Below are 113492 nucleotides of genomic sequence, written 5' to 3'. Positions count from 1 at the left end.
GCGACGATCCAGGTAAGCAGCGACAGCGCTTCTTTGACGAAGCCGCGACTCAAACTGATCAAAGCGGAGATGGCGATGATTGCAACGATCGCCCAGTCAACCCAGGTAAATGGCACAGTGCAGCCTACAGACGGATAAGGCGGCGCATTTTAACAGAGCGCATGCCCGTCGGTAAGCTGCGATTCACTGTGCTTTGCAAATCAAGGCGACAGCCTTAACCACGCTCTGGCTGGAAGCGTACGACAAACCCCTTGAGGTTCTGCTGGCGGCCCAGCAGGTCGCGCAGACGGTCTGCCTCGGCACGCTCGATCAAAGGACCGACGAACACCCGGTTCTTGCCATCAGCCGAACGGATATAGGCGTTGTAACCCTGGCTGCGCAGGGTTTTCTGCAGGTTTTCCGCGCTTTCCCGACTGGAAAGGCTCGCCAACTGCACCGACCAACTGACCGACAGGCCGTTCGCATCGACACGACTCTGAGTCGTATCGGGCTTGGTTGGCACAGCAGCAATCGGCTGGGCGGGCGCCGGTTTTGGCGTCGGCGCGGGCGCCGGAGCAACAGGTTTGATCGCTGCGACAGGCGGTGCTACCGGTGCCACTGGCGTGCTTGGCGTGATCGGCATCGAAGGCGCGGCTTGCTGGGCCACCTCGTCATCGGTGGGCACCGGCTCCTGCGGCAGCGCTTGCGGCTCAGGCACCACCACTGGCTCTACCTGAATCTGGGTGACAGCCGGGGCCTGAGGCACCGCTGGCGCCTCGACGCTGACATGACGCTGCTCATCTTCGCGGGAAAACAGCATCGGCAGGAAAATCACCGCCAACGCCACCAGGACCAAAGCCCCCACCATTCGCTGCTTGTAGACATTATCCAGCATAGCCATGTGCAGCTTCCTCCGTGGAGCGCCGGGCGAGCCACTCGAGCGCCTCGGCAACACAATAAAAAGATCCGAACAACAGAATCTCGTCTTCAGCCGTAGCCCGCGCGCACTGCCCTTCCAGCGCAGCGGCGACACTGCCATAGGACGCCACCGAAGCCCCAAGGTTCTCCAGTGCCGCCCGCAAGTCCGCGACAGGCCGCGCCCGAGCAGAATCCAGTGGCGCCACCGCCCAATGTTCGACACAGGCATTCAGGCAGGCAACCACACCCTCCAGGTCCTTGTCCGCCAACAGGCCGAATACAGCCAGGCGCTTGCCCGTCACTGGCCGCCGCATCAGGCGCTCGGCCAGATACTCCGCGGCATGCGGGTTATGCCCTACATCCAGCAACAGATTCAGGCGCTTACCCTGCCACTCGAACTGGCGGCGATCCAGACGCCCGACCACTCGCGTCTGCCGCAGGGCCTCGGCTATTTGCCCGGCCTGCCAAGGCAACCCCAGAAGCAGATAGGCCTGCAAGGCCAGCGCGGCGTTTTCCATGGGCAGATCGAGCAACGGCAGGTCACGCAATTCGACGGCATTGCCCCGTGCGTCGAGCCCTCGCCACTGCCAGCCACTCTCGGTCACCCCCAGGTCGAAATCGCGTCCCCGCAAGAAGAACGGGCAGCTCAACTCACGAGCTTTATCCAGCAGCGGCTGAGGCGGATTCAGGTCGCCACAAAGTGCCGGCGCGCCCTGACGGAAGATGCCAGCTTTCTCGAAGGCAACGGATTCACGGGTATCACCCAGGTAATCGGTATGGTCGACGCCGATACTGGTAACCAGCGCCAGGTCGGCGTCCGCCAGATTGACCGCATCCAGGCGCCCGCCCAGGCCGACTTCCAGCACCACCGCGTCGAGACCGGCGCGCTGGAACAGCCAGAAAGCCGCCAGTGTCCCCATCTCGAAGTAAGTCAGTGAGATTTCGCCGCGCCCGGCTTCGACCGCGACAAAAGCCTCGCACAACTCGGCATCGCTGGCTTCGACGCCATCGATCTGAACGCGTTCGTTGTAACGCAGCAAGTGAGGAGAGTTGTAGACACCGACCCTCAGCCCCTGGACGCGCAGCAAGGAAGCGACGAACGCGCAGGTAGAACCTTTGCCGTTGGTCCCGGTAACCGTAATGACCCGAGGCGCCAGCCTGCTCAATCCCATGCGGGATGCTACTTCTTGCGAGCGCTCCAGCCCCATGTCGATGGCTGACGGGTGCAACTGCTCGAGGTAGGCAAGCCAGTCGCCAAGGGTACGTTCGGTCATATGTTTGCAGGCACCGGCGGAACCACGATCGGCTCGATAGGCGCGGCCACGAACTCAGGCGTCGGCAAGCCCATCAACTGAGCCAGCAGATTGCCCAGGCGCGGACGCAGCTCCTGGCGCGAGATGATCATGTCGATGGCGCCATGCTCCAGCAGGAACTCGCTGCGCTGGAAACCTTCCGGCAGTTTTTCGCGTACGGTCTGCTCGATCACGCGCGGGCCCGCGAAACCAACCAGAGCCTTGGGCTCGGCAACAATCACATCACCCAGCATCGCCAGGCTGGCGGAAACACCACCGTAGACCGGGTCGGTCAACACGGAGATAAATGGCAGCCCTTCCTCGCGCAGACGCGCCAGCACCGCGGAGGTCTTGGCCATTTGCATCAGCGAGATCAGGGCTTCCTGCATCCGCGCGCCACCGGAGGCCGAGAAGCAGACCATGGGGCAACGCTTTTCCAGCGCATAGTTGGCAGCCCGCACAAAACGCTCGCCGACAATCGCCCCCATGGAACCGCCCATGAAGGAGAACTCGAACGCCGACACCACCACCGGCATGCCCAGCAGGGTGCCGCTCATGGAGACCAACGCGTCTTTCTCGCCGGTCTGCTTCTGGGCCGCGGTCAGGCGGTCCTTGTACTTCTTGCCATCCCGGAATTTCAGGCGGTCTACCGGCTCCAGATCGGCACCCAGCTCGGCACGACCTTCGGCATCCAGAAAGATGTCAATACGAGCGCGAGCGCCGATACGCATGTGATGGTTGCACTTGGGGCAAACGTCCAGGGTCTTTTCCAGCTCCGGACGATACAGCACCGCCTCGCAGGACGGGCACTTGTGCCACAGGCCTTCAGGCACCGAGCTTTTCTTCACCTCGGAACGCATGATCGAAGGGATCAGTTTGTCTACTAACCAGTTGCTCATGCTTTCTTTCTCCAGTACCGGCGGCCCGAACGCTCTGGTTCGCAGCCCCGCGTATGCCCTTGAGCTCAATTCATGTGTGCGGCGATGATCTGTTCGTTACCGCGGTCAGCGCGAGCTTGACCTGCCTGTAGCGAACGGCTCCTCAGCCATCCCGACAACCCCCGGGTAGAGCGGTTGCCACTTCGCTTTCGGCCCGCCCAGCGACGGCGCCGGCCTGTTTTGTACAGTGGTGTTATGGACGGCGGCAGACTGCCAGCCGTCACATCGACTAACAGCTGCCGCGAACGGCCTGCATGAACGCGCGAATCTTTGCGTGATCCTTGATGCCCTTGCCTTGCTCCACCCCACCGCTGACGTCGACCGCGTACGGGCAAACCTGCGCGATCGCCTGGCCGACATTCTCGGCGGACAGGCCGCCGGCCAGGATGATCGGCTTGCTCAAGCCTTGTGGTACCAGTGACCAGTCGAAGGCTTCGCCGGTTCCCCCCGGGACGCCCTCGACATAGGTATCGAGCAGGATGCCGCTGGCCCGCGTATAGGCCGCGCAACTGCCGGCAATGTCATCGCCGGCCTTGACCCGCAGCGCCTTGATATAGGGACGGTGATACCCCTCGCAATCCGCTGGCGTTTCGTCGCCATGAAACTGCAACAGGTCCAGCGGCACCGCGTCGAGGATCTCGCCCAGCTCGCAGCGACTGGCATTGACGAACAGGCCCACGGTGGTCACGAACGGCGGCAGCGCGGCAATGATGGCCCGGGCCTGCTGGACATTTACCGCCCGCGGGCTCTTGGCATAGAACACCAGTCCGATGGCATCGGCCCCGGCCTCGACCGCCGCCAGCGCATCTTCAATGCGGGTAATCCCACAAATTTTGCTGCGAACGGCTGACATGTCGTTTGAACCTCAGGGCAAAATCGGGAAAGTCCCGGATGGTAGCAAATGCTTTTCCGGGCGTCAGCCGTCAAGTTCGGAGAAGCCGGTGAGGAAATGTGGCCCGATGTATCGCTCCGGCAATTCGAACTCGTCGCGGTACTCGACCTGCACCAGATAAAGCCCGAAAGGATGCGCGGTCACCCCGCCCGTGCGGCGGACCCGGCTCTCGAGCACGTCCCTGGCCCACTCGACCGGCCGCTCACCCGCGCCGATAGTCATCAGCACCCCGGCGATATTGCGCACCATGTGATGCAGGAATGCGCTGGCGCGGATGTCCAGGACGATCATCTTGCCATGCTGGGTAACCCGCAGATGGTGGATTTCCTTGATCGGTGACTTGGCCTGGCACTGCCCGGCGCGAAACGCGCTGAAATCATGGGTACCCACCAGGTGCTGGGCCGCCTCGGCCATGCGCTCGACATCCAGCGGGCGATGGTTCCAGGTGATCTCCTCGTTCAAGTGCGCCGGACGGATCTGATCGTTGTAGATCACGTAGCGATAGCGACGGGCGATCGCCTTGAACCGCGCATGAAAATGCGCCGGCATGACCTTGGCCCAGCTCACGCTGATGTCGTGGGGCAGGTTGATATTGGCCCCCATCACCCAAGCCTTCATCGAACGCTCGGCCTGGGTATCGAAGTGCACGACCTGCCCGCAGGCATGCACGCCCGCATCGGTACGCCCGGCGCAGGACAACAGAACCGGCGAATCCGCCACCCGGGACAGCGCCTTTTCAAGCGCTTCCTGGACACTTGGAACACCGGAAGCCTGTCGTTGCCAGCCGCGGTAACGCGAGCCCTTGTATTCGACGCCCAACGCGATTCTGAAAAAGCCTGCGGCCGCCATTTCGGCGGCCGCGTTATCTATATTTGCCAAGAACTTACAGCCTGCTGATATGCGCAAAGGCGACCATTATAAAGCGCCCACAGGCAGACGCCATGCACCGCCGACTTTTAGTTGAGGCTTGTTCGCGACACAGTGACGAACAGCAAGGGGATTGCACATAAACACGGGCAAACGCTATATATCGAAATATATAGCGAAAAAACAAAACCCACTCGACCGGAACCTGATCAATGACCGCCATCGACAAAGAAGCCGTAGGCCTTGCCTACAGCCTGCAAGGCATGCTCCATGCCAAACGCAAGACTTGGGAGGCCATCGACCAAATAGCCACCCGCATCACACCTGGCATGCTCGAATCCCAGGCACGCGCGCTGGGGCTGGAGATTCTCGCCGAGTCAGGCATGGACCGAATCTGGCACCCAGCACTGATCCGCTTTGGCGAAAACACCCTGAAGACCTTCAAGCAGCGCTCCGAAGGCGACCCGGCGCTGGGCGACGACGACATCTTCTTTATCGACCTGGGAGTGGTCTGGGATCGCCACGAAGGCGATTGCGGCGCAACGTTCGTCACCGGCAAGGACCCCGAAATGCAAGCCTGCGCCGCGGCGGCCAAGACCCTCTTCGAGCGCGTTCGCGATTACTGGAGCGAACACAAGGTGGCCGGCCCTGCCCTCTACCGCTACGCCGAGGAACAGGCGACCGCCATGGGCTGGGTGTTGAATCTGCAGATCAAGGGCCACCGGGTCAGCGATTTTCCCCACGCCATCTATCGAGCGGGCGACCTGGGCAACTTCGAGGCCTGCCCCAACGTTGGCCTATGGATTCTGGAGATCCAGATCGCCCACCCTACCCGGCCGTTCGGGGCGTTTTACGAAGACCTGCTGGACTGACAACCCCCACCCATTTGGTCCGAAAACAAAAACGGCAGCCTCGATGGGCTGCCGTTTTTTGTTACCCGCGAGAATCAGGCCAGGCGTGCAAGCATTTCCTTGGCTTCACTTTTCTGGCCGTCGTTACCTTCACTGATGACTTCGCCGAGAATATCCCGCGCGCCATCGTTATCGCCCATATCGATATAGGCCTGGGCCAGATCGAGCTTGGTCGCCACTTCGTCGGCGCCGGAAAGGAAATCGAAATCCTCCTCGCCAGCACTGCCTGCCGCGTCTTCGGCGGTAAAGGTAGGCTCGGCCAGCGCCGGCTGCTCAAGGCTTTGCGACAAGCGATCGAGCTCGGCGTTGACATCGTCCAACTCGGAAGCGAACGCATCCTTGGCATCCGGCTCGGCATCCATCTCGTCGGCCAGGGACAGGTCAAAATCCGCAGGCAGCTCAAGATCGTCAAGCGCGGCTTCGGTAACCGTAGGCACTTCGACTCCCGGCAGATCCTTCACGCCGTCATCCAGATCGAGGAGGAAATCTTCATCGGCTTGCGCCGCGGCAGGCAGATCCTCCCCCAGGTCCAGATCGAAATCCGACAGGTCGTCCAGGCTTTCCTTGGCTTCGGTTTGCTGCTGCAGAACCGACTCGAAACTCAGGTCGTCATCCAGCGGGAACTCGTCGAGCTCAGGCTCGACCTGGGCCAGGGGTGCTGGAGTGGCCGCAGAGGCGGCCTCCAGATCGTCCAGGCTCAGATCGAAGTCGGTATCCAGGTCATCGACAGCCGGTGCCGACGCTGGCTCCTGCGGCTCATCGAGCAGCAACTCTTTGACGTATTGGGCGTCCAGCTCCGCCGCTACCGCCGCCGCGCCAAGACCCGCGGCCGCCACGGCGGCCATCGCCGGGAAACGGCTCTTCAACTGTTCGACTTCAGCATGGTTCTTGCCATTGGCCACCAGCTGACGCTCCTCGACCACAAAGGCACTGCGGTCGCCCTGATGGCCATAGACCTCCATCAATTTCAGGCGTAGCTCACTGCGCTGCGGTTCGAGCTTGACGGCTTCCTCCAGGATCGCCGCGGCCTGGTTCAGACGACCGCCATCGATATGGGACTGGGCCTGATCCAGGACATCCACCGGATGCTCGACAGCGGTGACGGCCGGAGCGGCAACCACGACAGGTGCCACGACTGGAGCCGGAGCCGGAGCCGGAGCCGGAGCCGGAGCCGGAGCCGGAGCAAGCTTGACGCTCGGCGCTGGAACTTCAAGGCCTTCGAAACTGCTTTCCGGCAGATCCAGATCCTTGGACAGGTCGGCCTCTTCGGATAAGGCTCGAGCCATGCGCAGATGCTTTTCCGCTTCCTGCTGAGCCTTGCGGCGGCGGGCTAGCAGCAACAGCAGCAGCAACACCAGCACGGCCCCGCCACCCGCCATTCCCAGGAGGATCGGATTGGTCAGCAGCTCGTTGAATTTGCCTTCGTCGGACGCCGGCGCTTGCGCCTGCTCCGCTGCGGAGGCCGCTTCAGCCGGGGTTGCCGACGGAGCAGGCACGGCCGCTGGCTCGCTTACAGGCGCCGCCGGAGTCGCAGGCTGCTCAGCCAGCTGCGCCGGCATGGCCGATGATGGTTGCGCGGGAGCCCCCGCGCCTTCGGCCTGCAATTTGGCCAACTGATCGTTTTTCAACTCGATCAAGCGCTGCAATTTGTCCAGCTGGCTTTGCAGGTCCGCCATGCGGCTCTTCAGCTCGGCGTTATCGCGCCGGGTCGAATCGAGGCTTTCCTGGGTCACCGCCAGCTTGTTGCTCAGCGCCTGGCTGTCGCCAGCCGCCCCTTTGCCTCGCGCCTTGCCCGACTCGGCAGACACCAGGCTGAGGTTATCCTTGACCGCGCCTTGCGCTGGCGCCTTGTCCGCCCCGGCGCGGCGGGTGCCGTCCAGTTGCGATTGAGCCCCGCGAGATGCCAGACGGCGCCCCTGACGCCATGCCGCATTCTGCGCCGCAACTTCGGCAATCGCTTGCGGCTGCGCCAGGCTGGTGCTCTGCACCGCATCGGGCAGACGCAGGACCTGCCCGGTCTTCAGACGGTTGATGTTGCCATCGATGAAGGCATCCGGATTCAACGCCTGGATGGCCAGCATGGTCTGCTGGACCGAGCCGCCATTGCGGGCCTTGGCCGCAATTTCCCAGAGCGTGTCGCGACGCGAGGTGGTGTATTGGGCAGGTTTGCCGGCACCGGTAACCGGGGACGAAACCGCTGGAGCTTGCGCGGCCGCTTCAGCGGTTTGCGGGGAAAACTTGGATGGATCGAGCAGCACGCTGTAGTCGCGCAGCAGACGGCCATTGGGCCACATCACCTGCACCAGGAACTTGACCATCGGCTCGGAGAGCGGCTGGCTCGAGGTGACCCGCAGGACGCTCTTGCCGTTGGCATTGAGCACCGGGGTGAAAATCAGGTCATTGAGAAAGGCTTGGCGATCGACGCCCGCCTTGGCGAAATCCTCGGGAGAGGCCAGGCTCGGCACCACTTCGGCGACGGTGAGATCCTTGACGTCCAGCAACTCGATTTCTGCAACCAGCGGCTGGTTCAGAGTCGACTTCAGGGTCAGCTCCCCGAGCCCGAGCGCCTGTGCCATCCCGGAGGACAGCGCCGACGCGGCCGCCATTGCTAACACCAGTTTGCGAACTTGAACCATAGCCTCATCCTTTGTTTGAACATTCCTCGGCCAGCGAGAAGGTGTTGTAGCCGCCGCCCGAAGGCATTGCGCGCAGCCAGGAGGCCGCTCGCGCGTTTATGTCTGCATGCCTTGGAAGCCCCTGACCGCAGCTCACCTCCAGCACCAGCCAAGCATAGCGCCCGGCTAGAATCATTCTGCAAATTGTGGGCAAGTATCTTTTACAGAAGGTCTTTTATCAACAACTCAGCCAGCTGCACCGCGTTGAGCGCAGCGCCTTTGCGTACGTTATCTGACGTCACCCAGAGATTAAGTTCCGCCGGGTCGTCGATACCTCTGCGAACCCGTCCGACATATACCGCATCCTGCCCGACTGCATCCCCGACTGCGGTCGGATAATCACCCGCCTCTACCAGCTCCACACCCGGAGCCCCATCCAGCGCGGCTTGCACCGCCTCCAGATCGATAGCCTGGTCTGACTGTAGAGTCACGCTATAGCTATCGCCAAAAAACACCGGTGCTTGAATACAACTGACAGAAATCTTTAATAAAGGCTGCGCCAGCACCTCGCGCAACTCCCGGACCAGACGCTTTTCCAACAAGGTGTGGCCTTGCGCGTCGGGCGTGCCGACCTGCGCCAGCAGGTTGAATGCCATCTGTCGGTCAAAGAAGCGCGGCTCCAGCGGACGCGCATTGAGCAGCTCGGCAGTTTGCCGCGCCAGCTCGGTCACGGCTTCGCGACCCTGGGTGGACACCGCCAGACTGGCGACCAGACTGACCCGCTGAATGCCGAACAATGCCTGCAAAGGCGCCAATACCACCGCCAACGAAGTAGCCGCGGCGCTGGGGCTGCTCAACTGAACCGGTTTCTTCAGGCTCGCCAGCACGCCGGCATTGGCTTCCGGCACCAGGTTCGGCGCCTGGGTCGCGGGCAAGGCGCCCGACAGGTCGATTACCGCGCAGCTGGCCGCCGTGGCCCGCGGGGCAAAGCTCAGGGTCACTGCCGGGCCGGCAGCGAAAAACGCCAGTTGCACCTTGCTGAAATCGAACGCCTCGACCTCACGCACACGCACATTTTTCCCGCGAAACAATACCGAGTGCCCCGCCGACTCGCTGCTGGCCAGTAAATGCAGGTTGCCGACCGGAAAATCGCGCTCTTCGAGAATCTGCACGAGGGTTTCCCCGACCGTACCGGTGGCACCGATCACGGCGATATCAAGGGACTGGTTCATGGTGCTACCTCTGGAAAAACGGGGGGAGCGGCACTTTACCCGGGGCTTGGGGGCGAGGCAATTCAATGGGGAATGCGGAATCTGTCAGGCCCTATCGTGAGCAAACTCGCCCCCTCGCGATAACGGTTTTGAGGCCGCCACAAAAAAGCCCGCGTCTCTTGCAAGGCGCGGGCTCCTTCAACGCATCGGGGAATCAACGCTCGAGCAGGATCCGCAGCATGCGGCGCAGCGGTTCGGCCGCGCCCCACAGCAACTGGTCGCCGACGGTGAACGCGCCAAGGAACTGCGAGCCCATGTTCAGCTTGCGCAGGCGGCCCACCGGAATGTTCAGGGTACCGGTGACCTTGGTCGGGCTCAGCTCCTGCATGCTGATGTCGCGCTGGTTCGGGACCAGCTTGACCCAAGGATTGTGCTGGCTGATCAACCCTTCGATATCGGCGATCGGCACGTCCTTGTTCAGCTTGATGGTCAGCGCCTGGCTGTGGCAGCGCATGGCGCCGATACGCACGCAGATACCGTCGACCGGGATCGGGCTCTTGAAACGGCCGAGGATCTTGTTGGTCTCGGCCTGGGCCTTCCACTCTTCGCGGCTCTGGCCGTTCGGCAGCTCCTTGTCGATCCACGGGATCAGGCTGCCGGCCAACGGCACGCCGAAGTTCTCGGTCGGGTAGGCATCGCTACGCATGGCTTCGGCGACCTTGCGGTCGATGTCGAGAATGGCGCTGGCCGGGTTGGCCAGGTCATCCGCCACGGCGGCGTGGGTCGCGCCCATCTGCTTGATCAACTCGCGCATGTTCTGCGCGCCGGCGCCGGAGGCCGCCTGGTAGGTCATGGCGCTCATCCATTCCACCAGGCCGGCTTCGAACAGGCCGCCCAGGCCCATCAGCATCAGGCTGACGGTGCAGTTGCCGCCGATGTAGTTCTTGGTGCCGGAGTCCAGCTGCTGGTCGATGACCTTGCGGTTCACCGGATCGAGGATGATCACCGCATCGTCCTGCATACGCAGGCTAGAAGCGGCATCGATCCAGTAACCCTGCCAGCCGGCTTCGCGCAGCTTGGGGAAGACTTCGCTGGTGTAGTCGCCGCCCTGGCAGGTCAGGATCACGTCGAGGGTCTTCAGCTCTTCAATGCTGTAAGCGTCCTTGAGCGGAGCAATGTCCTTGCCCACGGACGGGCCTTGGCCACCGACATTGGAAGTGGTGAAAAACACCGGCTCGATAAGATCGAAGTCCTGCTCTTCCAGCATCCGCTGCATGAGCACGGAACCGACCATGCCGCGCCAACCGATCAGACCTACACGTTTCATCGCAACTACACCTATACAAAAGTGGGCCACCGTCTGAGCGGTGGGCCCGAAAGATTACAGATTCCGCAGCGCGGCGACTACTGCATCGCCCATTTCCTGCGTACCCACCTTGGCGCAACCGGCCGACCAGATGTCGCCTGTACGCAAGCCCTGATCCAGCACCAGGCTCACGGCCTGTTCGATGGCGTCCGCCGCGGCGTTCAAGTTGAAGCTGTAACGCAGCATCATCGACACCGAGAGGATGGTTGCCAACGGGTTGGCGACGCCCTGCCCGGCAATATCCGGCGCCGAACCGTGGCATGGCTCGTACATACCTTTGTTGTTGGCATCCAGCGACGCCGACGGCAGCATGCCGATGGAACCGGTGAGCATCGAGGCTTCGTCGGAAAGGATGTCGCCGAACATGTTGTCGGTGACGATCACGTCGAACTGCTTCGGCGCGCGTACCAGCTGCATGGCGGCGTTATCGACGTACATGTGGCTCAGCTCGACATCCGGGTAGTCCTTGGCCACTTGCTCGACGACTTCGCGCCACAGCTGGCTGGACGCCAGGACGTTGGCCTTGTCCACCGAGCAGAGTTTCTTGCCGCGCACCCGGGCCATGTCGAAGCCGACGCGGGCGATGCGACGGATTTCGCTCTCGCTGTAAGGCAACGTGTCGTAGGACTGACGCTCGCCACCTTCCAGCTCGCGGGTGCCGCGCGGCGCGCCGAAGTAGATGCCACCGGTCAGCTCACGAACGATGAGGATATCCAGGCCGGAGACGATTTCCGGCTTGAGGCTGGAAGCATCGGCCAATTGCGGATAGAGGATCGCCGGACGCAGGTTGCCGAACAGTCCCAACTGCGCACGAATCTTCAGCAGACCGCGCTCAGGGCGGATATCGCGCTCGATCTTGTCCCATTTCGGGCCGCCCACGGCGCCCAGCAGCACCGCGTCGGCAGCCCGCGCGCGATCCAGGGTCTCGTCGGCCAGCGGCACGCCGTGCTTGTCGATGGCCGCGCCACCGATCACGTCATGGCTCAGCTCGAAGCCCAGGCTGTACTTGTCGTTGGCCAACTCCAGCACCTTGACCGCCTCGGCCATGATTTCCGGGCCAATGCCGTCACCTGGGAGAATCAGAATCTGCTTGCTCATGCTTTCCTCATTTGCGCTGTCGGTGTGCGGGTGGGCACTCCCGGGAAAATGCTGCTGCGTCCGCTGCTCTGTAAGAGAACGAAACGCGGGCCTGAATCTCAAGCCCGTGATGGTTCTTTAATGGCTTTACCGCCTGTCGCCGACAACAACGCCGATCAAGCGTCGCGAAACAACCAAGGCTGGCTGGCCCGATGCTTGGCCTCGAAAGCGGCGATCGCGTCGCCGTCCTGCAAGGTCAGGCCGATATCGTCCAGGCCGTTGAGCAGGCAATGCTTACGGAAGGCATCGATCTCGAAACGCAACACCTTGCCATCGGGACGGGTCACGGTCTGCGCCTGCAGATCGATCTGCAACTGGTAGCCCGGATCGGCCTCGACCTGCTGGAACAGCTCATCGACGTCGGCGTCGGCGAGGATGATCGGCAGCAAGCCGTTCTTGAAGCTGTTGTTGAAGAAGATGTCAGCGTAGCTCGGTGCGATGATGCTGCGAAAGCCATATTCTTCCAACGCCCACGGCGCGTGCTCGCGGCTGGAGCCGCAGCCGAAGTTTTCCCGGGCCAGCAAGACGCTGGCGCCCTGGTAACGCTCGGCGTTGAGCACAAAATCCTTGTTCAGCGGGCGCTTGGAGTTGTCCTGGTACGGCTGGCCGACATCCAGGTAACGCCACTCGTCGAACAGGTTCGGCCCGAAGCCGGTACGCTTGATCGACTTGAGGAATTGCTTGGGAATGATCTGATCGGTGTCGACGTTGGCCCGATCCAGAGGCGCGACAAGACCGGTGTGCTGGGTGAAAGCTTTCATGCTGCGCTCCTTAGATCAATTCACGGACGTCGACGAAACGACCGCTGACTGCGGCGGCCGCGGCCATGGCCGGGCTGACCAGGTGAGTACGACCACCGGCCCCCTGGCGCCCCTCGAAGTTGCGGTTCGAGGTCGATGCGCAATGCTCGCCGGACTCCAGGCGGTCCGGGTTCATCGCCAGGCACATCGAGCAACCCGGCTCGCGCCATTCGAAACCCGCCTCCAGGAAAATCTTGTCCAGGCCTTCCGATTCCGCCTGGGCCTTCACCAGGCCCGAACCCGGGACCACGATGGCCTGCTTGATGGTCGAGGCCACCTTGCGGCCCTTGGCGATCACCGCCGCGGCGCGCAGGTCTTCGATCCGCGAGTTGGTGCAGGAGCCGATGAAGACCCGGTCCAGCTGGATGTCGGTGATTGCCTGGTTGGCGGTCAAGCCCATGTATTTCAAGGCACGGACGATAGAGTCGCGCTTGACCAGGTCCATTTCCCGAGCCGGGTCCGGCACGTTCTGATCGACGGCCAGGACCATCTCCGGGGACGTCCCCCAGCTGACTTGCGGCTTGATTTGCGCGGCGTCCAGCTCGACCACGGTATCGAATCGGGCATCGGCGTCGGACACCAGGTCTTTCCAGGCTTCGACGGCAAGGTCCCATTCCGCGCCCTTGGGAGCGAACGGCCGGCCCTTGACGTATTCCACGGTCTTGTCGTCCGCCGCCACCAGGCCCACGCGGGCGCCGGCTTCGATGGACATGTTGCAGATGGTCATGCGGCCTTCGACGGACAGGTCGCGAATCGCGCTGCCGGCGAATTCGATGGCATGGCCGTTACCGCCGGCAGTGCCGATCTTGCCGATCACGGCCAGGACGATGTCCTTGGCGGTCACGCCAAATGGCAACGTGCCCTCGACTCGCACCAGCATGTTTTTCATTTTCTTGGCGACCAGGCACTGGGTCGCGAGCACGTGCTCGACCTCAGAGGTACCGATACCGTGGGCCAGGGCGCCGAAGGCCCCGTGGGTCGAGGTGTGGGAGTCGCCGCAGACCACGGTCATGCCCGGCAGGGTCGCGCCCTGCTCCGGGCCGATGACGTGGACGATTCCTTGGCGCACGTCGTTCATCTTGAATTCGACGATGCCGTATTCGTCGCAGTTGTCGTCGAGGGTCTGCACCTGTAAACGCGAGACCTGGTCGGCGATGGCGCTGATGCCGCCCTTGCGCTCCGGGGTGGTCGGTACGTTGTGGTCTGGGGTCGCGATGTTGGCATCGATGCGCCAAGGCTTGCGCCCGGCCAGGCGCAGGCCTTCGAAGGCTTGCGGCGAGGTCACTTCATGAATGATGTGACGATCGATATAAATCAGCGCCGAGCCATCGTCGCGCTGCTTGACCAAATGCGAATCCCAGAGCTTGTCGTAGAGCGTTTTGCCGGCCATCAGACGGTTCCTCATCATTTTCTATGCCGTGGGTCATGGCAAACAGCATCAATAACCCCTTGGCTTGTGAGGCTGATGCTATGGCGTTACATTAAATAACTCAAATTCATATTTTTTATACTTTGGATAACCAACTGGAATACGACCATGGACCTGGCCAACCTCAACGCCTTTATCGCGATCGCCGAGACCGGCAGTTTCTCCGGTGCCGGCGAGCGCCTGCACCTGACCCAGCCAGCCATCAGCAAGCGTATTGCCGGCCTTGAGCAGCAACTCAATGTCCGGTTGTTCGATCGGCTGGGCCGCGAGGTGGGCCTGACCGAGGCCGGACGCGCCCTGCTGCCCCGGGCCTATCAGATCCTCAATGTGCTGGACGATACCCGCCGGGCACTGACCAACCTGACCGGCGAGGTCACCGGCCGCCTGACCCTGGCCACCAGTCACCATATCGGCCTGCACCGCTTGCCGCCTTTGCTGCGGGCCTTTACTCGCCGTTACCCGGAAGTGGCACTGGACATCCAGTTCCTCGATTCGGAAGTGGCCTACGAAGAGATCCTCCATGGCCGCGCCGAGCTGGCGGTGATCACCCTGGCCCCCGAGCCTCACGCGCTGGTCAAGGCCACCCCGGTATGGGACGACCCGCTGGACTTCGTCGCCGCCCCCGAGCACCCACTGGTGAGCAACGGCACGGTCAGTCTGGCCGACATCGCCCTGCATCCGGCGGTTTTCCCCGGTGGCAATACCTTTACCCACCATATTGTCCAGCGGCTGTTCGAGGCCCAGGGCCTGACCCCGAATATCGCCATGAGCACCAACTATCTGGAAACCATCAAGATGATGGTATCCATCGGCCTGGCCTGGAGCGTCCTGCCGCGCACCATGCTCGACGATCAGGTGGCGCGCATTCCTTTACCGGGCATACAGCTCACTCGCCAGCTAGGCTATATCCTGCACACCGAACGGACGCTGTCGAATGCCGCGCGGGCTTTCATGGCCCTACTGGACGCACAAGTCGATCTGCCAAGGGCCCAGGCATAAGGGCCCGGGCAGGACGCGTGCCCACCTTTAGCACCCTGAACCCCTCGCCAACGCTCTTTTCAGCCCAAGGCCCGCTGCTCATGCAAAAACCCGCTGACCGCATACCCCCGATGCCCCGCATTCACGCGCTCGACCCCAAGCAGTCGGAGCAAAGCTGGGAGAGCGCGCCGCAGCTGCTTGCCGCGCTCAATGGCGCACGGCTGGGCGCCTGGTACTGGGATATCGAGAGCGGACAAATCAGCTGGTCGCGGGGCACCCAGGCGCTGTTCGGCTTCGACCCGCGCCAGCCGCTGCCCAAGGACCTGGAATACCTCGACCTGCTGCCCGAGGAAGACCGGGCCAAGACCATTCGTGCGTTCCATTCGGTGCTGGCCGGCGCGCCGCTGGAGCACGCGATGCATCACCGCATCCGCTGGCCTGACGGCAGCCTGCATTGGCTGGAAATCAACGGCAGTGTGCTACCGGACAAACACGGCAAGCCCCGAATGATCGGGGTGATTCGCGAAATCACCCACCAGCGCCAGCGCGAACAGGCCCTCAGCAGCTCGGAAAAACGCTTTGCCACGCTGTTTCACCTGTGCCCGAACATGGTCCTGCTGACTCGCCTGGAAGACGGCCTGATCAGCGAAGCCAACCAGTATTTCGAAAGCCTGTTCGGCTGGCCGGTGCAGCACGTCATCGGCCGCACTACCCTCGAACTGGGCCTGTGGGTCGACCCGGAACAACGCGCGCAACTGATCAAGGCCGTGCAGAAGCGCGGCCAGGCCGCCAGCCTCGAAGTGCAATTGCGCGCCAGCAACGGGCAGATCCACGACGGCATTCTCAGCGCCCAGAAAGTCGAACTCGAAGGCCAGGCCTATCTGCTCAGCACCTTCCTCGACACCAGCGAACGCAAGCTCGCCGAACAGGCCCTCAAGGACAGCCAGGAACGCCTCGACCTGGCCCTGGACTCGGCCCAGCTCGGCACCTGGGACTGGCACATCCCCAGCGGCATGCTCTACGGCTCGGCCCGCGCCGCTCAATTGCACGGACTGGAACCCATCCCCTTCCACGAGTCGTTCGATGCGTTTTTCGAGGGCGTGCCCGACGAAGAACGCGACAGCATGCGCAACGCTTACCGCAGCCTGCGCGAAGGGCCGGCGGGCAATTACCAACTGACCTACCGCGTGCAATTGGCCGACGGTTCGTCGCGCTTCCTGGAAAGCCGCGCCCGCCTCTATCGGGACGAACGCGGCAACCCGCTGCGCATGGCCGGGACCTTGCTGGACATCACCGAGCAGGTCGAGCGCGAGCAGCGCCTGGCCACTTCGGAGGAAAAGTTCGCCAGCCTGTTCCAGGTCAGTCCGGACCCGATCTGCGTCACACTCCTGGAAACCGGCCAGTTCATCGAGATCAATTCCAGTTTCACCCAGACTTTCGGCTGGACCGTCGACGAAGTACTCAACCGCAGCGCCGACCAGATCGGCCTCTGGGACGACTCCGCGCAGCGCCTGCAACGGGTCGAACAGGTGATCCGCGAACAGGCGCTGAACAACGTGGCGGTGGTGGTCCGGCACAAGGACGGGCAGCCCCTGACCTGCATCATTTCCAGCCGGCAGATCACCGTCGACAAGCAGCCCTGTATTGTTACCACCTTGCGCGACATCACCCAGCAGCAGCGCTCCGAGGCTGCGCTCAAGGCCAGCGAAGAGAAGTTCGCCAAGGCGTTCCACTCCAGCCCCGACGCCATCACCATCACCGAACGCGATACCGGGCGTTACCTGGAAGTCAACGACGGCTTCTGTCGCTTGACCGGCTACCGCGCCGAAGAGGTGATCGGCCGGACCGTGTACCAGATCGGCATCTGGGCCGAGGAAAAACAGCGTTCGATCCTGCTCGCCGAGCTGCAGCTCAAGGGTCGGGTCAATCACCTGGAAATGCTCGGTCGCAACAAGCGCGGAGATATCCTGACGGTCGAGGTGTCGGTCGAACCCATCACCCTCAATGAAACCGCCTGCCTGCTGCTCACCGCCCGGGACGTCAGCCTATTGAAGAACGCCCAGGCGCAAATCCGCCACCTGGCCTACCACGACCCGCTGACCAACCTGCCCAACCGCGCGCTGCTGATGGACCGCCTGAGCCAGCAGATCGCCCTGCTCAAGCGCCACAATCTGCGCGGCGCCCTGCTGTTTCTTGACCTCGACCATTTCAAGCACATCAACGACTCCCTCGGCCACCCGGTGGGCGACACGGTGCTGAAGATCGTTACCGCGCGGCTCGAAGCCAGCGTGCGCATGGAAGACACCGTCGCACGCCTGGGCGGCGACGAGTTCGTGGTCCTGCTCAGCGGCCTGGAAGGCAGCCGCAGTGAAGTCAGCGACCAAGTACGGGAGCTGGCCGACACCCTGCGCGAGCTGCTGTCCGAACCGATGTTCCTCGATGGCCAGCGCCTACAGGTGACCCCGAGCATCGGCGTCGCCCTGATCCCCGATCACGGCTCGACCCCCACCGACCTGCTCAAGCGCGCCGATATCGCGCTGTACCGGGCCAAGGACTCCGGGCGCAACACCACCCAGATGTTCCACAACACCATGCAGAAAGCCGCCAGCGAACGCCTGCGCATGGAAACCGACCTGCGCCTGGCGCTGTCCCGCGGCGAGTTCAGCGTGCACTTCCAGCCCCAGGTCGACGCCCGCGGCGCGCGGATCGTCGGCGCCGAAGCCCTGGTGCGCTGGCACCATCCGGAACTGGGCGCGCAGTCGCCCACCGAGTTCATCAAGGTCCTGGAAGACAGCGGCCTGATCCTCGAAGTCGGCACCTGGATTCTCGACGAGGCCTGCCAGGCGTTCAGCCAGCTGATCGCCGAAGGCCTGGTGGACCCGCACAATTTCAGCCTGTGCGTGAACATCAGCCCGCGGCAATTTCGCCAGAACGACTTCGTCGAACGCATAGAACGCAGCCTGAGCCATTACCGGCTGCCGTCTTCGCTGCTGAAGCTGGAGATCACCGAAGGTATTGTGATCCAGAACCTGGAAGACACCATCAGCAAGATGCGCCGCCTGAAAAAACTCGGCGTCAGCTTCGCCATGGACGACTTCGGCACCGGCTATTCGTCGCTGACCTACCTCAAGCGCTTGCCGGTGGACGCGCTGAAAATCGATCAATCCTTCGTCCGCGACGCGACCCACGACCCCAACGACGCGGAGATCGTCCGCGCCATCGTCGCCATGGCCCGCAGCCTGGACCTGAAAGTCATTGCCGAAGGGGTGGAAACCGCGGAGCAGCTCGAGTTTCTCCAGGGCCTGGGCTGCTACCTGTACCAGGGCTACCTGCACAGCCGGCCGCTGCCGCTGGCCGAATTCAAACGGTTGCTCAAATGACGGGCACAAAAAAGGGCGCCCTCAGGCGCCCTTTTTTCTTGCGGCTTAGTGCTGCAAAGCCGGCTGCTGCGCCCCGTTGATCGGGATGCGCTTGGCCTTGGCTTCTTCCGGGATCACCCGCAACAGGTCGATGCTCAACAGACCGTTGCTCAGGCCGGCGGCCTTGATCTCGATATGGTCAGCCAACCGGAAGGACAGCTTGAACGCACGCTGGGCAATGCCCTGGTGCAGGAAGGTGACGCCTTCGTTGGCGTCACGCTTGCCGCCACTGACGGTCAGCACGCCCTTCTCGACTTGCAGCTCCAGGTCTTCTTCCTGGAAACCGGCGGCGGCCACGACGATGCGGTATTGGTCGTCACCGTGCTTTTCGACGTTGTAGGGCGGATAGGTGCTGCCCGGCTCATTGCGCAGGGCGGTTTCGAACAGGTCGTTGAAACGGTCGAAACCCACCGAGGAACGGAACAGTGGCGCGAGGGAAAATGCAGTACTCATGGTTCAAATCTCCTGAAAACAATCAGCAAGTTTTTTGTCTCCGCGACCCGAATTCGGCATCGCGTAACCCTTAGATAGGGACCGCCGATTGCATTTCAAGAGACTTTTTGCAGATTTTTTCAGGCCGCCTCGGCCACCGGCAGGCCCAACAGACGCGAAACCTGATCCGGCTCGGTTTCACGGCGCAAGACAGTGAACAGCGCCACCGCCTCGGGATAATTGCGGGTCAGCATCGCCAGCCACTGCTTCAAGCGGCCCGGCGATTGGCGCGCCGTCATCTGCGCCTTGGCTTGCAGCCAGAAGTCCTGGATCAGCGGCATCAGTTCGGCCCAGGTCATTTCAAGTACTTCTTCGCCGGCCCGCGCGGCCGCGATCTGCCGGGCCAGATCCGGGCGCGACACCAACCCGCGACCAAGCATGATGTCTTCCACCCCGCTGATTTCCCGGCAACGACGCCAGTCTTCCACGCTCCAGATATCGCCGTTGGCGAACACCGGCACCTTGACCACATCCTGCACCCGCGGGATCCACTCCCAGTGCGCCGGCGGCTTGTAGCCGTCGACCTTGGTCCGCGCATGCACCACGATATGTTCCGCGCCGCCTTCGGCCAATGCAGTGGCGCACACCAGGGAGCCATCCGGGCTGTCGAAGCCGAGACGCATCTTGGCGGTCACCGGAATATGCGCCGGCACGGCACGTCGCACGTGCTCGACGATCTGGTTGAGCAGCTCCGGCTCCTTGAGCAACACCGCTCCGCCCCGCGACTTGTTGACGGTCTTGGCCGGACAGCCGAAGTTCAGGTCAATGACTGGCGAACCGAGCTCACAGGCCAGCGCAGCGTTTTCCGCCAGGCACACGGGATCGGAACCCAGCAGTTGCACGCGCAGCGGCACGCCGGACGCAGTTCGAGCGCCGTTCAACAGCTCAGGGCCGAACTTGTGGAAATAGGCCGGCGTGAGCAACTGGTCGTTGACGCGGATGAACTCGGTCACGCACCAGTCAATACCGCCGACACGGGTCAGCACGTCCCGCAGGATGTCGTCGACCAACCCCTCCATGGGCGCCAAAGCAATTTGCATGAATCACACTCAATGTAGAACGCGGAAAAAACGTGCGGCAGTTTACTGGGTTTCGCTGGGGAACAGGGATTTCAACGGGCGGACGGTTGTCGGTCGGGAGGACGCGATAAAGCGTCCGGACAGCTCAGTTCGCGCCTTGCAACGCCGGCCCGTAGCCCTCGAGAAACTCCGCCGGCATGCGCTTGGGCTTGCCGCTGGACAGCTCGATGCAGACGAAAGTGGTCTGGGCTCGCAGCAAGGTCGTGCCATCGCTCGGACGCACCAGTTGAAAACGCCGTGTCATTTTCAGGCGCTGATCCCAATCGACGATCCATGTGGCCAACTGCAACTCGTCTCCTTCATAGGCCGCGGCAAGGTAGTCGATCTCATGTCGCACCACGGCCATGGCCCGATCCAGGCGGCGGTATTCGCTCAAGTCCAGGCCCAGGCGCTGGGAATGACGCCAGGCGCAACGCTCGAGCCAAGTAACGTATACCGCGTTGTTGGCATGCCCCAGACCGTCGATGTCTTCGGCACCCACCTGCAGATCGATGATAAATGGCGTTGCCAGATCCCAGCCCATGCCCCACTCCCGGTCAGATTATTCGACCGGGGCAGTGTAACGGATTGCTCAGGCGGATTGGCGCGCCTGCAGACTGCGGCCGGCCAGCAGCGTCAGCACGCCGTCGATCAGCCGCGGGTCGGCCAGCACACGTTGATGACCGCCCTCTTTCAGCCGCAGCAAACGGCTGTCGAACCAGGCTTCGTGGATCAAGTCCGCCTCCTTGACCGACACCAGGCGATCGTCTTCGGCATGCACGATCAGCCCAGGCATATCCAACTGGTAGCGTGCGACGTCCATGGCCGCGGCGCGCATCCCGACGTCCTGCTCCACCTGACGGATAAAGGCCGAACGCGCCCTGGGCGGCAAACGCACATAACGGGCAAAACCGCGCAGTACGCCAAGGATCCGTGCCGGCGCGGCAATGCTCACCAGGGTTTCGGTGCGCAGCCCCATCTGCACCGCCAGCATGGCACTGGCGCCGCCCATGGAATGGCCGACGACAGCGCGCAGCGGCGGCAACTCCGCGGCGGCCTCGAGCAGGGCGCGGGCAAACAGCACCACATTGGCTTCGCGACCCGGGGAGCGCCCATGGGCGGGGCCGTCCAACGCCACGACGCTGTAACCGGCGCCGACCAGTGCATTGATCAGACTGGCGAACTGAGTGGGGCGCCCCTCCCAACCGTGCATCAGCAGTACCGCGGGCCCCTGCCCCCAGCGCAACGCCGAGAGACCAAAACGCAGGGTGATGCGCTCGGAGCGTGCCAGCAGCGGCAACTCCCAGTCCCGCGGCAGCCGCTCGCGGGGCGTCATGAAGAACAAGCGCATCTTGCTGGCGACCAGCTTCGGCGCCAACCAGCCCAAGGTGCCATTAACGCCACGAACCCAACTTAACGTGCTCATCGCTCTCTCCTCAGGCCAACGCCTCAGGTCATAGCACCGCCGATTTGGCAGCGCGCAGTAAACGGTCCGATAACTCACCGGCTCCCAACGCCCGGGCGAGGGACAAGCCCCCCACCATCAGGGCCAGGTCGGCCAGCGCCTTGTCGGTTTCTTCAGGCGTGGCGGCCAACTGGGCCAGCATCAGTTCGATATGTTCATTCAGGACTTTGCGAAACTCCTCGGGCAGGCGCCCCATTTCACCAACCGAGGCCGGGATCGGGCAGGCCTGCTCGGTGGAATCGCGGTGTTTGCGCGACAGGTAGAACGCCGCCACCAATGCCCGCCGCTCTTCGCCAGTCAGCGACGCGTCCATATCGGCGATCAGGCCACGGCGCTGGGACAGCAATTGGCTGAACGCTTCCAGCATCAAGGCATCCTTGCTTTCGAAGTGCGCGTAGAAACCACCGACCGTCAGGCCCGCAGCTCCCATCACTTCGCCCACGCTCGGCTCGGCCGGGCCACGTTGTACCAGCGCGGAGCTGGCGGCCTGGAGAATGCGTTCGCGGGTTTGAGCTTTTTTATCGTTCATCGTTGCCTCCGAATATTACGATCAAAATATTATTCTCATAATAAATTTTCGCAAGTCGTTAGTGTGACCGTCGGTCAGAAGAACAGTGTTGAAAGAGAAAGAGAGAATTGGCCAAACGCCAGACAAACAAAAGGGCCATTCAATAATTGAATGACCCTTATAAATCCCGCAGAGCGGGTAATCGTGGCGTCCCCTAGGGGACTCGAACCCCTGTTACCGCCGTGAAAGGGCGGTGTCCTAGGCCACTAGACGAAGGGGACACAAACCCTTCTATACAACTGATCAGCGCTGAGACCTGATCGATTCAAGGCCGGTGTGGCCAGGCCTTGAACTGTAAAATTGGTGGAGCTAGACGGGATCGAACCGTCGACCTCTTGCATGCCATGCAAGCGCTCTCCCAGCTGAGCTATAGCCCCAGATTTTTCGCCTCGCGGCGGAGCGACATCTTGCAACATCGCTTCTGTAAAACTGGCGTCCCCTAGGGGACTCGAACCCCTGTTACCGCCGTGAAAGGGCGGTGTCCTAGGCCACTAGACGAAGGGGACGCAAACCCTTCTGTACAACTGATCAGTGCTGAGATCTGATCGATTCAAGGCCGGTGTGGCCAAGCCTTGAACTGTAAATTGGTGGAGCTAGACGGGATCGAACCGTCGACCTCTTGCATGCCATGCAAGCGCTCTCCCAGCTGAGCTATAGCCCCTCATCGTTGATGTCATCGCTGAGGACGGGGCGAATCTTAAGGGCGTATCAGAAAGCTGTCAAACTTTTTTTCAGAAATATCTAAAAAAATTTGTCGGGATAACAATCACTTACCGCCCTCCCCCGTAAATCCGGGGGTTTTTCCCGACCGTAGGAGCCGGCTTGCCGGCTCCTACGCATCAAGCCTGTTGGCTCAGGCAATCGCAGCCAGCAGCTTTTCCCACTCTTTGTTTTCTTTCTTCGACACGCCACCCAGCAGATCGATGGCCTGGCGCAGGCGGAAACGGGTCAGGTCCGGCCCCAGAATCTCCATGGCATCGAGCACCGAAACCGAGCTGGCCTGGCCGGTGATCGCGGCAAACATCAGCGGCATGGCATCGCGCAGTTTCAGTTGCAGCGATTCGACCACGGCCTGGATGGTCGCGGTGATGCTGTCCTTTTCCCACTGACGCAGGCTTTCCAGCTTCCACAGGATCAGTTGCATCAGCTGTCGGACCTGATCGCCCGAGAGCTTCTTCGACTCGAACAGCTTGGCATCCGGGGTCACGCCACCGGCAAAGAAGAACCCGGCCAGCGGCGCGATCTGGCTGAAGGTCTCAACCCGGCCCTGCACGTGCGGCGCGATCTTCATCATGTAGTCGGGGTTCAGCGCCCAGGCCTGCACGCGGCTGGCGAACTCTTCCACCGGCAGGTCGCGCAACCACTGGCCATTGAGCCAGGACAACTTCTCGATATCGAAGATCGGCCCGCCCAGAGAAACGCGCGACAGGTCGAAGTTGTCGACCATTTCCTGCAGCGAGAACTTCTCGCGCTCGTCCGGCATCGACCAGCCCATGCGGCCCAGGTAGTTGAGCATGGCTTCCGGCATGAAACCCATGCGCTCGTAGAAGGTCACCGAGGTCGGGTTCTTGCGCTTGGACAGCTTGCTCTTGTCCGGGTTGCGCAGCAGCGGCATGTAGCACAGCTGCGGCTGTTCCCAGCCGAAGTACTCGTAGAGCAGGATCAGTTTGGGCGCCGAGGGCAGCCATTCCTCGCCACGCAGGACGTGGGTGATGCCCATCAGGTGGTCGTCGACCACGTTGGCCAGGAAGTAGGTCGGCAGGCCATCGGTCTTCATCAGGACCTGCATGTCCATGCGATCCCACGGGATCTCAACGTCGCCGCGCAGCATGTCCGGCACCACGCAGACGCCTTCGCTCGGCACCTTCATGCGGATCACGTGCGGTTCGCCAGCGGCCAGGCGGCGCGCCACTTCTTCCTTGGACAGTAACAACGCACGGCCGTCGTAGCGCGGTGTCTCGCCACGGGCCATCTGCTCGGCGCGCATCTGGTCCAGCTCTTCGGCGGTGCAGAAGCACGGGAAGGCATGCCCCATATCGACCAGTTGCTGGGTGTACTGCTGGTAAATGTCGCTACGCTCACTCTGCCGGTAAGGGCCGTGCGGGCCACCTACGTCCGGGCCTTCGCTCCAGTTGATGCCCAGCCAGCGCAAGGCATCGAAAATCTGCTGCTCGGACTCGCGGGTCGAACGCAGTTGGTCGGTGTCTTCGATGCGCAGGATGAACTCACCGCCATGCTGCTTGGCGAAGCAGTAGTTGAACAGGGCGATATAAGCGGTACCTACGTGGGGATCCCCGGTAGGCGATGGCGCGATGCGCGTGCGGACGGTGGTCATGGCATGTCTCGGAAAGAATATGAAAAGCGAAGATCAAACAAGAGGCGAATGGTAACAGGCGATACCGGCCCCGCTCCAGTGAGCAGGGCATTTAAGCCAAGGTTGAGACTACCGGAGCCGTCCCGGCCGCCGAGTTGCCGATTATCCATCGATGGCATTTACCGCTGGTCGACCATATGCCAGATTCACCCACTGACAAATTTTCTTACATTTCCTGACCGTAGCCTGCCCACCCCATGCCAGCTCAACTCAAGCGTCGTCTGTTCATCTTCCTGCTCCTGGTCCTGCTGATCGCCCTCGGCTTTCTCGCGCAGTGGTTTTTCCACGGGCGTTTTTACGAAAGCACCGATAACGCCTACGTCCAGGGTGAAATCACGCGGATCTCCAGCCAGCTTGGGGCACGCATCGACGAGGTGCTGGTACAGGACAACCAGCACGTCGAAAAAGGCCAATTACTGATCCGCCTCGAGGGCGACGATTTCCACCTCGCCGTGGATCGCGCCAATGCCGCCCTGGCCACCCGCGAAGCCGAACGCCTGCAAGCGCAGAGCAAACTCACGCAACAGGCCAGCCTGATCGCGGCTGGCGAAGCCCAGGTGGCTTCCAGCCAGGCCAGCCTCGGGCGCTCGCAGATCGATCTGTCCCGCGCGCAAACCCTGCGCAAGCCGGGCTATGTCTCCGAAGAACGGGTCACCACCTTGTCCGCCGACAACCATATCGCCCGCTCGCAAGTGGCCAAGGCCCAGGCCGACCTGCAGGGCCAGCGCCAGCAGGTCAACGCCCTGAGCGCCGAGATCAAGCGTCTCGACGCGCAGATCGCCAATGCCCGCACCGACCTGGCCCAGGCCGAACTGAACCTGACCCGTAGCGAAATCCACGCCCCCATCAGCGGGCTGATCGGCCAACGTGCCGCGCGCAATGGCCAGTACGTGCAGGCCGGGGCCTACCTGCTGTCGATCGTGCCGGATCAGGACATCTGGGTTCAGGCCAACTTCAAGGAAACCCAGATCGGCCATATGCAACCGGGGCAGAAAGCCGAACTGCGGTTCGACGCCTATGACGACACGCCGATCGAAGCCCGTGTCGACAGTCTGTTCGCCGCCTCGGGCGCGCAGTTCAGCCTGCTGCCGCCGGACAACGCCACCGGCAACTTCACCAAGGTGGTACAGCGGATTCCGGTGAAACTGACCTTTGCCGCCGACAATCCGCTACGCGGCAAGATCCGTCCGGGCATGTCGGTGACCGTCAAAGTGAACATCAAAGACCCTGCCGATGGCCGGTGATCAACTGCTGCGTCCGGTGGGCGAGCCCACCCGGCGCGACTGGATCGCGGTGATGAGCGTGATGCTGGGCGCCTTCATGGCGGTGCTCGACATCCAGATCACCAACTCCTCGCTCAAGGATATCCAGGGCGCGCTATCGGCGACCCTCGAGGAAGGCTCGTGGATTTCCACCTCCTATCTGGTGGCGGAGATCATCATGATTCCCCTTACCGCCTGGTTGGTGCAGCTGTTGTCGGCCCGGCGCCTGGCGGTCTGGGTCTCGGCGGGCTTCCTGATTGCCTCCCTGCTCTGCTCCATGGCCTGGAGCCTGGAAAGCATGATCGTGTTCCGTGCCCTGCAAGGCTTTACCGGCGGCGCGCTGATCCCCCTGGCGTTCACCCTGACCCTGATCAAACTGCCCGAGCACCATCGCGCCAAGGGCATGGCCATGTTCGCCATGACCGCGACCTTCGCCCCCTCCATCGGCCCGACCCTGGGCGGCTGGCTCACCGAGAACTGGGGCTGGGAATACATCTTCTACATCAACATTCCGCCCGGCCTGATCATGATCGCCGGCCTGCTCTATGGCCTGGAGAAGAAGGAGGCGCATTGGGAGCTGCTGAAAAGCACCGATTACACCGGGATTCTCACCCTGGGTATCGGCCTGGGCTGCCTGCAGGTGTTTCTTGAAGAAGGCCACCGCAAGGACTGGCTGGAATCGAACCTGATCGTCAGCCTGGGCAGCATCGCCCTGCTGAGCCTGATCACCTTTGTCATCGTCCAGGTGTCCAAGCCCAATCCGCTGATCAACCTGGGTATCCTGCGCAACCGCAACTTCGGCCTGTCGAGCATTTCCAGCCTGGGGATGGGCGTCGGGCTGTATGGCTCCATCTATCTGCTGCCGCTGTACCTGGCGCAGATCCAGAACTACAACGCCTTGCAGATCGGCGAAGTGATCATGTGGATGGGCGTACCGCAGCTGTTCCTGATTCCGCTGGTGCCGAAACTGATGCAGTTCGTCTCACCCAAATGGCTGTGCACCCTGGGCTTTGGGCTGTTCGGGCTGGCGAGCTTTTCGTCGGGGGTGCTCAACCCGGATTTCGCCGGGCCGCAGTTCAATCAGATCCAGATCATCCGCGCCCTCGGGCAACCGCTGATCATGGTCACCATCTCGCTGATCGCCACCGCCTACATCCTGCCCCAGGACGCCGGCTCGGCCTCCAGCCTGTTCAACATCCTGCGCAACCTCGGCGGCGCGATCGGCATCGCCCTGCTGGCGACGCTGCTGGACGCACGGACCAAGACCTACTTCGACTACCTGCGCGAATCCATCGTGCCGAGCAATCCGCAAGTGGCCGAACGCCTGGCGAACCTGGCCGAGAAGTTCGGCAGCGACACCGCCGCCCTCGGCAAACTCAGCGAAATCACCCACCAGCAGGCGCTGATCATGGCCTACAACGATGCCTTTCATTTTGTCGGAATCGCGCTGGGCATCAGCATGCTGGCGATTCTGCTGACCAAGGCGCTGCCGGCCGGGATCAAGGCCGGCGAAACCCACTGACGGTCAAACGGTCAGCAAACGCTCGCGCAGCTTGGCGATTTCGTCGCGCATCTGCGCCGCGGCTTCGAACTCCAGGTCGCGGGCCAGTTGGTACATCTTCTCTTCGAGCTGGCGAATGCGCTTGGTGATCTCGCTGGGCGAGCGCAACTCGTTTTCGTAGCGGGCATTTTCCTCGGCGGCCTTGGCCATGCCCTTGCGCTTCTTGCTGCGCGAACCCGGCACGGTGGCACCTTCCATGATGTCGGTGATGTCCTTGACCACACCTTTGGGCGTGATGCCATTGGCCTGGTTGAAAGCGATCTGCTTGTCGCGGCGCCGTTCGGTCTCGCCGATCGCCCGCTCCATGGAGCCGGTGATACGGTCGGCGTAGAGAATCGCCCGGCCGTTGAGGTTACGCGCGGCGCGGCCGATGGTCTGGATCAGCGAGCGCTCGGAACGCAGGAAGCCTTCCTTGTCCGCGTCGAGAATCGCCACCAGCGACACTTCCGGCATATCCAGGCCTTCGCGCAGCAGGTTGATCCCCACCAACACGTCGAAGGTGCCCAGGCGCAGATCGCGGATGATCTCGACCCGCTCCACGGTGTCGATGTCCGAGTGCAGATAGCGCACGCGCACGCCGTGGTCGGCGAGGTAGTCGGTCAAGTCTTCGGCCATGCGCTTGGTCAGGGTGGTCACCAGCACCCGTTCTTCCTGGGCGACGCGCTTGGTGATTTCCGACAGCAAGTCGTCGACCTGAGTCAGGGCCGGACGCACTTCCACCTGCGGGTCGACCAGGCCGGTAGGCCGCACCACCTGCTCGACCACGCGGCCGGCATGTTCGGCTTCGTAGTTGCCCGGAGTGGCCGAGACGAAGATGGTCTGCGGGCTGACCCCTTCCCACTCGTCGAAACGCATTGGCCGGTTGTCCAGCGCCGACGGCAGGCGGAAGCCGTACTCCACCAGGGTTTCCTTGCGCGAGCGGTCGCCTTTGTACATGGCGCCGACCTGCGGCACGCTGACGTGGGACTCGTCGATCACCAGCAAGGCATCCGCCGGCAGGTAGTCATACAAGGTCGGCGGCGCCGCCCCGGCAGGACGCCCGGAGAGATAGCGCGAGTAGTTTTCGATACCGTTGCAATACCCCAGCTCGAGGATCATCTCCAGGTCGAAACGGGTGCGCTGCTCCAGGCGCTGGGCCTCCACCAGCTTGTTGTTGCTGCGCAGGTATTCCAGGCGCTCCTGCAGCTCGACCTTGATCCCCTCGATGGCGTCCAGCAGGGTTTCCCGCGGCGTCACGTAGTGGCTCTTGGGGTAGAAGGTGAAACGCGGCAGCTTGCGGATGACCTCGCCGGTCAGTGGGTCGAAGGCGGAAATGCTTTCCACCTCGTCGTCGAACAGCTCGATGCGGATCGCTTCCAGGTCGGATTCCGCCGGGTAGATATCGATCACATCGCCGCGCACGCGGAAGGTCGCACGGGCAAAATCCATGTCGTTGCGGGTGTATTGCAGGTCGGCCAGACGGCGCAGCAAAGCGCGCTGGTCGAGCTTGTCGCCCCGATCGACGTGCAACACCATCTTCAGATAGGTTTCCGGACTGCCCAGGCCATAGATGCAAGACACCGTGGTGACGATGATCGCGTCCTTGCGCTCCAGCAGCGCCTTGGTCGCCGACAGGCGCATCTGCTCGATGTGGTCGTTGATCGAGGCATCCTTCTCGATAAAGGTGTCGGACGACGGCACATAGGCTTCCGGCTGGTAGTAGTCGTAGTAGGAAACGAAATACTCCACCGCATTGTTCGGGAAGAACGCCTTGAACTCGCCGTACAGCTGCGCCGCCAGGGTCTTGTTCGGCGCCAACACCAGCGTCGGGCGCTGCACCTGGGCAATCACGTTGGCGATGCTGAAGGTCTTGCCCGAACCCGTCACGCCGAGCAGCGTCTGGTGCGCCAGCCCGGCCTCGATACCCTCAACCATCAGGCGGATGGCCTCCGGCTGGTCGCCGGCGGGCTGGAAGCGGGTGACGAGCTGAAATTCAGACATAACGTACCTCTGGATTCACTCCGGCACGAGGCTGTCGCACAGGAACGAGAAAGACCGCAAACGACGAGTGTCGCTAGGAAAATACTGGAATGCGCTAGATGTGGAGGCAAATTCCACAGCTTTCAAGGTAAAGGTCTTAACCCCCTCTAAGACTTTGACGTTGCAATAAGACTAACGGTCGAAAAATAAACCGAAAAACTTGCCGGAAAAGCCTCTTCCCCTGTCGCCGCGCACAGTGATGGCCTCTATACTAGCTCCCCGTTTGTGCACCGCTCTAGTGCATTCGGCTGGAGCGCTACACGTCCCTCCACACTCCATTCAGAGCCGCCGCAATAATGAGCCTGTTCTCCGCTGTCGAAATGGCACCACGCGATCCAATCCTGGGCCTCAACGAAGCATTCAACGCCGATACCCGTACCAACAAGGTCAACCTGGGGGTCGGTGTTTATTGCAACGAGGAGGGGCGAATTCCACTCCTGCGCGCCGTTGTCGAAGCCGAGACGATTCGCGCCGCTCAACATGCCTCCCGTGGCTACCTGCCGATCGACGGTATCGCCGCCTACGACCAGGCCGTGCAGAAGCTGTTGTTCGGCAACGACTCGCCATTGCTGGCCGCCGGCCGCGTGGTCACCACCCAGGCCGTGGGCGGTACCGGCGCACTGAAGATCGGCGCCGACTTCCTCAAGCAACTGCTGCCTGATGCCGTCGTGGCCATCAGCGATCCAAGCTGGGAAAACCACCGCGCGCTGTTCGAAACCACCGGTTTCCCGGTGCAGAACTACCGCTACTACGACGCCGCCACCCACGACGTGAACCGCGCCGGCCTGCTGGAAGACCTGAATGCCTTGCCAGCCCGGTCGATCGTGGTGCTGCACGCCTGCTGCCACAACCCGACCGGTGTCGACCTGAGCCCTGAGGACTGGAACAACGTCCTGCAGGTGATCAAGGCGAAAAATCTCGTACCGTTCCTCGACATGGCCTACCAGGGCTTCGGCGACGGCATCGCCGAAGACGCCGCCGCCGTGCGCCTGTTCGCCGAGTCGGGCCTGACTTTCTTCGTTTCCAGCTCGTTCTCCAAGTCGTTCTCGCTGTACGGCGAGCGCGTGGGCGCCCTGTCGATCGTCAGCGAATCGAAAGAAGAAAGCGCGCGCGTGCTGTCGCAAGTCAAACGCGTGATCCGCACCAACTACTCCAACCCGCCGACCCACGGCGCCAGCATCGTCGCCGCCGTGCTGAACAGCCCGGAACTGCGTGCACAGTGGGAGGCCGAGCTGGCCGAAATGCGCCTGCGTATCCGCGGCATGCGCCTGCAGATGGTCGACCTGCTGGCCAAGGGCGCGCCACAGCACGACTTCAGTTTCGTCGCCCGCCAGCGCGGCATGTTCTCCTACTCCGGCCTGACCGTTGAACAAGTGACGCGCCTGCGCAACGAGTTCGGCATCTACGCCCTGGACACCGGCCGTATCTGCGTGGCCGCGCTGAACCAGAACAACATCGATGTTGTGACCAAGGCCATCATCCAGGTGATCTGAAGCCCACGCGGTGAATGAAAGGGGGAAGCCTGCAGGCTTCCCCCTTTTTTGTGCTTCGCCTTTGAAATCCCAGTGTCGGGACGGACTTTATCGAGAGCCCGCTCGCTCCTACACTGGACTCAGCCTTCCCTATCGAGAACTTCCCATGAGACACGACGACTTGCGCGCCGACCGCGACGAACTGGAGCACTTTCCCCGCCCGCAGAAACGCGAAAAGAACCTGGTCCTGCAAATTGCCCTCGGGGTGTTTCTCGGCGGCCTGGCCCTGTGGCTGGTGCAACTGGCGGCTACCTCGCTGGCGGCGAAGTTCATGCTGGGCACCTTTACCTTCGGCGGCTGAGTGCGCCAAGCGGCCCATTCACTCGAACGCTGGCGCTCAAGCCAGCGAAAATTTGCTTTCACTGCTTGACTTCTCCTTCTTAATCAGTAAGATACGCCGCATTCCGCGATAGCTCAGTTGGTAGAGCAAGTGACTGTTAATCACTGGGTCCCTGGTTCGAGTCCAGGTCGTGGAGCCATCTTTCTACACTGATTGGCCAGCAACATTTCCAGGAGCACCCTGCTCCCGCGGCGAATCGGTTTCGCGTCACCCTCCCCCAGAATTGCTTCAACGCATGCCAGATTGGCATGCGGATGCGCGTTTTCGTCCACCACAAACGCCTGCTGCGATCCGATTGCCTGACGCCAGTGCCTGCAGTAGGCTGTGCGCTTTCTCACGCCAGCCGTCCCGACTCATGTTTTTCCCTGCGCACACCGCTCACTCCTTTCTCTCGATAAGCCCATCGCAGCTCCTCGCGGTGGCGCAATCCGACTGCGCGATCAATCGTCGTCGCCGCAGCGTGCTGTTCGCCTTCACCTTCTCGCCCCACGCCTGACCCCACTCGTTGCGCCTGAACCCGGCGCGGACCTGATGCAACACCGGCCTCCATCTGCCGGGCATCGGGCCGCCAAAGGCTTTGCGCCGCAGACGCCTCGACTCGGCCCATGCCCGCATAAGCCGGGCCCGAGCCCTGCCCACGCAAAAGCGCCGCACCCCAGCAAATCGTCTTGAGCGCCCGATCCGTCGGGCGCAGGTGCCATCCATGAACAAAACCCTGTTGGCCGCGCTGATCCTCGGCATCTCGATTGTCGGCCTGAGCATCGGCTCCACCGTGCCGGTCATTGCCTTGCGCCTCTATCAGGCCGGTGCTTCGAATACACAGATCGGCATCATGTCGGCGCTGCCCGCCGCGGGCATGATGCTTTCGGCCTTTGTGGTGAACGGGTTGTGCCAGAAACTCAGCCGCCGACAGATCTACCTGCTGTGTTTCAGCCTGTGCGCCCTGAGCATCGCCGCCTTGGAAATGCCCGATATCGGCTTGACCGGCCTGGGGTTGGCACGGATCGTCATGGGGTTCGGCGCCGGGCTGATCATCATTCTGGGGGAAACCTGGGTCAACGAGATGGCCACCGATGCCATGCGCGGGCGGGTCATCGCGGTCTACACCACCTGCTTCACGGTATTCCAATTGATCGGGCCCGGCCTGGTAGCCCTGCTCGGCACCGAAGGGCCGGCGGTGATCGCCATTGTCAGCGCAGGCTATCTGCTGGCGATTGCCGTCGTCTGGTTGACCCTGCCGCGACAGCGCCCCGTTGCCGCGCACGCCGACAGCAAGAGTTTTTCAGTCCTGGGCTTTATCCGCGTGGCGCCGGCGTTGTGCGCGGGCATCCTGTTCTTCGCCTTCTTCGACACAGTGATTCTCTCGCTGTTTCCGGTCTACGCCGCGAGCCATGGCTACGCCATCAAACTCTCGGCGCTGATGGTCAGCATCATTCTGCTGGGAGACGCGGCGTTCCAGTTCCCCTTGGGCTGGCTGTCGGACAAGGCCGGGCGCGCGGCCATCTACCTGGGCTGTGGCGCGGTGTCGTTGGTGATCGGCCTGGGGCTGCCGCTGCTGATGGACCACCCGACACTGCTCTGGCCCAGCCTGGTGCTACTCGGCGCGGCGGCCGGCGGGGTATACACCCTGGCGATCATCCTGATCGGTCAGGAGTTCAGCGGACCCGACCTGGTCACGGCCAACGCCAGCGCGGGGTTGTTGTGGGGGATGGGTAGCCTGCTGGGACCACTGCTCAGCGGCGCGGCCATGAGCGGCGGCGCCCACGGCCTGCCCTTGACGCTGTCGGCGGCCGCTGCCGTGGTCGTGCTGTTTGCCTTGTCGCTGGTGCGCCAAGGGCTGCCAGACAAGGTCACGGACTAAACGCCAACCTGGGCGCATCGCGTCCAGGTTGGCGGCTCGCTCAGCCGGACCTAGACCTTGCTGGTCTCGACGGCGCCCGTGGCATGGGACGACGCCTGATGGACAGCTGACGAGTGCTCACCATGAGACGTATCCAGCACCGGAATCTCGTTGCCTTCCGCATCGTGCAGCTTGCCGCCGCTGAAGTAGTCGCCTTCACGCAGTGCCGCCAGGTCCTGGAAGCGCAGGGTCCGCTCGGAGGCCACGGCGAACACCGACTGCTGGTCCGAGTTGCCCAGGGTGAAGTGGTTGAAGGTCAGGTTCAGCACGATGGCCATGATCGCCGACGAGCTGATGCCGGAATGGAAAATCGTCGCGAACCAGCTCGGGAAATGGTCGTAGAAGGTCGGCGCGGCGATGGGAATCATGCCGAAGCCGATGGATGTGGCAACGATGATCAGGTTGACGTTGTTGCGGTAGTCGACCTTGGACAAGGTACGGATCCCGCTGGCCGCCACGGTGCCGAACAGCACGATACCGGCGCCGCCGAGCACCGAGGTCGGTACCGCGGCAATCACCCGGCCCATGAACGGCAGCAGGCCGAGGATCACCAGGAACACCCCGCCAGTGGCCACCACGTAGCGGCTCTTGATCCCGGTGACCGCCACCAACCCGACGTTCTGGGCGAAGGCGCTCTGGGTGAAGGAGCCGAAGATCGGCGCGATCATGCTCGACAGCATGTCGGCGCGCAGGCCGTTGCCCAGGCGCTTGGAGTCGACCTTGGTGTCGATGATCTCGCCCACCGCGAGAATGTCGGCCGAGGTTTCCACCAGGGTCACCATGACCACAATGCACATCGACAGGATGGCGGCGAAATGGAAGGTCGGCATGCCGAAGTGAAACGGTGTCGGGAAACCGAACATCGGCCCCTGGGTGACCATGGAGAAGTCAGCCATGCCCAGGAACACCGCGATGATCGTACCGACTACCATGGCCAGCAGGATCGACAGACGGGAGATGGTCGCGCTGCCGATCTTGCTCAGCAGCAGCACCAGCACCAGGGTGATCGCCGCCAGGCCGATATTGGCCATGCTGCCGAAGTTTTCCGCATGGCTGTTGCCGCCCATGGCCCAGCGCGCGGCCACTGGCATCAGCGTCAGGCCGATGGTCGTGATCACGATGCCCGTGACCAGCGGCGGAAAGAACTTGGTGATGCGCGAGAACACCGGAGTAATCAGCAAACCGATCAATGACGCGGCGATCACCGCCCCAAGAATCGACTGGAAGCCCCCTTCACCGCCGCTGCTGACGATCGCCACCATGGTCGCCACGCCCGAAAAGGACACGCCCTGGACCAGCGGCAGCTGACAACCGAAAAACGGCAGGCCGAGGGTTTGCAACAGCGTTGCCAGGCCGCCGGCGAACAACGACGCTGCGATCAACAGACCGATGTCCGCCGGTGCCAGGCCAGCCGCCTGGCCGACAATCAACGGCACCGCGACGATACCGCCGTACATGGTCAGAACATGTTGCAGGCCGTAAGCCATATTCGCGCCAAGACCCAGGTTTTCATCTTCGGGTCGTTGCGTTGAAACAGAGGGCGTTTTCATGGTTGGGGGGGTTCCCTGGTTTTTGTTATGGGCACACTGTATTCAACAGCAAAGACAAATGTCCACATGTTTGTATACACTTTTCAAGCCTTGTCTTTCCCTCATAAACTCACGGTATCCGCTAACACCCCCCTTCGTCCCTGGCCTTCCAAAAAACCGCTGATAGAATCCCCGCTTCAGGGCAACCCCACAGGCAACGCCCCCGATCAGCGCAGGGAAGCGATTGCATGAACCCTTTTGGATACACCTTTCGCCTTGCCTACGGCAGCTTCCGCACGGTCGTTGCCTTGCAGGGATTTGTCTTCGCGGTATTCGCCGCGTGCTTCGCCGACAACCTGTGGCAAGGGTTCTGGAGTGCCCTGGGGACATTCGCCCTGTTCGTCGCCGGCGGCGCGCTGTTCGGCTTTCTGCCCATGGCGCTGGTTTTTACCCCGCTGTACGCCCTGCTCAGCAGCAAAGGTCGCGCCAACTGGTTCAGCAGCCTGCTGCTGGGGCTGGCGATCGCTGGCCTGCTCTGCCTTCATCCGGGCCTGCGCTTGCTGATGCCGCTCTGGCTGCTGGACAGTGCATTGGTCGCCCTGCTGACTCACTGGATGCATTGCCGTCAGCTCAAGGATCGTGATGGCGACTACGAGGAAAGGCCCGTATGAGAGTCGAGATTCGCCAGATGGGAATTGTTGCCGCACGATCCCATGGGAACGTTGGCCAGCCAGGGACGGACGGCCAAGAAGGCGTCGTCACTTGAACAGATGCTTCTCGATCCTGCTCAGCCCTGCGTTGTTGCTATGGGCATCCAGCCTCTTGGCCGCTCCGGCCTGCGGTGACTTCCTGGCCCGGATCGGCCACAAACCGGCCTTCATCGAGTTTCTCGAATGCCACGCGGAACCCGAACTGCAGACCCGACCGCTGCGCGCCACCTATCGCCTGGCGGGACGCGATGCCCAAGCCGCCGAAACCTATCTCGCCCAGCAGTTCCAGATGCCGCCCCTGCGGCGCTCCTGCTGCATCTGGGAGGCGCCGCCGGGTTTCTACCGCGACCCGCGCAGCCAGCTGGGCTATCGGGTGTCCATGGGTTCGGCGCAGACCCTGGTCGATCGCCGCGACGCCTGGGCGGATATCGACTATTTCTACCTGACCCTCGACCTCGACACCGAGGAACCTTGAAGCCCGAACGGATCAGGCCGACTGCGCTACCGCGAGCAATTCGCCCAGCACTTCGCGCAAACGCGGATGCTGCGGCACGCGAATGGCGAATTCGTCCCGCAGCAGGGCAAGCAGCTCGTCGGGATCGGTGATCTGTCGCCGCTCGCTGTCCTGGCCCAGACGGTGCACCGCGTAGCTGCCGTTATTGAGGGTCCGGCGCAGGCCTTCGCCCATCAACGCAACTTTCAACTGGCCAAGAAACAGCGAGTCCTTGTGCGTCGAGACGAACCAGTTGCCCATCTCGTAATCCGCGGCTTCCTGGCGCTGCAAGTCGAACACATACATCGCCCGCCACTCCCCTGCGACCTTGGCACGCAGGGTGTAACTGCCCTCGCGCTCGGTGATGCGATACGGCTCGTGAGGCGTTGCCTGCTCGTCCTCGGTATCGAGCAACAGCGGCCCGGTAGGCACCATGCCGCCAAAGCCGACATCCGAGATATAGCGCTTGCCGTCCAGGGTCAGCAGCACCAGCCGATGGGTGCGCGCCGGCCAGGCATCTTCCGGCCCGCCCATCACCACCCGCCCGGTGATGCCCCGAGCCTCGTACCCCAGGTGCTGCAACAACACCAGGTACATCTGGTTGAGTTCGTAACAGTAGCCGCCGCGGCCGTCCTGCAGGACTTTGCGCTCCACCGAGGCCAGGTCGATCGGCACCGGCACGCGCAACAGGGTCGACAGACTTTCGAAGGCAAAGGTGCTGGTGTGGCGCAATTGCAGCTCGTGCAAGGTCGCCAGACTCGGCGACGGCGCACTGGAGTAACCGAGCCGTTGCAGGTAAAGCGCGAAGTTCATCAGGTGGGGCTGGCTCATGGGGTTGTCCTTATGCATGAGGAGGCGCGTATCGGCGCTATGTATACGTCAAAACAGCCCCCGGCCGGCAATTGATTTGGCCAATATCCCTGTTCAAAACAGCACGTTAATGGACCTTGCCAAGCCTTCGGCAACTGCCTGTAATAACCAGCCAAAACCTTTCTCCCCACACTGCCGGAAATCCTGCCATGGACCAACTGGAAGGCCCGAGAATTCTCCTGCGCCCGCTGCAACGCTGCGATGCCGACGCCCTGGTCAGCGCCGCCGAGGATGGCGAACTGTGGAACCTGCCATATACCGTGGTGCCGTCCCGCGCAACGGTGAACGATTATCTGCAAGTGGCCCTCAGTGGTCGCGAGGCCGGTACTGTCCTGCCCTTCGTCACGGTTCTCAAGGCCAGCAACGAGGTGATCGGCTGTACCCGCTTCTGGAAGATCGACCGCAAGAACCGCAAACTTGAAATCGGCAGCACCTGGATCGCCACACGCTGGCAGAAAACCTTCGTCAACACCGAAGCCAAGTACCTGATGCTGCGCCATGCCTTCGAGGTGCTCGAGTGCGTTCGAGTGCAATTCACCACCGACGAAATCAACCACAGATCGCGCCAGGCGATCCTGCGCCTGGGCGCGAAACAGGAAGGCATCGTGCGCCATGAGCGAATCATGCCGGATGGCCGCAAACGCAATTCCGTGCGCTTCAGCATCATCGACGACGAATGGCAGGCAGTGCGGCGCCAGCTCGAACACACGCTGGGTTACCCGGGCTGAGCGCCCGGATGCACTATCGCTCGCTTGTCAGCGATCCGAACGGACCAGCGGCTCGCAGATATTCTCGACGGCCACCTGGTTGCGCCCGGATTTCTTGGCCTGATACAACGCAGCATCGGCATGTTTGAGAAACGCTTCGGCACTGTCGCTCCCGCTCGGCACAAAGCAGTAGCAGCCCAGGCTGAGGGTGACGCGGCCGAAGGGTGAGCCGCTATGCGGGATGTTCTTTTCCATGACGCCGAGACGAATCTGCTCGGCCATGGCCAGCGCCCCTTGCATCTCGGTGTCGGGCAACAGGACCACGAATTCTTCGCCGCCATAACGCACCACCAGGTCGGCCTTGCGCTGGCAACAATCCCTCAACACCTGCGCCACCTCAGCCAGGCACCGGTCCCCCGCGACATGGCCGTAGGTGTCGTTGTAGCGCTTGAAAAAATCGATATCGAGCATGATCAAGCTCAACGGGCTCGCCTGCCGCCCTCCGCGTCCGAACTCGGTCTCCAGCGCCCGCTCGAACAAACGACGATTGGCCAGCCCGGTCAGGCTGTCATGGGTCGCGATCACCTCCAGCGCCTCCTGCGCTGCGCGCAAGTCGGCCTCGATACGCTCGCCATTGCGCACCTGATGCACGAAGACCCAACCGAACAGGCCGATCCCCAGCACGATCACGGCGACAATCGCGCTGGACTGGTAGGCTCTGGCGTACCAGTCCTTGAGGATCGCGTCCTTCGAACTCGCCACGCCGACCACCAGTGGATAAGCCTCCAACTGGCGATAGCCGTAGAGCCTGACTTTGTTGTCGACCAGCGAGCGAATCATCGCCGTGCCCGAAAGGGCCTGTGGCAAATATTTGCTGAAGATTTCCCCACGCGCCAGGGACGCTCCGATCTGCCGCTCCTCCAGCGGGCGCCGCGCCAGCAAGGTGCCGTCGGCGAGGGCGAGGAACATGGTGCCGCTGTCGTCGATGCTGAAGCTTTTGAAGAACTGGTCGAAATAAGCCAGCTTGATACCGGCCATCAGCACGCCTTCGAAATGGCCTTGCTTGTCGTTCAATCGCCGCGACAAGGGAATGATCCACTCACCGTTCCCCCGATTGCGGATCGCCGGACCGACATGGGCCTGCAAGGACGCATTCTGCTGATGGAAGCGGAAATAGTCGCGATTGATCACGCCGTCTCCAAGCGGCAACTGATCGGCCGAGGTGACAATCCAGTGCCCGTCCTGATCGAACAGGAACAAGCCGTGCAGCTGCTTGAGCGCCTGCGCCCGCTGCGCGAAGATTTTCTGCAAAAACGGTTTTTGCGCAGAGCCGTAACCATCCTTCTGAATCCAGTCGGCCAGGCTGGCCAGCACCAGATCGGCCTCGACGAAAGTGTCCTCGGCCTGCTGCGCCATGGCCCGGGCCAGGTTCGACGAAGCGACCTGCGCCCGCGCCATATCGTAGCGGTAAGACTGTGCCAACTGCAGGTAAAGCAGACCGCACAGGCACAGACAGACCATTGAAATAAACACGACCGCAGCCTTGAGCAGAGGAAGTCGTTTCAAGGCTCGATCGGAAGAATGGTCAGCATCGTGAATCGGGATAGGCAAAGCATCATCCTGGCAGGGTAAGGCATGCGATGCAGCCGGGCGCCGTTAGTGGGTAATCCTAAGAGGTAATACCGGACAATTCAGGGTGGCGCCTTCTGAAAATGTAGAGCATTTTTCTGATGTCCATCAGTGCTATATAAAAAACCCATCGCCACAATACAAGAGGCGTCGTTCACCAAACGGTCATGAATCGCTGGTCACCGTCCGCCCAGGTAAAGTACCTTCTGTCATCACACGTACCCTCACATCACGATAGGAAGTCGGAATGAGTAAGGTCGATGAGCTCGCCGCAAGGCTGAAACAAAAACAGGACAGCTGGGCCAAGGAAGACATCTCGGCAGACAAGGCCATCGAACTGTGGCCGACGCAGGTCTATGAGATGTACCACCAGATCGAGACCTGGCTGATCCCTCTGTCGGAGGTCGGACTGAGCATCCGGCGCGTGCCCACTCGCGTGTTCGAGAGCCACAGGTCCGGCGCCACCTTCAACTATGCCATCGACCAACTGCTGATCGAGGGCAACCACAAAAGCATTCTCCTCGACCCCATCGCCCGCTTCACCAGCGAAGGCTCGGGGCGCGTCGAAATCCATGGCATTGGCCCGCAAAGACACATGCTGCGCAACAGCGACGATCACGGCGAAGGGCATTGGCTGATCCAGGCAGCTCAAGCGTCCGCCAAAACCCGACCGGCTCCGCTGGCGCTCAACGAAGACGCCCTGCTGTCGGTGATCCAGGAAGGCCTGGAACTCTAGCCCTGGCCAACGCGGCTGCCCAACAGCGTTTGCGGCAGTCGCGCTGCAGCTTGAAACGGCCTCGCTCGCCGCTAGGTCCGTCGCGACGCGCAATACTCCACGACCACCTGGGACAGCCCCGCCACAACGCCATGATCAGCTTCGCCAGAGGTAAACAGTCGGAACTGCGCAGCAGGCAGCTCCGGCAAACCATGCTCCGGCCCCAGCGCCGCAAGCCCCTGCCCCAGTAGCCCGATCGCCATCGGCGCCACCGCGAACCCGGACAGGGCCGCAGCCTTCAAGCTTGCCGTGCTGGTACAGAGCATTGCCGTGCGCTGGGCGATTCCAGCCTGCGCCAGACACATCAACGCGGCCGCCCGATAGGGGCACGGTTCGGGAAACAGGGCCAATGGCAACGGTGCTGGCAATCGGCTCATGGCCTGTTGTTCGGAACAGCCCCAGACCAGCGGCTCTTGCCAGAGCAGCAGCCCCGCTCCGCTGGTGTCGCACAGCGAACCGATGACCAACTCGAGATCGCCCTGCTTCATGCGCTCGAGCAGCGTGCCGGGAATATTCACCTGAACGTCGATTTCCAGGCCCGGGTACTGCGCCGCGAACTCCCGCAAGGCCCGCAACAGACGCGGCTCGGCAAAGTCTTCGGCCATGCCGATCCGCACCCGACCGCGAAACGGCGAACGCGTCAGCTCCGCCCAGGCATCGCGATTCAAGGCGAGAATGGCTCGCGCATAAGCCATCAGCCGCTCGCCATCGGCGGTCAAATGCTGGGAACGCGTAGTCCGCGCGAGCAGCGGCTTGCCGACCTGCTCCTCCAGGCGCCGCAGATGACCGCTGACTGCGGACTGTGTCAGGTGCAGCCGTTCGGCTGCGCGACTGAAGCCCCCCTCATCCACCACCGCAACAAAAGTCTTGAGCAACAGAGCATCGAACATATGCTGTTTCGTGATCAATAAGCCGTTAATTCACAATTTATATTCTTTATATTGCTATGTTGCAATGCCCGGCACTCCCCATCCGAGATGCCGCCATGACTCGCCTACTGCACATTCAATGCTCCCCGCGCAAAGAGCGCTCCGCCTCGCAACAGGTCGCCCGCGGCTTTATCGACCGCTACCTGGCTCTCCACCCTCGCTGCGAAGTCAGTACCCTGGACCTCTGGAGCCTGGACCTGCCGGAATTCGACCAACACGCCATGGACGCCAAGTACGCCGGCCTGCAAGGCATCGCCCTTTCCCCCGCCCAGCAGGATGCCTGGCGTACCCTGGAAGCCCTTGCCGCGCCCCTGCACGACGCCGACCTGCTGGTGCTCTCGGTGCCGCTGTGGAACTACAGCATTCCCTACAAACTCAAGCACTTCATCGACCTGGTTTCACAGAAAGACCTCCTTTTCAGTTTCAGCGCCGAGCACGGCCTCCGTGGCCTATTGCAGAACAAGAGCGCTGTCGTCGCCTACGCCCGCGGCCTCGACTTCTCGCCGCAATCGGACACGCCGGCGCAGCGCTACGACTTCCAGAAGCCTTATGTCGAGGCCTGGCTGGGGTTTGTCGGCGTCAAGAATGTGCATGCGCTAATCGTGGAAAAGACCATCCTGGGGTACGAGGTGGATCAGCGAGCGCGACAAGAGGCGGTGAATCAGGCCCGGGAGTTGGCGGACAGGCTCGAATGATTCAAGCGCAGCGGAAACTCGACTGCCGATTGCGCCGTTGCACCCTTATGAAGAACGTGGACCTGAGGTCCGCGTTTTTTCCTGCACCCGCCACTCAAAGCCCCCTCATCCCACCGCCACGCGCGCGCCCAACCCCTGAACCCCATTCCTGATAAACTGCCCCTCCTTCGCCTCACCCATCCAGATTGCCCCATGCTCTTATCTCCTGTTTCAACTGCCTCGCCCACCCTCTCCCGCCGCTTCTCCGTGGCGCCGATGATGGATTGGACGCAGTATCTCGCTTGCCCCCTAGCCAGCTGAGACTACGCAACCTGGCGACCATCCTCTGTAGCAATTTTCTAGCTACCTTCTACGCCCACACTCGAAACGGTCATTATTCCCAGACTGGATCACCCGGCCCAACATCTCCTGGGAATTGCAAGCCCACGCTGCTGACAGAGTCGATAACCGAGCACACCAGATCGGTTATATGGGCACGGACTTGTTTTAGGTAGGAGACATCCATAGGAGTGTTGAAAACTCTCAGTTTTTTATCGACGAATAGAGGCAATGACTTGCCATCGGCATCCGGCACCTGCCAAGAACCATGGCACAAAACATTTCGTAACTGGGCTGCGCCGCGCAGGTCATCAATCAGTGTATTAGGATTAATAATCGGCTTCAGATGGTGGTCCCGAAGCGCCTTGCTGTAGGCATTGATGAGTCCACCGAGAGGATCAGACAGGGCCCGTTCAAGTTGGCTCTGCCATTTGCCGCAGGCTTCTTCCAACTCATCCTCAGCATGCTTACATGTCGCAGTAAGTGCGAAGATGGCCCGTCCCAATACTTGTTCTAAGAAACCGCATGTAGCTACGGTGCGACCCAGCTGCTCCCCAAAAATGCTGGTGTGTCGATGAGTTGGATAGTCACAAGGTAGGCTTTGCCGATCTAAACGAAATGGCTTGTCGCTCATGGTTTTTATCCGGCTTTATGGATAGGGACTCAAACCCCTTCATACACCCTACGGGCCGCTTAAGGCCCTAAAAGACAGCACTCTCCCCCCTTACCCCTGGCGTGCTGCAGCTAGTGGCGGCCCCGATTCTGCCCTAACGCCCCACCAGACTTCGCTGGGCTTGTGGTGTACCTGGTACTTCTTTCCTATCATCCGATATCGTTAACAACCAGCGGTCGTAAATCACGCTTAAGCCCCTGAGCCATTTCCTCCGTTTCACGTAGAAAACAGTCGAGACTGTACCGAGTATGCCAGCAGACCAGTCTGCAAAACCGATTGCCTCAGTTCCAGTGCACTTCTGAAGCTCGTCAAACCACAATGCCTGCTTGAAAGAATTTGAGCTAAGGCATTTTTTGCAGCGAACCCCGCTGGTTGTGAAGTGCTATTCAAGTCGTGGTTACTACGGCCACATGCAACCTGATCAGCGCGACGTGCGTAATGAGCGATCATTGGCTTTTTCCTAGCTAGCTCGTGTTCGCTTCCAGTCATTCGAGTTCCAGCGAATGACCATGATCTGTAGCGGTAGGACATAACAATATACGTGCTATAATTTTAGTCATTAAAAGAAAATTTTGCAGCGCAAATTTATTGGCAAAAACCCTCTTGAGGCTTCACAAAATACAGCCACACTGAGAACCGCGCTTACCGATAGAACTATCTCCATCATATAAGGCCTATACAGTATGACCTTGCCATGCGAAGAACACATAACTAAAGAGTTATTTACAAAAAGCAAACTTACCGTAGCATTAGCGCTCGCTTTTTCTTACAGCACTCAAGTACTGGCGGGCCTTCCAAGCGACCCATTTGGTACTTATGCTATCGCGGAGGCTGGCGATGCACTCAACATCACAGGCTCCTACGACGCTATTCTGGCACGTAATGGGGGCACTATAAGCTCTACCGGGGGCTTGATCCTCGGTGGATCCCCGATGTACGGAAACAACATTACAGCAACGGACTCGACTACACGCATCACTCTATCGAACGGAAAAATAGACTCGCAGGGCGATTTAGGAACTGGGGCTGTGAGTGCCCAGGCTGGCTCAAAGATCGAGCTTCACAACTTTACTATTGAATCCAGCGGGAGTAGTAAGACGGCGTTGCTGGCAACTCAAGCCAACACAGAAATTTTGTTTGACGGAGGGAATTACACGAGTAGCACCGCAGGTGACAGCCTCGCCACCAGCACTTACCAGGGTACTATTGAGCTTAACAATATCGTTTCGATAACTACGGGTGACAATAGCGGCCAAGTCTTCGCCGACAACGGCTCTCAGCTCAAGGTAAACGGCAGTAATTTCAGCACTAGTGGAAAGGAGGCAAATATTGCCTCCTCCAGTAGCGGCGGCACGATCACCATCACTGACACTCAAATGCTTACGGCGGGTGAGAGCTCTATTGGTCTTCTGGCCGATGGCATCGGCAGTACCATCCAAAATACCGGCGGCAGCATCACCACCACTGGAACAAACTCCCATGGAGCCCAAGCTCTAAATGGCGGCGCTGTTACCCTGTCGGGGACAACCTTACAAACCCAGGGCCTTGGCGCATTGGGCGTTTCCTCTCAAGGCACTGGCTCTACAGCCAACGTCACCGATAGCACCCTTTCTACTGCTAATGCCTCATCGGTAGTAGAGGCTCGGGATGCAGGCTCAATCACTCTGACCAATAGCCAAGTCAACGCCAGTGGCGTTGCAGGCAGTGGCCTGGTGGCAGTGGAAACAGGCTCTAATATCACCGTCAACGGCGGGGGCATCACTACCACAGGCGAGCAAGGGGCGGGGGCCTATGCCATCCGAGGCGGCTTAATTTCGCTGACAGATGCTCAGATCCTGACCCAAGGCGATAATAATGCGGCAGGGCTTGTGACTAACGAAGCAGGCTCTACGATTCAGATGTCTGGCGGCAGCATCACCACTGAGGGGGAAGGAAGCAGTGGCGCCTCTGCATTCGGCGCATCGTTTATAAAACTCGACAACACAACTGTACAGACCCAAGGCACAAGTTCTATTGGGGTTGCAAGCGGTTTAGGCGCCCAGTTGGAAAGTCTCAATAGTCGGGTTACAACGAACGGCCAGTACTCTCATGGCGCTTTGGTAACTGATAGTAGCAGTGTGCTTTTCTTAAGCAACACCACGATAAAAACCCTGGGCGAAAGTGCCAGGGGTGCCATTGCTCACAATGCCTCCTTGGTAAGTATCGGTGGCAGTATTTCCACCGCAGGGGGAAACGCTGCTGGTGTCTGGGCGACAACCGGCAGCGCGGTCACTTTGCAAAATACCCCAATCACAACGTCAGGTAACAACTCGATAGGACTGCTCGCAGAGGATGCAGGTACCAGCATTCAGAGTACCGGGGGCCAAATCACCACGACTGGTGTTCAGTCTCACGGTGCGCAAGCTCTAAACGGTGGCACTGTTACCTTGGCTGATACGACATTGCAAACCTCGGGCCTTGCTGCATTGGGCATTTCCTCCGAAGGCACCGGCTCGACAGTCACTGTTACCAATAGCACCCTTTCTACTGCTAATGCCTCATCGGTAGTAGAGGCTCGGGATGCAGGCTCAATCACTCTGACCAATAGCCAAGTCAACGCCAGTGGCGTTGCAGGCAGTGGCCTGGTGGCAGTGGAAACAGGCTCTAATATCACCGTCAATGGTGGAGGCATCACCACTACAGGCGAGCAAGGCGCCGGGGCCTATGCCATTAGAGGCGGGTCAATCTCGCTGACAAATACTCAGATCCTGACCCAGGGTGACAATAATGCAACAGGGCTAGTGACTAACGAAGCAGACTCCGCGATTCAGATGTCTGGCGGCAGCATCACCACTGGGGGTGAAGGAAGCAATGGCGCCTCTGCATTCGGCGCATCGTCTATAAAACTCGACAACACGACTGTACAGACCCAAGGCACAAGTTCTATTGGGGTTGCAAGCGGTTTAGGCGCCCAGTTGGAAAGTCTCAACAGCCAAATCATAACGAATGGCCAGTACGCTCATGGTGCCTTGGTCACTGATAGCGGTGTGCTTTCCTTAACGGGTACCACTGTAAAAACCCTGGGCGAGAGTGCAATGGGGGCCATTGCTCACAATGCCTCCTTGGTAAGTATCGGTGGCAGTATTTCCACCGCAGGGGGAAACGCTGCTGGTGTCTGGGCGACAACCGGCAGCGCGGTCACTTTGCAAAATACCCCAATCACAACGTCAGGTAACAACTCGATAGGACTGCTCGCAGAGGATGCAGGTACCAGCATTCAGAGTACCGGGGGCCAAATCACCACGACTGGTGTTCAGTCTCACGGTGCGCAAGCTCTAAACGGTGGCACTGTTACCTTGGCTGATACGACATTGCAAACCTCGGGCCTTGCTGCATTGGGCATTTCCTCCGAAGGCACCGGCTCGACAGTCACTGTTACCAATAGCACCCTTTCTACTGCTAATGCCTCATCGGTAGTAGAGGCTCGGGATGCAGGCTCAATCACTCTGACCAATAGCCAAGTCAACGCCAGTGGCGTTGCAGGCAGTGGCCTGGTGGCAGTGGAAACAGGCTCTAATATCACCGTCAATGGTGGAGGCATCACCACTACAGGCGAGCAAGGCGCCGGGGCCTATGCCATTAGAGGCGGGTCAATCTCGCTGACAAATACTCAGATCCTGACCCAGGGTGACAATAATGCAACAGGGCTAGTGACTAACGAAGCAGACTCCGCGATTCAGATGTCTGGCGGCAGCATCACCACTGGGGGTGAAGGAAGCAATGGCGCCTCTGCATTCGGCGCATCGTCTATAAAACTCGACAACACGACTGTACAGACCCAAGGCACAAGTTCTATTGGGGTTGCAAGCGGTTTAGGCGCCCAGTTGGAAAGTCTCAACAGCCAAATCATAACGAATGGCCAGTACGCTCATGGTGCCTTGGTCACTGATAGCGGTGTGCTTTCCTTAACGGGTACCACTGTAAAAACCCTGGGCGAGAGTGCAATGGGGGCCATTGCTCACAATGCCTCCTTGCTAAGCAGCGGCGGCAGTTTGTCTACCAGCGGTAACAATGCTAACGGTGTATGGGCTACGACCGGCAGTACAGTGAACTTGCAGGGTACGACAATTACCACTTCGGGAAATAACTCGATAGGACTGCTCGCAGAGGATGCTGGCACCAACATTCAGAGTACCGGGGGCCAAATCGCTACAACTGGAGAGACGTCCTATTCCGTTCAAGCTAAGAAAGGTGGGACGGTAAGTTTGGATAATGTTACAGCCTCAACGACAGGCGACAACACCCATGTACTGACCACTATTGATGGCGGTAACATCGCAGTACACACAGGTTCATTGGTCACTACAGGCGCGAACAGCTCAGCTCTGCTGGCTACAGCAGCTGACACTTCATCAGTGAGCAATGTTGTTCTGTCTAATACACAAGTCAGCAGTGCAGCGGAGGCATTTCGTGTCGACGGGGCACGTCTAAATCTGACGTTAAATTCTACTTCCGTTACAACCGGCAGTGGAGTTCTCCTCAATTCGATGACCGACACTTCCTCTCAAGGAGCCATAACACAACTCAACCTCATAAACAGCCAACTATCGGGTGATATAAATTCAGACTCAATGAGTAAAACGTCCGTGAGCCTAGCTCAAAATACACTCCTCACAGGTACTATCCGACAAGGTAGCGGTGTCACCATTGACGCTAGTAGTCATTGGAACATGACCGGGAGCTCATCCATCGGAGCACTCAACCATTTAGGCACTGTTGTATTTGAAAATACACCCGGATTTAAAACCTTGACTCTCGCGGGGGACCTCACAGGCCGCGGGCAATTTCAGATGAATACTGATCTCTCAGTCCATCAAGGGGACTTGCTGGTCATACAAGGTCAGGCGAACGGCGACCATACACTTATAATTGCTGATACCGGAAAGGAACCAGACCAAAGTGGTGGTCACTTGACAATGGTCAATACCCAAGGAGGTAGCGGTCAATTCACGCTCTTCGGCGGACACGTCGATGCAGGGGCATTTCGATATTCCCTTGAGCGCGAAGGCAACAACTGGGCCCTCGTTAATCCAGATATAGGCCCCCAACCATGCGAGGTTGACAACTCCTGCCCGCCAGTTGATCCAGAACCAAAACCTGAAGATTTAAGTAAGGGCTCAAACGCTGCTGTCTCCATGCAAACCGCACGTGCAGCCTTATGGAACGCCGAAACCGATGCCCTGATACAGCGACTCGGAGATTTGCGTCTGAGTCACGACCAAGGTGGTTTGTGGATACGTGCCATGGACACCCGCTACAAGTTTGATACTGATACTAGTCGACCCTTCAATCAAAATATCCATGGATTGCAGATTGGTGCAGATAAGGCTATCAGCGTTGAATTAGGGAAAGTTTATCTCGGCGGATTTGTAGGCGTAGGTGAGTCCCGTCAAGACTTCGGTGAGGGTGCGAAGGGTAAGATTGACAGTAAGACAGTCGGCGCCTACGCAACCTATCTACATGACAATGGTATATATGTGGACACAGTGGCAAAGTTCAGCCGTTACGACAACGACGTGAAGATGCCAAACAATCTCGGAAACAAGGTGAAAGGCTCTTTCGATAACAATGCTTATGGCGTCAGTGTTGAGGTTGGCAAGCGCTTTAATCTGGTCCAAGGCTGGTTCGTCGAGCCTCAAATACAGCTTTCCTCTGGCAGACTCCAAGGCGGGCGTTATTCCTCCTCCGATGGCTTACAGGTAAAGGCTGATGCCATAGACACTCTGCAGAGTCGAGCAGGCGGATTACTGGGCAACACAATCAAACTTAATAATGCCATGACGGTTCAACCTTACATAAAAGCTTCGTGGGTCACTGAACACCGTGGAGACAGCGAAGTTCGCATCAATGATGTGAAGCTAAAAGCTGAACTTCCCGGAAACCGTGGGGAAGCTGGATTTGGTGCTATTTTACAGCTTGGTAGTCAGCACAAGCTTTCGTTGGATGCTGAATACGCCAAAGGAAGCGGGATAGAGCAGCCATGGGCAGTAAACCTGGGCTACCGCTTTGCTATGTAGCCTAAAAATCAATTCAGCTATGTACATAGCCGAAAGACCTTCGACTTTTTTCAAAAGAACGCGACTCTCAAAGGTAACAATATTAAAAAGCGGAAAATTTATTATAGAAAACCTTCTTTATTGAGATAATTATGGGATATGGCGTTGGTTATGCGATATCCCATTTCCAAAAACAATCTGGGGAAGGAGACTAACTTGAAGTTTTTACATACCCCCTTCTCTACTTACTCCCGTGTAGAAACTTCTTTTGCATAAACCTGACAGGCCTTCAACGCGATCAGTCCTCGATCGCCTTCGTCCGTGATGGCGATAACTCTTCGAGCATGCGCTGGGTCAAGTTGGACACGTACGGCTCCATCCACCACGCCTGCGGTGCCGGCGGGCGCTCGCACCCCACCGTCACAATTCGAGGCGGCAACGGATCCGGCGTCGAGTAGGACTGACAACCGCAGATCAGCAGTAGCCAGCCGGTCGCGCAGGCGAACCTGAGCTTGTTGAGCATCGTTCATCTCCTTCCAGTGGGTTTGGTCCTGCACCTGCAGGCGGTCTTCCAGGGCGCGCCGGGCCTTTTGCTGTTCCTCGAGCTGGCCAAGCGCTGCCACCGCGGCGCCCTCCCGCTCTCGGCTGTGCGCCAGGCCTTTCGCCTCGAGCTGCAGCTCATACCCGGCTGCCTGCCTTTTCAGTTCTTCGGCCTGCCACCACCAGGCGAGGCGCGCACCAGCTGCAGCGCCGAGCACCAGGGCGAGCAGCGCCAATCGCGTTCCCAGGGACATCACATCAGCACCTGCTCGGCACGCTTGTAGATCGCCAGACGATCATCCAGCCCATTGAGCCCACCATTGATCCGTCGGGTGATGGCCTCGAACGCCGACGGCCCCTTGTCGGCCAGCGAGTTGAGGCCGGCCAGGTGCCAGAACCAGCCGGCCGAGTCGGCAGCATGTTCCGGCCGCTCGAGCAACTCGGGATGGTTGAGCAGATCGAGGCCCAGTGCTTCGCCGCAACGTTGGTAGTTGGCACGTCCGGTCACCTGGATCAGGCCACGGCCGCGATACTTTTGGCCGTCGCCGTCGGCCACGGGCGTGTTGCCCAACTGCGCAGCGAGCTTGCCGGTGTCGTACTTGGCCAGGTACTGATCGCCGCCCAGCTCGCGGACGTAGCGCAACTGACCAGACTCGTGGCCGACCTGGGCCAGAAACGCACGCTTACGCAGCGGGGTGACGATGCCCCACTTCACCATCGCCGCGTTCAGTACAGGAAGAAAAACGCCGGCTTGGGTGCCGGCGTTGGGGAGGATCAGTTGCAGTTGCTTGAGAGTGACAGTCATCTTAAATCTCCAGTAATGGCCGCTCAGGTCGGTTTCACGTCGACCACCTTCAGTGGCTTGTCGGATTTCTTTTTCTTGCCCTTGGCTTTCGCCTTGCCCTTCTTGCCGCCGTTGCACTCCACCGCGGTCGACCAGCCGGAGGCGTCAAAGCTCTGCTCGACGCTGTCGACCAGGTACTGGCCATCCAGCCCCTGCTTGAAACCCTGGGCGTTGATCAAGCGCTCGGCGAACAGATCGGTGCGCCCAGGCATCTGCAAGCGCACGCTGGCAGTGGTGCGGTTGAACGCGGCGAGCTTCGCTTTAGCCGCCTGTTCGGCTGCAGACTTGTTCGGGTAGATGTGTCGATCGGTGTGCACGCCCGGCAGCCCCGACGGGGCATCGTCATTACCCAACTCGACCACCTCCAGCTTCCCGGTCTTTTTGTCCTGATGCTGGGTCTTCACGGCCTTCTGTGCGCTGCGATCCCCAAGGCGGAACTGCCACCGACTCACGTCCGCCGGTGTGATAGTGATCACCCCAATGGCCTTGCCGCTGGCACTCTGGCTGGCTTCACGGGGCAGGACCAGCAGCTTGCCGTCTGCGACCTTCGCCGTGCAGTCGTACTGCCTGGCCAGGCGGGTGATGAAGTTGAAGTCCGACTCGTTACGTTGGTCGACGCGGTCGACCTTCGTCTGCACAGGACATACCGGTGTCCAGCCGTTACGGGCTGCGATGTCGCGAACAATCTGCGACAGCGGCACGCCCTCCCAGCTGCCACTGCGCGTGGTCTTGCCGCTGCCGCGCATGTCACTGGCCTTACCCCGGATGACCATCGTCTGTGGCGGCGCGGAGACCTCGATCTCGTCGACGGTGTACCGCCCAAGGCGAGCCAGCGCCTGGCCAACGTAACCCAGGTAGATCTCGATCCCCGCCCCCCGGGCCGGTAAAGCCACTGCGGCGGCACGATCATCGATCCGCAGCTCGAACTCGTCGGAGTCCATCCCTGGCTTGTCGGTTGTTCTCAGCAGCAACAACCGGTCATTGATCAGCGCCGTGATGTCCGCGCCATCAGCGACGATGCGAAAGGTGGGTTGCATAGGCACTCCAGAATGAAAGAACCCCGCACTGGGCGGGGCTCGTTGAGGACTTGGGGTCAGCCCCATAGCTCGATGATTTCGATCGTTGGCGGAGCAAGGTCGGGTAGCATGATCACCACCCCGGTGCGGTAGGGCTGCGGCTCATCAGCCAAGCCCGGGTTCTCCTGCAGCACCAACTCGACCGTCCCGTTAAGGTGCCCGTAGTGCTGGTAACACAGCGTGTCGAGAAGATCCCCTTCAGACGTTCTGCATGTCGTTGCCATACTTCACGAACTCCAATGAGAAACCCTGTTTGCGTGGGATGCCGCCAGCCAGCAGCGCGCCCTGTTCTTCATCGACGCTCAGCAGGCACCAGGTGCCGAGCACGTCGCCATAGCCCGTAACCAGGCTGACTGGCTGTAGCCGGCGCGCGATGGTGCGAAGGGTGTCCAGCTGCTTGATTCCCCCTTTAAAGCCGGGATAGATCACCCCCTTCAACGTGATCTTGTCCTCGCCCTGCCCGACCGCCTGCTGCGCGATATCCCGCGTCAGGCGCTCCTGTCCGGCCCAACGCGCGGCCGTCTGCCGCCGCAGCTCGTCGAACGCGGCGGTGTCCAGGTTGAAGTAGTAGGGCTGCTGCTTGGTATCGAGCGGCTGCAGGATCAGCAAGTGTGGGAAAGGCTTGATTGCTTCGGCCGCCGGCGTCGCCAGCGACGAGAACGCGCTGGTTGGCAGGATGTTGGCCAGCGACGGGCTAACCTGGCCGGCTATCCGGTTGATTGCCGCCGATGCCTTCCCAGCCTGTTCCTTCAGCGAACCAATGCGCTCTTGTACCGCCGCGGCGCCACTGACCACTTGGCTGTAGGTCGAAGCCACCCGCCCTACAGTGGATTGTGCTGCGCTGATCGCCCGCATCGTGCGCTGCAGCTTCTGGCCAATGGCCGGGCCAATGATCGGCAAACCCTCCAGCTCGGAGGCAGCCCCCGTCATGTCACTGACAGCACCGGTTAGCGGCCCAAGCATGCCGTCGAGGCTGGTACGGCCAGCCTCCCCCGCAGCAATCAACGACGACAGCGTCGACTGCATAGACTCCATGTAGGCCATGGTACCTCCTTAAACATGGGGTTGGTCGAACAGTTGCCCAGCAGCCTGCCGCGCAAGACTTTCCCGCGACCAGGTATCCCAACTATTGCGGATAAGCCCCTCGAGCGAGCGGAACAACTGCTGCGGATCCTTGGCATCGCCTTGAATGGTGATCGGCATATTCGGCATGTAGGAGAACTGCTGGTCGACTTTGGGCGGATCAGACTTGGGCTTGGCCTGCTCGAGCGCCTGAGCGACTACCGGAGCCGTCGGGGCCGGCGCCGCTGCTGCAATCGAGCGAGCCACGTCACCAGGCGCCGCGTCCTTGCCCTTGTCGGCCTTGGCCACCTGCTCGTCCTCGCCGAACAGCTTCTTGCCGAGCCAACCACCTAAGTCCTCCCCGCCCATACCGCCGAAGGCCGCACCAATGGCGCCACCGATGGCGGTACCGATGATCGGCACGACCGAGCCAATCGCCGCGCCTACAGCTCCCCCAGCCAGGGCACCGGCCAAACCACCCGCCGCGGTGCCGTAGCCTTCGGCTTTCTCGTTCTGAGTCTGTGCGTTCAGTGCCGTGTCTACCAGGGTCATCCCAGCATCGAGAACTTTCCCCCCAGTCAGCTTGCCGACTACCTTAGACACCTTGCCCGCAGCGCCCAGCATCCGCCCCATCCGCCCGACATCCGCAGCCGTGCTCGCAGCCACCAATCCGGCCGAAGCACCTCCACGCACCACCCGCCCGACTGAACTTGCAGCAGGAGATCTGCGCGTCGCCGCACCACGCCCCCTTCGCTGCCTACGACTGCGCCGGCCGCCTGGCTCTGCGCCCCCCATCGACGACCCCAGCCCGCCGAGATCCTTCGCGTTGACAACGAAGACTCGCTGCGGCTCATTACCGAGTACACCGCCTGTATCATTGGCAGCAGTACCACCAAACACTTTGCCCAGCACGCCAAGGCCGGCATCCACCACCTTGTTGCCGGTCTCAGGAATGCCGCCACCGCCAGCGGCACTACGCCCCATTCGCCGGCCACGCGCAACATTCAAGACCCCGCGCCCGATCTTCGCCGTGCTGTACAGAGTGAGCAGCGCACCGATACCAGCAGTGATGCTGGCAATGCCCATCACTACGCCTGGCGCCTTGTCCGACAGTTCCGTGAGCTTGTGCGCCACGAACGTGATGCCCTGCCCGAGCTTGTCCGTCACCGGGCGGATGGCGTCGCCAACACTACGCATGCTGTCATCGATCGACTGCAGCGTCTCTTTCCAGATCTGCGACGACGTCTCGCGCCGCTCGGCCAAGTTCTTATCCAGAATCCCGGTGGCCTTGGTCGAGTCGTTTTTCAGCTGGGTGTACAAGCCCCTGTTCTGCGCGTAGGCGGTCAGCGCCGCCTTGACCTGCATATCTGCGAAGACGTCGCCGGTACGCAGGCTTCTCTCCAAGGCTTCCAGCGCCGCCGTAGCCTTCTCCGGGTCGACCTCCTTGTCGATCTTGGCCTGAGCCTCTTTCATCTGCTGGGCTTTCTTCGGGTCGGTCTTCTCGACGTACTGCGTCGCCAACCCCATAGACGCCTCAAAGATGTTCATGCCCTTTTGCAAGCCGGTATTCAACGACTTCTGGTAGTCGATCCCGACCTTTTCGTAGTTCCTCTGAATGTCGCCTGAGCCGATCTTCTCCATCCAGTTCTTGAAGTTGTTCGCCGCTTCGTCGGAGCTGCCGGCGGTCTTCATCTGCACCTGCAGCATTGCTCCCAGCGACGTGACCGCATCCAGACCAGTGACACCGCCTTTCTCCATACCGGCCAGCAGTTGCGGGAACCACTTGGCCATGTCGGACGCCTCGAAGGACCCCGCCTGGCCTTGATAGGCGATGGCCTCCAGGGCCTGCTGCATGACCTTGGGGTCTGTGATCTTGGCGTTCTGCTGCAGCGCCTGGATCATCGCCGCCGTGTCGACGCCCGACGACCCTTGGCCGATGGCAAATTTCGCCGCCGTCGGCGCGTAGGCCATCGCTTTTTCCACGTCCATACCGGCGCCGACCAATTGGTTAATCAGGTCCGCCACATCATTGCGTGACATCCCGGTATCGCGCGCGGTGTCGATCACCGACCGACTCAACTGGGCTTCTTGCGGCTTATTGACGATGTCTGACTTGATCGCAATGTCGCGAATGATCGCTTGGTAGTCCGCACTGATCTTCGTTGGAATTGCGGCCATGCCAACGCCGACAACCGCGGCACCGATGGTCGACTTCAGCGAAGACTTGCCCGCATCAATCTGCTGCCGTCCCTTCTGCTGCAGATCAGTTGCCTTCGCTTCGCGCCCAAGGCGCTGATACTCCCGGGCCAGACGCCCGACCTCGACGCCCTGTTTCTTCAGGGCATCGAGATTGCCCTCCAGGCGACGCAGCAGGCCGGATGCCGCGGCCGACCCACTGTCATGGGCCTTCTTCCATTCATCCCTGAGCTTGATCGTTTCGCCGATGGTGCTCTTCAGCACCTTGGCCCGATTGCCCTTGTCCTCGAGCTTTTTGATATGCCCCTGAGCAGTACCGAATGCAGCACCGAGCGATGCTGCAACGGCGCCGCCAATTTCCAGCGCGATCGCTAGCTTTGCCATGCGCTACCCTCCTGCAGGCTCAATCCGTGAGCCACCAGACGATGTCTATCCAGGACATCACAGAGATCTCTGCTGCCGAGAAGCCCAGCTCCGCAGCCAACCGTTTGGCCAGCTGCTTCTGGATCTGCGGGTCAAAGCTCGTCGTCTTGCACCAGGCGAAAATAGCCGGCCTGTAGACGGGTGTAGTCCTTCAGGGCCAGACCTTCGAGATCCTTAACGCTGACTTCGGCCAGCGAGGCGAACAGATTCAGCTCACGCTGCTCATCATCACCATCGGCGGTGACCTGGGCGGCGCGAATATCTCGAACAGTCGGTGCCCGCAGGGTCAACGTATCGACCTTGACGCCGTTGCACTCGGTCGGCTTGCTCAGTTTTACAGTGACGCGGTCGACGTCGACCTGCAGGAAAGCGGGGATTTTCTTGGTCATGAGGTGTTGTCCTTGTGAGTGAGGGTTTACAGGCCCAGGGCTTGACGTTGTCCAGCGAGCTGGTCGACGCCGTTGATGACGCGTTTCATGCCGAGGGCATCGATCTCGTAGACCACGCGACCGTCGACCTCGAGCTTGTAGTAGGTCACTGCGACGCTGTGCTTGATCTCGGCCTTGTCGCCTGGCTTCCAGTCGCCCATGTCGACCTCTTTCAACGCACCGCGCAGGGTGACGATGACCGCGGTGATCTTGCCCTTGAGGCCCTTGTAGGCCCCGCGGAAAGTGCCGTTGAAGGCAGTGCCATCAGCCAGGCCGAAGAACTTCAGCGACTCGCGGCGAATGCCGGCAGTAGTGAAGCCGGCCTCCTGCTTTTCCATGCCCTGGTCCTGCTCCACCGGCATGTCCATGCCGCCGCCTCGATGCTCTTCCATCTTCAGGGTGAGCTTGGGCAGGGTCAGGCTGGGCACGTCGCCCTGGAAACTGATGCCATCGACGAACAGGTTCATGTTGGCCAGCGTTTCGGGAATCATTGCCATCGGGTTCGCTCCTTATGCGGCGTTGTTGTCGAGGACTTCGGTCAGCCACTGGTCAGTGACCTCGACGCGGAAGTTCGGGTTTTCGGCAGGCGGGACGTCGGTGAAGCGGATGTTCCAGTACACCTTGCCCTGTCCCAGTTGGCTGGCCGTGTTCAGCTCAGGGTCCGCAAAGACCTCGAAGTTGATAATCGCGCCCTGGTTCTTCAGGTCGCGCATGAAAGCCTGCAGGCCCTCGGTGACGTCCTTGACGTAAGTGGCGGTGATCGATCTGTCGACCGCCCATTTGTGGCCGTACAGGATTGCGTCCATGACGATGTCCATGGTCCGCACGCGGGTAACGAAGGCCCATTTCGGATCGCTCGACAGCGTGCGGTTGCCCCATAGGCGGTAGCCGTCATCGCGGATAATGGTCGTCACGTTGGCGTTGTTGAGCAGGTTGGCCCGGCAGGTCTCGTCACCGTCGAGGAACTCGATCGGGCGCGTGGTGCCAGTGATGCCGACGAACTCCTTGTTCGACGGCGAGGCCCAGAACCCGTACTCGCTATCAGTCCAGGCGAACAGGCCGGCGACATAGGCCGAGCTGGGCGCATTAACTGTTGCGCTGGTCTCCGTGTCCCAGTACTGCACACCGGGGTCGACCAGAAAGGCTCGCTTGGCACCAAACTCCCCGGCGTAAGCGATGACCGCTTCGTCGGTGGTGTTCGGGCCGTCGAGGATGGCAAGGCCGCGCAGCCTGTCAGCCAAGGCCACCAGTGCGGTGCCGACGGCCTGGGTCGCGCTGTGCTTCGGTGTCACCAGCAACCGCGGCTGGGCGTTGAAGCGGCTCTTGCCGTCGAGCAGCGCCTGCAGTCCAGTGCGGGTACCGTCAGCCTTCGTGCCACCGATGATCGCCGAAACTTGCTCCGCAGGATCGGCCAGCTTTTCAACACCGCAGGCTACGATGACCGCCTTGGCTCGGGTGTAAATCGCCAGGCACGCCTTGGTGATCGCAGCATTCGGACCGAACGCCGCGACCGCTTCGCGCTCACTGGTGATCACCACCAGGTCATTCGCTTTGGCCTTGGCGTCAGGGCCAGGGGTGAAGGTGTCGACCAAGCCAATGATCGATGACGACGGAAGCGCGATGGTGCGCGCTCCGGTGTCGACATTCGTTACGGTAACGCCGTGAAAGAAACCACTCATTAGAGTCTCCAGAGACGAAAAAGCCCCGCGGATGCGAGGCAGTTATGGGGAGGTGTTACGAGAAGCGGAAAAGAAAACGCCCCGTCAGTGCGGGGCGTTTATTGGGTTTCGGATTCAATCCAACCAGGTGCAACTGGCCGGTGTACATGATCAGGAAAATCAGGTGACTGCGGCCAATCGCGCAGCAGCTGCATGTATGCGAGCAACTCGCTGTACTGATCAGCCTTCAGGCTGGTTGGTTGTGATAGCTCAAGCTCGTCGCGGTGGCGCTCCCTCAGCCACTTCACACGGTCAAGTTCCGCGTCTCGCCACCAACGTTCCTGATTCACTATCGCCTCAGGATCTGGCGTTGGCTCGACCAGCACCGGCCGGCCATTGTCGCCAATCGCAATGTCCTGGCCGCGAGCCTCGCCAGCCAGCAACAAAATTTTCTCGGCCCTGGTGATTTCAATGGCGTCCGATGGAATGCTCTTTGCCGAATAAATTGCAGTGTCAAGAAAGCCGCGGGACGCTGGGTGATAAAAGTGTGCCATTTGAGAGATCCCTTAATAACCCACACACCACCAGCTGATTTCGCCGGCGGATGATGTGTAATTGTTCTGCAGACGAATAACGGACTTCGATATGAACGCTGCACCAGGCGCGAACGCGCTTGCGGTAATCATGTTCGGAAAGTTCATTGACGCAGAAATACGGAACGTGTCATTTGGGAAAGCCAGCGGAAGAGATACATCGCGTGTCGGCCCCTGAGCGCCTCCGGACGCGGTAGCGACCGGGACGTTTGACGCAATGCCCCACTGAAATATCAGCCCTCCCAGCCAAGCCGGCAACGCGACATACCCCGTTGGGGCGAGCAGTATTGCAAAGCCCATCCGCAGCTTTTTGGGTGTCACGATTGTTGAGTCGTCAACCCCAGCATTCACCAGCGTCTGGGTCGCGATACGGGCAATCCCGAGAACGCTTTCTGTCGCTTGTATCACTTTCGCAGCGATGGCCTGGAACACCCTCAGCGCGCTCATCGGCTTGTTTGTGTCGGCCCCTGCCTCAGCCTCCGGCTGACTTGCAAAGCCCACCCCGTAGCTTGCCAGCGTGGTCGGTGTGCCGGTGATGCCGCCCCAGGGAACACCGCTCAGGCCTGCACCGTTGGCGGTCAGTGGCCCCGAGATATAAACACCATCAGCCTTCACGCGAACACCGGGGCCGAATTCCCAGGGCACACCACTCAACCCCATGTACAGCGTGTTCACCGAGTCACCATTACCCCAGGCGCCAAAGCCGGAGAGGATGTTTCTAGACACCCTGCTCACAGCATGAAGGCCGCCGGCCCAACTGGCCGAATCCGCCGCGACGGTCGTGATGCTGCGGGCATTAGTAAGGTTAATTGTCCCGGCTACGTCGCCACCGGTCACGCTGTTCAGCGCGTCAGTGATGCCGTACCCACCCAACGTTGTCGGGTTACTGCCAGCAATCACGATACCCCGACTATTGATCTGGACCTTGGTGTAGGTTCCCGCAGCCTTGTTCGCTGGCAATACATTGGTGATGGCGGCATCAACATAGGAGCGAGTTGCCAGAACAACGCTCGGGTCAATCTTCAGCTCGACGTTCGCCGTGTTACTGACGATCAGGTTCATCCGAATGACTTGCGTTCGCCCAGAGCCCTGGCTCAACAGGGGCTTGAAGCTGGGCGCACAGTTCGCCACCGCGACAAGATCGCCGGCGGCATCATAAAGGCCGATTTCACGAATCCACCAGCCGCCCACGTTCTCGGGGATGACTTGCTCGGCGATGATGACGTTGGCGTTGTTCGGGTCGACTTTCACCTGATTCAGGGGCGCGCGGCGGTTCTCATGAATCAACTTCGTTTGTTGCTCGCTAGGAATAGGATCCGCGCCGTTGGCATCACCGACGCCCATTTGGGCAAAGGTCCAGGGGATGCCCAGGGCATCCGCGTTTGCCTGCTTGGCCTTGCCGATAGCCGTGAGAATGGCGAAAAACTGGCTGTTCTGGTCTGTCATGGGTAAATATCCATCGTGTCGATGTTGTGTTCACGGCCACCCAGGCGGATGTATCCGCTAACCTCGATGTCACGTTGCATTGGGGGATACACATCAATTTCGTCGCCGTCGGTGACGCAGACGCCGATATGCACCGTGCCGGCGGTTTCCAAGCTGATAGCCAGGCCGGTCAACGTCCGGCTCACGGGCTTGGCGTCGTCGATCAGGCGCTCCAGCTCTCGATACATCTCATCCGTGATGCCGGTTTCGAGGACGCCCACTTTTAACGCGAAGGTGCCGGGCACACCCCGCGGCTGGGTCTGCCACCACTCGACAACCTCAATCAGATAGCCCAGCGGCTCAACAACCCGGCGCAAAGCCCCGATGGTGCCTTTGTGCGCATGGATGTAATACGAGGCCTTGATCGCCGCTCGCTTGACCGACTCGGCCCAGTTCGGATCCCAACGGTCAACCGACCAGGCCCAGGCCAAATACGGCAACAGATGAACCGGACAGGTGTCAGCGTTGTACAGCGTCCGAAGCGGGATCTCGGTCACTTCTTCCGTGGCGACTTCAACGCCCCGCTCCAGCAGGGTACTGTTCAGCGGCAGCAGGCTTTTCATGTCAGCTACCCCGCGTCACTTTGATGTCCTCACACCAGGCCGCCTGCGCTTTGGTGGGACGGATATCCGACCACCCCACCAACTCCACCCGGCTGACACCCGCAATATGCAACTGCGCATCTACCCCTGACCGCGCGACCTCCAATCCCAAGCGACGCCTAGGGTTCACCCAGGCCCGCAAGCGTTGCTCACATTCGGCGAGAATCGCTTCGTTCTCCGGTCCTGTACCCGACATGTAAACAAGGGCATCGACCCGATAAGTCAGGATCTGGGCAGACTGGACCGTGAGCCGATCGGCAACGGGGCGTACATCGTCGTCACTCAGATGTAGGCGCACCGTCTCCAGCAGCTCAGGCGGAGCCAATCCTGTGCCCTCCAGGTCCAGCACGGTTACGACTACTTCAGCCGGGGCCGGGCTCTCTGCTGTGGCATCTGCCACGCGTCCCGAAGCATTGCGGGCATGCAGGATGTAGCTGTTTCGAGGCCCTGCAGTGGTGAGCCCCTCATAGACCAGTTGCACGCGTTCCCGCAGTGCATCGTGGGCTTCGAGAACCTTCTCCACCGGAGGTACCGCGTTCAGATCCTCAGCCTGCACCACCAGACGCTTCAGGTTTACATTGGCGGCCAACTGGTCAAGGTCGGCCCCCTCTGCATAAGCCAGTAGCAGCGCCTTCGCAGCATCGTTGACCCGTGCACGGTTCTGCATCCGGCGAAACGCTCCCAGCTCTAGGAGCTTGGTGATAGGGTCGCTCTCGAGCAGCGCGTCCCACTTGTCGTCCATGTACTCGCGGAAGCGCTGCAGCTCTTCGCCGTAAATCTCCTCGAAGTCCAGGCTCTCCAACACCTGCGGCGCCGGGAGCTGCGATAGGTCCACTGCGCTCATACACTCACCTCCATCACTGCGCTGTCACCCAGGTACTCGCCAGTCAGCTGCAAGCTGATCTGTCCGCCGACAACGGCCACAACGCGCACGCGCTCCAGCCGCAGCCGCGGTTCCCAGCGGCCCAAAGCCCGGGCGACCTCAGCCTGCACCGCGCTCTTCCACCCTTCATTCACCGGCAAGTCCACGTAACGCCGCAGCTGGCACCCGTACTCGGGACGCATCCGCCGGCTGCCAACCGTGGTACCGAGAATGTCCTCGATGGATTGCCGCAGGTGTGCCAGGCCGGAGACCGGCTGCCCCGTTCGACGATCCATGCCGATCACGGTCAGGCCTCCTTAAAGTCGGGCCGGTTACGCATGTAGGCCAGGCCAGAGGCATCATCGCCCGCGAGGGTGACCTGCCCTCGTACAACCTCGAGTACCAACCAATCCGGCAGGACCAGCGTGCGCCGGGTGTACTCCTGATCAATGAATGTGACCGCCTTGCTGGATTGTGGTGAGGACTCGACGGCCTCACCGGCTTCTTTCTGTGTCTTGGCCATGGAACCTCCAGGCATAAAAAAGCCCGCGCTGGGCGGGCTCTGGTCAGTGTTTGTGATTCGGCGTGTTGCCGGTGGTATCGATGATCCGGCCACCGCCGTTGATGTCGCCTGTCACTGTTAGCGTGCCGTTGATCGTCACCGGACCAGTCAACGTGATCGTGTCGGCCTGCGCGCTGATGCTGCTGGACTTCGCCGTGATGGCATCGTCCGTCAGTACCGCCTGCGAGGCACCCACCTGGACGGTCACAGTGCCGCTGGGCAACTGAATGGTGTAGCTCTTGGCCTGCCAGTCGTAGATCAGCGAGCCGCCATCCTCGAAGCGCCAGGTCTCGACGTGGTCGCGGTTGTCCGGCTTGGCACCGGCGTTGCCGTACAGCCCCGGCACGAAGGTTCCCTGAGCGGGCTCGCCGCTGGGACTGATCAGGACGCCCTGCTCGTTCAGGCTCGGCGCCCGCCAGTGGCGTGCCTTACCCGCCGCCTGGCTGTGCCAACGCACCCAGGCGCTGGTCCAGCCGCTGCCGTCCGAGACCCGGACCATCGCGGCGACAAGATCGACCGCGACCACCCGACAAGGGATCACCAGGCTGGCCAGCATGCGGTCGTGCATTGCAGATGCGTAACTCACGCCATGGCCTCCGGTGGCAGGTAACTGCCTTCACTGCCCGGGCCGGTGTCAGGGACGAAGCCCCAAACGATCGAGCCGGGCGGCTGGTTGGGCCACGGCCATTCTTCCTCGCCGAGATAGATGATCTGGGTCCACTCGACCACCCATGCGGCCAATGCATCCAACTCCGGCCTGCTCCAGTCGGGCTCCGCGCGCACCAGCTGGGCCGGCTCAACCTCGATGCCCCAGGTTTGCATACGCAGCAGCACCGCCAACTGAGCAGCAATAAACGCCACGACGTGTAGATGATTGTCATGCTCGGTACCGACAATCGCCCGTGCCTCGAAGCGCGCCTCAATCGCCACCTCGCCCGTGCCTGGGTCATGGTCAGCGGGCTCGAACCCGGAAAGCTCCAGAACAATTCCAGGGACATCGATGCGTTCAAGCATCCCTGGCATCGTGCCCACGTAGTGCAGGCCAGGAATGGCCTGAGCGATGGTCGCCTCCATCGCGGCATACACCCTCGCCAGAGGGATCGGATCATCAGCCATTACCAGTTCTCCGTGTGAGCTTGTGTATTTCAAAGTTCAGCTCTTGCTCCATCACCACCAGCAGCCGCTGGTGAGCTTTGTTCGTCCAAGAGCTGAAGTGCGGCCTGACCTCCTCGAGCGAGATCTTGGCCTTGGCCAGTGGAAAGCGGCTGTCGTTCTCAGCAATCCAGCCCGAGCTACTCCCGCCCGCTCTGGAAACCTCGCTGTCGGGGTAGTCGCTCGCTTTGAAGTGCTTGCTGGCCGTGCGGATCCAGATGTCCGGCTTGCCGCCATACACCTGCCGATAGAACGCCCCCTGATATCGCCGTCCCGCTACCGAGACGCCGGAGCGGGTCTCTCTGGCCCGGCCTGCTCGGCTGGCCTCAATCGGGTTGAGACCAAACCACAGCCTGCCCTGCCCGTTGCTGCCCACCGTGTAGGCCCGCAGGCGCTGCCGCACCGCCGCGATGGCAATGCGCTCCTGCTGGCCTACAGAGCGAGCAACGTGGGTACGCAGCCAGCGCAACGTCTTGTTGATGGCCCGTCGCTGGGCGGCGTTGACTGCCTTGGGCACCAGGCTGGCAAACTGCTCGAACCCCTTCACCTGCCGAGGGTTGGCCTGAAGCGTGATCAGGCCCTCGCGCGAGGACTGCTTGTGATAGCTGCCGACGCTCATCGCACCTCCCGCAAAGCGAAGTTGATCCAGCCCGTACCATCCGGGTCCCGTCTGGCGATGACATACCGCCCACCGCCATCCGCAGGTGCAAGATCACAGACCAGGTGCAGGCCTTCCTTGATGCCCGCAGCATTCCCGACACGCACGGAAAAGACCGGTTGACGCAGACCGGTGTTGATCGTGCCGACCTTGGGCTGCTGCCACGGCACGGACATGAACCCCTTCACCGGCTCGTCGAAGCCCTCGATCTCGACCTCATCGCCCAGCTCTTCCAGTAGCGCAGCATCCATGCCTGCCACCTGATCGCGGAAGGCCACGATCAGTCACCGCCTTCCTGCTCACCTTTCGGCAACTGGCCGCGGCGAACAATCTTGCCCTCGTCCAACAACAGCTCGGCGACTTCCTTGCTGGGCGGGTCGTAAACCTCACCCTGGCGGATCACTTTGGCGCCGTCCTGAAGGCAACCGTCTACCACTACATATTCAGTTTTCGCAGCCATGTCACACCACCTTCGCGTAGAGGAAAGCATTCGGTTCCAGCAGGCCGGCCAGAGGAGCCGACTGGATTTTCAGCCAACGCACGCTTGGTTCATCGGTGACCCAACTCTTGGGGAAGCGCGTTGCTTCGACCAGACCACTCTCGATGGCAGCCAGATCCTGAATGGCCGCATAGAGCATGGCGTTGCGGGTCGAGGTGGAGCCCAGGATCAAGCCGCCGGCAGGAATCACCGGTTGCTCGTCATCGGCCGCGTCCAGGTACCACTCGTCATAGGCATACAGATCGATGCCCGGATCATTGAGGTAGCCAAGGTAGGTCACCCCGTCCGGCAGTTCTGCAGGCTTGATCAGGCCCATGTCCACGCGCCGACTGTTCAGCTGCGCCAACACCGTCTTGTTGCCTTGGAAGGCGTCCTGCGCCTCGGCGCTCAACACCGCTACGTTTGCCGAGCGGCCGGAGTCCTTGGCGATCAGACGACGCCACTGGCGCAGATTGGCGATCGGGTCAGAGGCCTCGGTGTTCCAGCGACCGGTGGCAAGTGTGACCTTGTGGGTGTCTTCCATGAGGAAGTCGATGGTGTCATCCACCCCCTCGCCGACTACCTGGATACGCCCGGTAGTCAGCGCCTGGGCGCACATCCACTCCTCGCGGCGGGTGATCTCGTCATCGAGATCCACCAGGTCACGGCCAAGTCGTTCACCGGCTCGCTCAAGCGCAGTACGTGTCGAGAATGGGTTCTCGCCGGCACTACGTTTCAGGATCAACTCTGCACGGGTTTCGCGCTTCGGCTGAATGTACGGCGGCTTGTAGGTCGACGAGCTGATGCCGGTACGCTGCGACACGCTGCCTGGCAGGGTCGGGTGTACGAACGGCGCCATTTTGCGTTGGCCCTTCACGATGTCGATGGTGACCGCTTCGGTGCCGAAGGTCTCGGGAAAACCGCCGTTGAAGAAGGTGTTCATGAGGAAGCGCCGCGGCGTCGCCATCTGCTCGACGGCTTCCAGCATGGTCAAGGTGTCGAAAATGTCAGTCATGGGTGCTCCGATCAACGAATGAAGAGGCAGAGAGGACGCAGCGCGGCCTTCGCAGCGGCGAGGCTCAGCCCCTCGCCAAAGGTGAGTTGGCTGCCCAGCACCTGGCCGGTCAGGCGGATCGGCGCGCTCTTGGCGCCGTCGGTGGTGTCGACGTCCTGGTCGAGGATCGCCGTGGGCTTCTGCGAACCGTCCTCGGCCGCGGCCTTGCACAGCAGGTATTCACCGCTGGCAGTGACCTGGCCCAGCACCGCGCCGCGGGCCAGCTTCTGGCCAGTTGCGATGACACCGGTGTCCATCACGATGGGGAAATCGCCCGCCGAGAGCTGGCTCGGCTGGTAGGTCTTGCGTTCAGGGTTTGCCATTTGGGGCTCCTATTAGCGGCGCGAGGCGCCTGCAACGATTGCGCTGACGGCGGCCTTACGATCACCTTCCTTGCCGCCTGCGGGTGGGGTAGCACTGGTGACGCCTTGGGCATCACTCTTGATGCCAGCCAGCGAGATACCGCGATCCTGAGAAGCCTTGAACAGCACCAGGGCGGTGGCCTCGACCGAACTACCGTCGTCGATGGCCGCGTCGATTTCCTTCTCGAAGCCTTTGACGGCCAGGGCGTTGATGCCCTTGATACGATCACGCTCGGCGGTGGCAGCCTCGGTGCGGATCGCCGAGGTGTCAGGCTGATCGGCCTGGGCGATCTCGATGGTGTTGGGGTCGGTGCCAGCGGCAATCGCCGTGCGCAGTTCTGCTGTGGTCTTGACGGTGGTCATGGTGTGTATCCTCGGGGAGTTGAGGGCCGGCTTGGCCAGTTCAGTGATCAGGGATTCGAGCGAGCCCACGCGATGGGCCAGGCCGTGCTGGACAGCGTCGGCGCCGACACGGATCCCGCCGTGATCGCCCATCTCGGGCACTTTCTCGGCTGCTACGCCGAGGTTGCGGGCAACCTTGCCCACAAAGACTTCGCCCAGGGCGTCGATGGTCTCGCCCATCTTGGCGCGGCCCTCCTCGGTACCGAGGTCCAGGCGCTTGTTGGGGGCATTGCGGCTGACGATCTGGTAACGGGTTCGTCCACTCACCTTCTCGTTCTCGACTACCGCCTCAACGACCACACCGATGCTGCCGGCGAGGCTGGCTTCATCGATGACGATTTCGCTGGCTGCCGAGGCGATCCAGTAGGCCGCACTGGCCCCGATACCGCCGATGTACGCGACGATGCGCTTACGCTCACGGCCGGCGTAGATCATCTCGGCCAGCTCGTTGATGCCCGCCGCGACACCGCCAGGGCTGTCGATGTTGAGTACGATCGACCTGACCTTGGGGTCATCCAGCGCTCGCTGAATGTCCGTGGCCAGGACCTGCGTACTGGTCGCACCGCTGATCTCGGTGAACAGGTTCGCGTAGCGGAAGATCGGTCCAACGACCGGTACCACTGCCACGCCGTTGCGCATGGTCACCTTGCGGGTGTCCTCCAACTGCTCGCCACGCTTGGTCGCCAGCGCCATCGGATCGCCCATGCGGTCGGAGATGGTCAGCAAGTTGTCCAGCGCGTCGGGCAGCATCAGCCAGGGCTGCGAGGCCGCCAGCTCGAGTGCTCGAGGCATGTCTATTCCTCTTCGGGGTTGGGGTCAGGCGGAGACTCAAGCCCGCTCTTGGGCAGGGCCTGCATGTTGTTGGCACGGCGATAAGTGATTTCGCGGGTTCGCTGACGAATGACCTGCTGCCAGGGCTCGCCAGTCATCGCTGCGGTTTCCAGGGTCTCGTTGCTCACGCCGATCTCGATGCGCTTGCCGGCAGCGTTGGCTTCCTTCAGCTCGTCGATGGCCCCTCGCGCTGGCCCGATCCAGATGGCCTGGCAATAGGCTTTGCGCCTGGCCGGAGCGTTGTATCCGGGCAGGTCGATCAACCCACGTGCTACGGCCTCATCGATGACCAGCTCGCGGCTCGGCTGGCAGAAGTCGCAGGCCAGCCACCAGCGGCGCAAGCTGTAGAAGCGCCAGGCCTGGAGCATCGCAGCACGGGCCGCGCTGTAACTGCTGCTGTAGTGCAACAGCAGCTCTTCCAGCGGCAGTTCCAGTGCCGCGCCGATCTCCTTCACCACCGCGGTAAAGAACGGGTCGAACTGGGCATTCGGGCGACCGGGGTTGGCCACCATCGGCTCCTCTCCCACGCCGAGGTCGACGATGGCGCCCTCACCCAGGGCAAGCGTACCGTCAGAGGTGTCATCCCCTCCGGGCTGTTCTTCCGTCAGAGCCGACATCGGCAGGTTGCCGGGGTTGAAGTCATTGCCCTTCTTGATGAACACGGTAAACATCGCCGAGATCACTGCCGCCATCAGCTCGGCGCTGCTGTAGCGCTCCAGCTTCTGCAGGGGCTCCAGCACCGGGGACAAGTAGGGTGCGCCGCGCTTCTGCCCTGGTCGCTCCTTGTCGGCCATGACGTGCAGCACGCGACGCCGTCCAGTCTCAGCACCGAACACGGCCAACCGCTCCCAAGACAGCGTTTTTCCCGCCAGATGCTCGCCGGGGTAGCCGGAACACACGTGGTACGCCACCGGCGAACCCAGCCCGTCGAACTCGACACCTTCCACCAGGTCCGCGCGATCCATGCCGCCGTTCGGGTTGCCGACACGGTCGGACTCGATCAACTGCAACCGCGTGCTGAAGATGCAACCGGGACGCTCCTGGTCCGGGCTGGCCACGAACACATCGCCCGCCACCATCGACGACACCAGCACCAGGGCCTGCAGCTGGTAATGGTTGAGCGTTGCCTCGGCGTCGCACTCCCGCGGGTCATCGGCATACAGCGACCACAACCGGTCCAGTTGAGCGTTGAGCTGTTCGGCCTCCTCTTCGGTCAAGCCCAGCGCTTCATGATCGACCTGGGCACGGCAGACCAGCCCCGTGCCCACAACGTTGGTGCGCAACCGCGTGATTGCCGCGCGGGCCACCAGGTGGTTTCGCATGGCATCACGCGAGCGCGCCACCAGCATGCGGCGCTCACTCTGATTGAAGTCACGTCGTGGGCTGCCAAGACCAGGCAGCCAGCTGGCTACACTGCGCAACACCCGAGACGCGCCGCGCCAGCGGGTTTCAACTCCACCGCCGCCGCCCTGAGCGACGATCTGTTGCCCATCGACCGATGCCCTGGCCACTCGGATCGCTTCGGTCATCAGCTGCTCGGCAGCCGACTCCTGTTTACGGAACGGCCACATGGTCAGAGCCCCATGTAGGAAATGCGGTTACGACCCCGGCCCTGAAGCGTTGCCTGTTCTGCGGCGACCTCTTCGGCGTACTGTTTCTCCAGCAAGCGCAAGCTGTTCAGCTCGGCCAGCTGGACCTCGCGATCCTGCCGACGCAGCCGCTGGCCGCTCTTCAGGACGCGCGAGATCGCCGCCCGGACTTCGGCAAGGCGTTGTTGTGCATCTGTCATGGTGAACCTCGGTTAGCTGACGCGGCTCCGTGTGCCCCTGCCGCGCGAAACCACGCGACGAGGAATCGGCGCCACCGCCTGTTCAGTAGTGAAGAGGGTGGGCTGAAGCTGTTGCTGCTCCAGCTGGTCCCATTCGTGATCGCGCAGCAGGTGGGTTTTCAGGCTGCGAGCGGCGTGCAAGGCGTATACCTCGCAGTCCAGCGCTTCGTTGCGCCGGCCGGCCTTCTTCTGCCAGACCATCTTGCTGGGGGTGCGCGGGTGGGGCGCCAGGACCTCGTTGGTCACCTGCTCGTAGTAGTCCGCGCGGATCTCGCTGTACCAGTGCATACGCCCTGGCCCGCTGCCCTTGAGCCGCATCCGGCCATCGATCAGCGTCTTGGCCTTGTGGGTACCGACGATGAACACGCGCAGGCCATACTTGGCGGCCTTGGTGTTGTCCTGGCTGGTGTCCGCTGACTGGGCCGGCTTGGTGAAGATCTCCCGGTCCCGGCTGTCGTTGGACGCGCCCTTGATCGCCATGATGTTGAAGCGTTGGCGATCCCGAACGTAGGTGTACACCGCATCGCTGGTGTTGCCGTCGGAGCTATCGATGCTGACCGCCGACACGGCCAGTTGCGCACCGCTCTCGGTGGGGATCGGCGTTGCGATGATCCGGTCGAGATCCGTCCACACCCCGTCATTCGGGTCGATGGGGTTGCCAGGCAGCTCGCCCCAATACAACCGCCACGACTCCTCGCCTCTTCCCCACCCGACAATGACCAGGGCAAGACGATCGCCCTGGACGTCGACGCCGACCGTGACCAGCAGCGTGCCCCTCGGGGCCGTCAATTCGGCGTAAGGCTCGGCACGCTTCTCCAGCTCGTCCGTCTTGGGCGCGTTGCTCTTGTACTCGTAGCACTCGCCCATCTGGCTGTTGGTAAAAGCAATCATCGGACCGTTATTGCCAAGCGATGCCGCGTGTTCGGCCTGCAGCTTCTTCTCCATCAACTTTTCAAAGCGCGAGCCGTGGAACGTAGCGTACAGCTCGTTGAGGATGTAGCCGGCAATGCCGCGGAATTCGGCAGTAGCCTGCCAGCGCCCATGCTGGAGGTTGGCGTTCTTCTGGTGGTCATCCCAGATCTCGCCGCAGTGAGGGCATGCGTAATACGCCGTTTCCGGGCGGCGCTTGCCATACACCTCATGGAGATAATGCTCGTCCTCGTCGCAGTGCAGGTGGTCGAAGCTCAGCGCGTGCGCTTGGCCGCAGCCGTGGCATGGGACCAGGCCCACGCGCTTGTCCGACAGTTCCAACTCGGCATCGATCGCCGACAGTCCCTTGATGGTCGGGGTACCGCCGATGATGATCTTCGAGCGCCGGAACGTCTTGAGGCGCTCCTTGGCCAGCTTGATGCTGTCCCCCTGCCCCCGCAGGTTCAGGTTGCAGTCGTCGGGCTCTTCCACCGCAACGCGAGGCACGGGGGTGGACTTCACACTGGCCGGGCTGTTGGAGCCGACCATCTTGAGGAAGCCGCCGGGGAACCGCTTGAAATCCTGACGCTGCTGCAGCTTTCGGCTGCCCAGATCGACCTTTTTGCGCAAGCGCTTGGTCGCGGCGATCATCGGTCCAAGCTTTTCCGCCACGTATTGCTTGGCCGCTTCGGCTTTGGGGAACAGGATCAGGATCGGGGACGGGTCGAGGTCAATCCATTTGCCTATGGCGTTACCCATCACGCCCGATGTCCATGCCACCTGGGCGGACTTGCGACCAACGACCTCAAACACATTTGGATCGTCTAGGGCTTCCAGTGGGCCACCAGGCCAGATCAGGTGAGGCGTAACATCGAACCGGTATTTTCCTGGCTGGCCCGCCTCTTCCGTTGACAGGTAACGGTACTTGTCAGCCCATTCGATGATGCTCATTCGCGGGGCCGGTGCCCATTTGCGACACGCTCGGCTGATCCCCTTAATCGCCGTCTTCTTCAGAGCCCTCCTCATCGTCCGGCTCGTCAGGATCCCATTCGGGATCGTCGTCATCCTCGTCATACGCGGACAACCTCCTGAGTATTAGTTCGATGGGCTCACGAATCAGTTGGTCGTCGACCTGCACGCCGTAGTGCGCGGACAAAGTCGCCGCCAGCTCATCGGGGAGGGTGTTCAGCAGCTCAATCTTCGCAGCAGTGATCACCGCCTCGAAGCGCTCGACCATGTCTGTTTCTAGGACCACTTGGCCAAGTTTCTTGGCCAGCTCCACCTCCAGATCATCGCCCCGCAGCCTGTCATATCTGTCCCGGGCGGACTCCTTTTTGCCGTTCAACGCGGCCTGCTGCATCAGCCATTCGACCACCGCCTGGGTGTCGTACTGGTTTTCGTTGCCGCGTCCCACGCCGAATTCGATCACCGGCATTCCACTCTTCTGCCAACGGCTCAAGGTGCGTTCGTCTCGACCGACGATCTCGCCCAGTTCAACCTTGCTGACTGTCTTGCCCATCGTTAAGTCCTTGAAAAGACGGACATCCCTGCAAAAATCTTAGCTGCAGAGAAACCGCGAGTCTGCGCACCCGTGTAGGGGGCGGGCCGGGGGGAGGACCCAGATTTCACTCCCCCCCGACCCTAGCCGGCAATGGCCAGGCGCACCATCAAACCAACCAGCTCGCGGCAACACACAGGATCGCCAAAGCCGTACCAGCTCCGGCCAGGAATGGCCAAACAGGAGCAGGATGGGCTTTGATCTCGGAAACAGCGAGCGGAGCAATTTGGTCCACAGAGTCGAAATCAAGCACCAAATCGTCCCGTACAACGAAGCCGCGATCAGAAGAGCGCGCAACCATTACCTCGCCCTTGTGCAGCGCCATCTCGCAACCGTAATGATGGAAGCTGTCAGCTTCGATGCGGATCGGCGAACGGCGGTCAGGAAGAAATACAGAAAAAACCTTCTGGCTCATTGATACACCTCATTAACGAAAGGCCCACCGAGATGGCGAGCTGTGAAAAATGGACTAGTCGTGATAACAAGTCCGGTTGGGAGGCACCGACACGACGCCTCATCAAAAAAGGACTTAGCAATGCAGTTAGATATCTATCGCGATCAGGCGCTTGAGAAACTTCTGATCGTTGAACAGGGCAAGGACATTCACACTCTGTCGATTGACGAGCCGACCTTTCTGAAAGGACTGGTACTAAACCGAACCTGTGACCCAGATTTCGGTGAATTGCCCACCCGCATCGATAAAGACAAAGTGCTTGAGCAGGTAAGGCTGCGGGGCTACTTCAAAACAACTCTTGTTGTCTCCCTCAGGGAGATTGACGGCTAAGCCCAACGGATATGGGCGAGACATACCACCAACACGGTAGATCGCCCTACTCCACATCCGTCTTGCCGGCCCTGGGCATCTCACAGACGCCCAGCCGCTTCGCCGCCCAGCGTTCGTACAGGCCAATGGCAACATCGGCCCCGGCCATTGCCGTGAGGCATCCGATCCCGCCTGCCGCGAGGATCGAAACCCCGGCGGCGTGTAACAGCATGATGGTGCCCAGCCCACAGACCACACATGCCCCCGATCTCAAGGCCAGGCGGCGAATCAACGACCAGCCCCGGGCGCCTGCCTTGTCGGCCCGCCACATCTCGCCCGACACACCGCCGACCAGTGAAAGAACGATCAGCATCCAGATCGGCATATCCACCAGCGTTTGCTGCTCGTTCGTCATTCCCCTGCCCCTTAAACGCAAAAACCCGGCGCAAGGGCCGGGTTTGGTGAGTGTGGTGCCTGCCGCTCTCTGCGGTCACACCTATCGAAGATGACTACTTTTTACAGGTCGATTCTCATGGCAGCAACCCCGCTTTAATGCCACCCGATGAATAAGTGGGCAACACCGGGTGAACGTCTAGCGAATGTCGGTGAATATCCCACCTCGGCATTCTGTTGATTCGGCGGTGTCTCATATACCCCATACCTCAACTTGAGTATGGGACTCCTGAGAGCGCCTAAATTCGGGGCTCTGCCCCATTGTCCCATCTATTTATACTTTTCCTCGTGTAAAGAAGAAAATCTAAAAACACGCATGCGCGCGACGGCGCGTACAGGCTCGTGCTTTGCTCACACGAGCGGGAGGCTTTTGGATGGGACTATGGGACAAGTCAACAAACACAAGGCCCGCGCTTGTCCCATCGCGCCTAAACGCAATGGGGCAAACACGGGCCATTGGGACAGCGATAACCGGAACTAAGCCCGAGGTCACGCAGCCTTCCCCATCAGCATGCTGTCGATCAGTACATGAGCTTCGTGCAAGCGGCGGTAATAGGTCGGCGCGCTGCATCCGCAATGCAGCATCTTCTGCGACAAGAAGCTGTCGTGATTGCAGTAATGCTCCCAGACCAGAATCGACAGCTGTGCAGGCAGATGTTTGTTCACGATCAGCTCGATATCCGCCGACTCGTCCAACAGCACCCGACTGCCGCGAGTCCCCCGTATCAGCTCGCCTTTGCACTCCATCAACATCGCGATCATATTGCCGCCGCCCAGCTCCACCCCACCTTCGTGCGGGCTGTGCAGATCCTCAGCCCACAGCTTGAGCATTTCGTCGATTCGCTTAATCAAAGCAAGGCTCCTCGAACGCTTCTCGCTGCAACGCTGACGCAGCGCCCCAGCCCGCCGGCTTCTTGTAAGCCCAGGGCCGCTGGCCGCTTTTCACCAACGCAGGCAAACGCACACGCCGCCAACCCAACCGATGCATGATCGCACCGACCCGGATCTGCTCCGGCTTGCTCCAATGCCCGTAGTCCAGCTTCAGCGCGCTAGACAGCACCTCGCTGCCGGTGGTGGTTTCGCCGATCTGAGACTCCTCAAGCCAGGTCAAGATTGGCCCTTCCCACTCATCCACCACAAAACGCTCGTCCTGCTCATCGCCGAACATTGCCGCCTCGTCCAGCGTCACCCACCAGAGGTCGCCCGCCTCATAGCAGAACATCGCCTCGGCCCATAGCTGGTCGCGGATCTGTCGCAATAACTGGAGGTCCACCTTCGTGCATGCCACCGGCCAATAGCGGCGGTTGCCCGTGGCGTCCTTCAGGTACTCGTCCTGGTTTGTCGTGCCGACGAACACACACTGGCGTGGCACGTCCATCGTTCTGCGGCCATAGCTCTCGCGGTAAGTGTCAGTCGAGGCAGAAAAAAACTGCTTCGCCTTGGTCGACTCGGCCTTGTTGAAACTGTCCAATTCCCCCAGCTCGACAATCCACTTACCACGGATCGCCTGGAAGCCGTCCTTGTCGCCCAGAGCGAACGGCGTGTCCATGAACCAATCTCCGCCGAGGATACTCATCGCCGTTGACTTACCAGCGCCCTGTGCCCCTTCGAGGATAATCACCGAGTCCGCCTTACAGCCTGGTTTCATCACCCTGGCAACAGCCGAGAGCATCCAGCGTTTGCCGACCTTGGACGTGTAGTCACTGAGCTTCACCCCCATGACGTCGGTCAACCAGCTTTCCAGGCGCGGCACTCGGTCCCACTCCAGCTTTTGCAGGTACTGACGCACCGGGTGAAAGGCATGGTCATGGGCAACCACACTCACTGCCTCGATCACGTGGGATGCCTTGACCCGCAGGTTGTACTGCTGCGCAAGCCATTTCATGACACGCATATCGTCGATATCGGCCCAGTCGCCCGTGCCGCCACCATAAGGGGCTGTACGCAGCTTGACGATCTTCGAGCTGAAGGCGCTGTAACTGATCACCCCGGCCCAGCGCTCATCATTGGCCAGGATCAGCTCGACGTTCTGCATATGCGCGATCAAGGCGCCGCTCTCACTACGAGCCAGAAGATCCTTCCAGCCACCGGCTGCAGGCGGCTTGACCACCACCAATACCTGGCGACGCACCGCCTCCAGGCCTTCGGCAACATGCAGGTCATTGAAGTCGGTCCACTTCTCTTGCCGCTCGCCGGAAAAGATCGGCGCGACCACCTGGCCACCGACGATCAACGCGGCATTGTTGGCCTTCTCCTCACCAGGGTTCCAGGGATCACCATTCGGCTTCGTAGTCTTCCAGTCATCGTCCCGGCAGATGATCAGCGGGCAACCCGCAAAGCGCTCGCGCATGGCCTTGCAGACCACCAATAAGTTGCCCGCATCGAACGCGACCGCGACCGTCAGCGAAGTCGCCATGTGCAGGCTGGCGCCAGTGGCGTAGCCCTCACAGACCAGCACAGGTTCGCCCGGATCCGGATGCGGGCCGATCAGATGAAACGCCCCCTCCTTGGACATCCCGTAGGGCCAGTAGGACTTGTCCCGGCCGGTGTCTTCCTGCTTCGATGGAAAGACCACCTGCAAGCCGACAATCTCGTCTCGCACGTTGCACATCGGCACCAGGAAGGCCCCGGACCGCGGCGCATAGCGAACGCCGAAACCGACGATCTGCTTGCGATCCAGATACTCGCTGCGCCCCTTTTCCGGCATGCGCTTGAACATACCCGCCGCCCGCTTCGCCGCACGACGTGCAGCATTGGCCGCAATTTCGACAGCCCGGCGCTTGGCCTCCTCCTGCCGAGCGCGCATAACCTCGCGCTCCTCCGGCGACATCCGCCCGGCCTTGACCTTGATCTTCTGCGTCTCGCCCGAACGCCAATCACCGAAGCTGCCGAAGATCAGCGTGTCGCCTTTCTCCGTGCGGTGTTCGTGCACCACGTACCAACCGTTCTTTTCCTTGCCCTTATCCTGCGAAGTCTTGCAGCGTGTCAGCTTGCCGAAAACCAACGGCTGCGTGGGCTCAAGGCCGTAGTCCGCGAACTGCCCCAATACCTCATCGAGCATGGCGGGCCTCCCGCGCTTCGTCGATGGACTGGCAACGCACACACTGGGTGCACCCTGGCAAAGCTAAACGGCGCGCTTCCGGGATTGGTTCATCGCACCCTTCACAGAATAGGAACGAATGCGCCGCCACAGCGGGCTTGGCGGCGTTACGTGCAGCAAGCGCCTGGTCGATACGCTCCTGCACCAGGTCGTTAGCGAAGTCGGCAATATCAGCCACGGTCAGCACCCCGCGTTGTCTGGTTGACATAGGTAGCGCGGTTGAACAACCCCAGCAGCCCCTGAATCCCGCGGAAAACTTGCAGGCGAATCGCGGCCAATTCTTGGTCGCTCACCACCCCATCGCCGATGCTCTTGGCCCAGGTCTCGGCCAGATCTGCCACCTGCCGAAAGTACGTGGCGATACCAGTGGTCAGGGTCTCGGGCATATCGTTGGTGTACGCCTCGGCCAGCTCCTGCCAGGTCGTGTCGCCAACCAGCGCATGCACTGCATCCAGAATGCGGCGATCCTTGGTCAGTTCCAGGATTTCGCCGAACTCTTGAATGTTCACGGTGTGGCTGGGATGGGTCGGGGACAGCTTGTGCTGCAGGGTGGTGGCGTTTCTGCCGGTGGTGGCGGCGATGGCTGCGGCGCCGCCCGGGTAGTCCCGAGCAGCATGGTAAAGCGCGAGATCGAGCGGCAGGATTTCCCGCTGCGCCCGGTCGATTGAACTCAGAGCGATACGGCTCATGGCATTAATCCTTGTAGGTTGCCAGTGCCGCGCGACATGCAGTGGTGATACATTTGTCGCGTGGCTTGAAGAGGCCCAAAAGCCGGCGAGGTCCGCAAGACCGACACCGGCACCGTGCCGAGGCGAGCGATCCGTCGCTCACCTCTGGCGCAACAGCTGCCCTATCTGTGGTGGAGAAAGGCAGCAACCCAAGGTATCCGTACCTTGAAAAGCGCGGTAAGAATCGGCGGTTCGCATGTGGTGTGCCCGCCTACCTTTTACCGCGACCCGACAGCGCTGTGGTGGTGCGTGTCGGGAGGAACTGGGCGGCCCTTGGGTCGCCTTTTTTCTAGCTATGCTGCTTTGCCTACAGGAACAATATCGATGACGCCGAAATGCTCCAGAACTTCGGCGAGCGACACGTTCCCATCACTCTCATGTGCCAAAGCTTTGATCAAAGAAACACTCGGATCTTTGCTCGCATATTTGACGTGTAAGCGCAGGTAACTATCAGCAATTCGGCAGCGCTTGGCGTACGTTGCAAGCGCTTGTGAATCCATTCCTGTTATGTAATCGCGTAGCTTCATGGATGCATCTCTCGACGACAAAATTAACCTTTAAGGTTGTTTTTTGCAACACCAAAAAGAGCATTCACCCAGAAGGTTAATCCCGCCAGAATCTCCAAATGAAAATTTCAGATACTCGTCTTCAGAATTTCCGCAGAGTCATAGCAGAGCAAAAGCTCCGCCTGACAGACGTCGCCGACCGTTTAGGAAAAGCCCCTGCACAAGTGAGCGCTTTTGGTGGTAAGAACCCAACGAAAGGCATTGGGGACCAAATTGCTCGAGAGCTTGAGAAGGCCCTACACCTTCATGATGGGTATCTCGATATGCCCTACGGGATTGGGGAGTTCAACAACGCAACCGTGCTTAGCCATACGGGACGAAAACTCCCCGTAATGGGATCAATTGCCGCCGGTGCTTGGTGCGAGACACATGTAAATTTTGACCCAAGGGACGCTGAAGAGTGGATTGACGCACCGGGACCAGTAGGACCCCGAGCCTTCATCCTCCGCGTTGAAGGAATGAGCATGGAGCCTAAATTCATGGAAGGGGACAAGATCGTAATTGACCCGTCACTGGAGGCACTACCTGGGCATTTTGTGGCAGCGAAACGAATAAGGGATCAAGCTGCTACTCTCAAGCAACTTAGACAAGAAGGCGGGGAACAATATCTCTTTGCTCTAAATCCCGATTGGCCTGAACGAATTATTCGAATGAATGAAGAATGGGCAATATGCGGCCGCGCCAGATGGAAGATCTCAGACCTCTAACTCCCAGCCGCATTATAAATTGATAAATGATATTCACGGAAAACCTCATGCTAGGAAAAACGGGACACATCAAGAATCCATTAACCGTAATATCTATCTTCGCTGCAATTGCCGAGATTAGTGGAACATCCGTACTACCATTCATTGAGCAAAGCAACCAATCAACATATATCTGGTTTCTGATGCTATTTCCTTTCTTTCTAGTAGGGATTTTTTTCCTCACTTTAAACTTCAATCATAAAGCTCTATACGCGCCTTCAGATTACAAAAACGAAAAAAATTTCCTAGCCCCACTCGAGAGGCCAGCAACACCAGAGCTTCAGGGACAAAAGCTACGAGATGAAATTGAAGAAATTAAGCAAGATGCCGCTCAACCTGTTCAGGCTGCGACTGATCACGACCCCGCGAAAATCGGAACACCTGAACACAAGACAATAGCGGATACTCCAGGCTCAGATTCAAAATTATCATCAACTGAAAACATTCACATAAAAGAAACCCAAGCACCATACAAAGTTAAATTTGAGTTCAAAAAGGACTCATTAATTAATGATATTAATCTAGCTGAAAGACTAAGCATTGCAAAAGTATCCAGATATATTGAAAAAGAGCTGAAGCCCAATCAATACTTACTCTTTCCAGACGGAACCAGCTCGATTGTTTTTGATGGCTTCACCATGGACAGGTATGAAGCACATGCTCTCGAAGTGAAAATCTTCAAATCAGATTTTATTGATATAAAAAGATTCATCCCTGCTCTTAAGTCGTTCGAGGAAATTGCCGACACCTTCAAAGATTCGAGTAAATCCTTCACAATTCACTTAATGCTGGTACTCGATTCATTACCTTTGGATGAAAATAAACTTCGCACAGATCTACGACATCTCGCGGACCTATATGACATTAAGGTGAAAGTCTATATATCTACTCTTAACGACTTGATGAATGAATTTCAGTATTCGTAATACCCTTTCAGGTAGTTTAATTTTTAAATTAACCTTTTAGGTTAATTTTTTCTTGACAGGCTATCCGCAAAGGTTATCTTTTGCCTCACTCTTCCACCACAGAGCGAGGCAAAACCATGCACACCACAGCAACCCTACATGCCCATCCAGCGTGCAACCCCATCCGTGTATTCGAAGTTCGTAATCTAGCTCGCGAACACCGCTGCACCTTTGTTGCCAGCAAGCCCAAACATAAAACCAGCAGCACCCCCTTCGGCCCAAATGGCGGAGGGCATGCAGCATGAGCAAGTACAAACTCGACAATCGCACGCTTACGCTGCTCAGCGCCCAAGTCAATCTGACCGAAACCTTCATTCACACGCTCCGCTCCACTCCACGGCGTGATGTGCTTTCGTTTCGCCTCAAGGTTGAACGCAGCAAATCCGACACGCTCTTCACCGTCGAGCTGGGAAGCGAACGCCACACGCTGACCTTGCAAAACGAAAAGAAGATGCACCTGAAGCTGGCCGACTTCATTGAAGAGATCGTTAACGGCCCCTTCGATCCCAGCAACACGGCCGAACTCCGGCCCCTCCATGCAAACCGGCGCTATGGCGCCTTTCCTGTCGAACTCCAGCAACAGGTGTTCGAACTGGTACGCACCGGGGGCTTCCTGAGCCTGGACCTCGGCTTCGACCTGCCGATCCAACTTGCAATCCATCGCACCCAGACGCGAACAGGTGTCACGACGATCATGAGCATCGGAGTGAAACGCCCTCGCACCAAGTGCTTCACCGTATGCGGTAGCGACGTACAGATGTACGAGAAGGTCGTCGAATCCATCAACCACCTGGCTGCAGAAGCAACTCCTGCAGCACACGCAGCGTAGGGGGGTTAACCATGGAGCGCGACCTGGCAAAGACCGCCAAGTACTTCGGCATCACCCGCCCAACGCTGATCAAGCTCATGCGCGAGAAAGATCTGATCAACGACAAAAAGCTGCCGGCTTACCCCACCCGCGACCGTGAGTACCTGGGGACTAAGAACGGCCAGTGGTGGCACCCGGAACTGGGCATGCAATACAGCCAGTCCACCCGAGTGAAGCAGGCCGGCATGCCCTGGCTCGCCGAGCTGTTGGGCCTTGAGATGCCGACGATCCCGGCAGACCGCCGTGACGTGGCCTAGGGAGTACGCCCGTCAGATCATAGCCCTGAGTACCCGAGAGGAGCGCAATGCCGCGCTCCTTGAGGTACCAGAACATCTGCGGGAATTGACCAAGCGCCATTGCCTGAATGCCTGGAACCACCCAGCCCGCCACAAACGCAAGGAGGCCCAACAGAGCCATGAGCAATAACAGCCAAGCACCACTGCGACTGCACCCCGCACCGGACTCATCCACCGTCGAGCTGCTCTACCGAACCTTCGGTGACGTGTTGATCCCCCTTGAAAAGCTGCGCGAGCAGTATTTCCGCAATCTCAACAAGGAGTCATTTGCGGCAGAGATCACCAGCGGCCGCATCGAAATACCCGTTACGACCCTGGACAACAGCCGCAAGGCACCGAAGTACGTGCACATCCGACATGTTGCCGCGTTGATCGATATCCGAGCCTACAAGGCGGATGAAGACATGCCCCGCGCACAAGCCGAAGCAAACGAGTAACCCCCAACGCACGGCCGCCACCACCGGCCCGCACACCACAAGGAGTAAGACCCATGACCACCCAACAGGTCATCGCCCTCGCCGCCATCTGCGCGTTCGTTATCGGGCTGTTTGCCTATGCCTACTGGTTTGGCCGCCAAGAGGGCCGCGTCCGAGGCCGCATTGCCAGCGACCTCGAGCACGAGTCGACCATCCAGCGACTGGAAGCGTCCCTGGAATTCCTGCGTAACGACCACCGACACCTGGCCGCGCACGCTAAGCGGCTGAAGGATGCAACCTCACTGCAGGAGCAGCACCGCCACACCCTATTGCAGATCGCTGAAAGCCTGCGCATTGCCGCCGAGACCTGGAGCGCCTTCAAGACGGGCAAGAAGCTCGAGCGCGATGCACACCGCCTGCGTAACGAAGCCCTCGCCCTCGCCGACCTCCTGAAACCCACCGAACAGGAGGCCGCAGCATGAATCAGGCCCATCACCCCGGCTTGCTCTTCGATCCTGCGCCATGCACCGGACATGCCCGCGCCGTCGGACAGGGATCGACGCAGCTCTCGACCTCGGAGGAAAGCGGGCACGCGCGCGCTCAGGATTGCGACGCCACCCGCCCTGCTTTGCTCCGCAAACAGGTATGCATCGACGCGCAGAAAACAAAGAGTCTCTGCTGCGCAGCAGCAGGCATTATTGACCCTATCAGCGCCACTGCCGAGGCGCGTATACCCCAAGAAAAGCTGCGCGAGGCAGCCAGTGCTGATGCAACGCTGATCGCTCAGGAACGCCCGCCCGCGCAGCCTGTTGTGGGGTATATGCACCCTGACAGCAACTCCGAAAGCCCATCACAAGCAGCCATTGATGAGATCCAATTCGACGAGCGCATCAAGTTCGAAAAAGAGTTTCCAGTCCCCGAGGGACTGCAGTACTGCGCCCAGCGAGGAACGTACATTGCCGCACCAGATGCGAAGACATCCGACTCGTTCGCCCGTGAGCATTACGCGTACCAGGCTGGCTTCGCCGCATGGGAGCGTAGAGCGTGGAAGCACGCCGCACTCGTTGGTCAGCAAGCCATCAGCAACGTATCGATTTGGGTACGGCCGCTAGCCATTGCACTGAGCACATCGACACAAGAGGTACAGCAATGAATACCTTGTTCCTACTTATGGCGCAGTACGATGGCCAAGCTGTTATTCCACTTGATCGAGTGTGCGCGGACTATATGAATCTCACTGTAGAGAAATTCAAACGCAAAAGGCTGGACGGTGAAATTGATGTGCCAGTTGTGCGCTTAGGTGCCGACAGCCAAAAAGCAGGTCTTGGAATCCATATAAGAGACCTAGCCGACTACATTGACAGGCAGCGAGAAAAGGCCCTAAAAGAACAAAATCAACTCATGGGCAGAGCAGCATAAGAAGCTCGCGCTCTTCTCGGTCGAGGCTAATTAAGCCTCGATCAGCTCCCACCGCTTAGGCACCTCCACCCGATGAAGCCGACCCAAGCACAAATGCCCAATTTAATCGGATGCTAGTGCGGGAAATATCAGAGAACAACGCTCGGTTAACTATAGCTTCTTTAAACTTCTCATCAATCGTAAATTCTTCGAATCCTTCATCATCGATGGAGCCGCGCCGCTTTACTTGGCGAGTAGAGTGAAGGTACCCAAGCCGCACGAGGTCACTCAAAGCAGTGTAAACATCATTTGGCATCATCGAAGAGCTCTCAGTGGTTCCATACGGAATCGACGAGCAAAAAAATAATTCCAGTGCGCCATGATGAGCGATAGAAATTCTATCAGCGAAACTTTCAAAAGCTTCACTCCAACAACGCTCGAGGTACAATCTCAACTCATCCCGTACAACTCCATCTATCCTATAAATACTCTCTCCAGCTCCCGTTCTGTGTATCGGCGAAATGAAACCCTCATCAAACAATGTGTAAACATTGCTGCTCAGCGAGTTCAAAATCAAATCTTCTTTAAGCAATGCTTTTAGGACATCCATTTGCTTGCTAGGCAGAACCTTAAGTACACTCCTAACTCTCGCCGAGCGCTCCAGAACTTGCTGTTTAATCACCTCATCGGACTTCGATTTTTTAATTCGACTTTGAGCACAGCCATACAACCAAATTAAAAACTCGACCAACAGAAAAGAGAATGCAAACCAAAAAGCCAAAATAAAATAAGGCAACAGCTCTTCTTTAAGGCCCTGCTCTGTTAAGTGAAAAGCCAAAACGCGCCATGATGAAACCGTCAATAAAACCGTAAAAAATGCAATTCCCGCACTTTTTTTTGTAGACATTCCACCGAATAACTTAATCAGCCAATCCTGCATATACCAGCCGCTCCTAGGCGCACAAAATTTGCTTCAACCATTTCCAACCAGCGTAACCATTTCCTCGGCCGCGCAGGTGAGTGTAACGCCTCAATGAATTCCAGTCGCGATGGCCAGAAACACTCGATACCCTTGGAATGTCCCAGTCCATTTCAAAGAGCCGGCTCACCCCTTCGTGTCGCAGATCATGGAAATGCAGGTCTTCAATCCCAAGCATCGGGCACGCCCGCGTAAAAGACGCTGACACCGACTTTGCGTTATAAGGAAAGATCTCCCTCTCTGCCTTGGGCATGCTGTGCAGGATAGCCCAGGCCTCATCAGGTAGATAACACCACACATCATTGCCAATCTTCTGCCCAGGGTTCTTCATATCACGCACTAGGACGGCCTGCCGAGACTCATCGAGGTCATCCCAGCGGATCCGCGTAATTTCTTCCTGCCGGCGCGTCGAGAAGATTGCAAAGGCAATCATCTTCGGCATATCAATTTGAGCTTTGCGGCGCGCCTGCATCTCGAAGAAATGCACCATGAGCTTGTCCAGCTCTGCCAGCGTTGGCCGGCGGTTGCGCTCCTTGCTTTTGCTGACCATGCCGAGCTTGCGCAATACCTTACGGGCGTCAGGCATAGCCAGGGGGTCCACCTCATAGCCCCACGCTGGCCGCGCCACGGACAACACCGCTCCCAAGTGCGACAAGTCGTTACCGACCGTCTGTGCCTGCACACCACCACCTTCCTGGCCCATCCGCCACTGAGCAAACTCCACCAGCTTCTGACTGGTGAGCGCCGAATCGTCGAGATCGCCCAGCCAGGTATCCTTGATTGCGTTCAGCGTCGCGTTCTTGGTTTTGCCCAGCGGCCGAATCTTCGCGTACTCGTCCAGGTACTGCTCAATCATCTTCCTGACCGTCACACCCTTGCGGTTGGCGCGATCGATGGCGCCGGGCTCAGCCAACTCTGTCTCCCGGCGCTTGATCCAGGCCTGAGCGACCTGCTTGCGGTCGAAGGTTTGGCTTTCCTGATAAACTGTCCGCCCGTCCCGATTGATCCGTATCTGCGCCGTGTATGCCGTCGAGTTGTCCTTGCGCTTGCGTGATGTGATCGTGCCCATTTCCAGTTGCTACATTGCCGAATTCGCTTGCTACATTGTAGCAACCGCCCTCGAAAAACAAGGAAAAATGGGTAAAATCCGCTGTATAAAAGATCAGTACCAATGAACTTCGAAAAACCTGAAGCGCCCGTAAACACTAGCCACTCCCGCTCCGAGCCGTCTCGCCGCTTCTCCGTGGCGCCGATGATGGATTGGACGGACCGCCACTGCCGCTTCTTCCTGCGCCTGCTGTCCAGGCACGCCCTGCTCTACACCGAGATGGTCACCACCGGCGCGCTGCTCAATGGCGATCACGAGCGTTTCCTGCGTCACGACGAAGCCGAGCATCCCTTGGCGCTGCAACTGGGCGGTAGTACGCCGGCGGATCTGGCGGCGTGCGCGCGGATGGCCCAGGAGCATGGTTACGACGAGGTGAACCTCAACGTTGGCTGCCCGAGCGATCGGGTGCAGAACAATATGATCGGCGCCTGCCTGATGGGGCATCCGGGGCTGGTGGCCAATTGCGTGAAGGCGATGCGCGATGCGGTGAGCATTCCAGTGACGGTCAAGCATCGGATCGGCATCAATGGCCGCGACAGCTATGAAGAGCTGTGCGACTTCGTCGGCCAGGTGCGCGACGCCGGCTGCACCAGCTTTACCGTGCATGCGCGGATCGCGATTCTCGAGGGGTTGTCGCCGAAGGAAAACCGCGACATTCCTCCGTTGCGTTATGACGTGGCGGCGCGACTGAAGGCGGATTTCCCGGAGCTGGAGATCATCCTCAACGGCGGCATCAAGACCCTGGAGGCCTGCCACGAGCATTTGCAGGCCTTCGACGGCGTGATGCTGGGCCGAGAGGCCTATCACAACCCCTATCTGCTGGCCGAGGTGGACCAACAACTGTTCGGCAGCGCGGCGCCGGTGATCTCCCGGGCCGAAGCGCTGGCGCAGTTGCGACCTTACATTGCCCAGCACCTGGCCACAGGCGGTGCCATGCACCATATCACTCGCCACATATTGGGGCTGGGCACCGGTTTTCCGGGGGCACGCAAGTTCCGCCAACTGCTCTCGGTGGACATCCACAAGGCCAAGGATCCGCTGGCGCTGCTGGATCAGGCAGGGCAGTTGCTCGAAGGCCGCTAGCGGTCGCGCGGGTTGAACCTGACGGATCTTTTGGCATCGTAGTAAACGGATAGCGCCCCAGCATTCAAACGCCTGTTTTCAGGTTGTTACCCTTGGGGCCCGTTTCGGCATCCGCTTACGTATTCGCGCCCTTGAGCGGCTGTCTGCGCTCGGGTAATGTCAACAGACCCACAGGACAGAGCACTCCCATGACTTCCAAGCTGGAACAACTCAAGCAATTCACCACCGTGGTTGCCGACACCGGCGACTTCGACGCTATCGCCCGGGTCAAGCCGGTAGACGCTACGACCAACCCTTCCCTGCTGCTCAAGGCCGCGGCCATTCCCGGTTACGCCGAACTGCTGAACGCCAGCGTCAGCGACGTCAAGGGCGATATCGGCCTGGCCAGCGACCGGTTTGGCGTCGCGGTGGGCAAGGAAATCCTGAAAGTGATCCCGGGGCGCATCTCCACCGAAGTGGACGCCCGCCTGTCGTTCGACACCGACGCCATGCTCAAGCGCGCCCATCGCCTGATCGAGCTGTACGACAAGGCCGGCATCGGCCGCGAGCGCGTGCTGATCAAGATTGCCTCTACCTGGGAAGGCATCCGCGCCGCCGAGCAGCTGGAACGCGAAGGCATCCAGACCAACCTGACCCTGCTGTTCTCCTTCGCCCAGGCAATCGCCTGCGCCGAGGCCGGCGTGTTCCTGATCTCGCCGTTCGTGGGCCGGATCTACGACTGGTACAAGAAAGCCAATGGCACCGACTACACCGGCGCCGACGATCCGGGCGTGCAATCGGTAACCCGCATCTACAACTACTACAAGGCCAACGACTACAAGACGGTCGTTATGGGCGCCAGCTTCCGCAACCTGAACCAGATCGAGCAACTGGCCGGCTGCGACCGCCTGACCATCAGCCCGGACCTGATCGAAAAACTGGCTGCCGACACCGGCAAGCTGGAGCGCAAACTGGCGCCAGGCCACGCTGGCGAAGCTCGCCAAAGCCTGAACGAAACGCAGTTCCGCTGGGCCTCCAACGAGGACGCCATGGCCACCGAGAAACTGGCCGAAGGTATCCGTCAGTTCGCCCGCGACCAGGAAAAACTCGAGGCGCTGCTGACTGCCAAGCTCTGATCGACCGCGCCAACGCAAAAAGGGCGGACCCTCGCGGGTCCGCCCTTTTTTGTGCGCTGCTGCCTTATCGGATCAGTGACGCTCCAGGGCGTTCACCAGATCATGGAACGCCTCGCGGTTGGAATCATTCAAGCCCATGAGGATCTTGTGCGCCTCCAGCACCTTGAGCCGCACCACTTCTTCCGACTGGTCCTGAGACGGCAAGTCGGTCAGGCATTCCGGGCATGGGATCGGCCGGTCAACAATGTTGAACACCTGATCGAAGCCCATGGACTGCAGCAGCCGCGTGATGTCTTCGTGGGTGGTGACGACCGTCGGCAACAGGCCGACCTTCTGCCGCGACAGGATCGACAGCTTGGCCAGCAGACCCAGGGTGGTGCTGTCGATGCTGCGGGTTTCGGTCAGGTCGATCACGATCGCCGAGAAGTTCAGCGCCGTAAAGATCCGCTCAATAGTCGCATCCAGCGCCGAACACAGGGTCAGGCGCACTTCACCGACAAACTTCAGGACAAAGGTGCCGTCCTGCTCGGCGAACTGGATTCTACCGGTACTCATTAAAGATTCCTGCTCAACACCAACAGGGCGATATCATCCGGCATCTCCCCTAGCGTGGCCAATCCAAAAACCTGCCGCAGACCATCCAGGCTGCCGCCTGCCGTTCTTACCCGTTCGGGCAAGGCGGCTTCTTTTTCTTTGAGTGTGGGTTCCGGCAAAAGGTCCAGGATACCGTCCGACATCAGCGTCAAGCTGAAGCTCGGAGGCAGCTCCAGAATATGGTCTTCGTAGGTGGCTTCATTGAACAAGCCCACTGGCAGACCCCGCCCTTCCAGGTAACGCACACTGTCCGGCGTGTACAACACAGGCAATGGCAGGTGCCCGCCAATGCTATAGGTCAACAAGCCCGTCTCCTCGTCGATGACGCCACCGACCATTGTCACGTGTTTGCCCAGCTTACAGCTGATCAGGCCACGGTTGATATGGCCAAGGACTTCCGAAGGCTTGAATTCCGGCAAGGTGCCGTTGCGCTTGGACTCGAACAGCAAGCGCGTGGTCATGAACTTGAGCAGCACGGTGACGAAGGCTGACGACGCACCATGCCCGGAAACATCCGCCAGGTAGAAGGCGACGCGACGCTCGTCGACGCGGAAGTAGTCGACGAAATCGCCTGACAGGTACAACGACGGAATGATCTGGTGCGCGAACTTGAACTCGTCGATGGTCCACGGGCTTACCGGCAGCATGTTCATCTGCACCTGGCGCCCGGCATTCTGGTCTTCCTGCAGCAGGCTCAGGCTGGCTTCGAGCTCGCGGTTGGCGGCTTCCAGCTTTTCCCGGTAGCGCTGGTTTTCCAGTAACAACCGCGCGCGATCCAGGGCCCGGCGTACCGAGTGTTCCAGTACCGCCAGGTCTTCCAGAGGCTTGATCAGGTAATCTGCCGCGCCCAGGCGCAAGGCCTCGACCGCGTCGTTCATCACACCGGCGCCAGATACCACGATGACCGGGATTTGCGGCTCGATGTCGGTAACCTGGCGGATAAGCTCGAGGCCACCCATCTGCGGCATGCGCAGATCGCAGATCACCAAGTCGGGCTTTTCCTGCTCGAACACCTGAAGTCCCTGCTGACCGTTACTGGCCTGCAGGACGCTGAAGCCACTGTCTTCCAAATAGGCCGCGAGGCTCGCGCGCACTACTTCGTCGTCATCGATTATCAGCAGCGTGGCACTGGTTTTTGGCATGTGGGCAAACGGCGCCAGAATTAGGTTGGCGTAGGTGCCCGGGCGCGGGCCTGGAACACACTACTGGATTCGCTTTCTAGCCACTCTGGAAACGGAGCCAGGGCCCGGAGCCCTGCACGCTCGACCATCAGAGGTGCCCTTCTAAGGCGCAGACGGTACTCCCATCCGCGGGGCGTTTCAAGCTCATGCCGATGGTCGCTGGACGTCTTTACACCTCAAATCACCGGGAGTTATAAGAACAGACAAATCCGCAACCTAAACGCAGGATCGAACCGATGAACCCAAACGATCGGGACTACAGTGAAAAGCGCGATTACATCCGTATGCGGGTGGATGCCGAGGTCACTCTGATCCATCAGGGACAGGTGATTCCAGCCATCTGCATCGACCTTTCCAGCAGTGGCATGCAGGTTCGGGCCACGCGATCGTTCAAGGTCGGCGACCGGCTCAGCGTGCGTATCGATTCCGAGCACGCCGCCCTCAGGGGGCTGGAAGCGGACACCGAAGTGGTCTGGGTCACCGAACTGGAAGGCGACGGCCAGAAACTTGGCCTTACAATCTTGCAGATGAACTGAGCCTGATAGCGACAAAAAAAGGCGGCCCCAGGGCCGCCTTTTTCATGACAGGTTCAAGGTTTAAAAATCGTCTTCGACCTTGCCGTCCTTGACCTTGAATTCGCGATTCTGCAGGTACGCATTGCGAATGAAGGTGTACTTGTCGCCAGTGATCAACTTCTCGCTCGACAGCAGGCTCGCGCGAGTGTCGATGATATCCAGGGCAAACGCGCTGTTACGCACCGGCACGTCGTTCACATAACGGTAGGGTTCGGTGAAGCTGTCCACATACTTGGACGGCGCATCGCGCAAGGTACTTGGCCCCAGCAACGGCAACATCACATAAGGACCGCTACCAACACCCCAGTAGCCGAGGGTCTGGCCGAAGTCTTCATCGTTACGCTGCAAGCCCATCTTGGTGCTCACATCGAAGAAACCCGCCAAGCCGATAGTGGTGTTCATCAACAACCGAGCCGTGTCGACGGCCGCGGCATGCGGTTTGGCTTGCAGGATATCGTTGGCCAGGTTGCCGACGTCGCCGATGTTACGGAAGAAGTTGTGAATGCCGTCTTCGAGAAACTGCGGGGTTATCGCCTGGTAACCTTGAGCCAGGGGTTTCAACGCATAAGTGTCGATGGTGTCGTTGAAGGTGAAGATCGGGCGGTTGAAGCTTTCCCACGGATCGTCTTCCGCAGCGTGGGCTACAACAGGCACCAGCAGCACACTGGCACACATGAACTGAGCGAGACGATTGCTCCAGCGCATAGCAAGAACTCCTTGAATTGTACTGTCGCGGGCGCGATGCGCTGGCGGTAAGCGCAGTAGTATAAATCGGATATCCGCTTTTATGCAGCACTGGCACAGTGCTTTGCCGCTTCCTGCCACATTTGCATATACCCAGTCACGGGGCTGTCACCCAACGGTCATCTGCCATCGGTACGCTTGCAGGGTATTTCAGGGACGTCACGATGCCTCACGCCGAAGCCTTGCCAGTATCCGCCCCCACCTTGACCGCCGTGCTCTTCGGCCTCAGCGGTTGCTTGGTGGATTTCGGCGCCCGGATGCGCCTGCACAGCGCAGATCACCCGGTGCAGGAGCAGGCTCACGCCACCCATGGCGCCCTCGACATCCTGCACAGCCTGCAACATCAGGGCGTGCCCTGTGCCTGGCTCGACGAACTTCCCGCCAGCCTCAGCCAGCGCCTGGCAAGCTCGCTGCCGGACTGGCTTGCCTCCTCCGCCAACACGGGCTCGCTCTGGCCCGCTCCCGATGCCTGCTGGCAGGCGCTGATGACCCTGAATGTCAACCGCCTGGATGGCTGCGTGCTGGTCAGCGGTGAACCGCGCCTGCTGCAATCGGGGCTCAACGCCGGCCTGTGGACCATCGGCCTGGCATCCTGCGGCTCGCTCTGTGGCATGAGCCCGCCGCAATGGCAGGCCTTGAGCCAACAGGAACGCGAGTTCAAGCGCGGCAAGGCGACCCTGCACCTGTTCAGCCTTGGCGTGCACTCGGTGATCGACCACCTGGGCGAGCTGCCGACCTGCCTGGCCGACATCGGCCAACGCCGGTTAAAAGGTGAAAAACCCTGACTTGATCAAGATCATGCACATTGGCCAGGAGTGGATTACCCTAAGGTTCTGACATGGACCTTTAGCGAATCGGCGCGGTCCATGGCTATGCCTATCACTGAAGGGAGAACGCCATGGCTGCCCGCGACTTGCATGAACAGCTCAATACCCTGCGCGAGCAATTGGAGCAGAACCCGCCGCTTTCGGAAGCCGAACGCGCCAACCTGCAGGACTTGATGCAGCAGATCGAACTCGAGCTCAAACTGGAAAACGCCACCCAGGACAGCAGCCTGGCCGACGGGGTCAATCTCGCCGTCGAACGCTTCGAGCTCGAGCACCCCGCCATTGCCGGCACCTTGCGCAACATCGTGCAAACCCTCGGCAACATGGGAATTTAACCCCCGACAGACAAAAAAGCCCCGCTACCAGAGCGGGGCTTTTCATTACTGGCGAACCAGCCGGAAGTTGGCGAAGCTCGCGGTTTCGGTACTGCGGTACGGGTTGATGTCCAGGCCGCCACGACGCACATAACGCGCATACACCGTCAGCTTCTCCGGCTGCAGCAGACGCTGCAGGTCGAGGAAAATCCGCTCCACGCATTGCTCATGGAAGTCCGAGTGCTGGCGGAAACTCACCAGGTAGGCCAGCAGGCTGGCGTGATCCAGCGCCGGGCCACGGTACTCCACCACCACACTGCCCCAGTCCGGCTGGCTGGTAACCGGGCAATTGGATTTGAGCAGATGGCTGTGCACGCTCTCCTCCACGACCCGCGACCTGTTGCATTGCAGCAATTCCGGCCGCGGGTGCTCATAGCTACTGACACTGATATCCAGCTCATCGATGCAAGTGCCTGGCAAGGCCAGCACGCCTTCCGCCTCGACCTCGCCCAGGCTGCGAATCCGCACCCCCACCTGCTTGCCGGCCGCCGCCGAGAGATCGGCACGCAAGGTGTCCTCCAGACTCTGGCGATCCGCGAACGGCGTCTGGTTCAGCGAGTTGAGGTACAACTTGAACGACTTCGATTCAATGATGTTCGGCGAATCCGCCGGAATGCTGAACTCGGCGATGGCCACCACCGGCTTGCCGGAAGGCAGCAGCCAAGACAGCTCGAAACAGTTCCAGAAGTCCACGCCCTTATAAGGCAGGGTGTCGGCGCTCAGGCCCAGCTCGGCCCATTTTGCCGCCCGCGGAATCGGAAACAGCAAGGATGGGGTGTAGGTAGAGACGTATTCACTGGACTTGCCCAGCGGCGAATGTTCGGCTGCGGGATGCATGGCGGAAACCTGACTGAAGAATCAGGCGATTCTATCAGCCTTTGCCGCAGCCTATGAGCCCCAGCCGCTTACTGGCCGACAGTCAACTTGCCGACCATGCCCGCCTGATAGTGCCCCGGGATATTGCAGGCGAACTCAAGACTGCCGGCCTTGCTGAAGGTCCAGGTCAATTCGGCGGTCTTGCCCGGCTCCACCAGCACGCTGTTCGGGTCGTCGTGTTTCATCCCGGCCATGCCTCCATGCCCCATGGCCGCGTGATCCATGGCGCCGGTGGGCATTTCTTTAACGGCCGTAGGCGTGAGCATTCCGCTCTGCTGCATCTTGAGCATTTCCTGCTGGTGCTCGGCGTGCATGGCCGCATCGCCCAGGTTGAACTCGTGCAGCAACTGGCCCTTGTTGATCAACACGAAACGCACAGTCTCGCCGGCCTTGATATCCAGGACCTTGGGGTTGAACGACATATCGCCCATGACCACCTCCACGGTACGCGTGGCCTTGGCCGCCTCGGCCGCCTGGCCGAAATCGTAAGTCTGCGCCGGCGATGCCCAGGCCGGGACACTCAATGCCAGCAGGCACGCCGCCAGGGTCAACGAACGGGGCAAAACAGCTTTGGGCAAAAACATGGTCACGCTCCAACAAGTATAAGGTTCAGCTTGAGAAAGACTCTAAAGCCACACCGCTGCCAGTCAGCTGACTGCTAGATTACAACTTTGTCAGCTTGCGCCATGCACCTATCGCCCACGGTATAAAGCTCGCGTTCCATTCACCATGAGTCGCCCATGAAACTGCTGATCGTCGAAGACCAACCCAAAACCGGACAATACCTGCGCCAGGGCCTGAGCGAGGCCGGCTTCAATGCCGAGCTGGTGGCCGACGGCACCACTGGCCAGCACCTGGCGCTGACCGGCGACTACGCCCTGCTGATTCTCGACGTGATGCTGCCTGGTCGCGATGGCTGGCAGATCCTGCAAGCCGTGCGCAGCGCCGGGCTGGAAATACCGGTGCTGTTCTTGACCGCGCGCGATGCGGTGGAGGACCGGGTTCATGGCCTGGAACTGGGCGCCGACGACTACCTGGTCAAGCCATTCGCCTTCTCCGAGCTGCTGGCCCGGGTCCGCAGCCTGCTACGCCGCGGCAGTTCCTCGCCGCAGGAAACCAGCCTGCAACTGGCGGATCTGCGCCTGGACCTGATCCGCCGCCGAGTCGAACGCAATGGCCAGCGTATCGACCTCACGGCCAAGGAATTCTCGCTACTGGAAATGCTCCTGCGGCGCCAGGGCGAAGTGTTGCCCAAGTCGCTGATCGCCTCCCAGGTCTGGGACATGAATTTCGACAGCGACACCAACGTCATCGAGGTGGCGATCCGCCGCCTGCGCCTGAAAATAGACGACGATTATCCGAACAAACTGATCCACACCGTACGCGGCATGGGCTATGTGCTCGAAGAGCGCCAAGCCTGATGCGCCGGCTGTCCCTGAGCGGTCGCCTGGCCCTGTTGTTCGCCGGTTGCACGGCCGTGGTTTCGTTGCTCGCCGGCGTGCTGTTCAGCCGCGCCAGCGAGGCGCACTTCATCGAACTCGACCAGCAGTTGCTCGAAGGCAAGTTGATTGCCATGCGCAGCGCCTTGCAGGGCGCGAGCGATCCAGTGCGCTTTGCCGAGCGCAAGGCGCAGTTGCAGGACGAGCTCGGCCACCAACCGGACCTGGCATTGCGGGTCACAGGCGCGGATGGCACGGTCTGGTTCGACAGCGCCCAGGTGCTGCCCGACCTCCCGCCCCAAACCGCGGGTCTGCACAGCCTGCAACATGACGGCACCGCCTACCGCGTCTACAGCGCCGCGCTGGAGCCTGGCCAGGCAAATTCGCCCCAGCTGAGCCTGATGCTCGACATCACCCACCATCAGCATTTCCTGCAACGCATGCAGCACCTGATCTGGCTGACGGTCGGCCTCTCGGCGCTGGCCACCGCGCTGCTCGGGGCCTGGGCCGCGCGCAGCGGCCTGCGCCCGTTACGCCGGATGAGCGAGGTCGCCGCCGGCGTGTCGGCCAGCTCCCTGACCCAGCGCTTGCCGGAACAACAGATGCCCGGCGAACTGGCCGAACTGGCCCACGCCTTCAATGCCATGCTCGGGCGCCTGGACGACTCCTTCCAGCGCCTTTCCGCCTTCTCGGCGGACATCGCCCATGAGCTGCGCACCCCGCTGTCGAACCTGCTGACCCACACCCAGGTCACCCTGACCCGCCCACGCCCGCTGGAGGACTATCGCGAAGCCCTGCACAGCAACCTCGAAGAGCTGCAATGGATGGCGCAACTGGTCAACGACATGCTCTACCTGGCCAAGGCCGACCATGGCCTGCTGACGCCAAGACGCGAAGCCCTGGAACTGAGCGACGAAACCGACATGCTCCTGGAGTTCTATACGCCGCTGGCCGAAGACGCCGGCATCGCCCTGGGGCGCGACGGCACCGCGAAAGTCCACGGCGACCGGAGCATGTTGCGCCGTGCCCTCTCCAACCTGCTGGACAATGCCCTGCGCTTCACCCCGACGGGCGGAGAAGTACGCGTGCGTCTTGGCGAGAGCATCGAAGGCGTTTCATGGCTGCGGGTGGAAAACACCGGCGAAGGCATCCCGGCCGAACGCTTGCCCCGCCTGTTCGACCGCTTCTACCGCGCCGATCCGGCTCGCCATGAAGGCAGCAGCGAACACGCAGGCCTGGGTCTGGCCATCACCCAATCGATCATCCGCGCCCATGGCGGGCAGATCCGTTGTGAATCGGCCCAGGGCCGGACGAGTTTTGTGATCGAGTTGCCCAGCGGGAAGTGATGCTGGCCGCTCGGGTTATCGCGAGCCAGCTCGCTCCTACATGATCAACGCATGACCTGTAGGAGCGAGCTGGCTCGCGATAGCGGCGTAGTGCATTACGAGTAGCGCAACGCCGTCGCCGGCTCGACCTTGGCTGCGCGCCAGGCCGGATACAGGGTCGCCAGGAAACTCAGGACAAACCCCGCGGTGCAGATCAGGGCCACGTCGCCGCCCTGCAACTCGGACGGCAGGTTGCTGACGAAATACACGTCGGAACTGAAGATATGCTGCCCGCTGACCCGCTCCAGCCAACCCACCAGCGCACTGACGTTCAGCGCCGCGATCACGCCCAGTACGCCGCCGATCAAGGTGCCGACGATACCGATCACCGTACCCTGGACCATGAAGATCGCCATGATCTGCCGCGGCGTGGCGCCGATGGTGCGCAGGATCGCGATGTCCGCACCCTTGTCGTTCACCACCATGATCAGCGTGGCAATGATGTTGAACGCCGCCACGGCGACGATCATCAGCAGCAACAGGCCGATCATGGTCTTTTCCATCTTCATCGCGCTGAACAGGCTGCCCTGGGTATGAGTCCAGTCATCGGCCTTGAAGTCCGCGCCCAGGCTGGCGGCGATGTCGCTGGCAACCTTGGGCGCCGCGTACAGATCCTTGACCGCCAGGCGCACGCTCTGCACCTGGTTCGGCTGCCAATGCTGCATCTCGGCGGCATCGGCCACATGGATCAGGCCCATGGAACCGTCCAGCTCGGCCCCGACCTTGAACACGCCGACCACGTTCAAACGCTGCATGCGCGGGGTGATGCCGCCCGGCGCCGAACTGATTTCCGGCACGATCAGCGTCAGCTTGTCGCCGACATTCAGACGGAAGCGCCGTGCCGTGATCTCGCCGATCACCACCCCGAACTCGCCCGGCTTCAACGCATCCAGCCGCCCTTGGACAATGTGCTGGGCAACGATGGAGACCTTGCCCTCCTGGGCCGGGTCGATGCCGCTGATCTGGATCGGCTGCATCGCTCCCTTGTAAGACAGCATGCCTTCCATCTCGGTGAACGGCACCGCGGCCGTCACCTCGGGATTTTTCATCGCGGCGGCGGCCACCGGCTGCCAGTCGTCGATCGGCTTAACGCCGACGATGGTGGCGTGGGGCACCATGCCGAGAATGCGCGAGCTCATTTCGCGCTGGAAACCGTTCATCACCGACAACACCACGATCATCGCCAGCACGCCCAGGGCGAGACCGATCATCGAGGTCATGGAGATGAAGGAAACAAAGCGATTGCGGCGCTTGGCGCGGGTGTAGCGCGTGCCGATAAAGATCGATAACGGTCTGAACATTCGCTGGGGCACCGTATAAAAATAAAAGACCCGACGCCTGCCTCAGGCATCGGGCTGCTGCCGATCAAATGGGCGTCAGGCAACCTTCCTGCAAGTGCAGGACGCGGTCCATCTGGCGGGCCAGGTTCATGTCGTGGGTCACCACCAGGAACGCGGTACGCATCGACGTGCTGAGTTCCAGCATCAGGTCCTGGATGCCTTGCGCGGTGTGGGAGTCGAGGTTGCCGGTCGGCTCGTCGAGCATCACCAGCCCGGGTTTGTTGACCAGGGCACGGGCGATGGCCACACGCTGGCGCTCACCGCCGGACAGTTCGGCCGGCTTGTGCTCCAGACGATGCGCCAGGCCTACCCGCTCGAGCAGCGCCGTGGCCCGCTGGCGGGCTTCCGGGATCGCGGTCTTGCCGATCAACAGCGGCATGCAGACGTTTTCCAGCGCCGTGAATTCCGGCAGCAGATGATGGAACTGGTAAACGAAGCCCAGGGAGCGGTTGCGCAACAGGCCGCGGCCTTTCTCGCTCAACGCGGAAAGCTCCTCGCCGTCGAGCCAGACGCTGCCCTTGGTCGGCGTATCGAGGCCGCCCAACAGGTTGAGCAAGGTACTTTTACCCGAACCGGAGGTGCCGACGATCGCCACGCGTTCACCCGGGTGCAGCTCCAGTTGCAGGCCGGACAACACCACCACCGACTCCGGGCCTTCCTCATAGGACTTGCCCAGGTCGCGGCAGCTCAGAATTGCTTTTTCGCTCATGCCCAACTCACTCATAACGTAGCGCCTCCGCAGGCTGGGTGCGCGCGGCACGCCAGGCTGGATACAGGGTGGCGAGGAAACTCAGGACCAGTGCCGCGCCGCAGACCATCAACACATCCTCGGCCATCAGTTGCGAGGGCAGGTAGTCGATGAAGTACACGTCGGCATTGAGGAATTTGTGCCCGATCAGGCCTTCGAGGGCGGAAATCGCCGCGCTCACGTTCAACGCCGCGAACATCCCGACCACGGCGCCGATCAAGGTCCCGATCACCCCGATCACCGTGCCCTGGACCATGAAGGTCGCCATGATGGTGGCCGGCGTCGCGCCGAGGGTCCGCAGGATGGCGATATCGCCTTTCTTGTCGTTCACCACCATCACCAGGGTGGAGATGATATTGAACGCAGCTACGGCGACGATCAGCAGCAACAGCAGGCCGATCATGGCTTTTTCCATGCGGATGGCCTGGTACAGGTTGCCGTGGGTACGGGTCCAGTCACGGGCGTAATACTGGTTCTCGCCCAACTGCTGGGCGATTTCCCAGGCGGTGCGCGGCGCCTGGAACAGGTCGTCGAACTTCAGGCGCAAGCCCTGCACCTGATCCGGCTTCCAGCGGTGCAGGCGACCCAGGTCGTCAAGGTTGGTCAGGCCCAGGTAGCCGTCCAGTTCGCCGGCGCCGACATGGAAGATGCCGACCACGGTAAAACGCTTCATGCGCGGGAACATGCCGGCCGGGGTCACCGTGACCTCGGGGGCGACGAAGGTCAGCTTGTCGCCAAGGCCGACGCCCAGTTTGTTCGCCGCCTTGTCGCCGATCACGATACCGAAACTGCCCGGCGCCAGATCGTCCAGCTTGCCCTGTTTCATGAAGTTATCGATGATCGAGACTTGGCGCTCCTTGACCGGATCGATGGCGTTGAGCAGGACTTTCTGCACCTGGCCGTTGTTGGTCAGCAGCCCCTGCATCTGGGTGAACGGCGCCACCGCCAGCACCTTGGGGTTCTGCTTGACCTTGTCGGCCAGGCTTTGCCAATCGCCGATCGGCTCGCCGGATTCGATGGTCGCGTGGGGCACCATGCCCAGCACGCGGGTCCGCATCTCATGGTCGAAGCCGTTCATCACCGACAGCACGACGATCATCACGACCACGCCCAGGGCGAGTCCGATCATCGAGGTCAGGGAAATGAACGACACGAAATGATTGCGACGCTTTGCACGGGTATAACGCGTGCCAATAAATACGAAGAGAGGTCTGAACATGTCGGGGCTTGTTCGGAGGAAAAGAAGACGTCCTTGTGGCGGGTCCTGGTAAGCAGCTTTACACTCAGACCACCGCCGCTACCATGGGTTCGCCATGTCGACATTAGATGAAGAAGATCGCCGCGAATACTACCGTATCGAGGACACGATCGCACTGGAAATTAGCCCCCTGTCCGCCCATGACGCGGCGGGCAAAGATGTGTTGCAGGATGCGTCGCCGCTGTTCAATCTGCTCAGTGAACTGCACCTGAGCGAATTCGAATCGCAGCACCTGCTGCGCCAGGTCAGCGAGCGCGACCGGACCCTGGCCAACTACCTCAAGACCCTGAACAAGCGCATCGACCTGCTCGGCCAGGTGGTGGCACAGACCGTACTCGGCAAATTCGGCGAACCGCAGCGAGTCACGCTCTCCGAGGGCGGCATCGAGTTCGAGCATCACCTGTCCTACCCCGCCGGCACCCATCTGGCCGTCAAGCTGCTGCTGATGCCCCAGGCCCTCGGCCTGCTGTTGCGTGCCAAGGTCACGCACTGCGAAACCCGCAGTTTCGGCACCTTCGAAATCGGCACCGAGTTCGAATCACTGACCGATGCCCAACGCCAGTTGCTGGCGCGCTATATCCTGCAGAAGCAGGCCCTGGAACGTCGTCAGGCCCGAGAGCAGAACGACCCGGTGGCCGACTGACCTGCGGCCTCATCGCACAGCACCGATCATCTAGTGGAAAATTTCCGTCAAGGAGCAATCGTGACCCTGATTTATGGCCACCGCGGCGCTAAAGGCGAAGCACCGGAAAACACCCTGAGCAGCTTCCAGCAGTGCCTCAAGCACGGCGTGCGCCGTTGCGAACTGGACCTGCACCTGTCCATGGACGGCGAGCTGATGGTGATCCATGACCCGACGCTCAAACGCACCACCGACCGCCGTGGCAAGGTGGTCGAACACAACGCCGCGGAACTGGTGACCTACGACGCCCGCAAAGGCGGCCCGGGCTGGATCAAGCCCTGCCCGATCCCGCGCCTGGAAGAACTGTTCGAGCAATGCGACTTCGAGCACTGGCAGTTGGAGGTCAAGAGCGCCTCGCGTACCCGTGCCGCCACCACCGTGCTGGCGATTCGCGAGATGGCGCAGCGTTTCGGCCTGCTGGACAAGGTCACCGTCACCTCCAGCTCACGGGAAGTGCTCAAGGCGGCGGTCGAGCTGACCCCGGATCTGTCGCGCGGGCTGGTTGCCGAATACGCCTGGCTCGACCCATTGAAGGTCGCGCAAAGCTACGGCTGCGAGATACTGGCGTTGAACTGGACACTCTGCACCCCCGAGCGGCTGCAACGGGCGCAGCGCCAGGGCTTGCATGTGTCGGTGTGGACAGTCAACGAGCCCGCGCTGATGCGCAGGCTCGCCGACTTCGGCGTAGACAGCCTGATTACAGACTTTCCCGGTTTGGCCAGCGCCACGCTCGAGAATTACTGAAATCGGTCTCCCCGGCCGGCTCAGGCCACCGGCCGGAGTCGCTCAAAAAAGCCGGTTGAGGCCGTCGTAAGCGGCGACCCGATAGGCTTCGGCCATGGTCGGGTAGTTGAACGTGGTGTTGACGAAGTACTTCAGGGTATTGAGTTCGCCCGGCTGGTTCATGATCGCCTGGCCGATATGGACGATCTCCGACGCCTGGTAGCCGAAGCAATGCACGCCGAGGACTTCCAGGGTCTCGCGGTGGAACAGGATCTTCAGCATGCCTTGCGGCTCGCCGGCGATCTGCGCGCGGGCCATGCTCTTGAAGAACGCCTTGCCCACTTCATACGGCACCTTGGCCTGGGTCAGCTCCTGCTCGTTCTTGCCGATCGAACTGATCTCCGGAATGGTGTAGATCCCGGTCGGCACGTCGTTGACGAAACGCCAGCTGCCGTTGTCGACGATGCTACCGGCGGCCGAACGGCCCTGGTCGTGGGCGGCGCTGGCCAGGCTCGGCCAGCCGATCACATCGCCCGCGCCGTAGATGTTCGGTACGCAGGTGCGGTAGCTCTCGTCCACTTCGATCTGGCCGCGGCTGTTGACCTTGACCCCGATGTTCTCCATGCCCAGGCGGTCGGTATTGCCGGTCCGGCCGTTGCACCAGAGCAAGGCGTCGGCCTTGATCTTCTTGCCCGACTTGAGGTGCAGGATCACGCCGTTGTCGAGGCCTTCGACGCGGTCGTATTCCTCGTTGTGGCGCACGGTGATGTTGTTGTTGCTGAAGTGGTAGCTCAGTGCCTGGGAAATCTCGGAGTCCAGGAAGCTGAGCAACTGGCCGCGGTTGTCCACCAGCTCGACCAACACCCCAAGGCCGCTGAAGATCGAAGCGTATTCACAACCGATCACCCCGGCGCCGTAAACGATGAGTTTGCGCGGGGTGTGGCCGAGGCTGAGGATGGTGTCGCTATCGTAGATACGCGGGTGGTGGAAATCGATATCGGCCGGGCGATACGGGCGCGAGCCGGTGGCGATGATGATGTGCTTGGCCACCAGTTTCTCGACCACGCCGTTGGCGCAGACCACCTCGACGGTCTGCTCGTCGGCGAAGCTGCCGGTGCCGAAGAACACATCGACCCGGTTGCGGGCGTAGTAGCCGGTACGCGAAGCCACCTGCTTGGAGATGACCTTTTCCGCGCTCTTGAGCACATCGGGGAAGGAGAACCAGCGCGGCTCGCCGATGGCCCGGAACATCGGGTTGGTGTTGAACTGCATGATCTGCCGGACCGAGTGACGCAAGGCCTTGGACGGGATGGTGCCCAGGTGGGTGCAGTTGCCGCCGACCTGGCGACGGCTATCGACCATCGCGACCTTGCGTCCTGCTTTCGCGGCGTTCATTGCCGCACCTTCTCCAGCGGGGCCTGAACCCAGCACCACTACGTCGTAGTTGTAGACAGCCATGCGTACTCCTCAGAACGGGCCGTGGCACCCGGTGTGGCGCCTACGGCTAAATCATGTCGCGGCCAGCGGCATGAAGGGTCAATTTGGCTCGGTTACGAACCCGGGCACAGTCTATAGAAGCGTCAACGCCGCGCACATTAACCCTTGGTCGCGTCAGAGGCTACCTTTGCCTGCGACAAGGCGCCGCGGCACCGCGCAAGATTACTGCTTTTGCCCGGCAAACAGGCGATCGAACGCGCGATTGCTGCGTGTGACGAAGCCTGTATCGGCACGAATCACAAAAAATGCGGCGATATCGTGTTTTTCTGCGTAATCCCAACCGCGCTCAGGGCCGAGAATCAGCAGCAGGGTCGATAGGCCATCGGCCATCAAGGCCGCCGGATGAATCACCGTGACCGAGGCCAGCCCATGCTCGACCGGTTTGCCGGTGCGAGCATCGAAGGTGTGGGAATAACGCTGTCCGTCGCGCTGGAAATAGTTGCGATAGTCGCCGGAGGTCGAGACCCCGTAGCCGTCGATGGCGATCACCCGCTCGGCCACCTGCCGATCGTCCCGCGGCTCCTCCAGGGCAATGCGCCACGGCGTACCGTCGGGCTTCCTGCCCACCGCCTTGAGCTCGCCGGTGGCTTCGGCCAGGTAATTGTCGATGCCCATTTCCTCGAGCCTAGCGGCAATCCGGTCCACCGCGTAACCGGCGGCAATGCTGTTGAAGTCGACCTCGACCGCGGCGTCCTTGCACAACCTGTCGCCGTCGATACGCAGGTGGGTATAGCCGACTCGCTGCCGCGCCTGCGCCAGCGCCGCGTCGCTGGGCACTGCTTCCCCGCGCCCCTGCGGACCGAAGCCCCAGAGATCGAGCAACGGCTCGACCGTCAGGTCGAAGGAGCCCTGGCTGCGTTGCGACAGCTGCTGGCCAACCCCGATCAGGTGCAAAATCGGCGCTGGCATCGCCTGGCAGCTATCGGCAGGCAGATCGTTAAAGCGCTCGATGTCCGAATCGCTGCGGTAGGTCGACATCTGCCGATCGATCTCGGCGAGGATCCGCTCGACCTCGACCTGTACGTCGTTCCGCGCGGCAAGGCCAGGATGCCGCACGTACTTGACCGAATAGGTGCTGCCCATGGTGGGGCCGCCGAAGCTTTCCAGCGAATCGCCATTGCCACAACCGGCCAAAGCCAGCGCCACAGCGATAGCTCCCGTCAGATGCCTCCACCTTTTACCCAGCACAGCAATCGCCTCCCGAGACTCGATATTCCTCATCAGCGAGTGCTGATCCAGGGCGCGCCATTATGCGGTAACGATCCCTTGTAGGGTGCAAACCGAACCGACGCCATCGCGAGCAAGCCCGCGCCTACAAAGGAATGCGCTTTTCCTGCAGGAGCGAGCTTGCTCGCGATAAACCTCAAGCTCGCCACTCATTTAGCAAGCACGCTAAGAGTTTTTGTTGCCTCGACGGAATCATACACATATTGTTACAAACTGCCTGATGTGCAGCCAGGATGGATAACGACCAGGGATTGCTACCAAAATTAGCCAGAGCGAGTGAATAAAATGTCCACGACCACGGGCAAAGGCAAAGCGATCTTTCGCGTTGTCAGCGGCAACTTTCTGGAGATGTTCGATTTCATGGTCTACGGCTTCTACGCCACGGCCATCGCCAAGACCTTCTTTCCTGCCGACAGCGCCTTCGCCTCCCTGATGCTGTCACTGGCGACCTTCGGCGCCGGCTTCCTGATGCGTCCCCTGGGGGCGATTTTTCTCGGCGCCTATATCGACCGCCACGGCCGTCGCCAAGGCCTGATCATCACCCTGGCCCTGATGGCCGCCGGCACCGTGCTGATCGCCTGCGTCCCGGGTTATGCCACCCTCGGGGTCGCCGCGCCGCTGCTGGTGCTGCTCGGTCGCTTGCTGCAAGGCTTTTCCGCCGGCGTCGAGCTGGGCGGCGTCTCGGTCTACCTGGCGGAAATCTCCACCCCAGGCCGCAAGGGCTTCTTCGTCAGCTGGCAATCGGCAAGCCAGCAGGCCGCCGTGGTCTTCGCCGGCTTGCTGGGCGTCGGCCTGAACCACTGGCTGAGCCCGGAACAGATGGGCGACTGGGGCTGGCGCGTACCCTTCCTGGTGGGCTGCATGATCGTCCCGGCGATCTTCATGATCCGTCGCTCGCTGGAGGAAACCCCGGAATTCCAGGCGCGCAAGCACCGCCCTACCCTTCAGGAAATCATCCGTTCCATCGGCCAGAACTTCGGTATCGTCCTTGCCGGCATGGCGCTGGTGGTGATGACCACCGTGTCCTTCTACCTGATCACCGCCTACACCCCGACCTTCGGCAAGGCCGAGCTGCACCTGTCGGACCTCGACGCCCTGCTGGTCACCGTGTGCATCGGCCTGTCGAACTTCTTCTGGCTACCAGTGATGGGCGCCGTTTCGGACAAGATCGGGCGCAAGCCGCTGCTGCTGGCGGCGACGACCCTGGCGATCCTGACCGCCTACCCGGCGCTATCCTGGCTGGTGGCCAACCCGAGCTTCAGCCATCTGCTGATCGTCGAGTTGTGGCTGTCCTTCCTCTATGGCTCGTACAACGGTGCCATGGTGGTGGCCCTGACTGAAATCATGCCGATCGAAGTCCGCACCACCGGTTTCTCCCTGGCCTACAGCCTGGCGACCGCGACCTTCGGCGGTTTCACCCCGGCAGCCTGTACCTACCTGATCCATGTGCTGGACAACAAGGCGGCACCGGGCATCTGGCTCAGCGGCGCGGCAATCCTGGGCCTGATCGCGACCCTGGTGCTGTTCCGCGGCAACAAACATCAACTGCGCACCGCGCAAGCAGCCGTAGCTGGAGGCGCCTGACAGAATGCTATCGCGAGCAAGCTCACTCCTATAGAAGGCGAATCAGCCCTTGTAGGAGCGAGCTTGCTCGCGATGGAATCGTTGCCGCCGCACAAACAAAAACGCCCCGACAAGTCGGGGCGTTTTCATGGGCGGCTAAGGCTTAGCGCGGGAATGCTGGCGGGTTGACCCCAGCCATGTCTTCCATCACGCGAACCACCTGGCAGCTGTAACCGAACTCGTTGTCGTACCAGACGTACAGAACAACGCGGTTGTCCTGAACGATGGTCGCTTCAGCATCGACAACGCCTGCGTGGCGCGAGCCAACGAAGTCAGTGGACACCACTTCCTGCGAATTGACGAAGTCGATCTGCTTGTGCAGATCGGAGTGCAGCGCCATGTAGCGCAGGTACTCGTTCATCTCTTCACGGGTAGCGGCTTTCTCAAGGTTCAGGTTGAGAATGGCCATCGACACGTTCGGCGTCGGAACGCGGATCGCGTTACCGGTCAACTTGCCAGCCAGCTCAGGCAGCGCCTTGGCAGCAGCGGTAGCAGCACCGGTCTCGGTGATCACCATGTTCAGCGCGGCGCTACGACCACGGCGATCGCCCTTGTGGAAGTTGTCGATCAGGTTCTGGTCGTTGGTGTACGAGTGAACGGTTTCGACGTGGCCGTTGATGATACCGAACTTGTCGTTCACTGCTTTCAGCACCGGCACGATGGCGTTGGTGGTGCAGGAAGCGGCGGACACGATCTTGTCGTCAGCGCTGATTTCACTGTGGTTGATGCCGTGAACGATGTTCTTCAGCTTGCCCTTGCCTGGCGCGGTCAGGACAACGCGGTCGATACCCGGGCACGCCAAGTGTTGACCCAGGCCATCAGCGTCACGCCATACACCGGTGTTATCCACCAGCAACGCGTCTTTGATGCCGTACTGGGTGTAATCCACCTCGGTCGGGTTCTTCGCGTAGATCACCTGGATCAGGTTGCCGTTGGCGGTGATGGTGTTGTTTTCTTCGTCGATGGTGATGGTGCCGTTGAACGAACCGTGAACCGAATCGCGACGCAGCAGGCTGGCGCGCTTGGTCAGGTCGTTTTCGGCGCCTTTGCGCACGACGATGGCACGCAGGCGCAGACCGTCGCCGCCACCGGTTTTCTCGATCAGGATGCGCGCCAGCAGACGGCCGATACGACCGAAGCCGTACAACACCACGTCAGTGCCTTTGCGAGCCGAAGCGTTTTGCTGGCCAACCACGTCAGCCATTTCTTCACGGACGAACTGCTCGGCAGTGCGGCCATTGCCTTCGTTACGGAATTTGAAGGCCAGCTTGCCCAGATCTACCGAGGCCGCGCCGAGCTTGAGCTCGCTCATGGCTTTAAGCAGCGGGAATGTTTCGTGGACGGAGAGTTCGCTATCGTCAGCAGAACGATGGCGAGCAAAGCGATGAGCTTTGAGAATCGCGATGACAGACTGGTTGATCAGGCTGCGGCCATAGATCGAACTCACCACATTGTTATTGCGGTAGAGCTGACCGATAAGCGGAATCATCGCTTCTGCGAGCGCTTCACGGTCGATCCATTCACCAAGACACTGGTCGGGCTTCTGAGTCACGGGAACCTTCCACATGTAGGGGCTGAAAAAAGGGGCTACATTATGCCGCCGAGTCCCCTGCGTAGCAATGCGCGCCTGTCGCGCAGAACGTAACAAAAGCCCTTCCGAAAAAATCGCGCCCCGCTCCAGCCCAGTAAACACGCGGCTTTCAGAGAACCTACTTTTTGAATGGGAATAGCGCGTTGTCTGTAACCCTCCGTAACACTGCCCTGATCCGGCACTACATTTCCCGCCAGAAAGCCGATTTTTTTATCATAGCCACTACATTTCCCATCGCCGCGTATTAGACACATCAGCAACTGACAGCCGGTGCACGGGGCCGCTACAATTACCGACTTTGTCGCAACGCTGGAGCTCAACCTTCCGTGCCCGTTCTGCGTCTACCGCAACTCCCTGCCGCCGCCGGCAAACAACACTGGGGCAACCTGCCCGGTGCCGCCCTCAGCCTGGCCATTGCCGAGGCTGCCAGCGCCGCCAAGCGCTTCACCCTGCTGCTGACCGCCGACAGCCAAAGCGCCGAACGGCTGGAGCAGGAGCTGGGTTTCTTCGCCCCGGATTTGCCCGTGCTGCATTTCCCGGACTGGGAAACCCTGCCCTACGACCTGTTCTCGCCGCACCAGGACATCATCTCCCAGCGCATTGCCAGCCTGTACCGGTTGCCGGAACTGGAGCACGGCGTGCTGGTGGTACCGATCACCACCGCCCTGCACCGCCTGGCGCCGACCAAGTTCCTGCTGGGCAGCAGCCTGGTGCTGGACATCGGCCAGAAGCTCGATGTCGAACAGACCCGCACGCGCCTGGAAGCCAGCGGCTATCGCTGCGTCGACACGGTCTACGAACATGGCGAGTTCGCCGTGCGCGGTGCCTTGATCGACCTGTTCCCGATGGGCAGCAAGCTGCCGTATCGCATCGACCTGTTCGACGATGAAATCGAGACCCTGCGCACCTTCGACCCGGAAAACCAGCGCTCCATCGACAAGGTCGATTCGGTACGCCTGTTGCCGGCGAAGGAATTCCCGCTGCAGAAAGAAGCCGTCACCCGCTTCAAAGCACGCTTTCGCGAGCGCTTCGACGTCGATTTCCGCCGCTGCCCGATCTTCCAGGACCTGAGCAGCGGAATCACCCCGGCCGGCATCGAGTACTACTTGCCGCTGTTCTTCGAGGAAACCTCGACCCTGTTCGATTACCTGCCCCAGGACACCCAGGTGTTTTCCCTGCCAGGCATCGAGCAGGCGGCCGAGAACTTCTGGAACGACGTGCGCAACCGTTACGAAGAGCGCCGCGTCGATCCGTCCCGGCCTTTATTGCCGCCCGCCGAGTTGTTCCTGCCGGTGGAAGACTGCTTCGCCCGCCTGAAAAACTGGCCGCGGGTGGTCGCCAGCCAGCAGGACATCGAGGCCGGCGGCGGGCGCGAGCGCTTCCCGGCGCAAGCCCTGCCCAACCTGGCCATCGAAGCCAAGGCCAATCAGCCGCTGGCGGCCCTGGCGAACTTCCTCGACGAGTTCTCCGGCCGCGTGCTGTTCACCGCCGAGTCCGCCGGGCGCCGCGAGGTGCTGCTGGAGTTGCTCGAACGCCTGAAGCTGCGTCCGAAGACGGTCGACAGTTGGCCGGACTTCGTTGCCGGCAAGGAGCGACTGGCAATCACCATCGCGCCGCTGGACGAAGGCTTGCGACTGGACGATCCGGCCCTGGCTCTGGTGGCCGAAAGCCCGCTGTTCGGCCAGCGCGTGATGCAGCGCCGGCGCCGGGAGAAACGCGCCGACGCCAACAACGACGCGGTGATCAAGAACCTTACCGAGCTGCGCGAAGGCGCGCCGGTGGTGCATATCGATCACGGCGTGGGCCGCTACCTGGGCCTGGCGACGCTGGAGATCGACAACCAGGCCGCCGAGTTCCTCACCCTCGAATACGCCGAAGGCGCCAAGCTCTATGTGCCGGTGGCCAACCTGCACCTGATCGCCCGCTACACCGGCAGCGACGACGCCCTCGCCCCGCTGCATCGCCTGGGCTCGGAAACCTGGCAGAAAGCCAAGCGCAAGGCCGCCGAACAGGTACGCGATGTCGCCGCCGAGCTGCTGGACATCTACGCCCGCCGCGCCGCCCGCGAAGGTTATGCCTTCGCCGACCCGAAAGCCGACTACGCCACCTTCAGCGCCGGCTTCCCGTTCGAGGAAACCCCCGACCAGCAGACCACCATCGAAGCGGTGCGCGAGGACATGCTCGCGGCCAAGCCGATGGACCGGCTGGTCTGCGGCGACGTCGGTTTCGGCAAGACCGAAGTGGCCATGCGCGCAGCGTTCATCGCCGTGCACGGCGGCAAGCAAGTGGCGATCCTGGTGCCCACCACCCTGCTCGCCCAGCAGCACTACAACAGCTTCCGCGACCGCTTCGCCGACTGGCCGGTGACCGTGGAAGTGATGAGCCGCTTCAAGTCGGCCAAAGAAGTGAATGCCGCGGTGGCCGAGCTGGCCGAAGGCAAGATCGACATCGTCATCGGCACCCACAAGCTGCTGCAGGACGATGTGAAGATCAAGAACCTGGGGCTGGTGATCATCGACGAGGAACACCGTTTCGGCGTGCGCCAGAAAGAACAGCTCAAGGCGCTGCGCAGCGAAGTCGATATCCTGACCCTGACCGCCACGCCGATTCCGCGCACACTGAACATGGCGGTCTCGGGCATGCGCGACCTGTCGATCATCGCCACGCCGCCGGCCCGACGCCTGTCGGTACGCACCTTCGTCATGGAGCAGAACAAGAGCACGGTCAAAGAGGCGCTGCTGCGCGAGCTGCTGCGCGGCGGCCAGGTCTACTACCTGCACAACGACGTGAAGACCATCGAGAAATGCGCCGCGGACCTGGCCGAGCTGGTGCCCGAGGCCCGCATCGGCATCGGCCACGGGCAAATGCGCGAACGCGAACTCGAACAGGTGATGAGCGACTTCTACCACAAGCGCTTCAACGTGCTGATCGCCTCGACCATCATCGAGACCGGCATCGACGTGCCGAGCGCCAACACCATCATCATCGAGCGCGCCGACAAGTTCGGCCTGGCCCAATTGCACCAGTTGCGCGGGCGGGTCGGGCGCAGCCACCACCAGGCCTACGCCTACCTGCTGACACCACCGCGCCAGCAGATCACCCCGGACGCGGAAAAGCGCCTGGAAGCGATCGCCAACACCCAGGACCTCGGGGCCGGCTTCGTGCTCGCCACCAACGACCTGGAGATCCGCGGCGCCGGCGAGCTGCTGGGCGACGGCCAGAGCGGCCAGATCCAGGCAGTGGGTTTCACCCTGTACATGGAAATGCTCGAGCGCGCGGTGAAAGCCATCCGCAAGGGCGAGCAGCCGAACCTCGACCAACCGTTGGGCGGCGGCCCGGAAATCAACCTGCGCCTGCCGGCGCTGATTCCCGAAGACTACCTGCCGGATGTGCATGCGCGGCTGATCCTGTACAAGCGCATCGCCTCGGCCACCGACGAGGACGGCCTGAAAGACCTGCAAGTGGAGATGATCGACCGCTTCGGCCTGCTGCCGGAACCGACCAAGAACCTGGTGCGCCTGACCCTGCTGAAACTGCAGGCCGAGCAACTGGGCATCAAGAAGGTCGACGGCGGCCCGCAGGGCGGCCGCATCGAGTTCGCCGCCGATACTCCGGTGGACCCGCTGGCGCTGATCAAACTCATCCAGGGCCAACCCAATCGCTACAAGTTCGAAGGCGCTACGCTGTTCAAATTCATAGTGCCGATGGAGCGTCCGGAAGAACGCTTCAATACATTGGAGGCGCTGTTCGAGCGCCTCGCCCCGAAAACTGCTTGAAGGACGCCCCATGCGCCTGTTTCGCTCACTGACCTTGCTCCTGACCCTGGTCGCCCCCTCGGCGTTTGCCGACACGTATCAGGTCGAGATGATCCTGATGCGGCAGAATGCAGTGCCTGCCATCGTCGGTCGCCCCGCCCCCGAAGACTGGGCCGCCGGCGCGCAACGCCTGGGCGCCGATAGCCAGCGCAGCCCGGCGCTGGGCAGCGTGGTCGAGAAGCTCACCGCCAGCGGCGACTACAGCGTGCTGATGCACAAGGCCTGGCAGCAACCGCTGGACGATACGCCGGTAAAAGTCGCCGTCAGCGAAGGCCAGGAACAGTTCGGCCAGTTCCCGATCGAGGGCACCCTGACCCTGAAGCTCGGGCGCTTCACCGATGTGGATGCGGCATTCTGGGTCAACCAGATCGACGGCAACGGCCTGGTGACCGCCAGCGAACGCCTGAAACAGGAAAGCCACACCAAGAACGGCCAGCTCAACTACCTCGACAACGGCCACCTGGCCCTGCTGATCAAGATCACCTCGCTGTCGGCCCCCGCGCCACGCCAGGCTCCTCCTGAAATCGCGGACTGATAGAAGTCCATGCCCACGACCCTGACCAAACCCCTGGCACCGTCCTGGGTCAGCCGATTCAAGGAACAAGCCCTGGAGCGTGGCCGCCGCTACGCCCTGGAGAACCGCGTCAGGATCGTCCAGGCCGGCGACAGCACCATCACCGCCAGTTGCGAAGGCTCCGGGGGCAATGTCTATCGCCAGACCATCAGCCTGCGCGAATCGGCCAAGAACACCTTGCTGATGGTCGAGGCCACGTGCACCTGCCCGGTGCGCAGCAACTGCAAGCACATTGCCGCGGTGCTGCTCAAAGTCGAGGAAACCCTGGCCTACCCGGCCGCCGCGAAAGACGCCGAGTTGCTGGAGAAACTCCAGGCCGTGCTGGACAACCGCAGCCCCGCGCCCCTGCCGCAACAGGTCGTGGATAACGTGCAGCCGGTGCCGCGGCTGTGGCTGGCGAGCATCGAGTTCAGTGCCTTCGAACCGCGCAACGGCAAGATGCAGCGCTATATCCAGCACCGTGCCGCGCTGTCCTTCAGCTACCTGGACGAGTACATCGGCGGGCAGAAAAACGCCGACGTGGTGATTCGCCAGGAACAACAGACCTTGCGCATCAAGCGTCAGCCGGAGGTCGAACAACAGTATCGCGAGCAACTGCGGACGCTGGGTTTCAAGATCGCCACCCGTCAGAGCAAGGCTTTGCCGGAAAGCGCCGGCGAACTGTATGAAATGGTCAACGACAGCGCCTGGCTGACCTTCACCCTCAACGAACTGCCCAAGCTGCGCAGCCAGGGTTGGGCACTGCAGATCGACGACGACTTCGGCTTCGACCTGACCACCGTGGACGACTGGTACGCGACAGTGGACGAGGCGCCGGGACGCGACTGGTTCGACCTGGAGCTGGGCATCATCGTCAACGGCGAACGCCTGAGCCTGTTGCCGATCCTGCTCAACCTGATGCGCTCGCACACCGAGATCCTCAACCCCGAACGCCTGGCCAGACGCCGCGACGACGAGCTGATCCTGGTGAACATCCCCGGACGGCCCAATTCGCCCCACGGCCCGCTGCAAGTGGCACTGCCCTATGGCCGACTGAAACCGGTGCTGGCCACCCTGGGCGAGTTCTATCTGCAAGAGCCCGGCGAAATCGCCTTGCGCCTGAGCAGTGCAGACGCGACGCGGCTCAACCCGTTGGAAGACCTGCCGCTGCTCTGGGAAGGCGGTGAACATATCCGCTCGTTCGCCCAACGGCTGCGCGACATCAAGGACTACACAGCCCCCGCGCCGCAAGGCCTGAACGCCACCCTGCGCCCGTATCAACTGGAAGGCCTGAGCTGGATGCAGTCGCTGCGCCAGCTGGAAGTCGGCGGCATCCTGGCCGACGACATGGGCCTGGGCAAAACCCTGCAGACCCTGGCCCACGTGCTCAGCGAAAAGAACGCCGGGCGCCTGGACCGGCCGTGCATGGTGGTGATGCCCACCAGCCTGATCCCCAACTGGCTCGACGAAGCCGCGCACTTCACGCCGCAGCTCAAGGTCCTGGCGCTGTATGGCGCCGGCCGCAAGAAACACTTTGCCCGGCTCACCGAATACGACCTGATCCTGACCACCTACGCCCTGCTGCCCAAGGACGTCGAGCAACTCGCCGCCCTGCCCTTGCATGTGCTGGTGCTCGATGAGGCGCAATACATCAAGAATCCGTCGAGCAAGGCCGCCCAGGCCGCGCGTGAGCTCAATGCCCGGCAGCGCCTGTGCCTGAGCGGTACGCCACTGGAGAATCACCTGGGCGAGCTGTGGTCGTTGTTCCACTTCCTGCTGCCCGGCTGGCTGGGGGATGTGAAGAGCTTCAATCGCGACTACCGCGTGCCGATCGAGAAACACGCCAGCGAAGTGCGCTTGCAACACCTCAACGGGAGGATCAAACCCTTCCTGCTGCGCCGTACCAAGGAACAGGTGGCCACCGAACTGCCGCCCAAGACCGAGATCATCCACTGGGTGGAACTCAATGACGCCCAGCGCGACGTATACGAAACCATGCGCCTGGCCATGGACAAGAAAGTCCGCGACGAGATCACCCGTAAGGGCGTGGCGCGCAGCCAGATCATCATTCTCGAGGCGCTCTTGAAACTGCGCCAGGTGTGTTGCGACCTGCGCCTGGTCAACGAGGACGCGGCGCCCACGCGCGGCAGTTCCTCCGGCAAGCTCGACAGCCTGATGGAAATGCTCGAGGAGTTGTTCGACGAAGGCCGGCGCATCCTGCTGTTTTCGCAGTTCACCTCGATGCTGAGCCTGATCGAAGCGGAGCTCAAACGCCGCCATATCAGCTATGCCCTGTTGACCGGGCAGACCCGCGACCGCCGCACGCCGGTCAAGGACTTCCAGAGCGGCAAGCTGCAGATTTTCCTGATCAGCCTGAAAGCCGGCGGCGTCGGCCTCAACCTGACCGAAGCCGACACCGTGATCCACTACGACCCCTGGTGGAACCCGGCCACGGAAAACCAGGCCACCGACCGCGCCTATCGGATCGGCCAGGAGAAGCCGGTATTCGTCTACAAGCTGATTGCCCGCGGCACAGTGGAAGAGAAGATCCAGCACCTGCAACAGGAGAAGTCCGATCTGGCGGCAGGCGTGCTGGATGGGCGCAAGGCCGGGGACTGGAAGCTGCAGAGCGAAGACATCGAAGCCCTCTTCGCCCCACTGCCGGACAACAAGGGCGGCTGCTGATCGCAGCCGCCGGCAGGCGACAGCGGTCAATCGATGAGTTGGGCGTCCCTGAGCGCGCCGAGCGCCGTCAACCAACGCGGATCCTGACGGTAGTCGGTGCTGGCAAACGCCTGGCCGCGCATCCGCGCAATGCGCGCCGAGGGCGTCACTTTCAGGCGCTGGGCCGCGCTCAAGGCCAGCTCGGCTGCAGCCCGGTCGTTGCACACCAGGCCCATGTCGCAACCGGCAGACAGCGCCGCTTCGATCCGGCTGGCGGCATCACCCACCACATGGGCACCGGCCATCGACAGGTCGTCGCTGAAAATCACTCCATCGAACTGCAACTCGCCGCGCAGAATCTCCTGCAACCAGCGACGGGAGAACCCGGCTGGCTGGGCATCGACCTGCGGGTAGATGACGTGGGCCGGCATCACCGCTGCCAATTGCTTGCTCAAGCGCGCGAAAGGCAGCAGATCCTTGGCGCGGATCTCGTCGAGACTGCGCTCGTCGTTGGGGATCGCCACGTGGGAGTCCGCCTCGGCCCAGCCATGCCCCGGGAAATGCTTGCCGGTAGCCGCCATGCCGGCGCTGTTCATGCCGCGAATAAAAGCGCCCGCCAGCAACGCCGCGCGCTCGGGGTCGCCCTCGAAGGAACGGGTTCCCACCACCGCGCTGCGTTGATGATCCAGATCCAGCACCGGGGCGAAGCTCAGGTCCAGGCCGACGGCCAGCACTTCGGTGGCCATGATCCAGCCGCACTGCTCGGCCAGGTATTCGGCGTTCGGATTGTCGGCGATGGCACGCATGGCCGGCAGCCGTACGAACCCCTGGCGCAGGCGCTGCACTCGCCCGCCTTCCTGGTCCACTGCCAGCAACAGGTCCGGACGAATCGCCCGAATCGACGCACTCAGCTCGCGCACCTGCCGTGGATGCTCGATATTGCGCGCAAAGATGATCAGGCCGCCCACTTCGGGCTGACGCAGGAGCTGGCGATCTTCAGCCGTCAGCCAGGTGCCGGCGACATCCACCATCAAGGAGCCTTGCAGGCCTGTGGTCATAACAATTCCTTAGTAACGAAAGGCGCGCGCAGCATCACGAAGGATGCCCGCATGGCGCAGACGCACGAGCCTATCGCCAGGGGGAAAACCCGGCAAACGAGGATCGGCGAAGGGAATGAAAAAACATCGGAAACGAGAGTCGGCATGGGCGGCTAGCTTAGCGGATGTAAGCTGCCGCGCCCACCCGGAAGGTCAGGCCTTGGCGACCGCCGGAGCCGATTTGCTGCGCGGCTTGAGCTGCGCGGTAGCCATGACGTCGTCGGTGACGCCAGTTTCGGCGCGCATGCCTGCGGCCAGGAACGGCACCATCAGGCGCATCACCTGCTCGATCGAGGTATTGACCCCGAAATCAGTCTCGGCGATCGCCCGCAACGCCTTGATCCCCGACATGCTGAACGCCGCGGCACCCAGCATGAAGTGCACGCGCCAGAACAGTTCGATCGGCGGAATCCGTGGCGCGGCTTCGTTGACCAGCAACATGTAGCGGCGGAACACCTTACCGTACATGTCTTCCAGATAACGCCGCAGGTGGCCCTGGCTCTGGCTGAAGGCCAGCCCGAGCAGACGCATGAAAATGGACAGATCGTTGCCACTGCGAGGCTGAACCACCAAGGCCTGCTCGACGAGGATTTCCAGCAGCTCTTCGAGGCTTGGCTTGCTCTCCGGCTTGGCCGAACGCCGCTCCAGCTCACGATCGAGACTGACGCAGAACGGCCCGAGGAAGCGCGAGAACACCGCCTGGATCAAGGCCTTTTTGGAACCGAAATGATAGTTAACCGCCGCCAGGTTGACCCCGGCCTTGCTGGTGATCAGCCGCAATGAGGTTTCGGCAAAACCTTTTTCCGCGAACAACTGCTCGGCAGCATCGAGAATGCGTTCAACGGTTTCCGACTGGGCCATGGCTACTCCGCCTGACAAACACTTGTTTGAAACATACGTTTCAGCCCTTGTCTTGTCAAGCCTGCCAGTCCGTTTTGCGGACGGCCAGTCAGCTATTTAATCACACCTGCAGCCTCCTGTAGCCGGCCTCGCGACGCCGGGCAAATGCAGCCGCGACCCGACCGTCCGGCAGCCGCCGGAAAAAGGAGGATTGCCAAGTGGCTTTCACTGTATATAATTCCAGTCACTGTATAAAAAGACAGAGCGATCGACATGCTAAAACTGACGCCCCGCCAAGCTGAGATTCTGGCTTTTATCAAACGTTGCCTCGAAGACAACGGCTACCCGCCGACCCGTGCGGAAATCGCCCAGGAACTGGGCTTCAAATCGCCCAACGCCGCTGAGGAACACCTCAAGGCACTGGCCCGCAAAGGCGCGATCGAAATGACCCCGGGCGCCTCCCGCGGCATTCGCATCCCGGGATTCGAAGCCAAGCCCGACGACTCCACCCTGCCCATCATTGGCCGGGTTGCCGCCGGTGCGCCGATCCTCGCCGAGCAGCACATCGAAGAGTCCTGCAACATCAACCCGGCCTTCTTCCATCCGCGCGCGGATTATCTGCTGCGGGTTCACGGCATGAGCATGAAGGACATCGGCATCTTCGATGGCGACTTGCTGGCCGTGCACACCACTCGCGAAGCCCGTAACGGCCAGGTCGTCGTCGCCCGCATCGGCGATGAAGTCACCGTGAAGCGCTTCAAGCGCGAAGGCAGCAAAGTCTGGCTGATCGCCGAAAACCCTGAGTTCGCGCCTATCGAGGTCAACCTGAAAGATCAGGACCTGGTGATCGAAGGCTTGAGTGTCGGCGTCATTCGCCGCTAAAGGAGGCTGTATGCAGTTCCCTCACACACCACAGCATGCACAACTACCACTGTTCGAAGCGTTCATGGCCCAACCTCTGGCGCCCATCCTCAAAGAGGTGGTCGAATCGCCATGGAGCAACGAA

Annotated in this window: 111 protein-coding genes and 5 tRNA genes (2 of these 116 cut by a window edge); 39 read left to right on the top strand and 77 right to left on the bottom strand. The window is 60.9% G+C overall.

The features are described 5' to 3' along the window. From BTN82_RS09895 to truA, 6 genes are all read right to left on the bottom strand, one after another. Positions 1-116: the beginning of a CvpA family protein gene (locus BTN82_RS09895; protein ID WP_044462279.1), read on the bottom strand. Its footprint begins 442 nt before the window's first position; only the first 116 of its 558 coding nucleotides appear in the window; it begins with the start codon at positions 114-116; its stop codon lies off the left edge, out of view. A gap of 98 nt (positions 117-214) precedes the next feature. Further along, positions 215-880 (bottom strand): SPOR domain-containing protein, encoded by a 666-nt coding sequence (locus tag BTN82_RS09890; RefSeq protein ID WP_075118943.1) that lies wholly within the window; start codon positions 878-880, stop codon positions 215-217. Further along, entirely contained in the window at positions 864-2171 is a 1308-nt protein-coding gene (gene folC / locus BTN82_RS09885; RefSeq protein WP_075118942.1) for a bifunctional tetrahydrofolate synthase/dihydrofolate synthase, read from the bottom strand. The genes BTN82_RS09890 and folC overlap by 17 nt, the downstream gene beginning before the upstream one ends. After that, positions 2168-3088: an acetyl-CoA carboxylase, carboxyltransferase subunit beta gene (accD, locus tag BTN82_RS09880; protein WP_075118941.1), complete on the bottom strand. Its 921-nt coding sequence runs from the start codon at positions 3086-3088 to the stop codon at positions 2168-2170. The genes folC and accD overlap by 4 nt, the downstream gene beginning before the upstream one ends. A 268-nt stretch (positions 3089-3356) precedes the next feature. Beyond that, a complete protein-coding gene (locus BTN82_RS09875) occupies positions 3357-3980 on the bottom strand; it encodes a phosphoribosylanthranilate isomerase (RefSeq protein ID WP_075118940.1) in 624 nt (207 codons plus the stop codon). Between the two features lie 63 nt (positions 3981-4043). Continuing rightward, positions 4044-4868 (bottom strand): tRNA pseudouridine(38-40) synthase TruA, encoded by an 825-nt coding sequence (gene truA / locus BTN82_RS09870; RefSeq protein ID WP_075118939.1) that lies wholly within the window; start codon positions 4866-4868, stop codon positions 4044-4046. A 230-nt stretch (positions 4869-5098) separates the two neighbouring features. Here truA and BTN82_RS09865 point away from each other — a divergent pair, with 230 nt between their 5' ends. Next, entirely contained in the window at positions 5099-5758 is a 660-nt protein-coding gene (locus tag BTN82_RS09865) for a M24 family metallopeptidase (protein ID WP_075118938.1), read from the top strand. A 74-nt stretch (positions 5759-5832) separates the two neighbouring features. Here the strand turns inward: BTN82_RS09865 and BTN82_RS09860 are convergent, their stop codons facing one another. The 6 genes from BTN82_RS09860 to leuC form a co-directional block, all read right to left on the bottom strand. After that, on the bottom strand, positions 5833-8433 hold the full coding sequence (locus BTN82_RS09860; RefSeq protein WP_075118937.1) for a FimV/HubP family polar landmark protein: 2601 nt from the start codon (positions 8431-8433) through the stop codon (positions 5833-5835). Between the two features lie 200 nt (positions 8434-8633). Further along, entirely contained in the window at positions 8634-9644 is a 1011-nt protein-coding gene (locus BTN82_RS09855; protein WP_075118936.1) for an aspartate-semialdehyde dehydrogenase, read from the bottom strand. Positions 9645-9837: 193 nt separating this feature from the next. Then, positions 9838-10950 (bottom strand): aspartate-semialdehyde dehydrogenase, encoded by a 1113-nt coding sequence (gene asd, locus BTN82_RS09850; protein ID WP_007921989.1) that lies wholly within the window; start codon positions 10948-10950, stop codon positions 9838-9840. A 54-nt stretch (positions 10951-11004) separates the two neighbouring features. Further along, on the bottom strand, positions 11005-12087 hold the full coding sequence (gene leuB / locus BTN82_RS09845) for a 3-isopropylmalate dehydrogenase (RefSeq protein ID WP_075118935.1): 1083 nt from the start codon (positions 12085-12087) through the stop codon (positions 11005-11007). Positions 12088-12242: 155 nt separating this feature from the next. Then, complete coding sequence (gene leuD / locus BTN82_RS09840; protein WP_075118934.1) at positions 12243-12887, bottom strand: 3-isopropylmalate dehydratase small subunit; 645 nt, start codon at positions 12885-12887, stop codon at positions 12243-12245. A gap of 10 nt (positions 12888-12897) precedes the next feature. Further along, on the bottom strand, positions 12898-14316 hold the full coding sequence (gene leuC / locus BTN82_RS09835) for a 3-isopropylmalate dehydratase large subunit (protein ID WP_075118933.1): 1419 nt from the start codon (positions 14314-14316) through the stop codon (positions 12898-12900). 147 nt (positions 14317-14463) lie between these two features. Between leuC and BTN82_RS09830 the strand changes: the two genes are divergently transcribed. Together BTN82_RS09830 and BTN82_RS09825 are read left to right on the top strand one after the other, a co-directional pair. Beyond that, positions 14464-15354 carry a LysR family transcriptional regulator gene (locus tag BTN82_RS09830; RefSeq protein WP_075118932.1) on the top strand — a complete coding sequence of 297 codons (891 nt, stop codon included), beginning with the start codon at positions 14464-14466 and terminating at the stop codon, positions 15352-15354. Positions 15355-15434: 80 nt separating this feature from the next. Then, positions 15435-18713, top strand: a complete 3279-nt coding sequence (locus BTN82_RS09825; RefSeq protein WP_075118931.1) for an EAL domain-containing protein — start codon at positions 15435-15437, stop codon at positions 18711-18713. Between the two features lie 45 nt (positions 18714-18758). Here BTN82_RS09825 and BTN82_RS09820 read toward each other — a convergent pair whose 3' ends face one another. The 10 genes from BTN82_RS09820 to gltX form a co-directional block, all read right to left on the bottom strand. Beyond that, the gene (locus tag BTN82_RS09820; RefSeq protein ID WP_075118930.1) at positions 18759-19205 is read right to left on the bottom strand and encodes an Hsp20 family protein; all 447 of its coding nucleotides are present in this window, start codon (positions 19203-19205) and stop codon (positions 18759-18761) included. A gap of 119 nt (positions 19206-19324) precedes the next feature. Beyond that, a complete protein-coding gene (locus BTN82_RS09815) occupies positions 19325-20284 on the bottom strand; it encodes a tRNA dihydrouridine synthase (protein WP_075118929.1) in 960 nt (319 codons plus the stop codon). A gap of 124 nt (positions 20285-20408) precedes the next feature. After that, on the bottom strand, positions 20409-20846 hold the full coding sequence (locus tag BTN82_RS09810; protein WP_075118928.1) for an acyl-CoA thioesterase: 438 nt from the start codon (positions 20844-20846) through the stop codon (positions 20409-20411). A gap of 48 nt (positions 20847-20894) precedes the next feature. Then, the gene (locus tag BTN82_RS09805; RefSeq protein ID WP_075118927.1) at positions 20895-21728 is read right to left on the bottom strand and encodes an alpha/beta fold hydrolase; all 834 of its coding nucleotides are present in this window, start codon (positions 21726-21728) and stop codon (positions 20895-20897) included. Between the two features lie 28 nt (positions 21729-21756). Further along, complete coding sequence (locus tag BTN82_RS09800) at positions 21757-22296, bottom strand: TetR/AcrR family transcriptional regulator (RefSeq protein ID WP_075118926.1); 540 nt, start codon at positions 22294-22296, stop codon at positions 21757-21759. A 184-nt stretch (positions 22297-22480) separates the two neighbouring features. Continuing rightward, positions 22481-22556: transfer RNA gene (locus BTN82_RS09795), tRNA-Glu, on the bottom strand. A gap of 80 nt (positions 22557-22636) precedes the next feature. Continuing rightward, positions 22637-22712 (bottom strand) — tRNA-Ala (locus BTN82_RS09790). Positions 22713-22765: 53 nt separating this feature from the next. Next, positions 22766-22841 (bottom strand) — tRNA-Glu (locus tag BTN82_RS09785). Between the two features lie 79 nt (positions 22842-22920). Next, positions 22921-22996: transfer RNA gene (locus tag BTN82_RS09780), tRNA-Ala, on the bottom strand. A gap of 192 nt (positions 22997-23188) precedes the next feature. Further along, complete coding sequence (gltX, locus tag BTN82_RS09775; RefSeq protein WP_075118925.1) at positions 23189-24670, bottom strand: glutamate--tRNA ligase; 1482 nt, start codon at positions 24668-24670, stop codon at positions 23189-23191. Positions 24671-24906: 236 nt separating this feature from the next. Here gltX and BTN82_RS09770 point away from each other — a divergent pair, with 236 nt between their 5' ends. Continuing rightward, positions 24907-25953, top strand: a complete 1047-nt coding sequence (locus BTN82_RS09770) for an HlyD family secretion protein (RefSeq protein WP_075118924.1) — start codon at positions 24907-24909, stop codon at positions 25951-25953. 49 nt (positions 25954-26002) lie between these two features. Then, the gene (locus tag BTN82_RS09765) at positions 26003-27493 is read left to right on the top strand and encodes an MDR family MFS transporter (RefSeq protein WP_186828377.1); all 1491 of its coding nucleotides are present in this window, start codon (positions 26003-26005) and stop codon (positions 27491-27493) included. A gap of 3 nt (positions 27494-27496) precedes the next feature. Here BTN82_RS09765 and uvrB read toward each other — a convergent pair whose 3' ends face one another. Continuing rightward, entirely contained in the window at positions 27497-29512 is a 2016-nt protein-coding gene (uvrB, locus tag BTN82_RS09760; protein ID WP_075118922.1) for an excinuclease ABC subunit UvrB, read from the bottom strand. A 335-nt stretch (positions 29513-29847) separates the two neighbouring features. On the opposite strand from uvrB, the gene BTN82_RS09755 reads away from it, so the two are divergent. The 4 genes from BTN82_RS09755 to BTN82_RS09740 all read left to right on the top strand — a co-directional run bounded on the left by BTN82_RS09755 (position 29848) and on the right by BTN82_RS09740 (position 33284). Beyond that, positions 29848-31044 (top strand): amino acid aminotransferase, encoded by a 1197-nt coding sequence (locus BTN82_RS09755; RefSeq protein ID WP_075118921.1) that lies wholly within the window; start codon positions 29848-29850, stop codon positions 31042-31044. A 145-nt stretch (positions 31045-31189) separates the two neighbouring features. Further along, positions 31190-31384 carry a hypothetical protein gene (locus BTN82_RS09750; protein WP_075118920.1) on the top strand — a complete coding sequence of 65 codons (195 nt, stop codon included), beginning with the start codon at positions 31190-31192 and terminating at the stop codon, positions 31382-31384. Between the two features lie 102 nt (positions 31385-31486). Beyond that, positions 31487-31562: transfer RNA gene (locus BTN82_RS09745), tRNA-Asn, on the top strand. Positions 31563-32126: 564 nt separating this feature from the next. Further along, positions 32127-33284 (top strand): MFS transporter, encoded by a 1158-nt coding sequence (locus tag BTN82_RS09740; RefSeq protein ID WP_075118919.1) that lies wholly within the window; start codon positions 32127-32129, stop codon positions 33282-33284. Positions 33285-33334: 50 nt separating this feature from the next. Here BTN82_RS09740 and BTN82_RS09735 read toward each other — a convergent pair whose 3' ends face one another. Then, on the bottom strand, positions 33335-34873 hold the full coding sequence (locus tag BTN82_RS09735; RefSeq protein ID WP_075118918.1) for a nucleobase:cation symporter-2 family protein: 1539 nt from the start codon (positions 34871-34873) through the stop codon (positions 33335-33337). 227 nt (positions 34874-35100) lie between these two features. Here BTN82_RS09735 and BTN82_RS09730 point away from each other — a divergent pair, with 227 nt between their 5' ends. Together BTN82_RS09730 and BTN82_RS09725 are read left to right on the top strand one after the other, a co-directional pair. Beyond that, positions 35101-35523 (top strand): hypothetical protein, encoded by a 423-nt coding sequence (locus tag BTN82_RS09730; protein WP_075118917.1) that lies wholly within the window; start codon positions 35101-35103, stop codon positions 35521-35523. Positions 35524-35614: 91 nt separating this feature from the next. Next, positions 35615-36037, top strand: a complete 423-nt coding sequence (locus tag BTN82_RS09725) for a DUF4952 domain-containing protein (protein ID WP_075118916.1) — start codon at positions 35615-35617, stop codon at positions 36035-36037. Positions 36038-36049: 12 nt separating this feature from the next. Here the strand turns inward: BTN82_RS09725 and BTN82_RS09720 are convergent, their stop codons facing one another. Further along, positions 36050-36886, bottom strand: a complete 837-nt coding sequence (locus BTN82_RS09720; RefSeq protein WP_075118915.1) for an arylamine N-acetyltransferase family protein — start codon at positions 36884-36886, stop codon at positions 36050-36052. 188 nt (positions 36887-37074) lie between these two features. Between BTN82_RS09720 and BTN82_RS09715 the strand changes: the two genes are divergently transcribed. Next, positions 37075-37653: a GNAT family N-acetyltransferase gene (locus tag BTN82_RS09715; RefSeq protein ID WP_075118914.1), complete on the top strand. Its 579-nt coding sequence runs from the start codon at positions 37075-37077 to the stop codon at positions 37651-37653. 27 nt (positions 37654-37680) lie between these two features. Here the strand turns inward: BTN82_RS09715 and BTN82_RS09710 are convergent, their stop codons facing one another. Continuing rightward, positions 37681-39243, bottom strand: a complete 1563-nt coding sequence (locus BTN82_RS09710) for a sensor domain-containing diguanylate cyclase (RefSeq protein WP_075118913.1) — start codon at positions 39241-39243, stop codon at positions 37681-37683. A gap of 265 nt (positions 39244-39508) precedes the next feature. On the opposite strand from BTN82_RS09710, the gene BTN82_RS09705 reads away from it, so the two are divergent. Continuing rightward, a complete protein-coding gene (locus tag BTN82_RS09705) occupies positions 39509-39997 on the top strand; it encodes a hypothetical protein (protein WP_075118912.1) in 489 nt (162 codons plus the stop codon). Positions 39998-40068: 71 nt separating this feature from the next. Here BTN82_RS09705 and BTN82_RS09700 read toward each other — a convergent pair whose 3' ends face one another. Further along, complete coding sequence (locus tag BTN82_RS09700) at positions 40069-40926, bottom strand: LysR substrate-binding domain-containing protein (protein ID WP_075118911.1); 858 nt, start codon at positions 40924-40926, stop codon at positions 40069-40071. A gap of 95 nt (positions 40927-41021) precedes the next feature. Between BTN82_RS09700 and BTN82_RS09695 the strand changes: the two genes are divergently transcribed. Then, the gene (locus BTN82_RS09695; protein ID WP_075118910.1) at positions 41022-41660 is read left to right on the top strand and encodes an FMN-dependent NADH-azoreductase; all 639 of its coding nucleotides are present in this window, start codon (positions 41022-41024) and stop codon (positions 41658-41660) included. A gap of 373 nt (positions 41661-42033) precedes the next feature. Here BTN82_RS09695 and BTN82_RS09690 read toward each other — a convergent pair whose 3' ends face one another. Continuing rightward, positions 42034-42612, bottom strand: a complete 579-nt coding sequence (locus BTN82_RS09690; RefSeq protein WP_075118909.1) for a hypothetical protein — start codon at positions 42610-42612, stop codon at positions 42034-42036. Between the two features lie 722 nt (positions 42613-43334). Here BTN82_RS09690 and BTN82_RS30655 point away from each other — a divergent pair. Continuing rightward, complete coding sequence (locus BTN82_RS30655; RefSeq protein WP_081375434.1) at positions 43335-48707, top strand: autotransporter outer membrane beta-barrel domain-containing protein; 5373 nt, start codon at positions 43335-43337, stop codon at positions 48705-48707. A 224-nt stretch (positions 48708-48931) separates the two neighbouring features. Here the strand turns inward: BTN82_RS30655 and BTN82_RS31310 are convergent, their stop codons facing one another. From BTN82_RS31310 to BTN82_RS30980, 28 genes are all read right to left on the bottom strand, one after another. Further along, positions 48932-49480: a lysis protein gene (locus tag BTN82_RS31310; protein WP_075118907.1), complete on the bottom strand. Its 549-nt coding sequence runs from the start codon at positions 49478-49480 to the stop codon at positions 48932-48934. Then, on the bottom strand, positions 49480-50031 hold the full coding sequence (locus tag BTN82_RS09675) for a glycoside hydrolase family 19 protein (protein WP_075118906.1): 552 nt from the start codon (positions 50029-50031) through the stop codon (positions 49480-49482). Before BTN82_RS09675 ends, BTN82_RS31310 begins: the two co-directional genes overlap by 1 nt. Before the next feature lie 23 nt (positions 50032-50054). Next, on the bottom strand, positions 50055-51107 hold the full coding sequence (locus BTN82_RS09670) for a phage late control D family protein (protein ID WP_075118905.1): 1053 nt from the start codon (positions 51105-51107) through the stop codon (positions 50055-50057). Positions 51108-51163: 56 nt separating this feature from the next. Further along, positions 51164-51370 carry a tail protein X gene (locus tag BTN82_RS09665; RefSeq protein WP_075118904.1) on the bottom strand — a complete coding sequence of 69 codons (207 nt, stop codon included), beginning with the start codon at positions 51368-51370 and terminating at the stop codon, positions 51164-51166. After that, the gene (locus tag BTN82_RS09660) at positions 51345-52190 is read right to left on the bottom strand and encodes a phage tail protein (protein ID WP_075118903.1); all 846 of its coding nucleotides are present in this window, start codon (positions 52188-52190) and stop codon (positions 51345-51347) included. Before BTN82_RS09660 ends, BTN82_RS09665 begins: the two co-directional genes overlap by 26 nt. 9 nt (positions 52191-52199) lie before the next feature. Then, positions 52200-54788, bottom strand: a complete 2589-nt coding sequence (locus BTN82_RS09655; RefSeq protein WP_075118902.1) for a phage tail tape measure protein — start codon at positions 54786-54788, stop codon at positions 52200-52202. A 131-nt stretch (positions 54789-54919) separates the two neighbouring features. Next, positions 54920-55216 carry a phage tail assembly protein gene (locus BTN82_RS09650; RefSeq protein ID WP_075118901.1) on the bottom strand — a complete coding sequence of 99 codons (297 nt, stop codon included), beginning with the start codon at positions 55214-55216 and terminating at the stop codon, positions 54920-54922. A gap of 26 nt (positions 55217-55242) precedes the next feature. After that, a complete protein-coding gene (locus BTN82_RS09645; protein WP_075118900.1) occupies positions 55243-55752 on the bottom strand; it encodes a phage major tail tube protein in 510 nt (169 codons plus the stop codon). 12 nt (positions 55753-55764) lie between these two features. Further along, positions 55765-56934 carry a phage tail sheath family protein gene (locus BTN82_RS09640; RefSeq protein WP_075118899.1) on the bottom strand — a complete coding sequence of 390 codons (1170 nt, stop codon included), beginning with the start codon at positions 56932-56934 and terminating at the stop codon, positions 55765-55767. A gap of 98 nt (positions 56935-57032) precedes the next feature. Further along, a complete protein-coding gene (locus tag BTN82_RS09635) occupies positions 57033-57467 on the bottom strand; it encodes a phage tail assembly chaperone (protein WP_075118898.1) in 435 nt (144 codons plus the stop codon). Positions 57468-57479: 12 nt separating this feature from the next. Then, the gene (locus BTN82_RS31485; RefSeq protein ID WP_075118897.1) at positions 57480-58952 is read right to left on the bottom strand and encodes a phage tail protein; all 1473 of its coding nucleotides are present in this window, start codon (positions 58950-58952) and stop codon (positions 57480-57482) included. Beyond that, positions 58949-59554, bottom strand: a complete 606-nt coding sequence (locus BTN82_RS09625) for a phage tail protein I (RefSeq protein ID WP_075118896.1) — start codon at positions 59552-59554, stop codon at positions 58949-58951. Before BTN82_RS09625 ends, BTN82_RS31485 begins: the two co-directional genes overlap by 4 nt. Position 59555: 1 nt before the next feature. After that, positions 59556-60437 carry a baseplate J/gp47 family protein gene (locus tag BTN82_RS09620; RefSeq protein WP_075118895.1) on the bottom strand — a complete coding sequence of 294 codons (882 nt, stop codon included), beginning with the start codon at positions 60435-60437 and terminating at the stop codon, positions 59556-59558. After that, positions 60434-60760, bottom strand: a complete 327-nt coding sequence (locus BTN82_RS09615) for a GPW/gp25 family protein (protein ID WP_075118894.1) — start codon at positions 60758-60760, stop codon at positions 60434-60436. Before BTN82_RS09615 ends, BTN82_RS09620 begins: the two co-directional genes overlap by 4 nt. 2 nt (positions 60761-60762) lie before the next feature. Further along, a complete protein-coding gene (locus BTN82_RS09610) occupies positions 60763-60978 on the bottom strand; it encodes a hypothetical protein (RefSeq protein WP_075118893.1) in 216 nt (71 codons plus the stop codon). 43 nt (positions 60979-61021) lie between these two features. Beyond that, positions 61022-61603, bottom strand: coding sequence for a phage baseplate assembly protein V (locus tag BTN82_RS09605; protein WP_075118892.1), 582 nt, complete (start codon positions 61601-61603; stop codon positions 61022-61024). Continuing rightward, on the bottom strand, positions 61600-62133 hold the full coding sequence (locus BTN82_RS09600) for a hypothetical protein (RefSeq protein ID WP_075118891.1): 534 nt from the start codon (positions 62131-62133) through the stop codon (positions 61600-61602). Before BTN82_RS09600 ends, BTN82_RS09605 begins: the two co-directional genes overlap by 4 nt. Continuing rightward, a complete protein-coding gene (locus BTN82_RS09595) occupies positions 62126-62788 on the bottom strand; it encodes a hypothetical protein (protein ID WP_075118890.1) in 663 nt (220 codons plus the stop codon). Before BTN82_RS09595 ends, BTN82_RS09600 begins: the two co-directional genes overlap by 8 nt. After that, positions 62785-63105, bottom strand: coding sequence for a hypothetical protein (locus tag BTN82_RS09590; protein WP_075118889.1), 321 nt, complete (start codon positions 63103-63105; stop codon positions 62785-62787). The genes BTN82_RS09595 and BTN82_RS09590 overlap by 4 nt, the downstream gene beginning before the upstream one ends. Before the next feature lie 2 nt (positions 63106-63107). Next, positions 63108-63287 (bottom strand): hypothetical protein, encoded by a 180-nt coding sequence (locus tag BTN82_RS09585; protein WP_075118888.1) that lies wholly within the window; start codon positions 63285-63287, stop codon positions 63108-63110. A 1-nt stretch (position 63288) separates the two neighbouring features. After that, positions 63289-64320: a major capsid protein gene (locus BTN82_RS09580; protein ID WP_075118887.1), complete on the bottom strand. Its 1032-nt coding sequence runs from the start codon at positions 64318-64320 to the stop codon at positions 63289-63291. A gap of 11 nt (positions 64321-64331) precedes the next feature. Further along, complete coding sequence (locus BTN82_RS09575; protein WP_075118886.1) at positions 64332-64682, bottom strand: head decoration protein; 351 nt, start codon at positions 64680-64682, stop codon at positions 64332-64334. Positions 64683-64694: 12 nt separating this feature from the next. Continuing rightward, entirely contained in the window at positions 64695-65915 is a 1221-nt protein-coding gene (locus BTN82_RS09570) for a S49 family peptidase (RefSeq protein WP_075118885.1), read from the bottom strand. A gap of 2 nt (positions 65916-65917) precedes the next feature. Next, entirely contained in the window at positions 65918-67525 is a 1608-nt protein-coding gene (locus BTN82_RS09565) for a phage portal protein (RefSeq protein WP_075118884.1), read from the bottom strand. A gap of 2 nt (positions 67526-67527) precedes the next feature. Continuing rightward, positions 67528-67743: a hypothetical protein gene (locus tag BTN82_RS09560; RefSeq protein ID WP_075118883.1), complete on the bottom strand. Its 216-nt coding sequence runs from the start codon at positions 67741-67743 to the stop codon at positions 67528-67530. Between the two features lie 12 nt (positions 67744-67755). Then, complete coding sequence (locus BTN82_RS09555) at positions 67756-69642, bottom strand: phage terminase large subunit family protein (protein WP_075118882.1); 1887 nt, start codon at positions 69640-69642, stop codon at positions 67756-67758. 43 nt (positions 69643-69685) lie between these two features. Then, entirely contained in the window at positions 69686-70210 is a 525-nt protein-coding gene (locus BTN82_RS09550) for a terminase small subunit (RefSeq protein ID WP_075118881.1), read from the bottom strand. 148 nt (positions 70211-70358) lie between these two features. Continuing rightward, positions 70359-70664, bottom strand: a complete 306-nt coding sequence (locus BTN82_RS30980; protein ID WP_148169489.1) for a hypothetical protein — start codon at positions 70662-70664, stop codon at positions 70359-70361. A gap of 120 nt (positions 70665-70784) precedes the next feature. Here BTN82_RS30980 and BTN82_RS09540 point away from each other — a divergent pair, with 120 nt between their 5' ends. After that, on the top strand, positions 70785-71033 hold the full coding sequence (locus BTN82_RS09540) for a hypothetical protein (RefSeq protein WP_075118879.1): 249 nt from the start codon (positions 70785-70787) through the stop codon (positions 71031-71033). Positions 71034-71079: 46 nt separating this feature from the next. On the opposite strand, the gene BTN82_RS09535 is transcribed toward BTN82_RS09540, so the two are convergent. The 6 genes from BTN82_RS09535 to BTN82_RS09510 all read right to left on the bottom strand — a co-directional run bounded on the left by BTN82_RS09535 (position 71080) and on the right by BTN82_RS09510 (position 75820). Beyond that, the gene (locus BTN82_RS09535) at positions 71080-71427 is read right to left on the bottom strand and encodes a phage holin family protein (RefSeq protein WP_075118878.1); all 348 of its coding nucleotides are present in this window, start codon (positions 71425-71427) and stop codon (positions 71080-71082) included. Positions 71428-71954: 527 nt separating this feature from the next. Next, a complete protein-coding gene (locus tag BTN82_RS09530; RefSeq protein WP_075118877.1) occupies positions 71955-72317 on the bottom strand; it encodes a hypothetical protein in 363 nt (120 codons plus the stop codon). Next, complete coding sequence (locus BTN82_RS09525) at positions 72310-74526, bottom strand: VapE domain-containing protein (protein ID WP_075118876.1); 2217 nt, start codon at positions 74524-74526, stop codon at positions 72310-72312. Before BTN82_RS09525 ends, BTN82_RS09530 begins: the two co-directional genes overlap by 8 nt. After that, the gene (locus tag BTN82_RS09520; RefSeq protein ID WP_075118973.1) at positions 74516-74743 is read right to left on the bottom strand and encodes a TraR/DksA family transcriptional regulator; all 228 of its coding nucleotides are present in this window, start codon (positions 74741-74743) and stop codon (positions 74516-74518) included. Before BTN82_RS09520 ends, BTN82_RS09525 begins: the two co-directional genes overlap by 11 nt. After that, positions 74736-75254, bottom strand: coding sequence for a phage regulatory CII family protein (locus tag BTN82_RS09515; RefSeq protein WP_075118875.1), 519 nt, complete (start codon positions 75252-75254; stop codon positions 74736-74738). The genes BTN82_RS09520 and BTN82_RS09515 overlap by 8 nt, the downstream gene beginning before the upstream one ends. A 332-nt stretch (positions 75255-75586) precedes the next feature. Continuing rightward, positions 75587-75820, bottom strand: a complete 234-nt coding sequence (locus BTN82_RS09510) for a hypothetical protein (RefSeq protein ID WP_075118874.1) — start codon at positions 75818-75820, stop codon at positions 75587-75589. A gap of 98 nt (positions 75821-75918) precedes the next feature. Here BTN82_RS09510 and BTN82_RS09505 point away from each other — a divergent pair, with 98 nt between their 5' ends. The 8 genes from BTN82_RS09505 to BTN82_RS09465 all read left to right on the top strand — a co-directional run bounded on the left by BTN82_RS09505 (position 75919) and on the right by BTN82_RS09465 (position 80569). After that, positions 75919-76566: a LexA family protein gene (locus BTN82_RS09505; RefSeq protein ID WP_075118873.1), complete on the top strand. Its 648-nt coding sequence runs from the start codon at positions 75919-75921 to the stop codon at positions 76564-76566. A 47-nt stretch (positions 76567-76613) separates the two neighbouring features. Continuing rightward, positions 76614-77531, top strand: a complete 918-nt coding sequence (locus tag BTN82_RS30975; protein ID WP_148169485.1) for a hypothetical protein — start codon at positions 76614-76616, stop codon at positions 77529-77531. Between the two features lie 280 nt (positions 77532-77811). Next, a complete protein-coding gene (locus tag BTN82_RS09495) occupies positions 77812-78399 on the top strand; it encodes a hypothetical protein (protein ID WP_075118871.1) in 588 nt (195 codons plus the stop codon). Positions 78400-78410: 11 nt separating this feature from the next. Further along, positions 78411-78695, top strand: a complete 285-nt coding sequence (locus BTN82_RS09490) for a phage antirepressor KilAC domain-containing protein (RefSeq protein ID WP_075118870.1) — start codon at positions 78411-78413, stop codon at positions 78693-78695. A gap of 158 nt (positions 78696-78853) precedes the next feature. Beyond that, on the top strand, positions 78854-79171 hold the full coding sequence (locus BTN82_RS09480) for a pyocin activator PrtN family protein (RefSeq protein WP_075118868.1): 318 nt from the start codon (positions 78854-78856) through the stop codon (positions 79169-79171). 53 nt (positions 79172-79224) lie between these two features. Continuing rightward, positions 79225-79632 carry a hypothetical protein gene (locus BTN82_RS09475; protein ID WP_075118867.1) on the top strand — a complete coding sequence of 136 codons (408 nt, stop codon included), beginning with the start codon at positions 79225-79227 and terminating at the stop codon, positions 79630-79632. After that, complete coding sequence (locus tag BTN82_RS31480) at positions 79629-80303, top strand: hypothetical protein (RefSeq protein WP_261792945.1); 675 nt, start codon at positions 79629-79631, stop codon at positions 80301-80303. The genes BTN82_RS09475 and BTN82_RS31480 overlap by 4 nt, the downstream gene beginning before the upstream one ends. After that, complete coding sequence (locus BTN82_RS09465; protein ID WP_075118866.1) at positions 80300-80569, top strand: pyocin activator PrtN family protein; 270 nt, start codon at positions 80300-80302, stop codon at positions 80567-80569. The genes BTN82_RS31480 and BTN82_RS09465 overlap by 4 nt, the downstream gene beginning before the upstream one ends. A gap of 55 nt (positions 80570-80624) precedes the next feature. Here BTN82_RS09465 and BTN82_RS30970 read toward each other — a convergent pair whose 3' ends face one another. Both BTN82_RS30970 and BTN82_RS09460 read right to left on the bottom strand, forming a co-directional pair. After that, positions 80625-81488 carry a hypothetical protein gene (locus tag BTN82_RS30970; protein WP_148169483.1) on the bottom strand — a complete coding sequence of 288 codons (864 nt, stop codon included), beginning with the start codon at positions 81486-81488 and terminating at the stop codon, positions 80625-80627. A 13-nt stretch (positions 81489-81501) separates the two neighbouring features. Continuing rightward, positions 81502-82596 carry a site-specific integrase gene (locus BTN82_RS09460; protein ID WP_075118865.1) on the bottom strand — a complete coding sequence of 365 codons (1095 nt, stop codon included), beginning with the start codon at positions 82594-82596 and terminating at the stop codon, positions 81502-81504. A 102-nt stretch (positions 82597-82698) separates the two neighbouring features. Between BTN82_RS09460 and dusA the strand changes: the two genes are divergently transcribed. Both dusA and tal read left to right on the top strand, forming a co-directional pair. Further along, positions 82699-83718, top strand: coding sequence for a tRNA dihydrouridine(20/20a) synthase DusA (gene dusA, locus BTN82_RS09455; RefSeq protein ID WP_075118864.1), 1020 nt, complete (start codon positions 82699-82701; stop codon positions 83716-83718). Positions 83719-83906: 188 nt separating this feature from the next. Continuing rightward, a complete protein-coding gene (gene tal, locus BTN82_RS09450; RefSeq protein WP_075118863.1) occupies positions 83907-84833 on the top strand; it encodes a transaldolase in 927 nt (308 codons plus the stop codon). 72 nt (positions 84834-84905) lie between these two features. Here tal and rssC read toward each other — a convergent pair whose 3' ends face one another. Further along, on the bottom strand, positions 84906-85388 hold the full coding sequence (gene rssC / locus BTN82_RS09445) for an anti-sigma factor antagonist RssC (RefSeq protein ID WP_025804200.1): 483 nt from the start codon (positions 85386-85388) through the stop codon (positions 84906-84908). Further along, a complete protein-coding gene (gene rssB, locus BTN82_RS09440; RefSeq protein WP_075118862.1) occupies positions 85388-86569 on the bottom strand; it encodes a two-component system response regulator RssB in 1182 nt (393 codons plus the stop codon). Before rssB ends, rssC begins: the two co-directional genes overlap by 1 nt. 275 nt (positions 86570-86844) lie before the next feature. Between rssB and BTN82_RS09430 the strand changes: the two genes are divergently transcribed. After that, positions 86845-87144, top strand: coding sequence for a PilZ domain-containing protein (locus BTN82_RS09430; protein ID WP_075118861.1), 300 nt, complete (start codon positions 86845-86847; stop codon positions 87142-87144). Positions 87145-87204: 60 nt separating this feature from the next. Here the strand turns inward: BTN82_RS09430 and BTN82_RS09425 are convergent, their stop codons facing one another. Beyond that, the gene (locus tag BTN82_RS09425; RefSeq protein WP_075118860.1) at positions 87205-87888 is read right to left on the bottom strand and encodes a VacJ family lipoprotein; all 684 of its coding nucleotides are present in this window, start codon (positions 87886-87888) and stop codon (positions 87205-87207) included. A 203-nt stretch (positions 87889-88091) separates the two neighbouring features. Between BTN82_RS09425 and BTN82_RS09420 the strand changes: the two genes are divergently transcribed. Both BTN82_RS09420 and BTN82_RS09415 read left to right on the top strand, forming a co-directional pair. Continuing rightward, on the top strand, positions 88092-88712 hold the full coding sequence (locus BTN82_RS09420; protein ID WP_075118859.1) for a phosphatase: 621 nt from the start codon (positions 88092-88094) through the stop codon (positions 88710-88712). Positions 88713-88825: 113 nt separating this feature from the next. Further along, positions 88826-89089, top strand: coding sequence for a DUF4404 family protein (locus BTN82_RS09415; protein ID WP_075118858.1), 264 nt, complete (start codon positions 88826-88828; stop codon positions 89087-89089). A gap of 45 nt (positions 89090-89134) precedes the next feature. Here the strand turns inward: BTN82_RS09415 and queF are convergent, their stop codons facing one another. Next, positions 89135-89965: an NADPH-dependent 7-cyano-7-deazaguanine reductase QueF gene (queF, locus tag BTN82_RS09410; RefSeq protein WP_075118857.1), complete on the bottom strand. Its 831-nt coding sequence runs from the start codon at positions 89963-89965 to the stop codon at positions 89135-89137. A 68-nt stretch (positions 89966-90033) separates the two neighbouring features. Next, the gene (locus BTN82_RS09405; protein ID WP_075118856.1) at positions 90034-90588 is read right to left on the bottom strand and encodes a plastocyanin/azurin family copper-binding protein; all 555 of its coding nucleotides are present in this window, start codon (positions 90586-90588) and stop codon (positions 90034-90036) included. A gap of 156 nt (positions 90589-90744) precedes the next feature. Between BTN82_RS09405 and BTN82_RS09400 the strand changes: the two genes are divergently transcribed. Beyond that, positions 90745-91425, top strand: a complete 681-nt coding sequence (locus BTN82_RS09400; protein ID WP_075118855.1) for a heavy metal response regulator transcription factor — start codon at positions 90745-90747, stop codon at positions 91423-91425. Next, entirely contained in the window at positions 91425-92789 is a 1365-nt protein-coding gene (locus tag BTN82_RS09395) for a heavy metal sensor histidine kinase (RefSeq protein WP_075118854.1), read from the top strand. The genes BTN82_RS09400 and BTN82_RS09395 overlap by 1 nt, the downstream gene beginning before the upstream one ends. Before the next feature lie 95 nt (positions 92790-92884). On the opposite strand, the gene BTN82_RS09390 is transcribed toward BTN82_RS09395, so the two are convergent. From BTN82_RS09390 to BTN82_RS09380, 3 genes are all read right to left on the bottom strand, one after another. Next, on the bottom strand, positions 92885-94129 hold the full coding sequence (locus tag BTN82_RS09390; RefSeq protein WP_075118853.1) for a lipoprotein-releasing ABC transporter permease subunit: 1245 nt from the start codon (positions 94127-94129) through the stop codon (positions 92885-92887). Positions 94130-94193: 64 nt separating this feature from the next. Then, complete coding sequence (gene lolD / locus BTN82_RS09385; protein ID WP_164485193.1) at positions 94194-94877, bottom strand: lipoprotein-releasing ABC transporter ATP-binding protein LolD; 684 nt, start codon at positions 94875-94877, stop codon at positions 94194-94196. A 7-nt stretch (positions 94878-94884) separates the two neighbouring features. After that, a complete protein-coding gene (locus BTN82_RS09380) occupies positions 94885-96135 on the bottom strand; it encodes a lipoprotein-releasing ABC transporter permease subunit (RefSeq protein ID WP_075118852.1) in 1251 nt (416 codons plus the stop codon). 94 nt (positions 96136-96229) lie between these two features. On the opposite strand from BTN82_RS09380, the gene BTN82_RS09375 reads away from it, so the two are divergent. Both BTN82_RS09375 and BTN82_RS09370 read left to right on the top strand, forming a co-directional pair. Beyond that, a complete protein-coding gene (locus tag BTN82_RS09375) occupies positions 96230-96817 on the top strand; it encodes a PilZ domain-containing protein (protein WP_075118851.1) in 588 nt (195 codons plus the stop codon). A 60-nt stretch (positions 96818-96877) separates the two neighbouring features. After that, positions 96878-97600, top strand: a complete 723-nt coding sequence (locus tag BTN82_RS09370) for a glycerophosphodiester phosphodiesterase (protein WP_075118850.1) — start codon at positions 96878-96880, stop codon at positions 97598-97600. 42 nt (positions 97601-97642) lie between these two features. Here the strand turns inward: BTN82_RS09370 and sthA are convergent, their stop codons facing one another. Both sthA and BTN82_RS09360 read right to left on the bottom strand, forming a co-directional pair. Then, positions 97643-99037: a Si-specific NAD(P)(+) transhydrogenase gene (sthA, locus tag BTN82_RS09365; protein WP_075118849.1), complete on the bottom strand. Its 1395-nt coding sequence runs from the start codon at positions 99035-99037 to the stop codon at positions 97643-97645. Positions 99038-99238: 201 nt separating this feature from the next. Further along, positions 99239-100216 (bottom strand): FAD:protein FMN transferase, encoded by a 978-nt coding sequence (locus tag BTN82_RS09360; RefSeq protein WP_075118972.1) that lies wholly within the window; start codon positions 100214-100216, stop codon positions 99239-99241. 372 nt (positions 100217-100588) lie between these two features. Between BTN82_RS09360 and BTN82_RS09355 the strand changes: the two genes are divergently transcribed. Continuing rightward, positions 100589-101887 carry an MFS transporter gene (locus BTN82_RS09355; protein ID WP_075118848.1) on the top strand — a complete coding sequence of 433 codons (1299 nt, stop codon included), beginning with the start codon at positions 100589-100591 and terminating at the stop codon, positions 101885-101887. Between the two features lie 142 nt (positions 101888-102029). Here BTN82_RS09355 and BTN82_RS09350 read toward each other — a convergent pair whose 3' ends face one another. Continuing rightward, entirely contained in the window at positions 102030-103493 is a 1464-nt protein-coding gene (locus BTN82_RS09350; protein ID WP_075118847.1) for a glyceraldehyde-3-phosphate dehydrogenase, read from the bottom strand. A 350-nt stretch (positions 103494-103843) separates the two neighbouring features. On the opposite strand from BTN82_RS09350, the gene mfd reads away from it, so the two are divergent. From mfd to BTN82_RS09335, 3 genes are read left to right on the top strand one after another with little or no spacing between them, the layout of a single operon-like run. Continuing rightward, complete coding sequence (gene mfd, locus BTN82_RS09345; RefSeq protein WP_075118846.1) at positions 103844-107293, top strand: transcription-repair coupling factor; 3450 nt, start codon at positions 103844-103846, stop codon at positions 107291-107293. A 10-nt stretch (positions 107294-107303) separates the two neighbouring features. Further along, the gene (locus BTN82_RS09340; RefSeq protein ID WP_075118845.1) at positions 107304-107867 is read left to right on the top strand and encodes a CsiV family protein; all 564 of its coding nucleotides are present in this window, start codon (positions 107304-107306) and stop codon (positions 107865-107867) included. Positions 107868-107876: 9 nt separating this feature from the next. Then, positions 107877-110570, top strand: coding sequence for a DEAD/DEAH box helicase (locus tag BTN82_RS09335; RefSeq protein ID WP_075118844.1), 2694 nt, complete (start codon positions 107877-107879; stop codon positions 110568-110570). A gap of 26 nt (positions 110571-110596) precedes the next feature. Here BTN82_RS09335 and nagZ read toward each other — a convergent pair whose 3' ends face one another. Both nagZ and BTN82_RS09325 read right to left on the bottom strand, forming a co-directional pair. Next, a complete protein-coding gene (gene nagZ, locus BTN82_RS09330) occupies positions 110597-111595 on the bottom strand; it encodes a beta-N-acetylhexosaminidase (protein WP_186828376.1) in 999 nt (332 codons plus the stop codon). A 204-nt stretch (positions 111596-111799) separates the two neighbouring features. Beyond that, the gene (locus BTN82_RS09325; RefSeq protein ID WP_075118842.1) at positions 111800-112507 is read right to left on the bottom strand and encodes a TetR/AcrR family transcriptional regulator; all 708 of its coding nucleotides are present in this window, start codon (positions 112505-112507) and stop codon (positions 111800-111802) included. 252 nt (positions 112508-112759) lie between these two features. Between BTN82_RS09325 and lexA the strand changes: the two genes are divergently transcribed. Both lexA and sulA read left to right on the top strand, forming a co-directional pair. Next, entirely contained in the window at positions 112760-113368 is a 609-nt protein-coding gene (gene lexA / locus BTN82_RS09320; protein ID WP_075118841.1) for a transcriptional repressor LexA, read from the top strand. Positions 113369-113378: 10 nt separating this feature from the next. Continuing rightward, positions 113379-113492, top strand: partial view of an SOS-induced cell division inhibitor SulA gene (gene sulA, locus BTN82_RS09315; protein WP_007921302.1) — the beginning only. It continues 360 nt past the right edge of the window; 114 of the gene's 474 nt are visible here — the first part of the coding sequence; it begins with the start codon at positions 113379-113381; the stop codon falls past the right edge of the window.

Source organism: Pseudomonas chlororaphis (genome assembly GCF_001921865.1).
Classification (GTDB): domain Bacteria; phylum Pseudomonadota; class Gammaproteobacteria; order Pseudomonadales; family Pseudomonadaceae; genus Aquipseudomonas; species Aquipseudomonas chlororaphis_D.
The sequence above is the reverse complement of the archived record's forward strand: the minus strand, read 5'-3'. Positions and strand labels throughout refer to the sequence as shown.

Coding starts and splice junctions, on each gene's coding strand:
- leuC (WP_075118933.1), bottom strand. CDS start 14,316: ATGGCCGGCAAAACGCTCTACGACAAGCTCTGGGATTCGCATTTGGTC.
- BTN82_RS09350 (WP_075118847.1), bottom strand. CDS start 103,493: ATGTGGAAGGTTCCCGTGACTCAGAAGCCCGACCAGTGTCTTGGTGAA.
- BTN82_RS09390 (WP_075118853.1), bottom strand. CDS start 94,129: ATGTTCAGACCGTTATCGATCTTTATCGGCACGCGCTACACCCGCGCC.
- BTN82_RS09720 (WP_075118915.1), bottom strand. CDS start 36,886: ATGAGCCAGCCCCACCTGATGAACTTCGCGCTTTACCTGCAACGGCTC.
- BTN82_RS09665 (WP_075118904.1), bottom strand. CDS start 51,370: ATGGCAACGACATGCAGAACGTCTGAAGGGGATCTTCTCGACACGCTG.
- BTN82_RS09715 (WP_075118914.1), top strand. CDS start 37,075: ATGGACCAACTGGAAGGCCCGAGAATTCTCCTGCGCCCGCTGCAACGC.
- BTN82_RS09865 (WP_075118938.1), top strand. CDS start 5,099: ATGACCGCCATCGACAAAGAAGCCGTAGGCCTTGCCTACAGCCTGCAA.
- BTN82_RS09510 (WP_075118874.1), bottom strand. CDS start 75,820: ATGAAGCTACGCGATTACATAACAGGAATGGATTCACAAGCGCTTGCA.
- BTN82_RS09855 (WP_075118936.1), bottom strand. CDS start 9,644: ATGAACCAGTCCCTTGATATCGCCGTGATCGGTGCCACCGGTACGGTC.
- BTN82_RS09625 (WP_075118896.1), bottom strand. CDS start 59,554: ATGAAAAGCCTGCTGCCGCTGAACAGTACCCTGCTGGAGCGGGGCGTT.
- BTN82_RS09635 (WP_075118898.1), bottom strand. CDS start 57,467: ATGGCACACTTTTATCACCCAGCGTCCCGCGGCTTTCTTGACACTGCA.
- BTN82_RS09770 (WP_075118924.1), top strand. CDS start 24,907: ATGCCAGCTCAACTCAAGCGTCGTCTGTTCATCTTCCTGCTCCTGGTC.
- BTN82_RS09595 (WP_075118890.1), bottom strand. CDS start 62,788: ATGAGCGTCGGCAGCTATCACAAGCAGTCCTCGCGCGAGGGCCTGATC.
- BTN82_RS09420 (WP_075118859.1), top strand. CDS start 88,092: ATGCCTCACGCCGAAGCCTTGCCAGTATCCGCCCCCACCTTGACCGCC.
- BTN82_RS09340 (WP_075118845.1), top strand. CDS start 107,304: ATGCGCCTGTTTCGCTCACTGACCTTGCTCCTGACCCTGGTCGCCCCC.
- BTN82_RS09675 (WP_075118906.1), bottom strand. CDS start 50,031: ATGACTGTCACTCTCAAGCAACTGCAACTGATCCTCCCCAACGCCGGC.
- dusA (WP_075118864.1), top strand. CDS start 82,699: ATGAACTTCGAAAAACCTGAAGCGCCCGTAAACACTAGCCACTCCCGC.
- BTN82_RS09550 (WP_075118881.1), bottom strand. CDS start 70,210: ATGGGCAAGACAGTCAGCAAGGTTGAACTGGGCGAGATCGTCGGTCGA.
- truA (WP_075118939.1), bottom strand. CDS start 4,868: ATGGCGGCCGCAGGCTTTTTCAGAATCGCGTTGGGCGTCGAATACAAG.
- BTN82_RS09820 (WP_075118930.1), bottom strand. CDS start 19,205: ATGAGTACTGCATTTTCCCTCGCGCCACTGTTCCGTTCCTCGGTGGGT.
- leuB (WP_075118935.1), bottom strand. CDS start 12,087: ATGAGCAAGCAGATTCTGATTCTCCCAGGTGACGGCATTGGCCCGGAA.
- BTN82_RS30975 (WP_148169485.1), top strand. CDS start 76,614: ATGCTAGGAAAAACGGGACACATCAAGAATCCATTAACCGTAATATCT.
- BTN82_RS09645 (WP_075118900.1), bottom strand. CDS start 55,752: ATGGCAATGATTCCCGAAACGCTGGCCAACATGAACCTGTTCGTCGAT.
- BTN82_RS09580 (WP_075118887.1), bottom strand. CDS start 64,320: ATGACTGACATTTTCGACACCTTGACCATGCTGGAAGCCGTCGAGCAG.
- BTN82_RS09695 (WP_075118910.1), top strand. CDS start 41,022: ATGACTCGCCTACTGCACATTCAATGCTCCCCGCGCAAAGAGCGCTCC.
- BTN82_RS09535 (WP_075118878.1), bottom strand. CDS start 71,427: ATGACGAACGAGCAGCAAACGCTGGTGGATATGCCGATCTGGATGCTG.
- BTN82_RS09560 (WP_075118883.1), bottom strand. CDS start 67,743: ATGACAGATGCACAACAACGCCTTGCCGAAGTCCGGGCGGCGATCTCG.
- queF (WP_075118857.1), bottom strand. CDS start 89,965: ATGCATCCCGCAGCCGAACATTCGCCGCTGGGCAAGTCCAGTGAATAC.
- rssB (WP_075118862.1), bottom strand. CDS start 86,569: ATGCCAAAAACCAGTGCCACGCTGCTGATAATCGATGACGACGAAGTA.
- asd (WP_007921989.1), bottom strand. CDS start 10,950: ATGAAACGTGTAGGTCTGATCGGTTGGCGCGGCATGGTCGGTTCCGTG.
- BTN82_RS09750 (WP_075118920.1), top strand. CDS start 31,190: ATGAGACACGACGACTTGCGCGCCGACCGCGACGAACTGGAGCACTTT.
- BTN82_RS09515 (WP_075118875.1), bottom strand. CDS start 75,254: ATGAGCCGTATCGCTCTGAGTTCAATCGACCGGGCGCAGCGGGAAATC.
- gltX (WP_075118925.1), bottom strand. CDS start 24,670: ATGACCACCGTCCGCACGCGCATCGCGCCATCGCCTACCGGGGATCCC.
- BTN82_RS09355 (WP_075118848.1), top strand. CDS start 100,589: ATGTCCACGACCACGGGCAAAGGCAAAGCGATCTTTCGCGTTGTCAGC.
- BTN82_RS09575 (WP_075118886.1), bottom strand. CDS start 64,682: ATGGCAAACCCTGAACGCAAGACCTACCAGCCGAGCCAGCTCTCGGCG.
- BTN82_RS09655 (WP_075118902.1), bottom strand. CDS start 54,788: ATGGCAAAGCTAGCGATCGCGCTGGAAATTGGCGGCGCCGTTGCAGCA.
- BTN82_RS09610 (WP_075118893.1), bottom strand. CDS start 60,978: ATGGCCAAGACACAGAAAGAAGCCGGTGAGGCCGTCGAGTCCTCACCA.
- BTN82_RS09815 (WP_075118929.1), bottom strand. CDS start 20,284: ATGCAAATTGCTTTGGCGCCCATGGAGGGGTTGGTCGACGACATCCTG.
- BTN82_RS09810 (WP_075118928.1), bottom strand. CDS start 20,846: ATGGGCTGGGATCTGGCAACGCCATTTATCATCGATCTGCAGGTGGGT.
- BTN82_RS09375 (WP_075118851.1), top strand. CDS start 96,230: ATGTCGACATTAGATGAAGAAGATCGCCGCGAATACTACCGTATCGAG.
- BTN82_RS09730 (WP_075118917.1), top strand. CDS start 35,101: ATGAACCCTTTTGGATACACCTTTCGCCTTGCCTACGGCAGCTTCCGC.
- BTN82_RS09830 (WP_075118932.1), top strand. CDS start 14,464: ATGGACCTGGCCAACCTCAACGCCTTTATCGCGATCGCCGAGACCGGC.
- BTN82_RS09540 (WP_075118879.1), top strand. CDS start 70,785: ATGCAGTTAGATATCTATCGCGATCAGGCGCTTGAGAAACTTCTGATC.
- BTN82_RS09735 (WP_075118918.1), bottom strand. CDS start 34,873: ATGAAAACGCCCTCTGTTTCAACGCAACGACCCGAAGATGAAAACCTG.
- folC (WP_075118942.1), bottom strand. CDS start 2,171: ATGACCGAACGTACCCTTGGCGACTGGCTTGCCTACCTCGAGCAGTTG.
- lexA (WP_075118841.1), top strand. CDS start 112,760: ATGCTAAAACTGACGCCCCGCCAAGCTGAGATTCTGGCTTTTATCAAA.
- BTN82_RS09805 (WP_075118927.1), bottom strand. CDS start 21,728: ATGAGCACGTTAAGTTGGGTTCGTGGCGTTAATGGCACCTTGGGCTGG.
- BTN82_RS09405 (WP_075118856.1), bottom strand. CDS start 90,588: ATGTTTTTGCCCAAAGCTGTTTTGCCCCGTTCGTTGACCCTGGCGGCG.
- BTN82_RS09495 (WP_075118871.1), top strand. CDS start 77,812: ATGAGCAAGTACAAACTCGACAATCGCACGCTTACGCTGCTCAGCGCC.
- BTN82_RS09755 (WP_075118921.1), top strand. CDS start 29,848: ATGAGCCTGTTCTCCGCTGTCGAAATGGCACCACGCGATCCAATCCTG.
- BTN82_RS09460 (WP_075118865.1), bottom strand. CDS start 82,596: ATGGGCACGATCACATCACGCAAGCGCAAGGACAACTCGACGGCATAC.
- BTN82_RS09860 (WP_075118937.1), bottom strand. CDS start 8,433: ATGGTTCAAGTTCGCAAACTGGTGTTAGCAATGGCGGCCGCGTCGGCG.
- BTN82_RS30970 (WP_148169483.1), bottom strand. CDS start 81,488: ATGCAGGATTGGCTGATTAAGTTATTCGGTGGAATGTCTACAAAAAAA.
- BTN82_RS09705 (WP_075118912.1), top strand. CDS start 39,509: ATGAGTAAGGTCGATGAGCTCGCCGCAAGGCTGAAACAAAAACAGGAC.
- BTN82_RS09620 (WP_075118895.1), bottom strand. CDS start 60,437: ATGAGCGCAGTGGACCTATCGCAGCTCCCGGCGCCGCAGGTGTTGGAG.
- BTN82_RS09825 (WP_075118931.1), top strand. CDS start 15,435: ATGCAAAAACCCGCTGACCGCATACCCCCGATGCCCCGCATTCACGCG.
- BTN82_RS31480 (WP_261792945.1), top strand. CDS start 79,629: ATGAATCAGGCCCATCACCCCGGCTTGCTCTTCGATCCTGCGCCATGC.
- BTN82_RS30980 (WP_148169489.1), bottom strand. CDS start 70,664: ATGAGCCAGAAGGTTTTTTCTGTATTTCTTCCTGACCGCCGTTCGCCG.
- uvrB (WP_075118922.1), bottom strand. CDS start 29,512: ATGTCTGAATTTCAGCTCGTCACCCGCTTCCAGCCCGCCGGCGACCAG.
- BTN82_RS31310 (WP_075118907.1), bottom strand. CDS start 49,480: ATGTCCCTGGGAACGCGATTGGCGCTGCTCGCCCTGGTGCTCGGCGCT.
- BTN82_RS31485 (WP_075118897.1), bottom strand. CDS start 58,952: ATGACAGACCAGAACAGCCAGTTTTTCGCCATTCTCACGGCTATCGGC.
- accD (WP_075118941.1), bottom strand. CDS start 3,088: ATGAGCAACTGGTTAGTAGACAAACTGATCCCTTCGATCATGCGTTCC.
- BTN82_RS09505 (WP_075118873.1), top strand. CDS start 75,919: ATGAAAATTTCAGATACTCGTCTTCAGAATTTCCGCAGAGTCATAGCA.
- tal (WP_075118863.1), top strand. CDS start 83,907: ATGACTTCCAAGCTGGAACAACTCAAGCAATTCACCACCGTGGTTGCC.
- BTN82_RS09585 (WP_075118888.1), bottom strand. CDS start 63,287: ATGGCTGCGAAAACTGAATATGTAGTGGTAGACGGTTGCCTTCAGGAC.
- BTN82_RS09690 (WP_075118909.1), bottom strand. CDS start 42,612: ATGAGCGACAAGCCATTTCGTTTAGATCGGCAAAGCCTACCTTGTGAC.
- BTN82_RS09740 (WP_075118919.1), top strand. CDS start 32,127: ATGAACAAAACCCTGTTGGCCGCGCTGATCCTCGGCATCTCGATTGTC.
- BTN82_RS09670 (WP_075118905.1), bottom strand. CDS start 51,107: ATGCAACCCACCTTTCGCATCGTCGCTGATGGCGCGGACATCACGGCG.
- BTN82_RS09425 (WP_075118860.1), bottom strand. CDS start 87,888: ATGCGCTGGAGCAATCGTCTCGCTCAGTTCATGTGTGCCAGTGTGCTG.
- BTN82_RS30655 (WP_081375434.1), top strand. CDS start 43,335: ATGACCTTGCCATGCGAAGAACACATAACTAAAGAGTTATTTACAAAA.
- BTN82_RS09335 (WP_075118844.1), top strand. CDS start 107,877: ATGCCCACGACCCTGACCAAACCCCTGGCACCGTCCTGGGTCAGCCGA.
- BTN82_RS09875 (WP_075118940.1), bottom strand. CDS start 3,980: ATGTCAGCCGTTCGCAGCAAAATTTGTGGGATTACCCGCATTGAAGAT.
- BTN82_RS09570 (WP_075118885.1), bottom strand. CDS start 65,915: ATGCCTCGAGCACTCGAGCTGGCGGCCTCGCAGCCCTGGCTGATGCTG.
- BTN82_RS09525 (WP_075118876.1), bottom strand. CDS start 74,526: ATGCTCGATGAGGTATTGGGGCAGTTCGCGGACTACGGCCTTGAGCCC.
- BTN82_RS09890 (WP_075118943.1), bottom strand. CDS start 880: ATGGCTATGCTGGATAATGTCTACAAGCAGCGAATGGTGGGGGCTTTG.
- leuD (WP_075118934.1), bottom strand. CDS start 12,887: ATGAAAGCTTTCACCCAGCACACCGGTCTTGTCGCGCCTCTGGATCGG.
- rssC (WP_025804200.1), bottom strand. CDS start 85,388: ATGAGTACCGGTAGAATCCAGTTCGCCGAGCAGGACGGCACCTTTGTC.
- BTN82_RS09800 (WP_075118926.1), bottom strand. CDS start 22,296: ATGAACGATAAAAAAGCTCAAACCCGCGAACGCATTCTCCAGGCCGCC.
- BTN82_RS09600 (WP_075118891.1), bottom strand. CDS start 62,133: ATGGCTGATGATCCGATCCCTCTGGCGAGGGTGTATGCCGCGATGGAG.
- BTN82_RS09700 (WP_075118911.1), bottom strand. CDS start 40,926: ATGTTCGATGCTCTGTTGCTCAAGACTTTTGTTGCGGTGGTGGATGAG.
- BTN82_RS09490 (WP_075118870.1), top strand. CDS start 78,411: ATGGAGCGCGACCTGGCAAAGACCGCCAAGTACTTCGGCATCACCCGC.
- BTN82_RS09650 (WP_075118901.1), bottom strand. CDS start 55,216: ATGACCAAGAAAATCCCCGCTTTCCTGCAGGTCGACGTCGACCGCGTC.
- BTN82_RS09555 (WP_075118882.1), bottom strand. CDS start 69,642: ATGAGCATCATCGAATGGGCTGACAAGTACCGTTACCTGTCAACGGAA.
- BTN82_RS09400 (WP_075118855.1), top strand. CDS start 90,745: ATGAAACTGCTGATCGTCGAAGACCAACCCAAAACCGGACAATACCTG.
- BTN82_RS09565 (WP_075118884.1), bottom strand. CDS start 67,525: ATGTGGCCGTTCCGTAAACAGGAGTCGGCTGCCGAGCAGCTGATGACC.
- BTN82_RS09415 (WP_075118858.1), top strand. CDS start 88,826: ATGGCTGCCCGCGACTTGCATGAACAGCTCAATACCCTGCGCGAGCAA.
- BTN82_RS09465 (WP_075118866.1), top strand. CDS start 80,300: ATGAATACCTTGTTCCTACTTATGGCGCAGTACGATGGCCAAGCTGTT.
- BTN82_RS09395 (WP_075118854.1), top strand. CDS start 91,425: ATGCGCCGGCTGTCCCTGAGCGGTCGCCTGGCCCTGTTGTTCGCCGGT.
- BTN82_RS09475 (WP_075118867.1), top strand. CDS start 79,225: ATGACCACCCAACAGGTCATCGCCCTCGCCGCCATCTGCGCGTTCGTT.
- BTN82_RS09430 (WP_075118861.1), top strand. CDS start 86,845: ATGAACCCAAACGATCGGGACTACAGTGAAAAGCGCGATTACATCCGT.
- BTN82_RS09660 (WP_075118903.1), bottom strand. CDS start 52,190: ATGGCCTACATGGAGTCTATGCAGTCGACGCTGTCGTCGTTGATTGCT.
- BTN82_RS09325 (WP_075118842.1), bottom strand. CDS start 112,507: ATGGCCCAGTCGGAAACCGTTGAACGCATTCTCGATGCTGCCGAGCAG.
- BTN82_RS09640 (WP_075118899.1), bottom strand. CDS start 56,934: ATGAGTGGTTTCTTTCACGGCGTTACCGTAACGAATGTCGACACCGGA.
- sthA (WP_075118849.1), bottom strand. CDS start 99,037: ATGGCTGTCTACAACTACGACGTAGTGGTGCTGGGTTCAGGCCCCGCT.
- lolD (WP_164485193.1), bottom strand. CDS start 94,877: ATGAGCGAAAAAGCAATTCTGAGCTGCCGCGACCTGGGCAAGTCCTAT.
- BTN82_RS09380 (WP_075118852.1), bottom strand. CDS start 96,135: ATGTTCAGACCTCTCTTCGTATTTATTGGCACGCGTTATACCCGTGCA.
- BTN82_RS09480 (WP_075118868.1), top strand. CDS start 78,854: ATGAGCAATAACAGCCAAGCACCACTGCGACTGCACCCCGCACCGGAC.